Annotated in this window: 105 protein-coding genes and 3 pseudogenes (2 of these 108 running past the window's edge); 52 read left to right on the plus strand and 56 right to left on the minus strand. The window is 38.4% G+C overall.

The genetic code is table 11. The features are described from left to right. A protein-coding gene (gene coq7 / locus ASF86_RS07740) for a 2-polyprenyl-3-methyl-6-methoxy-1,4-benzoquinone monooxygenase (protein WP_004643288.1) crosses the window boundary here: on the plus strand, positions 1 to 588 show its 3' portion. 48 nt of this gene lie to the left of the window's left edge; 588 of the gene's 636 nt are visible here — the last part of the coding sequence; its start codon lies off the left edge, out of view; its stop codon occupies positions 586 to 588. A 45-nt stretch (positions 589 to 633) separates the two neighbouring features. On the opposite strand, the gene ASF86_RS07745 is transcribed toward coq7, so the two are convergent. Continuing rightward, entirely contained in the window at positions 634 to 1,182 is a 549-nt protein-coding gene (locus ASF86_RS07745) for a DUF2799 domain-containing protein (RefSeq protein WP_056480960.1), read from the minus strand. 407 nt (positions 1,183 to 1,589) lie between these two features. Between ASF86_RS07745 and ASF86_RS07750 the strand changes: the two genes are divergently transcribed. After that, the gene (locus ASF86_RS07750; protein ID WP_056480962.1) at positions 1,590 to 3,014 is read left to right on the plus strand and encodes a glutamine synthetase family protein; all 1,425 of its coding nucleotides are present in this window, start codon (positions 1,590 to 1,592) and stop codon (positions 3,012 to 3,014) included. 89 nt (positions 3,015 to 3,103) lie between these two features. On the opposite strand, the gene ASF86_RS07755 is transcribed toward ASF86_RS07750, so the two are convergent. From ASF86_RS07755 to ASF86_RS07795, 9 genes are all read right to left on the minus strand, one after another. Then, complete coding sequence (locus ASF86_RS07755; protein WP_056480964.1) at positions 3,104 to 3,820, minus strand: response regulator; 717 nt, start codon at positions 3,818 to 3,820, stop codon at positions 3,104 to 3,106. An 11-nt stretch (positions 3,821 to 3,831) separates the two neighbouring features. Continuing rightward, complete coding sequence (locus ASF86_RS07760; RefSeq protein WP_056480966.1) at positions 3,832 to 6,486, minus strand: sensor histidine kinase; 2,655 nt, start codon at positions 6,484 to 6,486, stop codon at positions 3,832 to 3,834. A gap of 38 nt (positions 6,487 to 6,524) precedes the next feature. Further along, entirely contained in the window at positions 6,525 to 7,130 is a 606-nt protein-coding gene (kdpC, locus tag ASF86_RS07765) for a potassium-transporting ATPase subunit KdpC (protein WP_056480968.1), read from the minus strand. 13 nt (positions 7,131 to 7,143) lie between these two features. After that, complete coding sequence (gene kdpB, locus ASF86_RS07770) at positions 7,144 to 9,183, minus strand: potassium-transporting ATPase subunit KdpB (RefSeq protein ID WP_081407578.1); 2,040 nt, start codon at positions 9,181 to 9,183, stop codon at positions 7,144 to 7,146. 8 nt (positions 9,184 to 9,191) lie between these two features. Then, positions 9,192 to 10,901, minus strand: a complete 1,710-nt coding sequence (gene kdpA, locus ASF86_RS07775; protein WP_056480973.1) for a potassium-transporting ATPase subunit KdpA — start codon at positions 10,899 to 10,901, stop codon at positions 9,192 to 9,194. 258 nt (positions 10,902 to 11,159) lie between these two features. Further along, the gene (locus ASF86_RS07780; protein WP_056480974.1) at positions 11,160 to 11,597 is read right to left on the minus strand and encodes a 2-amino-4-hydroxy-6-hydroxymethyldihydropteridine diphosphokinase; all 438 of its coding nucleotides are present in this window, start codon (positions 11,595 to 11,597) and stop codon (positions 11,160 to 11,162) included. Then, a complete protein-coding gene (folB, locus tag ASF86_RS07785) occupies positions 11,554 to 11,934 on the minus strand; it encodes a dihydroneopterin aldolase (RefSeq protein WP_004643300.1) in 381 nt (126 codons plus the stop codon). The genes ASF86_RS07780 and folB overlap by 44 nt, the downstream gene beginning before the upstream one ends. A 15-nt stretch (positions 11,935 to 11,949) precedes the next feature. Further along, positions 11,950 to 13,248, minus strand: a complete 1,299-nt coding sequence (locus ASF86_RS07790; RefSeq protein ID WP_056480976.1) for an ABC1 kinase family protein — start codon at positions 13,246 to 13,248, stop codon at positions 11,950 to 11,952. Positions 13,249 to 13,306: 58 nt separating this feature from the next. After that, a complete protein-coding gene (locus ASF86_RS07795) occupies positions 13,307 to 14,083 on the minus strand; it encodes a HesA/MoeB/ThiF family protein (RefSeq protein WP_056480978.1) in 777 nt (258 codons plus the stop codon). Positions 14,084 to 14,254: 171 nt separating this feature from the next. On the opposite strand from ASF86_RS07795, the gene ASF86_RS07800 reads away from it, so the two are divergent. Next, a complete protein-coding gene (locus ASF86_RS07800; RefSeq protein ID WP_056480980.1) occupies positions 14,255 to 14,833 on the plus strand; it encodes a flavin reductase family protein in 579 nt (192 codons plus the stop codon). Between the two features lie 130 nt (positions 14,834 to 14,963). Here ASF86_RS07800 and ASF86_RS07805 read toward each other — a convergent pair whose 3' ends face one another. Both ASF86_RS07805 and ASF86_RS07810 read right to left on the minus strand, forming a co-directional pair. After that, positions 14,964 to 16,100 (minus strand): acyl-CoA dehydrogenase family protein, encoded by a 1,137-nt coding sequence (locus ASF86_RS07805; protein ID WP_056480982.1) that lies wholly within the window; start codon positions 16,098 to 16,100, stop codon positions 14,964 to 14,966. Between the two features lie 19 nt (positions 16,101 to 16,119). Continuing rightward, a complete protein-coding gene (locus ASF86_RS07810; protein ID WP_056480984.1) occupies positions 16,120 to 16,890 on the minus strand; it encodes a 3-hydroxyacyl-CoA dehydrogenase in 771 nt (256 codons plus the stop codon). 169 nt (positions 16,891 to 17,059) lie between these two features. Between ASF86_RS07810 and ASF86_RS07815 the strand changes: the two genes are divergently transcribed. From ASF86_RS07815 to ASF86_RS07825, 3 genes are all read left to right on the plus strand, one after another. Next, positions 17,060 to 18,088 carry an AraC family transcriptional regulator gene (locus tag ASF86_RS07815; RefSeq protein WP_056480986.1) on the plus strand — a complete coding sequence of 343 codons (1,029 nt, stop codon included), beginning with the start codon at positions 17,060 to 17,062 and terminating at the stop codon, positions 18,086 to 18,088. Between the two features lie 238 nt (positions 18,089 to 18,326). Next, entirely contained in the window at positions 18,327 to 19,301 is a 975-nt protein-coding gene (locus ASF86_RS07820; protein ID WP_056480988.1) for an aliphatic sulfonate ABC transporter substrate-binding protein, read from the plus strand. Positions 19,302 to 19,304: 3 nt separating this feature from the next. Then, positions 19,305 to 20,144, plus strand: coding sequence for an ABC transporter permease (locus tag ASF86_RS07825; protein ID WP_056480990.1), 840 nt, complete (start codon positions 19,305 to 19,307; stop codon positions 20,142 to 20,144). A 2-nt stretch (positions 20,145 to 20,146) separates the two neighbouring features. Here ASF86_RS07825 and prmC read toward each other — a convergent pair whose 3' ends face one another. From prmC to ASF86_RS07840, 3 genes are all read right to left on the minus strand, one after another. Then, positions 20,147 to 20,962 (minus strand): peptide chain release factor N(5)-glutamine methyltransferase, encoded by an 816-nt coding sequence (gene prmC / locus ASF86_RS07830; protein WP_056480992.1) that lies wholly within the window; start codon positions 20,960 to 20,962, stop codon positions 20,147 to 20,149. Further along, positions 20,962 to 22,050, minus strand: coding sequence for a peptide chain release factor 1 (gene prfA, locus ASF86_RS07835; protein WP_003652455.1), 1,089 nt, complete (start codon positions 22,048 to 22,050; stop codon positions 20,962 to 20,964). Before prfA ends, prmC begins: the two co-directional genes overlap by 1 nt. A gap of 291 nt (positions 22,051 to 22,341) precedes the next feature. After that, positions 22,342 to 23,181, minus strand: a complete 840-nt coding sequence (locus tag ASF86_RS07840) for a type 1 glutamine amidotransferase domain-containing protein (RefSeq protein ID WP_056481804.1) — start codon at positions 23,179 to 23,181, stop codon at positions 22,342 to 22,344. Positions 23,182 to 23,300: 119 nt separating this feature from the next. Here ASF86_RS07840 and ASF86_RS07845 point away from each other — a divergent pair, with 119 nt between their 5' ends. From ASF86_RS07845 to ASF86_RS07865, 5 genes and pseudogenes are all read left to right on the plus strand, one after another. After that, on the plus strand, positions 23,301 to 24,203 hold the full coding sequence (locus ASF86_RS07845; protein ID WP_056480994.1) for a LysR family transcriptional regulator: 903 nt from the start codon (positions 23,301 to 23,303) through the stop codon (positions 24,201 to 24,203). 196 nt (positions 24,204 to 24,399) lie between these two features. Beyond that, positions 24,400 to 24,819, plus strand: coding sequence for a glycine zipper domain-containing protein (locus ASF86_RS07850; RefSeq protein ID WP_005039626.1), 420 nt, complete (start codon positions 24,400 to 24,402; stop codon positions 24,817 to 24,819). Positions 24,820 to 25,056: 237 nt separating this feature from the next. Then, positions 25,057 to 25,566 carry a hypothetical protein gene (locus ASF86_RS07855; RefSeq protein WP_005039624.1) on the plus strand — a complete coding sequence of 170 codons (510 nt, stop codon included), beginning with the start codon at positions 25,057 to 25,059 and terminating at the stop codon, positions 25,564 to 25,566. A gap of 133 nt (positions 25,567 to 25,699) precedes the next feature. Continuing rightward, complete coding sequence (locus ASF86_RS07860) at positions 25,700 to 26,704, plus strand: LLM class flavin-dependent oxidoreductase (protein ID WP_056480996.1); 1,005 nt, start codon at positions 25,700 to 25,702, stop codon at positions 26,702 to 26,704. A 148-nt stretch (positions 26,705 to 26,852) separates the two neighbouring features. Beyond that, positions 26,853 to 27,415, plus strand: a pseudogene (locus ASF86_RS07865) (flavoprotein). Positions 27,416 to 27,453: 38 nt separating this feature from the next. On the opposite strand, the gene pgaD reads toward ASF86_RS07865, so the two are convergent. The 5 genes from pgaD to ASF86_RS07890 all read right to left on the minus strand — a co-directional run bounded on the left by pgaD (position 27,454) and on the right by ASF86_RS07890 (position 34,647). Further along, on the minus strand, positions 27,454 to 27,912 hold the full coding sequence (gene pgaD, locus ASF86_RS07870) for a poly-beta-1,6-N-acetyl-D-glucosamine biosynthesis protein PgaD (RefSeq protein WP_005039615.1): 459 nt from the start codon (positions 27,910 to 27,912) through the stop codon (positions 27,454 to 27,456). After that, on the minus strand, positions 27,909 to 29,156 hold the full coding sequence (gene pgaC, locus ASF86_RS07875) for a poly-beta-1,6-N-acetyl-D-glucosamine synthase (RefSeq protein ID WP_005039612.1): 1,248 nt from the start codon (positions 29,154 to 29,156) through the stop codon (positions 27,909 to 27,911). Before pgaC ends, pgaD begins: the two co-directional genes overlap by 4 nt. After that, positions 29,156 to 30,982 (minus strand): poly-beta-1,6-N-acetyl-D-glucosamine N-deacetylase PgaB, encoded by a 1,827-nt coding sequence (pgaB, locus tag ASF86_RS07880; protein ID WP_056480998.1) that lies wholly within the window; start codon positions 30,980 to 30,982, stop codon positions 29,156 to 29,158. Before pgaB ends, pgaC begins: the two co-directional genes overlap by 1 nt. Then, positions 30,982 to 33,423 (minus strand): poly-beta-1,6 N-acetyl-D-glucosamine export porin PgaA, encoded by a 2,442-nt coding sequence (gene pgaA / locus ASF86_RS07885; protein WP_056481000.1) that lies wholly within the window; start codon positions 33,421 to 33,423, stop codon positions 30,982 to 30,984. The genes pgaB and pgaA overlap by 1 nt, the downstream gene beginning before the upstream one ends. A 387-nt stretch (positions 33,424 to 33,810) precedes the next feature. Then, the gene (locus ASF86_RS07890) at positions 33,811 to 34,647 is read right to left on the minus strand and encodes a pyruvate, water dikinase regulatory protein (RefSeq protein ID WP_003652470.1); all 837 of its coding nucleotides are present in this window, start codon (positions 34,645 to 34,647) and stop codon (positions 33,811 to 33,813) included. 147 nt (positions 34,648 to 34,794) lie between these two features. Here ASF86_RS07890 and ppsA point away from each other — a divergent pair, with 147 nt between their 5' ends. From ppsA to alr, 12 genes are all read left to right on the plus strand, one after another. Beyond that, positions 34,795 to 37,182, plus strand: a complete 2,388-nt coding sequence (ppsA, locus tag ASF86_RS07895) for a phosphoenolpyruvate synthase (protein WP_171252328.1) — start codon at positions 34,795 to 34,797, stop codon at positions 37,180 to 37,182. A 64-nt stretch (positions 37,183 to 37,246) separates the two neighbouring features. Beyond that, complete coding sequence (locus tag ASF86_RS07900) at positions 37,247 to 38,002, plus strand: RDD family protein (RefSeq protein ID WP_056481004.1); 756 nt, start codon at positions 37,247 to 37,249, stop codon at positions 38,000 to 38,002. 316 nt (positions 38,003 to 38,318) lie between these two features. Continuing rightward, entirely contained in the window at positions 38,319 to 39,353 is a 1,035-nt protein-coding gene (gene cyoA, locus ASF86_RS07905) for a ubiquinol oxidase subunit II (RefSeq protein ID WP_004643323.1), read from the plus strand. A 3-nt stretch (positions 39,354 to 39,356) separates the two neighbouring features. Beyond that, positions 39,357 to 41,348, plus strand: a complete 1,992-nt coding sequence (gene cyoB, locus ASF86_RS07910; RefSeq protein ID WP_003652474.1) for a cytochrome o ubiquinol oxidase subunit I — start codon at positions 39,357 to 39,359, stop codon at positions 41,346 to 41,348. A gap of 4 nt (positions 41,349 to 41,352) precedes the next feature. Beyond that, a complete protein-coding gene (gene cyoC, locus ASF86_RS07915; protein ID WP_004643324.1) occupies positions 41,353 to 41,973 on the plus strand; it encodes a cytochrome o ubiquinol oxidase subunit III in 621 nt (206 codons plus the stop codon). Continuing rightward, a complete protein-coding gene (locus ASF86_RS07920) occupies positions 41,973 to 42,302 on the plus strand; it encodes a cytochrome o ubiquinol oxidase subunit IV (RefSeq protein WP_005039594.1) in 330 nt (109 codons plus the stop codon). Before cyoC ends, ASF86_RS07920 begins: the two co-directional genes overlap by 1 nt. A gap of 10 nt (positions 42,303 to 42,312) precedes the next feature. Beyond that, positions 42,313 to 43,191 carry a heme o synthase gene (cyoE, locus tag ASF86_RS07925; protein WP_005039591.1) on the plus strand — a complete coding sequence of 293 codons (879 nt, stop codon included), beginning with the start codon at positions 42,313 to 42,315 and terminating at the stop codon, positions 43,189 to 43,191. Positions 43,192 to 43,375: 184 nt separating this feature from the next. Then, positions 43,376 to 43,759, plus strand: a complete 384-nt coding sequence (gene rpsF / locus ASF86_RS07930) for a 30S ribosomal protein S6 (RefSeq protein WP_003652481.1) — start codon at positions 43,376 to 43,378, stop codon at positions 43,757 to 43,759. Positions 43,760 to 43,770: 11 nt separating this feature from the next. Beyond that, positions 43,771 to 43,998 carry a 30S ribosomal protein S18 gene (gene rpsR / locus ASF86_RS07935; protein WP_004791454.1) on the plus strand — a complete coding sequence of 76 codons (228 nt, stop codon included), beginning with the start codon at positions 43,771 to 43,773 and terminating at the stop codon, positions 43,996 to 43,998. A gap of 8 nt (positions 43,999 to 44,006) precedes the next feature. Continuing rightward, the gene (rplI, locus tag ASF86_RS07940; RefSeq protein WP_004700828.1) at positions 44,007 to 44,453 is read left to right on the plus strand and encodes a 50S ribosomal protein L9; all 447 of its coding nucleotides are present in this window, start codon (positions 44,007 to 44,009) and stop codon (positions 44,451 to 44,453) included. Positions 44,454 to 44,651: 198 nt separating this feature from the next. Then, the gene (gene dnaB / locus ASF86_RS07945; protein WP_005039587.1) at positions 44,652 to 46,097 is read left to right on the plus strand and encodes a replicative DNA helicase; all 1,446 of its coding nucleotides are present in this window, start codon (positions 44,652 to 44,654) and stop codon (positions 46,095 to 46,097) included. 32 nt (positions 46,098 to 46,129) lie between these two features. Then, positions 46,130 to 47,200: an alanine racemase gene (gene alr, locus ASF86_RS07950; RefSeq protein WP_081407579.1), complete on the plus strand. Its 1,071-nt coding sequence runs from the start codon at positions 46,130 to 46,132 to the stop codon at positions 47,198 to 47,200. Between the two features lie 59 nt (positions 47,201 to 47,259). On the opposite strand, the gene ASF86_RS07955 is transcribed toward alr, so the two are convergent. Genes ASF86_RS07955 through ASF86_RS07970 form a run of 4 tightly spaced genes read right to left on the minus strand, consistent with a single transcriptional unit; the run spans position 47,260 to position 50,962 of the window. Further along, a complete protein-coding gene (locus ASF86_RS07955) occupies positions 47,260 to 47,994 on the minus strand; it encodes a proteasome-type protease (RefSeq protein WP_005039584.1) in 735 nt (244 codons plus the stop codon). A 16-nt stretch (positions 47,995 to 48,010) separates the two neighbouring features. Beyond that, on the minus strand, positions 48,011 to 48,790 hold the full coding sequence (locus ASF86_RS07960; RefSeq protein WP_017392067.1) for a transglutaminase family protein: 780 nt from the start codon (positions 48,788 to 48,790) through the stop codon (positions 48,011 to 48,013). A gap of 2 nt (positions 48,791 to 48,792) precedes the next feature. Further along, positions 48,793 to 49,389, minus strand: coding sequence for an alpha-E domain-containing protein (locus ASF86_RS07965; RefSeq protein WP_056481008.1), 597 nt, complete (start codon positions 49,387 to 49,389; stop codon positions 48,793 to 48,795). A 22-nt stretch (positions 49,390 to 49,411) separates the two neighbouring features. Then, positions 49,412 to 50,962 carry a circularly permuted type 2 ATP-grasp protein gene (locus ASF86_RS07970; protein WP_056481010.1) on the minus strand — a complete coding sequence of 517 codons (1,551 nt, stop codon included), beginning with the start codon at positions 50,960 to 50,962 and terminating at the stop codon, positions 49,412 to 49,414. Positions 50,963 to 51,189: 227 nt separating this feature from the next. Here ASF86_RS07970 and ASF86_RS19865 point away from each other — a divergent pair, with 227 nt between their 5' ends. Beyond that, positions 51,190 to 52,197, plus strand: coding sequence for a helix-turn-helix transcriptional regulator (locus ASF86_RS19865; RefSeq protein ID WP_056481013.1), 1,008 nt, complete (start codon positions 51,190 to 51,192; stop codon positions 52,195 to 52,197). Between the two features lie 375 nt (positions 52,198 to 52,572). On the opposite strand, the gene mnmG is transcribed toward ASF86_RS19865, so the two are convergent. After that, positions 52,573 to 54,453, minus strand: a complete 1,881-nt coding sequence (mnmG, locus tag ASF86_RS07980) for a tRNA uridine-5-carboxymethylaminomethyl(34) synthesis enzyme MnmG (RefSeq protein WP_056481015.1) — start codon at positions 54,451 to 54,453, stop codon at positions 52,573 to 52,575. Between the two features lie 232 nt (positions 54,454 to 54,685). On the opposite strand from mnmG, the gene ASF86_RS07985 reads away from it, so the two are divergent. The 11 genes from ASF86_RS07985 to ASF86_RS08035 all read left to right on the plus strand — a co-directional run bounded on the left by ASF86_RS07985 (position 54,686) and on the right by ASF86_RS08035 (position 65,158). Further along, positions 54,686 to 54,916, plus strand: coding sequence for a hypothetical protein (locus ASF86_RS07985; protein WP_003652499.1), 231 nt, complete (start codon positions 54,686 to 54,688; stop codon positions 54,914 to 54,916). A gap of 154 nt (positions 54,917 to 55,070) precedes the next feature. Then, positions 55,071 to 55,976 carry a 50S ribosomal protein L11 methyltransferase gene (gene prmA / locus ASF86_RS07990; RefSeq protein ID WP_005039579.1) on the plus strand — a complete coding sequence of 302 codons (906 nt, stop codon included), beginning with the start codon at positions 55,071 to 55,073 and terminating at the stop codon, positions 55,974 to 55,976. A gap of 13 nt (positions 55,977 to 55,989) precedes the next feature. After that, positions 55,990 to 56,835: a DUF3426 domain-containing protein gene (locus ASF86_RS07995; protein ID WP_056481017.1), complete on the plus strand. Its 846-nt coding sequence runs from the start codon at positions 55,990 to 55,992 to the stop codon at positions 56,833 to 56,835. A 376-nt stretch (positions 56,836 to 57,211) separates the two neighbouring features. After that, positions 57,212 to 57,481, plus strand: a complete 270-nt coding sequence (gene fis, locus ASF86_RS08000; protein ID WP_001086304.1) for a DNA-binding transcriptional regulator Fis — start codon at positions 57,212 to 57,214, stop codon at positions 57,479 to 57,481. 85 nt (positions 57,482 to 57,566) lie between these two features. Further along, complete coding sequence (gene purH, locus ASF86_RS08005) at positions 57,567 to 59,141, plus strand: bifunctional phosphoribosylaminoimidazolecarboxamide formyltransferase/IMP cyclohydrolase (protein WP_035364479.1); 1,575 nt, start codon at positions 57,567 to 57,569, stop codon at positions 59,139 to 59,141. A gap of 125 nt (positions 59,142 to 59,266) precedes the next feature. Beyond that, entirely contained in the window at positions 59,267 to 60,550 is a 1,284-nt protein-coding gene (gene purD / locus ASF86_RS08010; RefSeq protein ID WP_056481019.1) for a phosphoribosylamine--glycine ligase, read from the plus strand. 490 nt (positions 60,551 to 61,040) lie between these two features. Beyond that, entirely contained in the window at positions 61,041 to 61,913 is an 873-nt protein-coding gene (locus ASF86_RS08015; RefSeq protein WP_056481021.1) for a MetQ/NlpA family ABC transporter substrate-binding protein, read from the plus strand. Positions 61,914 to 61,988: 75 nt separating this feature from the next. Next, positions 61,989 to 63,014 (plus strand): methionine ABC transporter ATP-binding protein, encoded by a 1,026-nt coding sequence (locus tag ASF86_RS08020; protein ID WP_003652515.1) that lies wholly within the window; start codon positions 61,989 to 61,991, stop codon positions 63,012 to 63,014. Then, entirely contained in the window at positions 63,011 to 63,706 is a 696-nt protein-coding gene (locus tag ASF86_RS08025; RefSeq protein WP_017392060.1) for a methionine ABC transporter permease, read from the plus strand. The genes ASF86_RS08020 and ASF86_RS08025 overlap by 4 nt, the downstream gene beginning before the upstream one ends. Positions 63,707 to 63,866: 160 nt before the next feature. Then, positions 63,867 to 64,598 (plus strand): hydroxyacylglutathione hydrolase, encoded by a 732-nt coding sequence (gene gloB / locus ASF86_RS08030; RefSeq protein ID WP_056481023.1) that lies wholly within the window; start codon positions 63,867 to 63,869, stop codon positions 64,596 to 64,598. Between the two features lie 356 nt (positions 64,599 to 64,954). Further along, the gene (locus tag ASF86_RS08035) at positions 64,955 to 65,158 is read left to right on the plus strand and encodes a hypothetical protein (RefSeq protein ID WP_003652518.1); all 204 of its coding nucleotides are present in this window, start codon (positions 64,955 to 64,957) and stop codon (positions 65,156 to 65,158) included. 167 nt (positions 65,159 to 65,325) lie between these two features. Here the strand turns inward: ASF86_RS08035 and ASF86_RS08040 are convergent, their stop codons facing one another. Further along, positions 65,326 to 66,624: a dicarboxylate/amino acid:cation symporter gene (locus tag ASF86_RS08040; RefSeq protein ID WP_056481025.1), complete on the minus strand. Its 1,299-nt coding sequence runs from the start codon at positions 66,622 to 66,624 to the stop codon at positions 65,326 to 65,328. A gap of 446 nt (positions 66,625 to 67,070) precedes the next feature. After that, positions 67,071 to 67,643 carry a TetR/AcrR family transcriptional regulator gene (locus tag ASF86_RS08045; protein WP_056481026.1) on the minus strand — a complete coding sequence of 191 codons (573 nt, stop codon included), beginning with the start codon at positions 67,641 to 67,643 and terminating at the stop codon, positions 67,071 to 67,073. A 133-nt stretch (positions 67,644 to 67,776) separates the two neighbouring features. On the opposite strand from ASF86_RS08045, the gene ASF86_RS08050 reads away from it, so the two are divergent. Both ASF86_RS08050 and ASF86_RS08055 read left to right on the plus strand, forming a co-directional pair. After that, positions 67,777 to 68,979 carry an MFS transporter gene (locus tag ASF86_RS08050; RefSeq protein WP_056481029.1) on the plus strand — a complete coding sequence of 401 codons (1,203 nt, stop codon included), beginning with the start codon at positions 67,777 to 67,779 and terminating at the stop codon, positions 68,977 to 68,979. A 225-nt stretch (positions 68,980 to 69,204) separates the two neighbouring features. Beyond that, the gene (locus tag ASF86_RS08055) at positions 69,205 to 69,813 is read left to right on the plus strand and encodes a glutathione S-transferase family protein (RefSeq protein WP_264753228.1); all 609 of its coding nucleotides are present in this window, start codon (positions 69,205 to 69,207) and stop codon (positions 69,811 to 69,813) included. 92 nt (positions 69,814 to 69,905) lie between these two features. Here the strand turns inward: ASF86_RS08055 and ASF86_RS08060 are convergent, their stop codons facing one another. The 8 genes from ASF86_RS08060 to ASF86_RS08095 all read right to left on the minus strand — a co-directional run bounded on the left by ASF86_RS08060 (position 69,906) and on the right by ASF86_RS08095 (position 79,507). Then, positions 69,906 to 71,057: a sterol desaturase family protein gene (locus tag ASF86_RS08060; RefSeq protein WP_005039565.1), complete on the minus strand. Its 1,152-nt coding sequence runs from the start codon at positions 71,055 to 71,057 to the stop codon at positions 69,906 to 69,908. 154 nt (positions 71,058 to 71,211) lie between these two features. Next, positions 71,212 to 72,102 carry a LysR family transcriptional regulator gene (locus ASF86_RS08065; protein WP_056481031.1) on the minus strand — a complete coding sequence of 297 codons (891 nt, stop codon included), beginning with the start codon at positions 72,100 to 72,102 and terminating at the stop codon, positions 71,212 to 71,214. Between the two features lie 89 nt (positions 72,103 to 72,191). After that, positions 72,192 to 73,547, minus strand: a complete 1,356-nt coding sequence (locus tag ASF86_RS08070) for an MFS transporter (RefSeq protein ID WP_056481033.1) — start codon at positions 73,545 to 73,547, stop codon at positions 72,192 to 72,194. A gap of 42 nt (positions 73,548 to 73,589) precedes the next feature. After that, positions 73,590 to 74,867: a salicylate 1-monooxygenase gene (salA, locus tag ASF86_RS08075; RefSeq protein ID WP_056481035.1), complete on the minus strand. Its 1,278-nt coding sequence runs from the start codon at positions 74,865 to 74,867 to the stop codon at positions 73,590 to 73,592. Positions 74,868 to 75,044: 177 nt separating this feature from the next. Further along, the gene (locus tag ASF86_RS08080; RefSeq protein WP_056481037.1) at positions 75,045 to 76,418 is read right to left on the minus strand and encodes a PQQ-dependent sugar dehydrogenase; all 1,374 of its coding nucleotides are present in this window, start codon (positions 76,416 to 76,418) and stop codon (positions 75,045 to 75,047) included. Positions 76,419 to 76,488: 70 nt separating this feature from the next. Beyond that, positions 76,489 to 76,899: a PH domain-containing protein gene (locus ASF86_RS08085; protein ID WP_056481039.1), complete on the minus strand. Its 411-nt coding sequence runs from the start codon at positions 76,897 to 76,899 to the stop codon at positions 76,489 to 76,491. Between the two features lie 70 nt (positions 76,900 to 76,969). Then, positions 76,970 to 78,799: a DUF1302 domain-containing protein gene (locus ASF86_RS08090; RefSeq protein WP_081407658.1), complete on the minus strand. Its 1,830-nt coding sequence runs from the start codon at positions 78,797 to 78,799 to the stop codon at positions 76,970 to 76,972. Positions 78,800 to 78,901: 102 nt separating this feature from the next. Continuing rightward, positions 78,902 to 79,507, minus strand: a complete 606-nt coding sequence (locus ASF86_RS08095) for an RBBP9/YdeN family alpha/beta hydrolase (protein ID WP_081407581.1) — start codon at positions 79,505 to 79,507, stop codon at positions 78,902 to 78,904. Positions 79,508 to 79,798: 291 nt separating this feature from the next. Between ASF86_RS08095 and ASF86_RS08100 the strand changes: the two genes are divergently transcribed. Further along, positions 79,799 to 80,809 carry an AraC family transcriptional regulator gene (locus tag ASF86_RS08100; RefSeq protein ID WP_056481043.1) on the plus strand — a complete coding sequence of 337 codons (1,011 nt, stop codon included), beginning with the start codon at positions 79,799 to 79,801 and terminating at the stop codon, positions 80,807 to 80,809. A gap of 92 nt (positions 80,810 to 80,901) precedes the next feature. On the opposite strand, the gene ASF86_RS08105 is transcribed toward ASF86_RS08100, so the two are convergent. The 8 genes and pseudogenes from ASF86_RS08105 to ASF86_RS08140 all read right to left on the minus strand — a co-directional run bounded on the left by ASF86_RS08105 (position 80,902) and on the right by ASF86_RS08140 (position 88,186). Next, positions 80,902 to 81,912, minus strand: a complete 1,011-nt coding sequence (locus tag ASF86_RS08105; RefSeq protein WP_056481045.1) for a YeiH family protein — start codon at positions 81,910 to 81,912, stop codon at positions 80,902 to 80,904. After that, on the minus strand, positions 81,905 to 82,213 hold the full coding sequence (locus ASF86_RS08110) for a Rieske (2Fe-2S) protein (RefSeq protein ID WP_081407659.1): 309 nt from the start codon (positions 82,211 to 82,213) through the stop codon (positions 81,905 to 81,907). Before ASF86_RS08110 ends, ASF86_RS08105 begins: the two co-directional genes overlap by 8 nt. Before the next feature lie 14 nt (positions 82,214 to 82,227). Next, positions 82,228 to 82,884, minus strand: a complete 657-nt coding sequence (locus tag ASF86_RS08115; protein ID WP_056481049.1) for a DsbA family oxidoreductase — start codon at positions 82,882 to 82,884, stop codon at positions 82,228 to 82,230. After that, entirely contained in the window at positions 82,881 to 84,230 is a 1,350-nt protein-coding gene (locus ASF86_RS08120) for an MFS transporter (RefSeq protein WP_056481051.1), read from the minus strand. The genes ASF86_RS08115 and ASF86_RS08120 overlap by 4 nt, the downstream gene beginning before the upstream one ends. A gap of 117 nt (positions 84,231 to 84,347) precedes the next feature. Next, positions 84,348 to 85,400, minus strand: a complete 1,053-nt coding sequence (locus ASF86_RS08125) for a 3-keto-5-aminohexanoate cleavage protein (protein ID WP_056481052.1) — start codon at positions 85,398 to 85,400, stop codon at positions 84,348 to 84,350. 60 nt (positions 85,401 to 85,460) lie between these two features. Then, positions 85,461 to 86,309: a TauD/TfdA dioxygenase family protein gene (locus ASF86_RS08130; RefSeq protein WP_056481054.1), complete on the minus strand. Its 849-nt coding sequence runs from the start codon at positions 86,307 to 86,309 to the stop codon at positions 85,461 to 85,463. Positions 86,310 to 86,320: 11 nt separating this feature from the next. Beyond that, entirely contained in the window at positions 86,321 to 87,307 is a 987-nt protein-coding gene (locus ASF86_RS08135; protein WP_056481056.1) for a quinone oxidoreductase family protein, read from the minus strand. A 136-nt stretch (positions 87,308 to 87,443) separates the two neighbouring features. Continuing rightward, positions 87,444 to 88,186: pseudogene (locus ASF86_RS08140) on the minus strand (aspartate/glutamate racemase family protein). A 143-nt stretch (positions 88,187 to 88,329) separates the two neighbouring features. On the opposite strand from ASF86_RS08140, the gene ASF86_RS08145 reads away from it, so the two are divergent. The 3 genes from ASF86_RS08145 to ASF86_RS08155 are packed head-to-tail and all read left to right on the plus strand — an operon-like array spanning position 88,330 to position 90,081. After that, a complete protein-coding gene (locus ASF86_RS08145) occupies positions 88,330 to 88,983 on the plus strand; it encodes an NUDIX hydrolase (protein ID WP_056481060.1) in 654 nt (217 codons plus the stop codon). Between the two features lie 32 nt (positions 88,984 to 89,015). After that, positions 89,016 to 89,576 (plus strand): shikimate kinase, encoded by a 561-nt coding sequence (locus tag ASF86_RS08150; protein ID WP_056481062.1) that lies wholly within the window; start codon positions 89,016 to 89,018, stop codon positions 89,574 to 89,576. Between the two features lie 10 nt (positions 89,577 to 89,586). Then, a complete protein-coding gene (locus tag ASF86_RS08155; RefSeq protein WP_056481065.1) occupies positions 89,587 to 90,081 on the plus strand; it encodes a GNAT family N-acetyltransferase in 495 nt (164 codons plus the stop codon). Between the two features lie 96 nt (positions 90,082 to 90,177). Here the strand turns inward: ASF86_RS08155 and ASF86_RS08160 are convergent, their stop codons facing one another. From ASF86_RS08160 to ASF86_RS08180, 5 genes are all read right to left on the minus strand, one after another. Further along, positions 90,178 to 90,885, minus strand: a complete 708-nt coding sequence (locus ASF86_RS08160; RefSeq protein ID WP_056481067.1) for a membrane integrity-associated transporter subunit PqiC — start codon at positions 90,883 to 90,885, stop codon at positions 90,178 to 90,180. Further along, the gene (locus tag ASF86_RS08165) at positions 90,875 to 92,542 is read right to left on the minus strand and encodes an intermembrane transport protein PqiB (RefSeq protein ID WP_081407660.1); all 1,668 of its coding nucleotides are present in this window, start codon (positions 92,540 to 92,542) and stop codon (positions 90,875 to 90,877) included. Before ASF86_RS08165 ends, ASF86_RS08160 begins: the two co-directional genes overlap by 11 nt. 7 nt (positions 92,543 to 92,549) lie before the next feature. After that, positions 92,550 to 93,356: a paraquat-inducible protein A gene (locus ASF86_RS08170; protein ID WP_056481071.1), complete on the minus strand. Its 807-nt coding sequence runs from the start codon at positions 93,354 to 93,356 to the stop codon at positions 92,550 to 92,552. Next, positions 93,353 to 93,961: a paraquat-inducible protein A gene (locus tag ASF86_RS08175; RefSeq protein ID WP_056481073.1), complete on the minus strand. Its 609-nt coding sequence runs from the start codon at positions 93,959 to 93,961 to the stop codon at positions 93,353 to 93,355. The genes ASF86_RS08170 and ASF86_RS08175 overlap by 4 nt, the downstream gene beginning before the upstream one ends. 277 nt (positions 93,962 to 94,238) lie before the next feature. After that, positions 94,239 to 95,123 (minus strand): LysR substrate-binding domain-containing protein, encoded by an 885-nt coding sequence (locus tag ASF86_RS08180; RefSeq protein WP_056481075.1) that lies wholly within the window; start codon positions 95,121 to 95,123, stop codon positions 94,239 to 94,241. Positions 95,124 to 95,216: 93 nt separating this feature from the next. On the opposite strand from ASF86_RS08180, the gene ASF86_RS08185 reads away from it, so the two are divergent. Both ASF86_RS08185 and ASF86_RS08190 read left to right on the plus strand, forming a co-directional pair. Further along, positions 95,217 to 95,534: a carboxymuconolactone decarboxylase family protein gene (locus ASF86_RS08185; RefSeq protein ID WP_004643395.1), complete on the plus strand. Its 318-nt coding sequence runs from the start codon at positions 95,217 to 95,219 to the stop codon at positions 95,532 to 95,534. Further along, the gene (locus ASF86_RS08190) at positions 95,525 to 95,932 is read left to right on the plus strand and encodes a tautomerase family protein (protein ID WP_056481076.1); all 408 of its coding nucleotides are present in this window, start codon (positions 95,525 to 95,527) and stop codon (positions 95,930 to 95,932) included. Before ASF86_RS08185 ends, ASF86_RS08190 begins: the two co-directional genes overlap by 10 nt. 91 nt (positions 95,933 to 96,023) lie before the next feature. On the opposite strand, the gene ASF86_RS08195 is transcribed toward ASF86_RS08190, so the two are convergent. Further along, entirely contained in the window at positions 96,024 to 96,578 is a 555-nt protein-coding gene (locus ASF86_RS08195) for a TetR/AcrR family transcriptional regulator (RefSeq protein WP_056481078.1), read from the minus strand. Between the two features lie 646 nt (positions 96,579 to 97,224). On the opposite strand from ASF86_RS08195, the pseudogene ASF86_RS20195 reads away from it, so the two are divergent. From ASF86_RS20195 to ASF86_RS08210, 4 genes and pseudogenes are all read left to right on the plus strand, one after another. Next, positions 97,225 to 97,361: pseudogene (locus tag ASF86_RS20195) on the plus strand (ADP-ribose pyrophosphatase); the annotation flags it as partial. A gap of 448 nt (positions 97,362 to 97,809) precedes the next feature. After that, a complete protein-coding gene (gene proP, locus ASF86_RS08200; RefSeq protein WP_056481080.1) occupies positions 97,810 to 99,297 on the plus strand; it encodes a glycine betaine/L-proline transporter ProP in 1,488 nt (495 codons plus the stop codon). Positions 99,298 to 99,640: 343 nt separating this feature from the next. Next, positions 99,641 to 100,018 (plus strand): DoxX-like family protein, encoded by a 378-nt coding sequence (locus tag ASF86_RS08205; RefSeq protein WP_056481081.1) that lies wholly within the window; start codon positions 99,641 to 99,643, stop codon positions 100,016 to 100,018. A 50-nt stretch (positions 100,019 to 100,068) separates the two neighbouring features. Further along, the gene (locus ASF86_RS08210) at positions 100,069 to 100,902 is read left to right on the plus strand and encodes an SDR family NAD(P)-dependent oxidoreductase (RefSeq protein ID WP_056481083.1); all 834 of its coding nucleotides are present in this window, start codon (positions 100,069 to 100,071) and stop codon (positions 100,900 to 100,902) included. 125 nt (positions 100,903 to 101,027) lie between these two features. On the opposite strand, the gene ASF86_RS08215 is transcribed toward ASF86_RS08210, so the two are convergent. After that, a complete protein-coding gene (locus tag ASF86_RS08215) occupies positions 101,028 to 102,854 on the minus strand; it encodes a monovalent cation:proton antiporter-2 (CPA2) family protein (RefSeq protein WP_056481085.1) in 1,827 nt (608 codons plus the stop codon). 114 nt (positions 102,855 to 102,968) lie between these two features. Beyond that, positions 102,969 to 104,204, minus strand: a complete 1,236-nt coding sequence (gltS, locus tag ASF86_RS08220) for a sodium/glutamate symporter (RefSeq protein WP_056481087.1) — start codon at positions 104,202 to 104,204, stop codon at positions 102,969 to 102,971. 359 nt (positions 104,205 to 104,563) lie between these two features. Here gltS and ASF86_RS08225 point away from each other — a divergent pair, with 359 nt between their 5' ends. Then, positions 104,564 to 105,715 (plus strand): alpha/beta fold hydrolase, encoded by a 1,152-nt coding sequence (locus tag ASF86_RS08225; protein WP_056481090.1) that lies wholly within the window; start codon positions 104,564 to 104,566, stop codon positions 105,713 to 105,715. 114 nt (positions 105,716 to 105,829) lie between these two features. Here ASF86_RS08225 and ASF86_RS08230 read toward each other — a convergent pair whose 3' ends face one another. Next, entirely contained in the window at positions 105,830 to 108,070 is a 2,241-nt protein-coding gene (locus ASF86_RS08230; RefSeq protein WP_056481092.1) for a fatty acid desaturase, read from the minus strand. Between the two features lie 107 nt (positions 108,071 to 108,177). On the opposite strand from ASF86_RS08230, the gene ASF86_RS08235 reads away from it, so the two are divergent. Then, positions 108,178 to 109,197, plus strand: coding sequence for an AraC family transcriptional regulator (locus ASF86_RS08235; protein ID WP_056481095.1), 1,020 nt, complete (start codon positions 108,178 to 108,180; stop codon positions 109,195 to 109,197). A 16-nt stretch (positions 109,198 to 109,213) separates the two neighbouring features. Here ASF86_RS08235 and ASF86_RS08240 read toward each other — a convergent pair whose 3' ends face one another. Further along, the gene (locus tag ASF86_RS08240; RefSeq protein ID WP_005039467.1) at positions 109,214 to 109,837 is read right to left on the minus strand and encodes a TetR/AcrR family transcriptional regulator; all 624 of its coding nucleotides are present in this window, start codon (positions 109,835 to 109,837) and stop codon (positions 109,214 to 109,216) included. A 242-nt stretch (positions 109,838 to 110,079) separates the two neighbouring features. On the opposite strand from ASF86_RS08240, the gene ASF86_RS08245 reads away from it, so the two are divergent. Both ASF86_RS08245 and ASF86_RS08250 read left to right on the plus strand, forming a co-directional pair. Further along, entirely contained in the window at positions 110,080 to 111,165 is a 1,086-nt protein-coding gene (locus ASF86_RS08245) for a hypothetical protein (protein WP_056481097.1), read from the plus strand. A gap of 118 nt (positions 111,166 to 111,283) precedes the next feature. Continuing rightward, entirely contained in the window at positions 111,284 to 111,757 is a 474-nt protein-coding gene (locus ASF86_RS08250) for a hypothetical protein (RefSeq protein ID WP_004643411.1), read from the plus strand. Between the two features lie 124 nt (positions 111,758 to 111,881). Here ASF86_RS08250 and ASF86_RS08255 read toward each other — a convergent pair whose 3' ends face one another. Further along, on the minus strand, positions 111,882 to 112,631 hold the full coding sequence (locus ASF86_RS08255; RefSeq protein ID WP_056481099.1) for an NADPH-dependent F420 reductase: 750 nt from the start codon (positions 112,629 to 112,631) through the stop codon (positions 111,882 to 111,884). A gap of 109 nt (positions 112,632 to 112,740) precedes the next feature. Here ASF86_RS08255 and ASF86_RS08260 point away from each other — a divergent pair, with 109 nt between their 5' ends. Then, positions 112,741 to 113,115: a winged helix-turn-helix transcriptional regulator gene (locus ASF86_RS08260; RefSeq protein ID WP_013197269.1), complete on the plus strand. Its 375-nt coding sequence runs from the start codon at positions 112,741 to 112,743 to the stop codon at positions 113,113 to 113,115. Between the two features lie 58 nt (positions 113,116 to 113,173). Here ASF86_RS08260 and ASF86_RS08265 read toward each other — a convergent pair whose 3' ends face one another. Both ASF86_RS08265 and ASF86_RS08270 read right to left on the minus strand, forming a co-directional pair. Further along, positions 113,174 to 113,980 carry an oxidoreductase gene (locus tag ASF86_RS08265; RefSeq protein ID WP_056481101.1) on the minus strand — a complete coding sequence of 269 codons (807 nt, stop codon included), beginning with the start codon at positions 113,978 to 113,980 and terminating at the stop codon, positions 113,174 to 113,176. Between the two features lie 39 nt (positions 113,981 to 114,019). Further along, on the minus strand, positions 114,020 to 115,343 hold the final stretch of the coding sequence (locus tag ASF86_RS08270) for an efflux RND transporter permease subunit (RefSeq protein ID WP_056481103.1). The gene runs 1,742 nt beyond the window's last position; 1,324 of the gene's 3,066 nt are visible here — the last part of the coding sequence; the start codon falls outside the window, past its right edge — the gene reads right to left on this strand; the stop codon is at positions 114,020 to 114,022.

A 115,343-nucleotide genomic window follows, 5' to 3' on the forward strand; every position in this document is an offset into this window, starting at 1 on the left:
GCATTACGTAGTCTTGTTCCGGGTGCAACAGCAGCACAGCGCCAAAATCCAGCTGAAACAGTTGAAGCAAAACTAGGGGTAGAAGATGCTCGCCATGTCGCAGGTTTAATGCGTGTTAACCATAGTGGTGAAGTGTGTGCTCAAGCCCTTTATCATGGACAAGCATTAACAGCGAAATTGCCAAATGTACGCAAAGAAATGCAACAAGCAGCAATTGAAGAACAAGATCATTTAGCTTGGTGTGAAGTTCGTTTAAAAGAGCTAAATAGTCATACCAGTTTATTAAACCCAATTTGGTATGGGCTTTCGTATGGCATGGGCGCACTTGCGGGTATTGCAGGTGATAAATATAGCTTAGGTTTTGTGGCTGAAACGGAGCGTCAGGTCAGCCTTCATTTACAAGACCATTTAAAACAGCTACCAGCTCAAGATGATCGCTCTCGTAAAATTTTAGAGCAAATGAATGAAGATGAATTACATCATCGCCATACAGCGCTTGAAGCAGGTGGTGTTGAATTACCATATGCAGTAAAAATCACCATGACAGCCATTTCAAAGTTAATGACAAAAACCAGTTATTACCTTTAAAAAAACAAAGGATTGATCTAATTCGGATCAATCCTTTTTTAAATATTATTTTAATCCATGATCATATTTGAAACGTTCAATATCTCGAATTGAGTTCCAATAGTTTCGATTAATACGGTCACGATCAATTTGTAATTCTCTTAAAAGCTTACGATAACGTTCACGCTCTTCTGGCTTTAATTTTTCGTTGTACGCGTTATCAGAATATTGCTTAAACTTTTCGTCATAACGGTCATATTCATTTTTTGCATTGTAGTAATCGGAAGCTGCCTGATAATAAGGTCTTAAACGATTACGCTGCTCAACTGGGCACACATTGATATTACCACTACCTTCTAAAGCGTTATAAAAAATATTTGTTGGCTGGCAATAATACCCTAGACCTTCTTTATACCCACGTTCATATGACTTTTGATCTGGAACAATATTGGCTTTTCCACATGCTTTGTAATATTGATCTAAACTTGGCGACGAACCTTTTGAACCATCTTTCTCACCCACTAATGACCAATTTGCAGTCTTACATTCTTCTACGCTCATTGCAGCGCAACCTGAAAGGCTGATGGCTAGAATGGCTAAACCGATATTTTTCATATTAAGAGAACTCAAAAAATAAATTTAAAAAAACGCAAAAATAAAATTCCAGTAAATACCCTAAAAGGCCTTGCTCTATTCAAGACTTCAAAAAAAAAAGTGACTCACTGAATAAGCCTTTAAGTTTAAATCAGTTTGACCATCTCACCAAATTGAAAGGTCATAATTACTAATATTGTTTAATTTAAAAATAAAATTCTAAGAAATTTGCCAACTCTTAGACTGCCCTTATACGCTAATTTTACTTAAATTTTTAATTATAAAAATTAGACTCAAGCAATTGATTATTCATACAAAAAATCTAAATATTCTAAAAATCATTCTTTAATCATTTTACTCTTTTTTTATGCTATTAACCTCACAGCTTGCGGTAGGATTTTAGCTAAATAACCACCAAGGTTTTTATAATGAGTACGCATATTTATCCAAACTTAAACTTACAAGACTCTCACCTTAAGGCTTTTAAAATATCAGACGATTTTACTCCACCAACACAAGCCATTACTTTCCAACCCGATTTATTTTTGAAAGAAGTCGATGAATATTTAAACTCATATCCTCATACTCAGCATATTGATATTTGCCTACATGATTTAAACGGACATATTCGTGGCAAACGAATTGATGTAAAAAGTTTGAGAAATCTCTCCAACGGATGTTATTTTCCACTTTCTGTTTATGCAATGAGTCTTGATGGAAAAGTGATTGAAGAGACAGGCCTAGGAAAATATATTGGTGAACCAGACAGACTTTGCCTACCCATTTTAGGCAGCTTGCAGCCAAGCGCCTTATCCCCTGAATTGAATGCTCAGCTTTTCCTCACAATGCAAGAAGAAGGTGGCTCAGATTGTCGATATGAACCACGCAATATATTAAAAAAATTATTAAATCAGTTACTCGCTAACAATTATTTTCCTGTTATGGCTGCTGAACTGGAGTTTTATCTTTTCTCACCCAACCATCAAACTGAAACATGTTTGGAAAACCAATGTTTTGACATAGATGCACCAAATAACTATCAACAAGTCTTAGAAGAAGTTGAAAAAGCCGCCCTACTACAATCTATTGAAATTACCGCTATTGTTGCAGAGTCATCACCTGGACAATACGAACTAAACCTTCAACACACTCATGATATTTTAAAGCTGTGCGATCAAATTAATGCTCTAAAAAGAATTGTAAAACAAGTCGCAAGAAAGCATGACTTAACTGCCTGTTTCATGGCAAAGCCCAACTTAGCAAAGGCTGGTAGTGGCATGCATTTTCATATGAGCTTGCTCAATCAGTACCATGAAAATGTATTTAGTTCAGAAGTAGAAAAAGATGAACCTTCGCCCAAATTACTCAGCGCGATTAGTGGCCTAATTGAATTAATGCCTGCATCTATGGCTATTTTAGCGCCCAATATTAATTCTTATAGACGTTTTAAAATTGGGCACCATGTACCATTAGAAGCAAATTGGGGTACCAATAATCGTAATGTCGCAATTCGAATTCCATGCTCAGATATACAAAATCAACGCTTAGAATATCGTGTTGCAGGAGCGGACTGTAACCCCTATTTGGTTACAGCTACGATTTTAGCCGGTGTGTCTTATGGCTTATCTCATAAGTTACCGCTACCAAAACCTGCACATCTTTTAAAATTTCCTGATGAGCACATTCTATTAGCCAACAATCAGCCAGAAGCATTAAAAATATTTAAAGGGAGTCTTATTTTAAAAGGATGTTTGGGAGCTGACTTTGTAGAGCATTGGTACACAGTTAAACAGGCTGAATATCAAAATATTTATAGTCAAATGACCGAAGCAGAACAACATTGGGATATATAACTAAAAAAATACTATGACATAAAAATAAAGAAACACTGTATTTAGCGAACCCTTAGGGAGAAATTCCCTAAGGGTTTTTTTATATGTAATTAATGATTTTTCTGTTTAGATAAAAAACGCAATCCAACACCGGGTTCAGTTGCAATATAGCGTGGCTGAATTGCATTATCTCCAAGTTTACCGCGCAACTTGCCCACTAAAATACGTAAATAATGAGTATCTTCCTGATGGGTTGGCCCCCATAGTTCTTTTAACAGTTGAGGTTGTGTTAAAAGCTGTCCTTGATAGCGCATTAACAGCGTCAACAGTTGAAACTCTTTTCGAGTTAAAGTAATTGGCTGTTGCTCGATCCACACTAAACGCTGCATGACATCAACTTTAAGGTAGCCATCATCATAAACATGAGCTTCTTGTTGAATGGGTTGGTTTCTTAAAATGACTCGTATGCGCGCTAATAACTCTTGTACGCTAAAAGGCTTGGTCATGTAATCATTTGCACCAGCATCTAGTAATGCAACTTTCTCATATTCATCTGAGCGTACAGATAACACAATGACAGGAACATTCGACCAACTACGTAACTCTTGAAGCACTTCTTTACCGTCTAAATCTGGCAAACCCAAATCTAAAATAACTAAATCAGCACCTTGTGTGGCCAAAGCCTCCAGACCTTTGTAACCAGTCTCACAAAGTGTGGTTTTGTATTTTTGTGTTCTTAAAGCAATGTCTAAAAATTTACGAATTTGAGGCTCATCATCAATAATCACAATACGTGTTTCTACAGGCGATGTTTCTGAACTTATCATGACTTTACAACTTATTCTTTTACTGGATGAATGGGTAGTTTGATTTGAATTAAAGTACCTTTGTTTTGGCGACCTGAAAATGCTTCTATTGTACCCATATGAGCCCCAATAATCGCTTTCACAATTGTCAGTCCTAAACCTGTACCAAATTTTCCGCGGTCTCCACGTTCCATAGTATAAAACATATCGAAAATGCGGTTTCTTTCATCTTCAGGAATTCCCGCTCCTCTATCTTCAATTTCTATTTTCACTTCATCTTCAAATAAAAGAGAAGCCCGAATCATGACTGGTTCATCTGGAGGTGAAAAGTTTGCAGCATTTTCTAAAACATTAAAAATAGCTTGCTCTACGAGTGCTGGATGAACATATAAACTAATGGTTTGTTCAGGTAATTCGCCCAATACTTGAGTATCTGGTTTATAACGCTTCAAACGACGGGTTGCCGAACCAATTAATTCATCTACACCAATCCAGTCTCTTTTTAAAGATAAACCTTCATGACCCAAACGTGTCATATCAAGCAAATTCTGAATATAACGATCTAAGCGCTCGCCTTCTAAATGAATGGTTTCGAGTAAATCTTGCTGATCTTGCTCTGACATATCTGCTTTAAAATGGGCAAGCGTATCAGCTGCTCCAATAATAGAAGCAAGTGGTGAGCGTAAATCATGCGATACCGACGATAATAAAGCAGAACGTAATCGCTCTGTTTCACTGATTACTTTTGCTTGTTCAAGCTCATTAACCAATTGGGTTCGAAGTGCTGCCTGCGCAATATATTCAATTACGCTTTCCGTCAGCTTCTTTTGCTCAAAATTTAAAGAAATAACTTCGTCTTTAAAGTAAATTCCCACAATACCTAGGCTATTTTTTTGTTCTATAAGAGGTAAAAACCACCAGTTTGACTGACTAAGCGTATCGGTAAAACGCCCACATGGTTGTTGATGCTTCAAACACCAATCTGCTGCCACTTTTTCTTTGTCGTTTAGCTCTATGTCAGATGAAATTACTCTATCTTGAATAGAAATCCATACTTTAGTTTGAAGTTGTGTTTCTAAGGTCATACGTCCTGTTTGCATGACTTCTTCAAGGTTTACTGCACTAGAGAGCTTACGTGCCAAATCTTGCATCACCGTAGTGTAGGCATTCGCAGCTTTTAAAGACAAAACTTGCTGACGTAATTGAGAAGCCAAACGCCCAGCGATTAAAGCTGCTGCAAAAAAAGCAACAACGGTAACTACACCTTGATGCGCTGAAATCTGAAAAGTAAACCGCGGTGCAATAAAGAAAAAATTATAAGCCAAGAAACAAATAAGAGCCGCCACTACCGCAGCGAGCATTCTGGTTTTAGTGGCGACAATTAAAACGGAAATAATGAAAATGACAGAAAAGTCTTCAATCCCTAATAAAACTTCAGCAAAGTGCGCTATAAAAATACTCGCACAGGTAACGGCTAAAACAAAAATACTTTCTTTTAGTGATAAAAATGATGGCTTTTCAAGCTGAGTTGTCTTTTTGGTGCCCTGTTCAGGATGCAAAATGGTTAAAGCAATTGAGTTTTCTTGATTCAATAATTGTTGAGCTAAATTTTTCTTAAATAACTTTAACCACCACGGCGAAATACTTTTGCCAATGACCAGATTTGAAATTCCCCTATCCACAGCAGCATCCATTAAAACAGATGCAACCTGATGGCCATATATTACTTCTGTTCGACCACCGAGTTGTCGCGCCAGTTCAAATGCACGATCAATCTCAATATATTCTTTTTTATATGAATTTCCTGAACTCTGCCCAAAGTCCAAACTTTTAGCAACATTCACTACCGTCCACGTAGCCCCATAACGTTCTGCTAAACGACAACCTGCCCGTACTAAATATTCAGAAGAGCCTTGCCCATCTATCGCAATCATTAATTCGTTTTGCAACGATATAGATTTCAAACCTTTAGAGGCATAACTCTCTTTTAAATCTGAATCGACATGTTCCGCAACGCATTGCATTGCCAATTCACGCAGTGCAGTTAAGTTTGAAACGCTAAAAAAGCCCTGTAATGCCAGATTCGCTTGATCGGGTACATAGACTTTTCCTTGATGGAGTCTTTCAATGAGCTCACTGACTGGCAAATCAATTAAACGAATGTCTCGAATACGATCAAACACTCTATCTGGTACAGTTTCACTTACCCTAATGCCAGTAATCTGGTATACCACATCATTTAGGCTTTCTAAATGCTGAATATTCATGGTGGTGAATACGTCAATACCTGCATCTAGTAATTCATTGACATCTTGCCAACGGCGTTCATGACGACTATTTGGTATGTTTCGATGAGCCAACTCATCAACTAAAACGATTTCGGGATGCCTAAGTAAAATAGCATCCAAGTCCATTTCTTCTAAACTATGCCCCTGATACTGCATTTCCTTTCTAGCAATCTGAGGCAACCCTTCCAAAATTTTTAGAGTTTCTGTTCTCCCATGGGTTTCAACAATGCCAACAACAACGTCTGTACCTTGTTGAAACAACTCTTTGGCACGAGCAAGCATGGCATAGGTTTTTCCAACACCAGGCGCCGCACCGAGAAAGACCGTTAGTCGACCGGCTTGATATCTGTTGACATGATTTAATAAGGCCTCAGCCTGATTTTCGCGATTGCTTTGCACTTGATATCATCCGGTAAACTAACAACTTTATTTTTAAGTTAATGTGTAGATTGTAATTGATCTAAAGCAATATTGAGCTCTAATACATTAACACGAGCTTGTCCTAATACACCAAACTGCATCGGTTCAATATGCTTTTGCAATAGCCCTTCCACAACTTTAAGATCTAAATGGCGCGCTTGAGCCACTCGAGCCACCTGTAACTGAGCGGCTTCGGGACTAATATGCGGATCGATACCGCTGCCAGATTTAGTCACCAAATCACTTGGAATAGATGTATTGCCTGTATGATCTTGCTTTTTCACCGCGAGTATCTGAGCGTCGATTTGCTTTTGTAACTCAGGATTAGTACGAGCTAAGTTTGTACCCGCCATTGCCATTGGGTCATAGTTTGCTGCCGAAGGGCGTGGATGAAAATATTCATTCCCGACAAATGGCTGAGCCACTAAAGTTGACCCAACAACTTTGTGATCTCTTTCGACCAAACTACCATTGGCCTGATTATTGAATAAAACCTGCCCAGCGCCAGTAGCGATAGCACTGTAAACAGCACCGCACCCTACTAGAGTAAAAATTAATAATCCTAAAGATGCTCTTAAGGTCTGACCCAAATTTGCTTCTGAATTTTGTACATAAGTTTTCATTTCAAACTCCAGATTACAAACCAAATAATTGAACAATCACCACATCGATCGCTTTAATGGCAATAAATGGTAGGACCACACCACCCACACCATAAATCAACATATTTCGACGTAATAATTGAGTTGCAGTTGAAGGTTTAAATTTCACACCTCGGAGAGCAATTGGAATTAATAACGGGATAATAATCGCGTTAAAGATTAATGCCGATAAAATTGCACTGCTTGGACTCGCCAGATGCATCACATTTAAAACCTGCATTTGCGGTATCGCTGCAGCGAATAATGCAGGCAAAATTGCAAAGTATTTAGACACATCATTTGCTAAAGAAAACGTTGTTAAAGCCCCACGAGTAATCAACTGTTGTTTACCAATTTCAACCACAGCCAGCAGTTTGGTCGGGTCTGAGTCTAAGTCGACCATATTGCCGGCTTCTTTCGCAGCTTGCGTACCAGAATTCATGGCTAAGCCAATATCTGCCTGAGCTAATGCAGGTGCATCGTTGGTTCCATCACCGACCATCGCAACTAAACGACCTTGTTGTTGTTCAGTACGAATACAAGCCAATTTGTCTTCAGGTTTTGCTTCGGCAATATAGTCATCTACGCCTGCTTCAGCAGCAATCGCAGCAGCAGTTAACGGGTTATCACCCGTCACCATTACAGTTTTGATACCCATTTCTCTTAAACGAGCAAAACGTTCTTTAATACCGTGTTTAATCACATCCGAGAGTTCAATCACGCCCAATACATGATGTTGATTTGCTACAACCAAAGGCGTTGCACCTTTTTTGGCAACTTGTTCAACACGTGCTTTTAACTCTAAATCTTGAGAATAATCTTCATCGACAAATTTCAAAATGGCATCTAACGCACCTTTACGAATTTGATCACCATTGGGGAAATTCACACCAGAAATTCGCGTTGATGCACTAAAAGAGATAAATTCAACCTGCTCAGGTTCTTGCTGTTTTAGCCCTTGTTCTTTTGCTAATTTAACAATCGATTTTCCTTCTGGTGTTGGGTCTGCAAGCGAACTTACCCAAGCAGCCACTCGTAACTCAGACTCAGTTACCGAAGTTAAAGGATAAAAAGAGGTCGCTTGACGGTCACCATAAGTAATGGTTCCGGTTTTATCGAGCAGAAGCACATCAATGTCACCAGCAACTTCTACAGCTTTACCCGATTTTGCCAAGACATTGGCTTTGAGTGCACGGTTCATACCCGCAATCCCAATTGCAGGCAATAAGCCCCCAATAGTTGTTGGAATTAAGCAGACCAATAGCGCCACAAGAACCACTGGATCAAGTTCAACATGCAAATAATTGGCAATAAACGGCAAGCTAATCACAACTATTAAAAACGTGAGTGTCATCACCATTAACAAGAAGCCAAGTGCAATCTCATTCGGTGTTTTTTGACGATTTGAACCTTCAACCAAAGCAATCATACGGTCCAAGAAACTTTGGCCAGACTCAGCAGTAACCTGAACAATAATACGATCTGTAAGTACTTTGGTCCCGCCAATAACACCTGAACGGTCAGTTCCAGCTTCACGTAAAACAGGCGCAGACTCACCTGTAACAGCTGATTCATTAATAGTGGCAAAACCTTCTACAATTTCACCATCGGCTGGAACAAGCTCACCTGCATGAACTTCAATAAAATCATTTAAGTGAAGCTCAGTTGCTGCAACTTGAGTCGCTTGACGGTCGGTCAAAGAATTGAGTCTTCGAGCGGTTAAGTTTTCTCTTGCTGCACGCAATGAAGATGCCTGACCACGACCTCTAGCCTCTGCAACAGCTTCAGCATAATTAGCAAATAAAATGGTAATGAACAGGATAGCTGTAACCGCTAAACCAAATAAAAGTGTGGTGTAACCCAAAATGGTACTGATTCCAGTAACCACTGTCCCAAGCCATACAATTGCCATCACAGGGTTTTTAATTGCATGTTGTGGTAGCAATTTCACAAATGCATTTTTCCAAACTTCAAAATTTGGTACTGCCATGGTTTTTTTATGGCTATTTACATGAGTTTGTGTATTCATTTTCACTCGCCTCCTTAGCCTTTAACCAACAAAAGTTGATCGGCAATTGGCCCAAGGACAAGAACTGGCATAAATTGTAATAAGGTAAGCAACACCACAATCGTGATCAGCGTTAAGGCAAAAGTTGGAGTTTCAACTTGGAGGCTTCCTGCTGTTTCAGGTGCTTTCCTTTTTGCAGCTAATCGCGTAGCAATCATTAATGGTAAAATTAATGTCGGGAAACGTCCTAAAAGAAGAGCGATACTACAAGTGACGTTCCACCATACAGTGTTATCTCCAAGGCCTTCAAAACCTGAACCATTGTTGGCAAATGCAGAGACATATTCATAAAACACTTGGCTAATACCATGAGGTCCTGAATTGCTGATGCCTGATAGACCAGGAATGCTGAGGGTTAAGGCAGTAAAGGCAAGAATAACGAGAGGTTGAATCAAGATAATAATCGCGAGTAACTTAATTTCTGCGGCTTCAATCTTGCGCCCAAACAACTCAGGGGTACGGCCCGTCATTAAGCCTGCAATAAATACTGCGAGTAACAGATAAATCATGAACTGCTGCAGACCACAGCCTACACCGCCCCAAATGGCATTAATCAACATGTTAATGAGTTCGACCAGACCAGTAAGCGGCGCAGAAGAATCATGCATCATATTGACCGAACCATTATTTACTTGAGTTGTGACAGCTGCCCAAACCGCTGATGCTGCTGGCCCAAATCGTTGCTCTTTACCTTCCATTACGGCAAGTTGAGATGCTGTAGATGACATACTTTCAGACCAGACGGCTGCTGCACCTGAAATAATCGACATAAAAAGCATGCTACCAAACACAAAGTAAGCAAACTTTTTACGCTGAGTAAAATGCCCAACCATAAAAATTACTGTGATTGGAATGAGTAAAATCGCAATCATTTCTAATAAATTAGACAGTGGTGTTGGATTTTCTAAAGGCACAGAACTATTTGGACCGTACCATCCACCACCGTTACTACCCAATTGCTTAATAGCCACCATCGGTGCAACTGGTCCCAAAGGAATTTTTTGAGTTTCTACATTGTTGGCTTTATCAATAAGTTGTACTTCTGGCCCGCCTTGGAAAGTCGCTGGGACACCTTGGCTATTGAGCAATAATGACCAGACAAAACAGAGTGGAAGCAAAAAGCGTACTGTAGGGCGAATTACATCTGCCCAATAGTTACCAATTAAAATTTGATCTGGTTGCTCGGTAACATCAGCTGCGATATGGCTTGGACGCTGATAAAAGAACGCTCTTAAAGTCGCGACAACCAAAGCCAATCCCATCATTGGCGTGATGACTTGCAAACCTACAATACCTGTCATTTGCGACAAATAAGATAACTGAGCCTGACCAGAATAATGCTGTTGGTTCGTGTTTGTTAAAAATGAAATAACAGTGTGTAACGCTAAATCCCAACTCATATTTAGTGCATGGTTAGGATTTAATGGTAGCCATGCTTGCATCATAAAAATAGCAAGAATAGCCACTGCAAGAAAAATACAGCTAACAACAAATGCTAGAGAATATTGTTTCCAGTTCATTTGTTGTTGTGGAGATACACCTAACAAGCGATAAACAGGATTTTCAATCCAACGAAATAATCCATCACCCCACATCGGCTGATTTGCCATCACTTTGGATAGATATTTACTGAGACACCATGCTAGAAAAATAGCAATAAATAAAACAAGTATAAGTTCTAGCATGGCTATTCTCCTCTAAATCCCATGGCTTGACTTGCCAAACTGGAAATAAGGAGAAATAAAGAAATATCATTTTTTTTAAGTCCGCATAAGACAATGCCTGACTGATGCAAGATGCGCATTTGAGAATTTATAAGCATCTTTATTGTCCTGAAATAACACTAATTTAGTGAATTTCAGTATCGGTAAAATGCTCGTAAATTCTCTATTGAGGAACTCAAAGCCCGCGTAAAATTTGCGTAAAATATAGAGTAAAAGACGTTAAAGTTTAAAATTGACGACTGGAAAAAGCGTTCTATCAGTCTTCAAATTTTCACAATTCCATAATTCATATAAAGGAATTTTTACGTCTAGTGCCAAAGGTAATTTTTTAGAATTAAATTGCATATGGTCTAGATCACTTCCCCATGCAATCAAATCTACATCTAAAGAAATATGATGTGATGGACGAATACGCCCTGTGTCTGATTCAAGTTTTTTTAAGAAAGCTTCTATTTGAGAAGGATTTAAAGAACTTTTTAATAGACATGCTGAATTCCAGTAATCATCTCCAATGCCATCTCGGCATGGAATTTGATAAACCGACGAAAACTGCACTTTCCCCAATGTTGCCAATTGCGTATAAGCAAAAGTAAAGTGTTGTTCTGCGTCTAAATTACTCGCTAGAGCGAGCGCAAAAATTATTTCTGGTGCGTTCAAGACGAATTCCTACAGCATTAGCTTCTGCAATGATGGCGGGCTTACGGATGGTAATGGTAATTTTTTCAATCGTTGGGAAAGTTTCGAACAAACATTCCAAAACGAGATGTGCTGCATGTTCGATTAATTCAGGCTTGGCTTGTTGAATAGTTTGAGCCGATAACTCACAAATCTGTGCATAATTGAGTGTATCTTCAAGTTTGTCAGACTGTGCAGCTCGGCTCAAATCATTATGGATGGTTAAATCCAACATTAAAGGTTGAATGATTTGTCTTTCCCAGTTGAAACAACCAATGACTGTTTCAACCTTTAACCCTTCAATAATAATGGCATCCATAAATTTAAACTGACCTTAGTGCTTTAACAACGAAGCAGGTTCCATATTTTGAACCATTTTCAAACGCTGGTCTGCATAAATATCGGTATATGGTGCGAGTACGCGCATAAAACGATCGAAATAAAGCATTTGCTTAAATAATAAAGCAAAATCTCGAGGGAATTTAATACCGTGGCGCTCACCAACACCCACCATATCCATCATAATGTCGTTTAAATCGGCAGGATTGGTAGACAGAATTTGCTGTGGATCAGCCATTAATACGCCATTAAATAAACGCTCCAAATCTTGTGCCAATACTTCCACATCAACTTTGTTATGTGTCATGCCCATTTTCAGCATGTTTTCGGCCATCGCTTGATAATCAGTCTTTTGCAACGCATCCATAAACGCAATACATGCTGTCCAGACTTCTGGCTTTAACTGCCCCACGATACCAAAATCAATAAAACCAATTCGACCATCTTCGAGCAGCATCAGGTTTCCAGCATGTAAGTCCGCATGGAAACTCTTACATAGCATGAGACTACCAAACCATGTATTCATGGCAGTAATCAGCACTTGTGATGGATCTTTTGCGTATTGTTTCACCACACTAAAATCTGTCAAAGACACACCATATAGACGTTGCATGGTCAAAACACGGCGTGTTGAAAATTGGTGATAAACCTTAGGTGCAGTCACAGCATCGTTTTGAGAAATATTCAAATATTCAATAAAGTCATCTAGATTTTGTGCTTCTTCAATAAAATCAACTTCACGCACCATACGACTTTTGATTTCATCGACAATTTCAGAAAGTGCAGCAAATTTGATTTTAGGTACTGCACGTTCAAGCAATTTGGCAGCCCAATGCACGACACTTAAGTCAGTATATAAAATGGTTTCTACACCCGGCTTTTGTACTTTAATAACAACATCTTCGCCTGTGGTCAATTTAGCTGCATGAACCTGAGCAATTGAAGCAGAAGCTAATGGTTTTTCATCAATATAGCTAAAAATCTGACTTAAATCGCGCCCTTCAAACTCAGAGTCAAGTACACCTTGAATATAGCTAAACGGCAAAGTAGGTGTCTGGTCTAAGCAACCTTGAAATTCTTCTACATATTCACGAGGGAAAAGCGATGGAGTACTCGCAATAAACTGACCAAGTTTGATGTAAGTCGAGCCAAGAGATTCAAAGGTTTCCCGCATGAGTTTGGCATTACTTGGTTTTTCAGTTGCGTATTTAATCCCAGCTTTGGCGGCAACCACTGCTGTTTCACCAATACGGGCGACAGAACGTAGCCCATCAAACAAAATATTTTTTTTCATATTTCTTCAAAACCAAATCATTCAGGTTGAGTGTAGCAAATTTTATTTCATTTACTGATTAACTTGCCTGACAAACTGGGCAATTTACATCTTTATCAAAATTAACAATGCGTTGTGTCATGTTTAAGCCATCCCAAAGCAACAGTTTCTGTTTTAAAGGAGTTAGATTGAGTCCTAAATAGAGCAAAGTGTGATGTGCTTGTAATGACGCTATCATTACAGGAGTAGTGGCAAGCACCCCAGATTCAGCACAGCGCAGGCCTTCATTGCTATGCTGTTCTTTAGGAAATAAACATTCGTAACAAGCTGAATCACCTTCAACCATAAACATTTGTGCCTGAAAACCAATTGCTGAAGCACTAATTAATGCGACCTGATGCTTCTTACAAGCGGCATTTACCAAATAGCGCGTTGTAAAGTTATCACATCCATCCAATACCACATCTTGGTGTTCAACAAGTCTATCAATGTTATGTTCATCTAAACGTTCGTTGTAGTACTCAACGCAGATATAAGGGTTAATTTTCTGTAACCGCTTTGCAAGAACTTCAGCTTTATAACGGCCAATATCTTCATGACCAAATGCAATTTGACGTTGTAAATTACTTATCTCAATCGTATCGGCATCAATGAGTGTAATTTTCCCAACCCCTGCTCGCGCTAATAGTTCTGCACTACTACAACCTATTCCACCGGCCCCCACAATAAGTACATTGGCAAGTTTGAGTTTTTCCTGAGCTTCTATATCCCATCCATCAAGTAAAATCTGACGGCTATAGAGATGCATTTCTTCATCACTTAACTCTACAAAATCGATATCTTGAAGCTCGGTCACGCTTTAATCCTTTCACTTAGAAGCCAAATGATTTTATGACTAAGTCAGGCATTAGGAAAGGTATAAAATAAAAACAGCATTTTATTCTTTAAACTTTTATCCACCGCATTACTTCTTTCAAGCTTTCTGCAACAATAGAAATATCTATTTTCTTTATTACTTAGGCTAAATATGTCCCAATCATATATTGCACCTGTAGAGTTAGAAAAAGCTTATCGTTTGTTAAATCATGGCCCAACTGTACTTGTCTCTGCTCAGCATGGAGATGACCGAAATGTAATGGCAGCCGCTTGGGCATGTGCACTAGAACTCACACCAGCCAAAGTAACCGTTGTTCTCGACAAAAGTACCAAAACTCGTCAGCTTATCGAACAAAGTGGTTATTTCACTCTACAAGTTCCCTGCTATGCGCAGCTCGAGATGACCCATCAACTTGGTACAATTAGCAAATTAGACGATCCGCAAAAACTTGAACATTGTGGTGTCGAGCTCTTTTATCAAGAAGGTCTTACCAGCCCATTAGTATCTGGTTGCATCGCATGGCTCGTATGTAAACTTATTCCTGAACCTCACAATCAGTCAGCTCATGATTTATTTATTGGTTCTGTTGTCGGTGCTTGGGCCGATAGTCGTGTTTTCCGAGATGGGCATTGGTACTTTCAAGATGCACCAAAAGAGCTTCGAAGCTTGCACTATATTGCTGGCGGAACATTTTATTTAATTGGTGAGCAAGTTAAAGCTGATCTTTAAACATAAAAATATAGTTGTTATCTTTTCGAAATGTATTGAATCGAATTAAAACCAGAAAATTACGATTGCAAAAAACTGCATAACAATTGCGGTTTTTTGCAATGAATTTCATTATTTAAAAATCTAATGCTTAAACTTGGGTGACTTCACGAGCAATCACTAAACGTTGAATATCCGAAGCGCCCTCATAAATCTGGCTCACCCGAACATCACGATAAATTCGCTCTACCGGAAAATCACTCACATAGCCATAGCCACCATGAATCTGGATTGCATCAGAACAAACTCGCTCAGCCATGGTCGATGCAAACAGCTTTGCCATTGATGCTTCTTTTAAACAAGGTAATCCCTCATCTTTCAAAGTTGCAGCATGTAGAACTAACTGATGTGCAGCTTCAATCTGAGTTGCCATATCTGCTAAACGGAAACTTACCGCCTGATGTTGGACTAACTCTACGCCAAAGGCTTTACGCTCATTTGCGTATTGCACAGCAGCATCAAAAGCAGCTCGTGCCATACCAACCGATTGAGCAGCAATCCCAATTCGGCCGGCAGCTAAATTTGATAACGCAATTTTATAACCTTCGCCTTCTTGACCTACCAAATTCTCTAAAGGAATACAGCAATTTTCGAGGGTAATGGTTGCTGTGTCTGAAGCATGTTGGCCCATTTTGTCTTCAATACGAGTTACCAAGTAACCTTGTGTATTGGTCGGAACAAGGAAACACGAGATCCCTTTTTTGCCCGCTTGTTTATCAGTTACTGCAAACACCAAAGCCACTTGGGCATTTTTACCGCTGGTAATAAATTGCTTTACGCCATTTAAAACCCACTGGTCGCCATCGCGTTCGGCTTTACATAAAATTGCGCTCGCATCAGAACCAACATGTGGCTCAGTTAAACAAAAGCACCCTAACCATTCACCCGATGCAAATTTTGGTAAATAGGTCTGTTTTTGCTGTTCTGAACCATATGCCAGTGTAATACCGCAAACCAATGAGTTTTGAACACTTACAATTGTCGAAATGGCACCATCACCTGCTGCAATTTCCTCAATTGCGAGCACCAAAGATACATAATCCATTCCTGCACCACCCCATTCATCTGGAACGGTCATACCCATTGCCCCCAAAGCACCTAAATCTTTTAATTCCTGAGCAGGAAACTCATGGGTTTTATCCCGATGAGCAGCTGTAGGTTTTAACTGATTTTGCGCATAATCACGCATCATCTCCTGAACCATACTTTGTTCAGCACTTAAAATCATTTCAACGTCCTTATTTTTATTATTTTGCTGCCATACGGATTGCACCATCCAAACGGATGACTTCACCATTTAAATATGAATTTTCAGCAATATGCCCAACTAAACGAGCAAACTCTTCTGGCTTTCCTAAACGAGACGGATACGGCACCATTTGTCCCAAAGCATCCTGAACATTTTGTGGCATACCTTTAAGCATCGGAGTTTCCATAATTCCCGGTGCAATCGTCATAATTCGAATGCCATGTCGCGCAAGCTCACGAGCAATTGGCAATGTCATGGCAACAATAGCGCCTTTAGATGCTGAATAAGCTGCCTGACCAATTTGACCATCAAATGCTGCAACTGAGGCTGTGTTTACAATTACACCTCGGTCCTCGTCCCCTGCTTCAACTGTATTTTTACTCATCGCATCTGCCGCAAAGCGCAGCATGTTAAATGTACCTGTCACATTAATTTGCAGAGTCTTTGAAAATAACGCCAAATCATGTACACCTTCACGGCCAACCACTTTAGCCGAAGGGCCAATACCCGCACAGTTAACCAAACCATGCAAACTGCCATGTTTGACCAAAACATCCTTAAAGAACTGTTCAGCAGCAGCTTCATCGGTTACATCAAGTTTTACAAAGTCAGCTTTTGATCCTAATTGTTTTGCTTGCTGTTCACCTGCTTCTACATTCATGTCTACCAATGTGACAGAGGCACCTTGCTTTACCAAATACTCAGCTGTAGCAGCACCCAAACCAGAGCCACCACCTGTAATCACGAAATGTTTCCCTTGAATTTTCATTATGTAACGTCCTATAGAAATGTTCTTTAAACTTAGTAGTGAGAGTAAAAGTTGTTGTTTTCCGATACAATTTCAAAAAGCCTCAAAATGTTTGCAGCTTTTGATCAATCCAAATTTTAAATATGAAATATTTCACTTGAAATATATGAAGAAAATATGAGTCTTTGACATGGTTGTCCAATCTTCTTTAAGTAAAGGAACTATTTCGATTGCACTGGTACATGAAGCACTGGGTGCTGCTTATGCCAAAGGGCTAAATACTCAAATAATTCTAAATAAAGTTGGAATTCCTGCCGAATTACTGATGTCTCCCAAGGCACGTGTACCTGTTACGACATATGCGCAACTATGGATAGAACTTGCCAATGCCATGAACGATGAATTTTTTGGTATGGATAGCCACCCTATGCGTCGAGGTAGCTATAAATTACTTACTAAACTTGTCAGTACGGCGGAAACTTTAGAAAAGGCGCTTTACGATATTTTGAAGTTTTTTAACTTTATTTTGGATGATCTACAGGGTGAATTAATTCGGGACCAGCAAAAAGCCTATTTGGTCATTCGTGATCGTGAACAACCCAAACGTATGTTTACCTACGCAACCTTTTTAATGTTAGTGCATGGACTCATGTGCTGGTTAGTGGATCAAAGAATTGGCTTGAATAATATATCGCTACGCTGCCCTAAACCCCAAGATATTCAGGACTATTTCGTACGTTTTGGTGAAGATATAAAATTTAATGCCGAGATAAATCACGTTGAATTCGATGCTCACTATTTAGATATTAAAATTAAAAAAGATAAAAAAGCACTTTATGATTTCTTAGAGCAAACACCGCAAAATCTTTTAGTCCGCTTTAAAAATGAAAATGCACTGAGCCTTCTTATTCGTCGTCACTTATTGAAACTTCATCCTGCACAATGGCCCGAACTTAAAGATGTTGCACAACAACTCAATATTTCTGAAGCTACAGTTCAACGCCGACTGAAACATGAAGGCGTCAGCTACCAGCAAATTAAAAATGAAATTCGCTGTGATATTGCTGTTGAACGTTTAAGTAAAACCAACGATTCAATTCAAGATATTAGTGAAGACTTAAGCTTCCAAGATCCAAGCGCGTTTCACCGTGCCTTTAAAAAATGGACTGGCGTCAGCCCAGGCGCTTATCGAAATAATTTAACTTCACACAAGCAATAATATAAATATCACAAGCTTAAAAAAATAATGCTTAAGCTTATGATATTTATATCTTTTAAATTCAATATTTCAGATAAGCACATTACTTCAAACTAAATTATCACTATAAAAACAGTGAGTTATAATTTTATCTAAACTTTTATCTTTCAATCTGATTTATAAATCAAAATAACTATGTTTGTAAATCATCAAACCCATGGAAGGATGATCTATTATTTATTCTGGTTCTATTTTTATTATGTCTTTAAAACCAAAATTTTCTTTATCAAAGACTTTGTTGGCATCAACATTGGGGCTTGTATTTGTTTCATCTGCATTTGCAGCAGTTCCAACCACACTTAAACTTGATTATGCCTACTATGCACCAACCAGTTTAGTCGTAAAAGATCAAAAACTTCTTGAGAAAGCACTTCCAAATACTCAAATTAAATGGGTTTTTAGCCAAGGCAGTAACCGTTCGCTAGAATATCTCAACAGCAATAGCATCGATTTTGCGTCTACCGCTGGGTTAGCAGCTGTATTAAGTCGAGCGAATGGCAGCCCAATTAAAACTGTTTATGTACAAAGCCAGCCAGAGTGGACCGCTCTTGTGGTAGCAAAAGACTCACCAATCAAAAATTTAAAAGACTTAAAAGGTAAGAAAATTGCAGCAACCAAAGGTACAGATCCGTTTTTATTTACACTCCAAGCGCTAGACACTGTAGGCTTGAGTAAACGGGATGTACAGCTGGTTCATTTACAACATCCAGATGGCAAAACTGCATTAGAACGCGGTCAAGTAGATGCTTGGGCTGGACTTGATCCGTTAATGGCATCAGCTCAAATTCAATCAGGTGCCAAATTACTTTATCGTAATGTTGGATTTAACAGCTATAGCGTACTGAGTGTTAAAGAAGATTTTGCAAAGCAAAGTCCTGAAGCGGTTGAAGCAGTGATTAAAGCCTATGAACAAGCCCGGAAATGGGCAAAAGCTAATCCTGATAAAGTGGCAGCACTTTTAGCTCAAGAATCAAAACTTCCTCTACCTGTGGCTAAACTACAATTGAGCCGAACCAACTTTGATCAAAGCATTCCATCGACAACTCAAGCACAAGCACTGAAACGTTCGGGGAAAATTTTGACAGAAGAAGACTTGGTTAGAAAAGGCACCAATATCAATCAAGTGGTTGACCAATTGTTAGACCCACGTTTTGCTCAAAAAGTCGTGAAATAGTATATGAGTGATTCATTTAACAAAGCTGAGCTAAATCACTTCTTAGCTCAGCAAGCTTTAAAATCTCAGAAAAAGCATTTAAACAATAAATTTACACGTTGGTTTAAAGCACTGCTCATTCCCGTAATCTTTTTAGTGGGTTGTGAGTTTTTAGTCAGAAATGGCTACGTCGATGCTTATTTACTACCCGCGCCAAGTAGTTTGTGGCAATCTTTTTTGGATTTGGCTCACAGTGATCTTTTTGCCCACATTTATATTAGTACATGGCGTGTTTTAGTAGGTTTCATTGTAGGGAGCGGTTTAGGGTTAATTTTTGCAATTTGGGTTGGATTAAGTAAAGAAGCCGAAGCGTATTTGGAACCAACTTTTTCAGCAATTAAATCAATTCCAAGTCTTGCATGGATTCCATTGTTATTACTTTGGTTGGGAATTGATGAAGGTTCTAAAATTACGCTGATTGCAATCGGTGCTTTTTTTCCAACCTATACCAATACGGTTGCAGCGATTCATAACGTAGATAGAAAGCTTATTGAAGTTGGAAAAGTTTATCGGCTCAATGCTTTTCAACGTATTGTATCTATTATTTTGCCGGCAGCATCTCCGGGAATTTTAACCGGTTTACGTAACAGCTTAAGCTTATCGTGGATGTTTATGATTGCAGCTGAACTGATTGCAGCCACTCAAGGGATTGGCTATTTACTCAGTGATGGCCGAGAAACGTCTCGACCAGATATTGTTATCATTGCAATTATTTTATTAGCCCTATTAGGTAAAGTAACCGATACCTTAATGAAACTCTTAGAAAACTGGTTATTACGTTGGCGAGATACGCTACAAAAATAACTTTAAATCCAGCATGCCAAAGTGACTCGATCATTTTGGCCGTAATCTTGAATAGTTTTAATTTCACTAAAACCATGCTCAGCAAATATATTTCGAACAGCCTGTCCCTGATCAAAACCATGTTCAAGTGCAATCCAGCCTTGTGGTTTTAACCAGTTTTTTCCTTGGGCAATAATAATTTCAATATCAGCCAAACCTTTATGGTCTGCTACCAATGCACGGCGTGGTTCTGTTGCCAGTGCCTGCATATGTTCATCTTCAGGGTCAATGTACGGCGGATTAGAAACAATTAAATCAAATTGCTGTTTGTCTAAAGCATCAAACCAAGCACCACAAGCAAATTTCACTTGTTGTAATCCATGGGTTTGCGCATTCTCTTTTGCAACTTCTAAAGTAGGTGCATAAATATCAGTTGCCGTTACTTGCCAATCTGGGCGTTCACTCGCTAATGCAAGTGCAATCGCACCTGTGCCTGTTCCCAAATCAACAATATTCGCATTCTTTGGCAAATTTAGATTTAAAACGGTTTCAACCAAAACCTCAGTATCAGGTCGTGGCACTAAAGTATCAGATGTTACTTTTAAATCGAGCGTCCAAAATGGCTGTGAACCTGTTACATAAGCTAAAGGTTCACCATTTTGAATACGCTCAAGCCCAGCCAAGTAGTCTTGCTCTTGTTGAACTGTTAACTCTTGCTCAAGTTTAAACTTTAATTCAAGCGAATTGATTTTTAGAAAATGCTTAAGTAACCAAGCATTTTCCTGTCGTTCATAACTGTCAGGCTCACCACGAATTGCAAGCGCTTGAGCAATATTCATTAGCCGCCATTTTCCTGTGCAAGCATTGCAAGCTGATCTGCCTGATATTCACGATGTAAGCTATCAAGTAATTCAGTTAAATCACCTTCCATAATCGCGTCTAACTTATATAAAGTGAGGTTAATACGGTGGTCAGTCATACGACCTTGTGGGTAGTTATAAGTACGGATACGTTCAGAACGGTCACCAGATCCCACTAAGTCACGACGCATTTCAGAAGTTGCTGCATCCGCCGCCGCACGTTTCGCATTTTCTAAACGTGACACGAGCAATGCCATCGCTTTGGCTTTGTTTTTATGCTGTGAACGTTCTTCTTGGCACTCAACTACTGTACCTGTTGGAATGTGGGTAATACGCACTGCCGAATCAGTTTTGTTAATGTGCTGACCACCTGCGCCAGATGCACGGTAAGTATCAATACGCAAATCTGCTGGGTTAATCTCAACGTTGGTATCAACATCAATTTCAGGCAAGATTGCAACTGTACAAGCAGAAGTATGCACACGACCTTGTGACTCAGTCGCTGGAACACGTTGCACACGATGCGCACCACTTTCAAATTTTAGGCGACCGTATACTCCATCACCGTCCACACGGCAAATGACTTCTTTAAAGCCACCATGCTCACCTTCATTTTCAGAAAGTACTTCTATACGCCAATTTTGTGTCTCGGCATATTTACTGTACATGCGGAATAAGTCACCAGAGAAAATTGCAGCCTCATCGCCACCCGTTCCGGCGCGAATTTCTAAATAAGCTGCATTAGAATCATTTGGATCTTTTGGAATCATCAAAATATTGAGCTGGCTTTCTAACTCTCCAAGCAACGCTTTATTCGCTTGAATTTCTTCTTCTGCCATATCTTTAAAGTCAGGGTCAGACTTCATCAATTCAGCAGTTTCAATATCTTCTTCTGCTTGACGGTATTTGCCCCAAACTTCGGTAATTTCAGATAAATCACTATGTTCACGAGACAATTTACGGAAACGTTTGTTATCGGAGATGACTTCCACATCTGCAAGCAACGCGGTAAGTTCTTCATGTCGATCACAGAGTTGATCAAGTCGTAAACGGAGTGACGCTTTCATAAGAGGAAATATCTCAAAAGTCCAAAAAGCTTATCGAACGCTATGTAAATATAGAAGATAAGCAAAATCGTAAAAATAGCGCATAGTTTACAGATTATGCCGCTCAAATGACATATATAATCAGCCAATTCATCAACTTTCAGAGTAAGTGACAACTTATAAATATAATGATTTCAGATGAGATTTATTTACTCGCCTATAATTTAGCTTTTTTATAGAAAAGAATACGTCACCTTTTTACCCAATAAGGCAATAGAGGCTTTATTCATAAAACCTCTTTACCATGTCTATTTATTTTAATTTTTCTAATAATGTTTTACCCACCAGAACAGCCGAGGCTGGATTTTGTCCCGTAATAAGTTCACGATCCACCACGACATTTGGAGTCCAAGCATTCGTATTACTTTGATATTTACCACCAATTGACTGTAATGCCGTTTGTGGATAGAACTTCATTTCACCACCTTTTAACAAAGCCTTTGCTTGTTCTTCTTCTTGGTTACTAATCACAGTCATCCGATAGTTCTTATAAATCCACTCTCCAGTTTTTACGGTTTTGCCTTGCTCAAGTTGCTGAACGACTTCAGAAGCATTCGGTAAAGTAGACATCAATGCAATAGGGCCATGGCAAACCAGCGCTGTAGGTTTTTTAGCTTTATGAAAAGCCGTCAAAACTTTCCCAAGTTGTTTATCTTTTAACAAATCTTGCATAGGTGCATGCCCACCTGGAATATAAATGGCATCAAACTGATCTATGCCAATTTGCTCAATACGCGACAAACTCAAAACTGGAGAAGCTTGAGGCGACGTTAACTTAAAGTCATGCAATAAGCCTGCGTACTGCTTTAATGCCTTTTCGTCTTGATTAAAGTACATCGCACTATTTGATGACTCATCTAACGTCGGGGCTTTCCCTTTTGGTGTAGCGAAAGTTACTGTGTGCCCAGCATCTAAAAGCATTTTTGTAGGCTGCATCAACTCATTTAAATAAAAGCCTGTTTTAAAAATATGACCATTTTTCAGCTCTAACTGCCCTTCATCAGACAATACAACCAATACATGAGCAGCATTTGCACTTAATGCTGCTGAAGCGGTAACTACTGCAAGCATTATTTTATTTAGAGATTTCATCATTCAACCTTCATTCCAGCCTTGTGCTGGATTTATAACTAGGATGGATATATTCTATTTTTACCAGCAAGGTAGAAAAACAACCACATTTACAAATCTTTTTTGCGTTTGAGGACAAAATGTCTCGTCAATTTGACCATCTAGCCGATGTTGAAGTGTTTTTAATTGTGGCTGAAAAGCTTTCTATTAGTGCAACTGCAATTCATTTGTCTACCACACCTTCAGTCATTAGTAGAACAATTACACGGCTAGAGAAAAAGTTGGGTATCCAGTTTTTTAGAAGGACCACTCGTCATTTAAGCTTGACTGAAGCAGGTCAACTTTATTATGAGAAAATGCAGCACGCCTTTCAGCTAATCGACCATGCAGAACGTGTGGTTCAAGGTGAACAACTGCAAATTTCTGGAAAAATCAAATTAAGCGTTCCTACAACTTATGGACACTATCGTTTACCACCCTTATTAGAAAAATTTCTTTTGCAATATCCAGACATTCAAATTGAGATCAGCATCTCTAACCGAAATGTTGATTTAATTGCTGAAGGTTTTGATTTAGCTATTCGTCAAGGGCATCTCCCTAATAGCTCTCTTGTAGCCAGACCACTAGAACTTGCCCCTCTTCAACTAGTTGCTTCACCAAATTATTTAAAGCGTATGGGTATTCCTCAAAGCTTAGAAGAATTAAATCATCACCAATGTATCGCCTTTGAATTACCTAGCAGTGGTAAGGTCACTCCATGGTTCTTTAAAGATCGTGATCACCAAATTCAGTGGACACCAACAAATCGGATTTTAGTAAAAGAAGATATTTTAGGCGTAGTTTCTCTTGCTGAAAGTGGATTAGGGATATGTCAGAGTTATAGCTTTATTGTTAATGAAAAAATTCGACAAGGAAAATTACAACCTTTACTCGAGACTTATGCAGGCCACACTCGTCCCTTCTCTTTACTGTACGCACAACATAAACATATGTCTTCTGCCACAAGAGCTTTGATCAATTTTCTCTGTTCAGATCGCCAGTAATAAACTCATTAAAATTAAATGAGACTCATATTTATCTATATGAGTATTAAACATTCTATTTTAATAGAAAACATACAAACTAGACACTAAACTACAATAATGAATTGATGGTTCTCCATATTTTAAGAAACGTGTTTTGTTACATTTGCCGTAACAAAAGATATAGGGTCCTGCTGCTAAGGACACGGAGTAAAAAATGAAATTAAATGCTTGGTTATGTAGCGCTGTTTTAGCAACTTCTATGGTTACTGTAGCTCACGCTGACAACACAACACATGTAGCAGCCGCTTCTGCTTTAGGTAGTGTAGCTGGTACTGCAATTGGTAAAAGCATGGGTGGTACATCTGGCGCAACAATTGGTGCTGCTTTAGGTGGTGCTGGTGGTGCAGCAGTTGCAAGTGACCGTCGTCACCGTACAGAATCTGCAATTGGCGGTGGTTTAGGTGGTGGTGCTGGTTATACCGTTGGTAGAAGTATGGGCGGTACAAATGGTGGTTACGTTGGCGCTGCTTTAGGTGCTGCGGGTGGTTCTGCTCTAGGTAATAAGATTTCTAAAGACCGCGATGCTGACAGATCTTCTAAGCACTGGAAGAAAAAACACCGTCGTCATCACTAATCAAATTTGATGAAACGTCACTAAGCACCTTCGGGTGCTTTTTTATTAGGACCAACAAATATTCATCTTTTCTCTTTTGCTCATGATTTATCCATAGATTAATACAAACAATACAAACAGACACAAAACTATCGTATCGCCTTTGGGGTTCTCCATAATTATCACGAAATTTTTGATTACATTTATCTCAAGATAAAAATACTGTCCTTCTCAGTAAAAAGGACATGGAGCTGCAAGATGAAAATGAATATTTGGTTAGCTAGTGCATTAATTGCAACATCGTCTATGGTGACGGTTGCACATGCAGATAATGGTACACGTGTTGCTGCAACCTCTGCGTTAGGTAGTGTGGTTGGTACAGCAATTGGTAAAAGCATGGGTGGTACAACAGGCGCAACAATTGGTGCGGCTTTAGGTGGTGCTGGTGGTGCCGCCGCAGCGAGTGATCGTCGTAATCGTACAGAAGCTGCAATTGGCGGTGCTTTAGGTGGTGGTGCTGGTTATACAGTCGGTAAAAATATGGGTGGTACCAACGGTGGTTACATCGGTGCTGCGGTAGGTGCTGCGGGTGGTTCAGCGCTAGGTCGTAAAGTTTCTGAAGATCGTGACTACAATGATCGCTATGATCGTGGTAGTCGTTATGATCGAGATGATCGTAGATATGACGATGGTGACCGTCGTTACTATAAAGGTGGTCATCGCCGTCATGACAATGGTTTACATCGCGGCTGGTACAAAAACCGCTAATTCATATATGAATCAAAAGAGCACCTTCGGGTGCTTTTTTATTGAGAGATAAAACCTAATATCGAAAAAAAACGATATACATTAATCCCTATATATCGTAGTATTTCGATATACCCTTATTCGAGAATATCGCATGCGATCACTTCAAGATACCAAGTTTTCAATTTTGGAACTTGCTCCTATTCGTAATGATAAAACCATCGAATTTTCGTTACGTCACGCATTAGAATTAGCACAACATGCAGAGAAACTAGGTTATGAACGTTTCTGGCTTGCAGAACATCACAACATGGATGGAATCGCGAGCTCTGCTACGGCTGTCTTACTCGGTTTTATTGCAGCACATACACAGCATATTCGCTTAGGTTCAGGCGGAATTATGCTTCCTAACCATGCTCCTTTAGTTGTCGCAGAACAATTTGGAACACTTGCTACTTTATATCCAAATCGTATTGAACTGGGTTTAGGCCGTGCTCCTGGTACAGATCAACTCACTATGCGAGCTTTACGTCGTGGGCATCAAGAAACAGAAGATCAATTTCCAAGAGATGTTGTCGAAATTCTAAAATATTTTGACGCCCCTCAAGCAGGACAAAAAATTATTGCAACGCCAGGGCAAAATACACATGTGCCTGTTTGGTTACTTGGGTCTAGCCTTTTTAGTGCGCAATTGGCTGCAAAACTTGGTCTACCCTACTCATTTGCGTCGCATTTTGCACCACGTATGTTAGGTCAAGCCATCCAACTCTATCGTGAGAACTTTGAGCCTTCTGCTTATTTAGATAAACCTTACGTTTCTATGGGTGTACCTGTTGTTGTAGCAGAGACTGATGAAGAAGCACAGTTTTTAGCAACAAGTGCATACCAACGTATATTAGGCTTAATTCGTGGCGAAAGCTTAAAGCTGAAACCACCAGTTGAATCAATGCAGGGACTATGGAATACAGCAGAAGAGCTTTCCGTTGAAAACTTCTATGCAATGGCACAGATTGGCTCGGTTGAGACTGTTCGTACTGGTTTACAAAAACTTTTAACGACATACGGTGTTGATGAGTTTATTTTTACATGTGATATATACGACACAGCGAAGCGTCTAGACAGTTTTACGCAACTCATGAATGTAAAAACAGAACATTAAAACTAGACTTGATTTTCCCATACTTGAATTGATTTCGAGTATGGGATGACCATCTATCTGAAAAGACTTTACCCCAACTTCCTGCTTGGTTATTTATATTAAAACGATAAAAACATCATGATTGAAAAACCAAAAGGACTTTTGGAAAATGAGTATTAATATTAAAAATAACGCTTCAAAATCAGTAATTTTCAAAATACGGCTCAAGATTTTGAAGACTTTGCTGGTCAAGTTATTCCGTCAACCTCAATTAAAGAGTTTGATTTTTCACATTCATCTGTCGCGATTATTGGTACAAATCAAGATACTGTGACCCATCTTGAAAAAATCTGCCAACAAGCAAAATTTGTGACTGTATTTCAAATTACACCTCACTTTATTTTGCCCCATAGTCAAATGGGCACACATAAGTTAATTACGCATCCACTCATTATTAAAAACCGGAGATTATTTAACAATCGTGTAAAAAGTCTTTTGGCCTTACGTTTTCTTGAGACTCAAGTAAATGAAACATGGCTTAAGCGCCTTTTAACACCCAATACGGCAACGACTAAAAAAGTATTTTTTAAATCTGATAGTTATTATGCTGCACTCCAAAAATCTAACTGTAAATTACAAACTTGGCCTATTGTTAAAGTTACCAATACATCAATTCACAGCATGGATGGTATAGAACAACCCGTCGACATCATTATCAGAATAACTACATAAAAATAAAAAGCATGGCTTTAGGCCATGCTTTTTTTCATTTACTCATATTTTTGCAAATTACCATGATCATCGTAATGCAAAATAATGCGTTGTTTCTTTTGCAATTCACTCAAGATCTCGGGACTAACCGAAAATTGGGCAGCTAGCAGTTCAACAGAACTATTCGGTGCTTTAGTCCGACGGTCTTCACCACTGAACCTAATCCAGTTATAACTCGCCCACAAAATTAAAATAAGCGCGCTAATTCCAATGAGTAATGCTAAATGAAGTAAGGTCTTAACTTCTGATAAATGATCGACCCAAACATAATCATAAATTAGGTGCCCTTCAAAAACCCATAAAAACAGTGAAACCAATGGGAAAAGCAACCACATCAAACAAATCCACCCAATGGTTTGTAACGTATAGTTTGCTGTTTTATTTTTGACATATTCAGGTTGATCAATATATTCGGGGATATCTAAAGTCTCTATATCCTTGTTTTCCTCAGGTTTCATGGGTTATCTCCACGGAAGCCGCGGTCTGGGCTCACCCAACGGGCACGTTTTTTAGTATTAAATAAAGTCTTTGGTACCGCCACAACACTAGTAAATAAAGTAAGCAGCCAGAAAAATAACGGGTACCAGATTACCCAGAAATAGTTTCTAAAGAAGCGGCCACGGTCATAGCGCTGATCAATCCACAAGCTAACCAAAAACTGTATCAAACATGTACCGCCTAATATTACACCATACCACTGTGGCATAAGCGTTTTGATCTGCCATTGCAGAGGTAACTCAACAAACAATCCAACAAAAAATAATGTGAATATCATAATCATCACATAAGACCAGATAATACTGACTAGCGCCTCAATCATGACTGGCCACATACGACGTACGCGTAATTTGAACATTTGTGGAATATATTCTAAAAGAACCTCTACCCCACCTTGTGCCCAGCGAAGGCGCTGTTTCCATAGACCTTTAAATGTTTCGGGCATATAGATATAGCAAAGCGCTTGTGGAATATACTGAATATCCCAATGGTCCAGCTGTAGCTTCCATGAAATATCAATATCTTCAGTAATTTTATCATCTGACCAAAACCCGACTCGAACGAGCGCTGTTTTACGGAATGCTGCAATCACACCAGACACTGTAAAAATACGACCATATGTACGCTGCGCACGTTTAATTAAACCAATAATCGAAGAAAATTCGCCAACCTGTAATTTTCCTAAAATACTTGATCGGTTTAAAATTCGTGGATTACCCGTTACAGCACCAATTCTCGGGAAGTTAATAAATGGTTGCATTAACCAAAGTACAGCATGCGGATGTAACAATGCATCCCCATCAATACAAACAAGATATTCGTATTTACTGACCAGTACTCCCGATCTTAAAGCTACAGCCTTACCCTGATTTTCTGCTAAGTGCACCACACGAAGTCGTGAATCTTGCGCTGACAATTCATCAAGGATTTCAGCTGTTCTATCACTACTTCCATCATTGACTGCAATCACTTCAAAATTAGGATATTTAGTTTGCAGTGCATAACGAATGGTTTGTCGTACCTGAGCTTCTTCGTTAAAACACGGAATAATGATACTGCACCCTTCGCTGGTTGGTTCGGGAAGCGTTTGTTCCCGGTATTCCCTTTTAAAAAAGAACCAAAGCCCTCCTACCATCCATGTCCAAGCCATGAGTAAAGGATATAAAAAGGCAAAAGCAAATAGAATATCGAGTAATACTCTCATTACTTTTTCCCCTCTACTAATCCAGCAAAAGGCTGATACATGACAGGGCTATAATTCAAACTAAGTGGATTATATAAATACTGATGTACATCTTTTGATTTTTCAAAACTATAGCCATCAATCCCGAACTTCTGGATTCCTGTTCGCTGAATCGAAAAGAGCCCTTGCTGTACTTCTTCCCAATTGGTCTTTGAAGCATTTTCTGGCAACACTAAAGTCAGCATAATTCTTTGCTTATCTTTTTCATTAAGCGTATTTAATAGTGCTAACACCTGATTAAATTGCTTTTTCTTGCCAATCATGTCGAACTTCAAATTGACCAAATCATGTTGCGATAAAAGTGTTTTTAAAAGTGCTGGTAGATTTTCTGCATGATCTAAATCAGGAGTAAGCAATAAAATAAACTGCCCTTGGTTACTCATATTTAAATAAGGCTTTACAGCTTTTTTGGTAAGTTGGCTGAGTTGAGCAAGATGTTTTGATTGTTCAATACAACTATTCTCTTGAGCGGTTACGGCTTGCATTTCGCAATTTAAAGATGTGCCCGCATTAAGCTGAATACCACTTAAATTACTATTTAAGCGTGCAATATCTTTTGCCAAATCTACTGCTAAAAATGGCTTATCTTTTTGAGGATAAGCAGGTAACTCTAATATTACCGCTTGACCCGCACGAGTTTGAGCCTGCCATAAACTACGGTTTAAAATATCTTGTTGAACAGACATTTTATCTGTAGGGAAATAAGCAACATCATATTGCCCATCTCCATCTTTATCTTCCAAAGGTTTTAAGATTAAGGCATTATTTTTTAAGCTATACAGTTTTGATAACAACTGCCCTAATTTTTCATCTGTTTGGGTGTATTGTGGCGCTGCTAACTGCTTTAAATCCATACTCACAAAGTGACGAGGCTGTTTAAATAAATCTGACTCTTCAAAATTTAAAATATTTAACATGCCTTCAGTGAGCTGTTCAGCTGTAGGGTTATTTATAACCAAGCTTCGTTTAAAAGTTGAATCACTCACCCGATTCATACCATCACGACCCAAACTGAAAGAAAACTCAAAGCCTGCCTGCTGCGCTAGTTTTTCCAGTTGCTCATTCACGGCGCCATAAGGCCAGATAATTGCTTTAGGATTAACGCCGACTTCTTTTTTCAAAGCTGCATAGGATTTTTTCAAATCTTGCAAAATACGTTGTTGATATTCTGCATCCGTTTCATAACGTGCTTGCGATTTTAAATATGCATACGAAGTCGCAGCAGGTTGCTCATTGCCTTGAGGATTGGCCAATATGCCATGATGTAAATCGTCACTATGACTTGCAAATTCGGCTAACCCAGAGGCTTGCATTTCACGAACTTGAGCCCAGTTCACCAAGTTACCCTGACCATAGGCTTCATAACCGGCCTGAGTATTGCCATTCATCCAGCTGGTCGGAAGAGCAAAAACTGCCGGAATCTGATATTGCTTAAGTAATGGAAATACTCGGCTATAACTACTCAAAGCCCCATCATCAAAAGTAAGTAGAATAGAATTATGAGGCAATTCTTTACCTTGCTTACGAGCTTCCTCAATGTCTTTTAAACGAATCGGCTTCCAGTCAGATTGACTCAGCCAATCTAAAAACTGTGCCAGATTATTGGTCTGAATCGCATAAACATCTCGGTCACCTTCCTTTAAGACATCATCTCGCACATCATGAAAAGTTAAAGAAACCGTATGATTTTTTGGTAGTTCAGTTTCAATGCGGGCATGAGAAAATTGTACGGGTAATAATGTTGAAGCAAACACACAGCTCAACATTTTTGACATCATATTATTCATTAAAAACGCCCTTCAAATCCGAAAATACCGTAGGTATGCTGTTCATCATGACCATCGTATGGGTGATACTGCCAACCAATTCCATAATTAAGTTGCCAAGTCCGTGAGAGCTGCCATTGATGCTGATATTGCAGAGAGTATGTTGGTCTAGCCGAGTAATCTGCTTGTTTATAGAGGCCCACTCCAGCTTCAAAATGCTGCTTAAATGAACGCTCATATTCTCGCCAAGTTACCCAGTCATGACTTAAATTTAACTCAGCACTGTAGTGATTGCTTGGGCTAAAGTAGGCAGTCTGATCTTGGCTATTGCTGCCATAAAATCCACGAACGGTCCCGTAGGTAATATGGTGCGGCGCATCAAATAATCGTTCGCGCCAAAAAGTCGAAAATTCTTGTTGTTTATTACCATCACTAATATCAGTTAGGCCATAACTCGCCCCAATCTGACGTGACTCATCTTTTTGCCATGTCAAAGCAGCACGGTAAGCTTGTCCATCTTCACCAGCATCAATTGCTTGTAATGGAATATTAGCCTGACTGTCATATTGCAATTGATACTGCCAATGGTCATTTAACCATTGAGACCAATCAAGGCGAACACCTGCTTGTCCACCATCTGTACTTTGCGACAAAATTGCTGACAATGCCTTACGATTTGCTTGCCACTCAGCCCCAACACCATAACGTTGGTCATGCACATCGCCAAAACGGTATTCTCCGTAACGATCTTGATGCCAAGCGAATAAACGATAATTATCTTTGATCCATGGACTATTAAGACGAGTTTCCATTTCGCGGTCTTTTAAACCATTCTGACCACTTACAGAATCGCTACTACTATCTGCCTTACTTTGCCCCCAAGTTGTTGAGTGAGAAATTGTCGGTCTATTGCGGTCATCTAACTCTTTTCGACTTTTAATTACTCCACCATCTTCAGGGTAATATTCCAAAAGACTTTCAGTATTTTTACGCCATTCTGGAATATCTCCTAAAGCCTGAGCATTTTGCATCTGGTTAATTCGAGTATCTTTGGCAACCGGAGTTAAACCATTTAAACGAGAAATAGTTTGCTTGGACTGTAGAGGTTTATCTCTCCAACGCTCAACACGAGCCAGATTATTAATTAAACCTTCATTGGCAGGTGCAAGATCTACTTGTTTTTGAAAATGCTTTTCTGCTTGATCAAGATGATTTGCATAAGCTAAGTGCATACCCTGTAAAGTAATATAGTCATCACGGTCGGGATGACTTGTTTTGTCTACCCCTTTTGCCTGACTATATTTATACATCGGAACAAGTCGATCAACCTCACTCAAAAATTGTTCAGCTTGTTTATATTTTTCTTGTTCAATATATGAATAGTACAGTCCAGTATATACCGTCATATCTGGATAGTTTTTTTCAGTAAGCAAGGTTTTAAAAGCAAGTTCAGCTTGCTGTGGCTGTCTTTCAGCTAAATAACTATCAGCTATTGCATGACGAATATAGGCAGGTAGTTTTTCTAAAGGTACATTTAATTTAGTAAATTGATCCAGGACCGTACGAGCACTTCCACGGAAATCTAACGCATATATATAGTCATAATGGAATCTTAAATAATTAGGGTCTGACGGTTGAATCAAAGGCTGCATTTGCTCGCCTTGCTTCAACACAGCATCAAGTTCAGCAAAGCCTTCACTATCGGACATGCCTTCTCGATTTAAATATTTATACCGAGCTATTGCGTTATTTACACGTTGAGAAAACTCACTGACTTGTAGCCAGTGTTGCAACGATTCTATTTCTGCATTTTTATCGCTGCCAAGCAATAACTGCTGAGCCTTGTTATAAGCTCCTACAGCCGCTAGGTCGTAACTGTATTCTTGTAAAACTGCAAAAGACTTGGGCTGCTGCTTATATGCTTGCTCAATTGTAGATAAAGCATCTACAGGTAAATTGATAAGACGATAAGCATAAGCTATTTGCACAAGTTGATCAGTTTTCAAATTTTTACTATTAATTTTTGCTAACTGTGCTTTGGCTTTTACAACATCCTGAGCTTCAGCATATAAAACTGCTAACAAAATCTGCCCATCAAGTGTTTTTTGAATATTAAATTTATTCGACCAATCAATCGCATTTTTAAAGTGTTTAAAATCACGAAAATTACGTATTAAAGGTAACTGTCCATATTGTGGAAAATTAACCGGATTAATATTTGCTAAATGCTGAGAAAAAGTTACTAGATCATTTTTTTCATTTGACATTACAACTAAATAATCAGCTAGCAATTTTTGGTCATGCGGATAAGTTTTTAGCAATTGATCCAGTTGAAATATTGCTTGGTGAGTTTGTCCAGTTTTATAAGTGTGAATAGCTTGCTCTCTCAATTCATCCACTTGAGCAGCATATAAATTGAGAGGCAAGATGTATACCAATGAAAAAACACATTTTTTTAGCATTTTGATAATCGGATAGTCCCATATCGAGGTGGGAAAGTATAATTAAAAATAAATAAATAATCACACAACAGCAAAATAGTGTGATCTAGTTAACACTTTTGAATTATGGATTTTTTTTGATTGTTTTTTTAAAATATTTAGCAAAATTAAACAATTACCATTTTTCAGCACAATAAAATACATACACTTCTTTTCAATAGTATTATTTAAATTTACAAATGAGTTGCAAAAGAAGTACAGGTTTATAACCAATAAAAAACATTTAATAATGTTTGGTTTTATATTTAAAACTTTTATTTTTATTGTATTTATATTTTAAAAAACCACTCAATTTATTTATAAATTAATATACATAAATCGAATGGTTAAAATAAGCAGTTGATTAAATTAACCAATACGACGTTTTAATCCTGTCATCTGCAAAACACGCGTTGAAATTTCTTCAATCGACATTTCAGTCACGTTTAAATATTTAATCCCTTCTGAAATATAGATTCCTTCAATTGCTCTAAGTTCCATTTGGCATTGACTAAAACTTGCATAACGACTGTTAGCTTTACGCTCACTACGAATCGCAACTAATCGCTCAGCATCAATCATTAAACCAAACAATTTATTACGATGTGGTCTTAATACTGCTGGTAAACGGTTATCATCCAAATCTTCTTCTGTTAATGGATAGTTTGCAACACGAATACCGAATTGAAGCGATAAGTAAATAGAGGTCGGCGTTTTCCCCGAACGAGAAACTCCAATTAAGATTAAATCAGCTTTATCATAATGGCGAGTACGCGCTCCATCATCATTATCAAGCGCAAAATGAACAGCATCAATACGGGCTTTATAAGACTCAGAATCAGTCACGGCATGTGTCTGTCCAACCAATGTGGTGGGTGGCGTACCTAGTTCTTGTTCTAATTTACTGATTAAACCTTCAAATACATCAAGATTAACTGCTTTAGCAGTATTAATGATTTCTCGCACATGCGGATCAACTAAAGTATCAAATACTAAAGGCAGACAACCATCTTTGGTTTGACATCGATTAATCTCGACTACAATCTCCATTGCAGCCTCTTCGGTTGCAATATACGGCATGATATGAATATCAAAATCTACATTGGGAAATTGTGCTAATAACGAATGTCCAAGAGTCTCTGCAGTTATCGCAGTTCCATCAGAAATAAAAAAAACGCTTCGCTTAAATTGTTTACTTTCTGACATTAAAATTCTCCTTAAACATTTGTCTTAGTACTATATAATCTTTATAGTAAACTGATCTTACATGACTGTCGCTTAGTATAATTCTCAACTAAGCACTTTATTTTTATAATTTCATGCCAAGATAGACATTAATACTGCAAAAGTGGAGTGAAAACTTTGGAAGCGCGCGTAATCGGTCTAGAAAAATTAGGGAAACACGATGTCGAACTCGTAGGTGGGAAAAACTCATCTTTGGGTGAAATGATCAGTCATTTAGCAAATGCTGGTGTATCGGTACCAGGCGGTTTTGCAACTACTGCTGATGCCTATCGTGAGTTCTTAGATCAAAGCGGTCTTAACGCTCGAATTCAAGCAGAACTTGCTCAACTCAATGTTGATGACGTAAATGCTCTTGCAGAAACAGGTGCTAAAATTCGTCAATGGATTGTAGAGACTCCACTCACTGCAAGCCTAGAACAAGAAATTCGCGCCGCTTTTACAACACTTTCTAACGGCAACCCAGAAATCGCGGTTGCCGTTCGTTCATCTGCAACTGCTGAAGATTTACCAGATGCTTCATTCGCAGGTCAGCAAGAAACTTTCTTGAATATTCGCGGTATTGATAACGTTCTTATTGCGATTAAAGAAGTATTTGCTTCTTTATATAATGACCGTGCAATTTCTTACCGTGTACATCAAGGTTTTGACCATGATGTCGTTGCACTTTCTGCAGGCGTTCAGCGTATGGTTCGCTCTGAAACTGGCGCTGCGGGTGTAATGTTTACACTTGATACCGAGTCTGGTTTCCGCGAAGTTGTGTTTATCACAGCATCTTATGGTTTAGGTGAAATGGTTGTACAGGGTGCAGTTAACCCAGATGAATTTTACTTATCTAAACCACTATTAAATGCAGGTAGACATTCAGTTTTACGCCGTAACCTTGGTTCAAAACACCAGAAAATGATTTATGGTGAAGAAGGTTCTACTGGTAAATCTGTTGTAGTTGTTGATGTTGAGAAACAAGAGCGCCAACAATTTGCTTTAAATGATCATGAGTTACAAGAGCTAGCTAAACAAGCGCTTATTATTGAGCAGCACTACGGTGCGCCAATGGATATCGAATGGGCGAAAGATGGCGATGATGGTCAAATTTATATTGTTCAAGCTCGTCCTGAAACGGTAAAAAGCCGTCAAAATGTAGGCACAATGGAGCGCTATCTTCTTAAACAAAGAGGTACTGTTCTTTGTGAAGGTCGTTCAATTGGTCAACGTATTGGTTCTGGTAAAGTCCGCATCATTAGCTCAATTAAAGAAATGGACAAAGTTCAAGAAGGCGACGTTCTTGTATCAGATATGACCGACCCTGATTGGGAACCGGTAATGAAACGTGCCGCGGCAATTATTACTAACCGTGGTGGTCGTACATGTCACGCGGCAATTATTGCACGTGAACTTGGTGTACCCGCTATTGTAGGCTGTGGTAACGCAACAGAAGTATTGACTGATGGTCAAGAAGTAACTGTTTCTTGTGCTGAAGGTGACACTGGCTTCATTTACGAAGGCGCTTTAGATTTCGAAGTTCAACGTAACTCAATTGAATCTATGCCTAAACTTTCGTTCAAAATTATGATGAACGTAGGTAACCCAGACCGCGCGTTTGACTTTGCTCAAATTCCAAATGAAGGTATTGGTCTTGCTCGTCTTGAGTTCATTATTAACCGTATGATCGGCGTGCATCCTAAAGCGCTACTCAACATTGATAGCCTACCTCGTGAAACTCGTGCTGCAGTTCTGACTCGTACTGCTGGTTATGCTTCACCTGTAGATTTCTATGTTGAAAAATTGGTTGAAGGTATTGCGACTCTTGCTGCTGCATTTGGTGACAAGCCAGTTATTGTTCGTATGTCTGACTTCAAATCAAATGAATATGCAAACTTGATTGGCGGTAAATTATACGAGCCTGAAGAAGAAAACCCAATGCTCGGTTTCCGTGGTGCAAGCCGTTATGTGTCTGATAACTTCCGTGACTGTTTCGAATTAGAATGCCGTGCACTTAAGAAAGCTCGTGATGAAATGGGTCTAACCAATATTCAAATCATGATTCCTTTTGTACGTACTGTATCTGAAGCAAAACGCGTTATTGAGTTACTAGCACAAAATGGTTTAAGACGCGGTGAGAACGGGTTAAAAGTAATCATGATGTGTGAATTACCAACTAATGCTCTATTAGCTGAACAATTCCTAGAGCACTTCGATGGTTTCTCTATCGGTTCGAATGATTTAACTCAGTTAACACTAGGTCTTGACCGTGACTCAGGTATTGTTTCACACCTGTTCGATGAGCGTGATGCAGCAGTTAAAGCACTTCTTTCAATGGCAATCCATGCCTGCCGTAAAGCGGGTAAATATGTAGGTATCTGTGGTCAAGGTCCTTCAGATCATCCCGATCTTGCAAAGTGGTTAATGGAACAAGGTATTGAGTCTGTTTCTCTTAACCCAGACTCAGTTTTAGATACATGGTTCTTCCTTGCTGAAGAAAAAATCAAACAAATCTAATATGTTATAAAAAAAGGCCCATCCGTGGGTCTTTTTTCATCTTTAGAACAGAGAATTTTTATTTATGCAAATTTACTTGGCACGTAATAATCAACAAGCTGGGCCTTACACCTTAGAGCAAGTAAATCAAATGTTGGCTAGCCAACAGATTTTGTTAACTGATTTAGCTTGGCATGAAGGCATGACAGAATGGAAAGCTTTAGGAGAATTAACCCAAGGTAAACTTGTATATCAACCTATCGGTTATTCTGCACCTGTCATAAACACAAACAGCTCACCTAATGAAACGATTCGTCAAATTCGTGTAGAGCCTAAAATTCACGAACTTGCCTCTATTCCATCTCGAGCTTTGGCAAAAATTATTGATTTATTGCTTTGGTTACCAATAGCTGCGATTCCTTCTTTTTTCTTTAATGAATCCCAGTATAAGCAATTATTTGAGTTGCAAAAACAAATGCAATCAACTGAAGTTGCTTCAACTAAAGCAGCAGAGCTACAACATCAACTTTTTACTTTAATTCCTATTGAAGCTTGGCATTCTATGCTTGTTTACGTCGTAATCATGCTTGCAATTCAAGCCTTTCTTTTAACAAAATATGGGCAAAGTATAGGTAAGAAAATTGTTGGAATTAAAATCGTAGATGCTGAGAGCAATGGTAAAGTTAATTTAACTCGCATCTTCTTATTAAGAAGCATTGTTTTCATCATACTCAACTTGCTGTTTATGCCTATTAGTACAATTATTGACTATGCTTTTGCATTAGGGCAAAAGCGACAAGCGCTACATGACAAAATTGCAAGAACAAAAGTGATCAAATGATAGCGAATGACTCATTCATTTAAGGTCTAAAAAAAAAGGAGGCACCCCGCCTCCTTTTTTCTATAGAGAGTTGATATTTAAATAAAAGCTCTATAGAGATTAGATACCCTACAAAAAAAATCGGGTTTTAAAACAATTATTTCAGGCTACTTTATGTATAGCTTAGTTTGTCGATATGAGGCATAATGCCCTACAACGTAGCGGTGTCATATAATTGAGAAGTCTAAATTTAAGGATTAGCGTTCTCAATCATGCGACACTTTAATCGCTATCCCATATTTAATTAGGGAATGGGACTCTTCACCGAGGTTGTAAAATGAGACAAACGATTTTAGCTGTATTGTCTTTATCAACGCTTGCCGCACTTTTGACTGGGTGTGGTGGTGATATGGTACTTCTAAACTCTAAAGGTCCAGTTGGTCAAGGTCAAAGTGACCTTATGATGACTGCGATCTATTTAATGTTACTTGTGGTGATTCCTTCAATCATCATGGCATTATGGTTTGGTTGGAAATATCGCGCGTCAAATAAAGATGCAGACTATAAACCTACATGGGCACACTCAACTACAATTGAAGTTGTAGTATGGGGTATCCCTGTCATTATTATTGGTATTTTAGCTTGGTTAACTTGGTGGGGTTCCCACAAGTATGACCCATACCGTCCTTTAGAATCAGATAAAGCTCCTTTAACTATTCAAGTTGTTGCTGAACAGTTTAAGTGGATCTTCATTTATCCTGAACAAAACATTGCAACAGTTAACGAAGTACGTTTCCCTGAAAAAACTCCGTTAAGCTTTAAGATCACCTCTAACTTTACAATGAACTCATTCTTCATTCCACAGTTAGGCGGCCAGATTTATGCAATGGCAGGTATGCAAACTCACCTTCATTTGTTAGCAAATGAAACTGGCGTATATCGTGGTTTCTCTTCTAACTACTCAGGTTATGGTTTCTCTCAAATGCGTTTCAAGGCGCATAGTGTTACAGAGCAACAATTCAACGAATGGGTAGCAGCTGTAAAAGCTGGTAATGGTTCTACTATTAATCCAGAAGCAGTTCAAAAAACTACGCTTGACCAAGCTGAATTAGCAACCTTACGTGATGGCGATCGTTCTAAGCACCAAATCGAGCATTTAGTCAATCGTGCTAAAGCTGCTGGTGACGAAGAAGCGCTTGCTAAAGCTGAAGCTATGAAACCGTTCCCGACTAAGCCACACCCTGTGACTTATTACTCTTCAGTTGAACCAAAATTGTTTGAAACAATTATCAACCATTATATGAGTAACTATCATGGTGTTGACCACTCTGCTGCGCATGCAACAGCTGAACACGCTGCTCAAGGGGAATAAGACATGGATATGATTTTTGGTAAACTGGGTTGGGACTCTATCCCGACAGAGCCAATTGTGCTTGTCACCATGGTCCTTATGGCACTTGGTGCAATTGTTGTGCTTGGCGGTATCACCTATTTCAAAAAATGGGGATATTTGTGGAATGAGTGGTTTATTACGGTAGACCATAAAAAAATTGGTATCATGTACATTCTTGTATCTGTGGTCATGCTTTTGCGTGGTTTCGCCGATGCAATTATGATGCGTCTACAACTTTTCCTCGCTAAAGGCGGCGGCGAAGGTTATCTACATCCAGACCATTACGACCAGATCTTCACCGCACACGGTGTAATCATGATCTTCTTCGTAGCAATGGGTCTCGTTGTTGGTATGATGAACATCTCGGTACCTTTACAGATTGGTGCTCGTGACGTTGCATTCCCATTATTAAACTCTTTAAGCTTCTGGTTATTCGCTGGTGCTGCTGGTTTGATGATGCTTTCACTTGTATTAGGTGAGTTTGCTGCGACTGGTTGGATGGCTTACCCTCCTCTGTCTGGCATTCAATATTCTCCTGGTGTAGGTGTTGACTACTATATCTGGGCACTTCAGGTTTCTGGTCTAGGTACGCTTTTATCTGGTGTTAACTTCTTCGTTACCATCATCAAAATGCGTGCACCTGGCATGAAATTGATGGATATGCCTATTTTTACGTGGACTTCACTTTGTACGGCTGTATTAATTATTGCATCGTTCCCTGTATTAACAGGTACACTTGCAATGTTAACTCTAGACCGTTACTTCGGCTTCCATTTCTTCACAAATGAGCTTGGCGGTAGCCCAATGCTTTATGTGAACTTGATCTGGACATGGGGTCACCCTGAAGTATATATCTTAGTATTACCAGCATTTGGTCTATACTCAGAAATCGTTGCAACCTTCTCTCGTAAAGCGTTGTTCGGTTACAAGTCTATGGTGTATGCAACTATCGCGATTACTGTTCTTGCGTTCGTTGTATGGCTTCACCACTTCTTTACCATGGGTGCTGGTGCGAACGTTAACGCGTTCTTCGGTATCATGACCATGGTTATTGCGATTCCTACTGGTGTGAAAATCTTCTCTTGGTTATTCACCATGTATAAAGGTCGCATCACCTTTACTACTCCAATGTTGTGGACGCTTGGCTTCCTTATAACATTTGGTATCGGTGGTTTAACTGGTGTACTTATGGCTGTTCCACCTGCGGACTTCCTTGTACACAACTCATTATTCTTGATCGCTCACTTCCATAACGTAATTATCGGTGGTGTGGTGTTTGGTATGTTTGCCGGCATCATTTACTACTGGCCAAAAATGTTTGGTTGGAAGCTCAATGAAGCATGGGGTAAAGCTGCGTTCTGGTTCTGGTTCTTCGGTTTCTATTTTGCATTCATGCCACTTTATATCCTTGGTTTCATGGGTATGACTCGTCGTTTGAATACATATGACAACCCTGAATGGGATCCTTACCTTGCAATTGCATTATTTGGTGCTGTTCTCGTTGCGATTGGTATTGCATGTTTCTTAATGCAAATCATTGTTGGTTTCTTACAACGCAAAGACAACATGGACCTTACAGGCGATCCATGGGATGCACGTACGCTTGAATGGGCGACTTCTTCCCCTGCTCCGTTCTATAACTTTGCGCATGAACCAGATGCAAGCGGTATTGACCGTTTCTGGACTGACAAAGAAAATGGTGTAGCATACGCACGTAACACTAAATATGAAGACATCCACATGCCGACTGATCGTGCTGCTGGTTTTGTCATTGCAATGTTCATTACGATCCTTGGCTTTGCACTCATTTGGCATATTTGGTGGCTTGTTGTTGTTTCATTCGTTTCAGCTGTTGTTAGCTTGATCGTAAGCTCATTCACTAAGAATGTTGATTACTATGTTCCGGCTGCTGAAGTTGAGCGTATTGAAAACGAACGCTATGCTTTACTTGAAAAACACTTGAAGAAGGACTAAGGAAATGGCTGAAGTACTTCATCACGACAACCACGGCCACGATGGTCATCATGAACATGATGATACCGACTTAACGGTCTTTGGTTTCTGGACATACTTGATGAGTGACTTGATTCTTTTCGGATCACTCTTCATTGCGTTCGCTGTATTAAGCAGTCATATTCCACCAGGAACTCCAAGTGCATATGACCTGTTCCATGACTCATTAGGCTACGTGTTAACTGAAACATTTGCCTTATTGATTTCATCGGTAACTTTCGGTTTTGCTGTACTTGCATCTTATAAAAAGAATGTAAATCAAGTCATCACTTGGTTATTTATTACATTCCTTTTTGGTGCAACGTTCATTGGAATGGAACTTTATGAGTTCCATCACCTTGTACATGAAGGTCATGGTCCAACTCACAGTGCATTCTTATCATCGTTCTTTACTTTGGTTGGTACACACGGTATCCACGTAACTTCTGGTTTAGTGTGGATGTTGGTCTTGATGTATCAAATCAAAACTAAAGGTTTGACATTACCGAATACACGTCGTCTAGCTTGCTTAAGCTTGTTCTGGCACTTCCTTGACATCGTTTGGATCTGTGTATTCAGCGTCGTTTACTTACTGGGAGTTCTCTAATGAGTAGTCATGACCATAATGCTGCAGGTGCGTCACACGGTAACTTTAAGCAATACACTGTTGGATTTATCCTTTCTGTTATCCTCACCATCATCCCGTTCGGGATGGTGATGGCTGGTGGTTTCAGTCGTGGCATCTTAGTTACAGTAATTGCAATCACTGCTGTTGCTCAGGTTCTTGTACAGCTTGTGTACTTCCTACACATGAATACATCATCTGAACAACGCTGGAATATGATTGCATTCATCTACACAATCTTATGTATCGCTGTACTTTTAATCGGTTCTGTGTGGATTATGAATTACCTTCACTACAATATGATGATCTAAACTGATTGTCATGTTGAAAAAATATCTATTCCTGACTAAACCAGGAATTCTCTTCGGTAATTTCATTACCACCTTGGGCGGCTTTTTCTTAGCCGCCCAAGGCTCTATAGACATCTTATTATTACTACTCACCTTACTTGGAACAACTTTAGTTGTTGCTTCTGGTTGTGTTGTAAATAATGTTATAGACCAAGATATCGATATCAAAATGCAGCGCACGCAAAACCGTGCATTGGTCAAAAAAACCATCTCTCCTACTGTTGCACTTATATATGCATTTGTTCTGGGATTTATCGGTTTTAGTATTTTGTGGTTCGGTGTAAATGCTTACGCTTTCTTGTTTGCAATAATTGGTTTTATTGTCTATGTCGGTTTTTATAGTTTGTGGACAAAACGTACCTCAATCCATCAAACCGTAATTGGTAGTATTTCCGGAGCGAGTCCTCCTGTTATTGGTTATACAGCAGTAACTCATCATTTTGATGTAGCCGCCTTACTTTTGTTTTTGGCTTATGCGCTATGGCAAATGCCACATTCATGGGCAATTGCTATTTATCGTTTTGACGATTACAAAAATGCGGGAATCCCCATTCTGCCAGTTGCACGTTCTATTTATCGCACGAAAGTAGAGTGTGTCATTTATATTCTGTTGTTTGCAGCCGTATTGAATGGTTTATATTGTTTTGGCTATACCAATATATTTTTCCTAGTAACCTTTAATGCATTAACAGCATATTGGTTATATTTATCAATTATTGGATTTAAAGCTGAAAATGACCAACTTTGGGCTAAACGTTTTTTCCTTTACTCGGTCATATTAATTACCTTGTTAAGTTTGAGCTTTAGCTTTACCTATCAATCCCCTGCTCCAAATCTTCCTCTCTTTTAAATAAGGGAGGATTTCCTCCTTATAGTAAAGAAATTTTACTTTTCTCATCAAAAAATTTGTTTTTAGTCGAATTTTTACCTATAATTCAGCCTTCGCAAATTTTGCGACATAACTTATTAAGTTATGACTCCTTGCTTCTAATTTTTTATTTATTAGGGGCTGTTTAAACCGTAAGGAGCTGACAATGCGTCATTACGAAATCGTACTTTTAGTACACCCAGATCAAAGCGATCAAGTTGTAGGTATGGTTGAACGCTATATCTCTCAGATCAAAGAAGCTGAAGGTCAAATTCACCGTTTAGAAGATTGGGGCCGTCGTCAATTGGCTTACCCAATTAACAAAATTCACAAAGCACACTACATTCTTATGAATGTTGAATGTGGTCAAACTACGCTTGATGAGCTAGAAGAATTATTCCGTTATAACGACGCGATCATTCGTAACCTTATCATCCGTCGTGAACACGCAATCACTGAAGAGTCATTGCTTGCTAAAAGTGCTGAAGAAAAGCGTGCGCGTAAAGCTCAACGCGAAGAAGCACAGCAAGTTACTCACGAAGCTGAATAAGGAGAACATCAATGGCACGTTTTTACCGTCGTCGCAAGTTCTGCCGCTTTACAGCTGAGAATGTTGTGTACATCGACTACAAAGATATCGACACTTTAAAACAGTACATCACTGAAAACGGCAAGATTGTTCCTAGCCGTATCACTGGTACTAAAGCTCGTTATCAACGTCAATTAGCACTTGCTATCAAACAAGCTCGCTATTTGTCTTTGATTCCGTACACTGACAACCATAAGTGAGGTGATCTGTGGACGTTATCTTATTACAACGCATTAAAAACCTTGGTAAATTAGGCGATAAAGTATCAGTTAAAGCTGGTTACGGTCGTAACTTCCTTATCCCTCAAGGTAAAGCAGTTGCAGCTACTGAAGCTAACACTGCTGCTTTCGAAGCTCGTCGCGCTGAACTTGAGAAGCAAGAAGCTGAAATTTTAGCTGCTGCTCAAGCACGTGCTGAACAATTGAATGAAGTTAACATCGTTATCACTGCTAAAGCTGGTGACGAAGGTAAACTCTTCGGTTCTATCGGTACTCGTGACATCGCTGACGCTTTAACGAATGCTGGTCTTACAGTTGACCGTGCAGAAGTTCGTTTACCGAATGGCGCGCTTCGTCACACTGGTGAATTCAACATCGCAATCCAATTGCATCATGATGTTGTTGCAGAAGTTCTCGTTACTATCGTATCTGAGTAATTTCTCATCAAAAAAAGAGCATGCTTTTGCATGCTCTTTTTTTATGTGCTCTATTTTTAAAATAAGATATATTAATTCCTGATCAGTTCTTTAGTTTAATTGGTTTTTTAATTAGGTAGTTTATTTAATTTTGTTTTAAGATAGTTCTCGGCCTCACAGGCTATTTGCGTACACCTTTCTTTATCATCAGGTCTAATTATGTCTCAGGCGAATGCCAGTTCTTTAACCCGTTCATCTCCAACAGAAAATAAGACGAGTGAATCAGGTCAACTTAAAGAGTTTCGCACTCCCCCACACAATTTAGCCATTGAGCAAGCTGTACTTGCTGCACTAATGACAGTTGCCGAATCTTTCGAGCAAGTTAGTGATATGTTAAAAGAAAATGATTTCTATGCGACTCGCCATAAATATATTTACCGTGCAATCGAAAAACTCGCACAAGAAAATTCACCTTATGATGCGGTCTTAGTTAGCGATTGGCTTTTAAAACAAAATTTACTTGATGCCATTGGCGGCGAAGAATATTTAATGCAGCTTATGGCTGATTCACCATCAAGTTTCTACAACTTGGAAACTTATGCCACCAAAATTAAAGAGTTCTCTACGCTTCGTAGTATGATTAAAGTCAGTACTGAAATTTTACAAAATGCTTATGACACAAAAGGTCGAGGTGTTAGTGAGATTCTAGATCTAGCAGAAACCAGTATTTTCTCTCTAGCAGAACAACACAATAACAATAAAAAAGATGCAGGCCCTAAATCTATTAGCTCTGTCACCGCCGATGTCATTAGTAAACTTGATGAACTCTCAAAACTAGATGGCAATATTACAGGTTTAACCACAGGTTTCTTAGAACTGGATAATAAAACATCTGGTATGCAAGCTGGTGACTTAATTATTGTTGCTGCACGTCCATCTATGGGTAAAACCACTTTCGCCATGAATTTGGTTGAAAGTGTTCTACAATATAACAAGCTACCCGCTCTGGTATTCTCAATGGAGATGCCAGCAGACTCAATTGCGATGCGTCTTATTTCTGCAATGGGTAAAGTTCACCAAGGGCATTTACGTTCGGGGAACTTAGATGCTGATGAATGGACCAAAGTTACTGGTACAATTTTGCAGCTTCAACAAATGCATTTGTATATTGATGACTCATCTGCCCTACCTCCAACGGAACTTCGTGCCCGTGCTCGACGCATTGCCAAAATGCATGATGGTAAAATCGGCTGTATCATGGTCGATTATTTACAGCTCATGAAAGTTCCTGGCATGGGTGATAACCGTGTGGGTGAGATTTCAGAAATTTCACGTAGCTTGAAAGCCTTAGCAAAAGAAATGCACTGCCCTGTTATCGCACTTTCCCAGCTTAACCGAAGTCTGGAAAACCGACCAAATAAACGCCCAGTAATGTCAGACTTACGTGAATCTGGTGCGATTGAGCAGGATGCCGACTTGATTATGTTTATTTACCGTGATGAGGTTTATAACAAAGAGTCGAAAGAAGCTGGTACCGCAGAGATTATTATTGGTAAACAGCGTAACGGCCCAATTGGTTCAGTTCGTCTTGCCTTTGAAGGTCAATATACTCGATTTAGTAATCTCTCTCCTGAGTATTACAGCCAATATGATGATGAAGAATAAACTCTATCTCTAGCCCAAAGGAGTAAATGAGGGTGCGCCAAGCAACAGTTTATATTGATCGCCATGCGCTTCAATATAATTTAAACCGTGTCAAACAACTCGCAGCAAATTCAAAAATTGTAAGTATGGTGAAAGCTAATGCTTACGGACATGGAATCAAAGACTGTTTAGCAGCCTTAAATGCCTCAGATGCCTTTGGTGTCGCCTACCTACAAGAAGGTTTAGAAATTCGCGAACTTGGATTTCAACAACCTGTTACTTTAATTGAAGGGGCATTTTCTGAAGATGAAATGCCTATTGCAATTAAGCAAAAATTTGAATGTGTGATTCACCATCAACAGCAGTTTGAATGGTTAATTAAACATAAGCAAGAATACATCGCTCAAGGCTTAAAAGTCTGGGTTAAGCTTAATAGCGGCATGAACCGTTTAGGATTTAAAGTTCCTGAAATTATTGAAGTCATTAAAACTTTAAAATCTGAAGGCTTTACCTGTGTACTAGCGACGCATTTCGCAAATGCAGATGTGGACCATCCACTCAATGAGCAACAAAAACAACAATTTTTACAGGTTAAGCAAGCTTGTGATCCTGTTTTAGCATCTTGCTGTAATTCTGCTGCTATTTATAAATGGCCAGAATTACATTTTGACTATGTTCGCCCGGGCATTATGCTTTACGGCGCTTCGCCTTTTGCAGATAAAACAGTACATGATCTTGACCTAAAACCAGTCATGTCCTTTATAGCAGAAGTGATTGCATTGAATCATATTCAAGCTGGAGAACATGTAGGTTATGGTTCAACCTTCTGTGCGCAACAAAAAATGGATATTGCAATAGTTTCTATTGGCTATGGTGACGGATACCCGAGAGCTTATATTAAACAAAATTATGTAGCGATTAATGGGCAATTATGTCCTGTAGTCGGCAGAGTCAGCATGGATATGCTTGCAATTGACGTTACAGCTATTCAAGTTAAATTAGGTTCTCAAGTCGAACTTTGGGGAGCACACCGTCTGGTTGATGATGTCGCCGATGCAAACGGAACAATAGGATATGAATTACTCTGTCGCTTAAGTAATCGCCCTATTCGTAAAAGCAGTTAAATAATAAAATATAAAAAAATCCAAGCATGCTTGGATTTTTTTATCAGCTTTTAAAAATTTTATCGCCAGTAATCATCAGTCGGTTTTGGCAATTCTTGCAAACCACGGCGTAAAGTATCGGACCATTGTTTACTAATTTGTGAAAAATACGGATCATCTTCGGTAATTCGCTTACCCACCGGAATAATGAAACTATCTTTATTGTAAACCAATGCATCAAGCGGCAAGCCAACAGAAACATTTGAGCGCAAAGTTGAATCAAAAGAAATCAGGCTACAACGTAATGCATCATCTAGTGGCATCGCATAATATAGGGCACGATCCAAAATAGGTTTTCCGTATTTGCTTTCTCCTATTTGAAAATAGGGTGTATCCGTAGTTGCACAAATAAAATTACCTTGCGGATAGACATTATAAAGCTGCATTTCACCGCCTTTAATTTGCCCACCTATTAAAATACTACACGCATAATTCATTTGTTCTTGAGTGTCTGAACTAATATCCTCTAAAACACTTTTTAAGGTTTTACCAATCAGTTCAGCCGCCTCAAACATCGTATTGACACTATATAAGTTAGGTTCTTGCTGCAAAGTGAGAGCATTTTGCAAATGACCTATAACAGCTTGTGTCGTCGCTAAATTACCTGCTGTTTGTAAAGCCATGAAACGCTCTCCAGTAACGCCGAAAGTATGCAATTTTCGGAACACAGAAATATGATCAACTCCTGCATTAGTTCTCGTGTCACTAATAAACACTAAACCTTGTTCCAATCTAAGCGCACAACAATAGGTCATTTCATTCTCTTTACATTCAACATGCCAACACTTGAACCACAGACATCATGTTTTCCACTCCACCTTGCTCTCTTACACCACGAATAGGTGCAACATCGAGATAATCACGACCAACTGCAAGATAGATATGATGTTTAGGCGTAAACAACTGATTGCTTACATCAAAACAATACCACTGATTTTCTAAAAATACTTCCGCCCAAGCGTGACTGGCAAGGTGGGGATAATTTTGATTAAATAGATAACCAGAGACATAACGTGCTGGTAATTGTAGCGCACGACACATCGCAATTAAAACATGTGCATGATCCTGACATACACCTTGTCCAGCATGAAATGCTTCTGTCGCAGTCGTCTGAACCGATGTACTATCAGGTTGGTAGAGTATTTGTTGTAAAATGTGTTCACTTAATAATGCAATATGCTGTCGGTCTTTAACAGTTACAATTTTTTTGGCAAAGTCCAACATTTCTGGATCACATCGTGTAGCTCCTGTAATTTGCAAAAATAAATTTATCGGTGTAGATAAATCTACGCAACCCAGCTCCCTATTTTGAAGTTCAATGATACCTTGTGCCATAAATGTAAGATGCTGATATTCATAACGCTGACTGGCCGTCATCCATACATTATTAAATATATCCCTTTTTATCGTTTTTTCACCCGGTACACTAATCGCCCAATTCATAACATGTTGATGGGGTGATGTTTGAGGCATCATTTTAATATACTGAACGCTATTTCGAGCAGTTTCAGTATAGCTATAATGCGTTTGATGATTAACCATCAATTTCATAATCAGACCTCAAACATATATTCCAACTGCTGCGTAAAAGTATAATAAGCATCCCAAGTGGGTTGTTGCCTGAGAACTTGCCAATGCTGATCTACTTTTTTCCAATCTAAATTGCCAAGTCTTCGTACTAAAACATCAAGTTCAGAAATAAGAGACGTTAACTCCTGACCAAAACGCAGTTCTATATCAAATTGTTCTACTTTTTGACCAAGATGAAAAAACAAACAAACATCGTCATGCTCTGCCTCAATTATCTGAGTACATTGTCCAACAACCTTTCTTACAGCGTCAGGTTGAGCTTGAATCATCTTGAGAGCATTGTTTAATTCTGCATAAGCATTTGATGACAATACGCCTCTTAACTCCTGAATATTATCTTTAGCAACAACGAACTGGTTCAGTAATGAAAATGTTTGCTTCTTGTCTAACATATAGTGATTTAGTAATTCAGCATTTTCTATATCCAGACCAAATGCTGCTGCAAATTGTGTAGCTTTCTCATCTTCTGTAAAAGGTAAATGATAGACCGCAAATTTAACTCGCATTAAATAACGGCCTAACCAATATATTTGATGCGCACTCGAATTGAGTAAAACCATAAAGTTCCTCTTTAACCCACAATTAGGAATGTAATGTTTCAACCACCCATGTATCTTTTATGCCACCGCCTTGTGAAGAATTTACGACTAAGGATCCGGCCTGCATAGCTACACGTGTTAAGCCCCCTGGCACTATCTCTGTCCGATAAGGTGAACTTAATACAAATGGACGTAAATCGATATGTCGTTCAGCCACCCCGCCAGTTGTTAGCGTAGGAGCAACGGATAAAGCCAATGTAGGCTGCGCAATATACATGTGGGGTGTAGCAATCAATTTTTTTCTAAAGTCATCAATCTCACACGAGCTTGCCTTAGGGCCAATTAACATGCCATAGCCCCCTGAACCCTGTGCTTCTTTAACCACCAATTGCTCAAGATTAGAAAGAACATAATCTAAATGTTCTTCTTTACGGCATTGGTAAGTAGGTACATTTTTTAGAATTGGCGTTTCACCCAAATAATATTGAATCATTTGATCAACATAAGGATAAATAGATTTATCATCAGCCACCCCTGTCCCAGGTGCATTCGCAATTACAACATTTTTTTGCAAATAGGCAGACATCAGACCTGCTACTCCAAGAGCACTATCTGGTCGAAATGCCAAAGGATCTAGAAAATCATCATCTAGACGGCGATAAATTACATCTACTTTTTGACGTCCACGAATGGTTTTAACAAAAACTTGGTCACTTTCTACAAATAAATCCCGATTTGTAACCAATGGCACATCCATTTCTCGGGCTAAAAAAGCATGCTCATAATAAGCACTGTTAAAGCGACCAGGTGTTAACACCACAATAAAAGGCCTGTCCGCAGGTGAATTTTCCTGCAATATTTCTTTTAAAAGTTTTGGATAATGCTCAATTCCCTGTAAATTATTGGTTGCACATAGCTCCGGCATCAATTGCTGACTAATATTTCTGCTTTCGATCATATAAGAGACACCAGAAGGTGTTCTTAAATTATCCTCAAGTACAAAAAATTCTCCCTCGCCATCACGGATAATATCAATTCCGCTAATTTGTGAATAAATTTTACCTTTCAGAGAATGTTTAAGCATATGTGGCTGAAAAGCATCATTCCCCATAATTTGTTCTTCGGGAATGAGCTGTTCTTTTAAAATATGTTGTCCGTGATAAATATCATCTAAAAAGTAATTTAATGCTTTAACACGCTGCGCACAGCCCGAAGCTATTTTCTCCCATTGTTTTTTTTCAATCACCCTTGGAATTAAATCAAAAGGAATTGTTCGCTCTGCACCTTCTTTATCACCATATACGTTAAAAGTAATGCCGTGATAAAGAAAATGTTGCTTCGCTTGAGCATTCAATTCTTTTAATTCATCTAGAGTACGAATACTCAACCATTGCTCAATTTTTTTAGAAGCCGCACCATTTGATGTTACATCATCAAGCATCTCATTAAAAAACTGTGATTTTAGCTGCTCAAATAGGTTGGTTTGTACGGAAATATGTTCTAAAAAAGAGGTTGGGTTAATGAGTGCCGTAGTTGTCTGCTCTTGTATAAAAAAATCATTATCTATATGTAATTCATGCTCTTGTTCTGACATAACCACCTCGTCTTATCATTTATCTATATTTCATTTTTAAATAAGCAATTTCAGTGCCATTTATATATCTTTAATATTTTTACGGTGCTTTGTTATAACTTTCTTCTTCTAAATCTTAACATTGATTGTAAAAGGACCTATAAACCGAATCTGACAAACTTGCTAAATGTGTAAAGATTTTTTATTGTGTTGACACCAAAGCAGTTGGATATAGATGTATTACGCTTATGTCTGTAATAGAAAAAGAAACTTCAAATAGTTTATATCGCCAATGGCAGATTTTATCTCGCCTCCCTACCGGTAAGTGGATCGGGACGCGGGAGTTACAAGAAATGCTTGAACGTGAAGGTATTGATATCAGTTTAAGGACAATTCAGCGTGATTTAAATCAAATTGCTCAGCGCTTTCCAATTGAAAGCAATAAAGCCGTACCTCAGGGCTGGCGATGGCAATCCGATGCGCCTATTCAGAGCTTACCGCACATGACTAGCTCTCAGGCAGTAACATTTATGATGGTTGAGGAACATCTCAAACACTTACTTCCACCAAGTCTGCTTGATGAGATGGGGCCTTGGTTTGATTTGGCCAAACGCAGTCTCTCTACACAAAATAATGTTAGGCAATGGATTAACCGAGTACGCATCGTACCAGCAAGCCAACCCCTTATTCCTCCTGTAGTGGACCGAAATGCCCAACAAGCAATTTATGAAGGTCTACTCCAAGACAAGCAAATAGAATGTATTTATCGGGCACGAGTTAATCAGGGCGAGGACAAAACCTATATTTTAAATCCTTTGGCTTTGGTACAAAAAGGTGCGGTAATTTATTTAATTTGCACACGACATGACAAAACTGAAGTTCAAACATTTGCCTTGCACCGTTTTAAATCAGCAAAAGTCTTAGATAGTCGAGCACTGCATCCTGTCAATTTTGATATTGATCATTATATCGATTCAGGTGCCTTAGGTTTTAGAGTGGACTACAAACAGCCAACTGAATCAATTCAACTTACATTAACCATGACAGAGCAAACTGCTAGAACTTTCTATGAAAGTCAGTTAAGCAAGGACCAAACCATAATCCCACTTGAAGAAAATATCGTAGAAGTTACAGCAACCGTACCTTTTACATCTCAACTGGTGTGGTGGTTACGTAGTTTTGGTAAGAAATTACTGCATATCGAACCAGTGCAGGTACACAACGCTGTGCGGGAAATTGAATCTGAGAGCAAATAGACATAAAAAAGAGAACCATAAGGTTCTCTTTAGATTTTGAATTATAATTTTCTTAATTTTATATTGGCTCTTATATTTATACTTGTTTTCAGATCAATGTGTTCTCCCCCTACAAAACTGATCTGCTCTTTCTTTTGCGCTATTTTGAACATGAGCATTGGCATGCCATTTCATCTCTATTGTAGCGTATTGATTTCATTGTCATGGTTAAAGCCCTCTTGTTTGAACGTGAATTTAATATAACTGGCTGCTCAAAATATGTGAAATAAGAAAAAAAGGAAGCGAAATCTATTTTCTTCCTTAGGAAGTTTTCATATATTTTTGAACAGAAAATAAAAAAGCCCAGTCTTAACTGGGCTTTTTGCATTTAAAAGATTAAGCTGTTTTCTTAATCATATTATTTTTACGAATTGTGATCATTACAAGCTGAACAGCTGCCGGTGTAACACCAGGAATACGGCTCGCTTGAGCTAATGTTTCTGGAAGAACCGTTTTTAATTTCTGGGTAATTTCACGTGATAAACCAGACACTACATCATAATTAAAATCGGTAGGAATTTTAGTTTCTTCAAGACGCTTTAACTGTGCCACATCTTCATGCTGACGGTTAATATAACCTTCGTATTTCACAGCAATCTCGATTTGCTCACCAACTTGCTCAGAAACTTCAGAACCCGTAAGCTCGGCAATTTGACCAAAGTTAATATTAGGGCGTTTAAGCAAATCAATCGCACTACATTCTTTACTTAAGTCAGCACCCGTCATCTCAACGAATTTTTTGCCCATAGGGTTATTTGGTGCCGCCCACAAATGTTGTAAACGAGAAGTTTCACGCTCAACCGCTTCCATTTTTTCACAATAAGCAGCCCAACGAACATCATCAACCAAACCAAGTTCACGACCAACTGTCGTTAAACGTTGATCCGCATTGTCTTCACGCAACATCAAACGATATTCGGCACGTGAGGTAAACATACGGTATGGTTCTTTAGTACCTAAAGTAATGAGGTCATCAACCAACACGCCCATGTAAGCTTGGTCACGCTTAGGTGTCCACTCTTCTTGTTCCCAAGCACGGCGCGCAGCGTTTAAGCCAGCAAGTAAACCTTGGGCACCTGCTTCTTCGTAACCTGTTGTACCGTTAATTTGGCCAGCAAAATACAACCCGTTAATAGCTTTAGTTTCGAGAGTGAATTTCAAAGCTTGCGGATTGAAATAATCGTATTCAATCGCATAGCCTGGACGCAAAATATGGGCATTTTCCATACCACGAATAGAACGAACCAGCTCGAACTGAACATCAAATGGAAGCGAAGTCGAAATACCATTTGGATAAAGCTCGTGTGTATCTAAACCCTCTGGTTCCAAGAATACCTGATGAGAATCTTTATCTGCGAAACGGTGAATTTTATCTTCGATTGATGGGCAGTAACGTGGCCCTACACCTTCAATAACACCGGTATACATTGGTGAACGATCTAAACCACCACGAATAATGTCATGGGTTTTTTCATTAGTATGCGTGATATAACAATTTACTTGTTCAGGGTGCATAGAAGCATCACCCATGAACGACATAACCGGAGATGGGAAGTCACCTGGCTGTGGAATCATGACTGAAAAATCAACCGAACGTGCATCAATACGTGGTGGTGTACCCGTTTTTAAACGACCCACAGGTAATTTTAATTCACGTAGACGCTGAGCAAGTGCAATTGAAGGAGGATCACCTGCACGACCACCGCTTGATTTTTCTAAACCAACGTGGATTATCCCACCCAAGAATGTACCCGTAGTCAACACAACAGTTTTAGCGTCAAAGCGAATACCCATTTGGGTAACAACACCTTTAACCGTATCACCTTCAACAATCAGGTCATCAGCCGCTTGCTGAAAAATATCAAGATTTGCTTGATTTTCCAAAGTATCGCGGATGGCAGCTTTATAGCGAACGCGGTCAGCTTGAGCACGTGTTGCACGTACTGCCGCACCTTTACGTGAATTTAAAATACGGAACTGGATACCACCTTTATCGGCAGCTAAAGCCATTGCTCCGCCAAGCGCATCAATTTCACGTACTAAATGTGACTTACCAATACCACCGATTGCTGGGTTACAACTCATTTGACCCAAAGTCTCAATGTTATGGGTCAAAAGCAAAGTCTGTCGTCCCATACGCGCAGCAGCAAGGGCTGCTTCCGTACCTGCGTGACCGCCACCGATAACGATAACATCATAAACTTTAGGGTAGTGCATGAGTACAAAACACCAGAAAAAAAAAGACGGAACATTATAGCAAAATTATCTGCTTATTGATGTACATAATTACAAAATCATCTTCACATAATTTACGGTACGCCACATGATTTGACATTTTGTTTCATGAACTCAATACAAAGTGAATGTTATTAAAACAAATTCATCTTAGAATAAAAAATGTACAGTACTTCTATGACTTTAAAATTAACGCGACAAGAAGGAATACAAAATGAAAACGACTATGTTAAAAATCTTAACTGCATCTCTAATTTGTTTTTCAGGCGTAACTTTTACACATGCTGCTGATATGAGCAAAGCCGAAATGCAAAAACAAATTCGAGTCTGTGTAAAAAAACAGCAAGGTGAATGGGTAGCTTACAACCATAACGGCGTAATCTTTAATGGTACTTGCCAACCAAATGAAAATGGTAAGTTACAATTTAAGGCCCCTGCTCCTTAATCTGTTTCGACATGAGGTATAGAAGAAGCAATTTATTTGCCGCTAGCCTTCTCAGTATTTTTAAAGTCGGCCCATTAAAGATGGGCCGCTTTCTTTTTTAAAACTGTCTAGTCAGCTACAATAGGCCTTTAAATAAAATTTTTAGGTCCTTTTCGTGAAGTGGTTACAAATACACATTACCGTTGATCAAGCACAAGTTGAGTTCACAGAAACACTTTTAATGTCTCTAGGTGCGGTAAGCGTAACTCTGGATGATGCTGAAGATCAGGCTTTACTTGAACCATTACCAGGTGAAACACCTTTATGGAATAAAGTGATTGTGACAGGCATTTATCAACAAGACGAACAAGACCCTATTGATGTCGACACTTTAGAAGCTTTCTTAAAAGCTCAACTTCCAGACGCTCCTATCCGTCATGAAGAACTTGAAGATCAAGTGTGGGAACGCGCTTGGATGGACTATTACGAGCCAATTCAAATTGGGGAAAAGTTCTGGATCGTACCTGAATGGCTAGAGCCACCAGAAGCTGATGCAACGAATATTAAGCTAGACCCAGGTCTTGCGTTTGGTACAGGTAACCACGCAAGTACTTTCTTATGCTTACAATGGTTAGGTAAAACTGACGTTAAAGATAAGATTGTCATTGATTATGGTTGTGGTTCAGGCATTTTAGGTGTAGCTGCTTTATTATTAGGCGCTAAAAAAGTATATGCTACTGATATTGACCCTCAGGCTGTTTTAGCAACAAAACAAAATGCTGAACTTAATGGCGTATTAGATCGACTATATGTAGGCCTTCCTGAAGAATTCGATCAAGAGTTTAAACCTCAACAGGCAGATGTTTTAGTTGCAAATATTTTAGCGGGTCCATTAATGGCACTTGCGCCTGAGTTTGCAAATTTACTTAAATCTGATGGTGAATTCGCACTTGCAGGTGTAATTGAAGAGCAAGTTGCTGATGTTTCACGTGTTTATTCTGAATTTTTTGATATATTAGATGTCGAAAAACGCGAAGAAAATTGGTGTCGCATTTCAGGAAAACGTAAAACAATAAATTGAGATTTTTTAACTCATGAATGAAAAACAAACCCGCTGCCCTAAGTGCTTAACCGTCTATAAAGTGTCTCTTACTCAATTGACTGTTGCTCAGGGTATGGTTTGTTGCCCTAAATGTGATTCGAGCTTTAATGCACTCACCCATCTAATTAATATTGAACAGCCTGTTACGATTAACTCATCTACATTAGTCAACGGCTCAATGCAAAATAGATATATGACACATTCTCACGTGTTAGATATCTTTGATCAAAAAGTTGAGAATTCGAATATTGATCTTTTAACCTATCTCAACAACTTAAATTATTTTCACAACGAACCTATTAACGCTCTACCAAATCTTAATTTAGCTGAACAAGCATCTTCACAAGAACAAGACAATAATAAAAAGCATAGTTGGCTGTACTACACGCTCTGGAGTTCTGCCAACCTTATTTTAATTTTAGTCTTCACTTTTCAAATTCTCTGGTTTAACCCTAAGCTCATGCATGCAAGCCCAACCGTCAGCCATGCATTTAATTATGTATGTGAAATACTGCACTGCAATAAGTCAGCTGAACAATATCAACTTATTTATATAGAAAAGTTAAAACTCCGCAAATTTGACACAAGTCATACGCAATTTTCAGGCATATTGCTTAATCAGAATGATAAAAGTATTGAACTTCCTAACTTAAAGTTGAGTTTCGCAACAGAGTCAAACAAAACAGAAGAAATTATATTAACTCCTCAACAGTATCTTGTTGAAAACTTACGAGGTATTCAGCGCATTCCCTCGAATACCCCTTTCCGATTCCAATTTGAGCTAAACAGAAGCAAAAAAAGCCTACTAAATTATCGATTAGAAATTGTCCACCCCTAAAATGTAAAAAAAGTGAAAAAAAAATAAAAAAAAATGCAGTTAATTTGCTCACTTTTTCCTAGACAATGGTATGATACGCGCCACGAAAGCTTTGACTCATATACTCCTCGCTCTCAATCCAAAAAAAATACTGTTAAGCATGTGTGCTTTTCTACATTAAGCACATAGCCTAACTTTTTTTGTTTTTGAGGGAGCTGTAACAAATATTTAACTATTGTTACGCTTATTTTTTATTCAATACGAAGAAATATGGCAAGCTAATTGTTCTTATGTTTTAGAGTCACTGTTTTAGGATCTAAAACAGGACTCCGTATTTTTAGACCACATTTATATACTACTTTATCCAAGCTAGTATTTGATTTTCGGATTAACTCGCATGAATAGCAAATCTCCTATTTTTACTGCACAATCTGATGTTGCTCTTCGCATCCACGTGGATCGCGCAGTTCGTCATTATTTTGCACAATTGCAAGGTGAGCAGCCATCTCAGGTATATGACATGGTGCTAGCAGAAATGGAGAAACCTCTTTTATCTGTAGTTCTTGAATATACACGTGGTAATCAGACCCGTGCTGCAGAGATTCTTGGACTCAACCGTGGCACTTTACGCAAAAAGTTAAAAGCTCACGGTTTGATGAGTGAATAAATGATAAAATGCTCACGACGTCGTGGGCATTTTTTTATGCTTATTGGTTTTAATCCGTAGACTTGAAATTGTTGAATTAAACATCATGACTATTAAACGTGCTTTGATTTCTGTATCTGATAAGACAGGAATTGTCGAATTTGCTCAAAACCTTGCAGCTTTAGGGGTAGAACTATTATCTACAGGCGGCACATACAAGTTGCTTAAAGATAATAATATCGCTGTGGTTGAAGTATCTGAACATACTGGCTTCCCTGAAATGATGGATGGTCGTGTTAAGACATTACATCCAAAAATTCATGGCGGTATTCTCGCTCGTCGCGGTTTAGATGAAGCAGTAATGGAAGAACACAACATTGATCCGATTGATCTTGTTGTCGTGAACCTTTATCCATTCGCTGCAACAGTTGCAAAACCTAACTGTTCACTTGCTGATGCTATCGAAAATATCGACATCGGCGGTCCAACAATGGTTCGTGCTGCTGCTAAAAACCACGCTTCTGTCGGTATTGTTGTAAATGCTTCAGATTACGATACAGTTATTACTGAATTAAAAGCTACTGGTTCACTTTCTTATGAAACACGCTTCGATTTAGCTGTTAAAGCATTTGAACATACAGCTCAATATGACGGTATGATCGCTTCTTACCTAGGCGCTCGCGTTGGTAAGACTGAAGGCGAAGCTGATTTATTCCCTCGTACGTTCAATACTCAATTGAACAAAGCACAAGATTTACGTTACGGTGAAAACCCACATCAATCTGCTGCATTTTACGTTGAAGCAAATGCAAAAGAAGCGTCAGTTTCTACAGCAAAACAGTTACAAGGCAAAGAATTGTCTTATAACAACATTGCAGATACAGATGCTGCACTTGAATGTGTGAAATCATTTGCAAAACCTGCTTGTGTAATTGTAAAACACGCTAATCCTTGTGGTGTTGCTGTTTCTTTAGACGGCATTAAAGCTGCTTACGATTTAGCTTATGCGACTGACCCAGAATCTGCTTTCGGCGGTATTATTGCATTTAACCGTGAGTTAGATGTTGCAACTGCTCAAGCAATTGTAGAGCGTCAATTCGTTGAAGTAATCATTGCTCCAAGTATTGCTGATGGCGTGCTTGAAGTTACTGGCGCGAAGAAAAACGTACGTGTTTTAGTTTGTGGCGAATTACCTGCGATTGACGCACGTGCACCACAACTTGACTACAAACGCGTTAATGGCGGTTTATTAGTTCAAGATCAAGACTTAGGTATGATTACTAAAGATGATCTTAAAGTAGTAACCAAATGCGCACCAACTGAACAAGAAATTGATGACCTCATCTTTGCTTGGAAAGTTGCGAAATATGTAAAATCAAATGCAATTGTTTATGCGAAAAACCGCCAAACTATTGGTGTAGGTGCAGGTCAAATGAGCCGTGTTAACTCAGCTCGTATTGCTGCCATTAAAGCTGAACATGCTGGTTTGGTTGTTGAAGGCGCTGTAATGGCATCTGATGCATTCTTCCCGTTCCGTGACGGTATTGATAATGCGGCTAAAGCTGGCATTAAATGCATTATTCAACCAGGTGGCTCTATGCGTGATGAGGAAGTTATTGCAGCAGCTGATGAAGCTGGTATTGCAATGGTCTTCACTGGTATGCGCCACTTCCGCCACTAATTTAAATTTAGTCCTCCCTAACCCTCCTTTCATTCAGGAGGGTTTTCCACAATAATGGAGCTAACTCTCCACCTTGAGGGATAGAGGGGGATGAAAAAGGATTAAAGTTAAGGAACAAATTAAAAATGAATATTTTAGTTTTAGGTAGTGGTGGTCGTGAACATGCTTTAGCATGGAAAATTGCGCAAGATACCAATGTTACTCAAGTTTTTGTTGCACCAGGTAATGCTGGAACTGCAACAGAAGACAAATGTCTTAATGTTCAACTTGATATTTTAGACAACTCAGCAATCATTGCTTTTGCTAAAGAAAATAATGTTGATCTTATTATTGTTGGCCCAGAAGCACCATTAGTTAATGGCGTGGTAGATGCTGCACGTGAAGCAGGTTTAAAAATTTGGGGACCTACTCAATATGCAGCGCAGCTTGAAGGTTCAAAAGCATTTGCTAAGCACTTTTTAAAGCGTCACAACATTCCAACTGCTTTCTACGACGTTTTCACTGAAGTAGATGCAGCTAAAGCGTATGTTGAAAAAAATGGTGCGCCAATTGTAATTAAAGCTGATGGTCTTGCTGCCGGTAAAGGCGTAATCGTTGCAATGACCAACGAAGAAGCTTTTGCAGCAATTGATGACATGCTTGCTGGCAACAAATTTGGTGATGCTGGTTCACGCGTTGTGATTGAACAGTTCCTTGCGGGAGAAGAAGCTTCTTTCATTTGTATGATTGATGGTAAAAATATTTTACCAATGGCAACTTCACAAGATCACAAGCGTATTTTTGAAGGCGATCAAGGTCCTAACACTGGCGGTATGGGTGCATACTCTCCTGCTCCAGTTGTAACTTCTGATATTTTTGAACGCGTTATGTCTGAAATCATGCATCCAACCGTAGAAGGTATGGCTGCTGACGGACATGTTTACACTGGTTTCTTATATGCTGGCCTAATGATTGATGAGCAAGGTCAACCACGTGTGATCGAGTTTAACTGTCGTTTTGGTGACCCTGAAACCCAACCGATCATGATGCGTTTAAAGTCATCACTTGTTGAATTGGTAGAAGCCGGTATTGCTGGTAACTTACCAAAAGAAGCTGAATGGGATGAACGCAAGTCAATCGGTATTGTACTGGCAGCAGAAGGCTATCCTGATAGTGTACGCAATGGCGATGTAATTTCAGGTATCGGACAATCACCTGAAGATACTAAAATTTTCCATGCAGGCACTGCAACTCGTGAAGATGGTCACATCGTGACTTCTGGTGGTCGAGTTCTTTGTGTAACAGCATTAGGCGACAGCGTTTTGGAAGCACAAATTAACGCGCTAGAAGTTTGCGGACAAGTTAACTTTACGGGTATGCAATATCGTAGCGACATTGGCTACCGCGCAATTGCACGTGAAAAAGCTTAAAAATTCCACAAGTTTAAAACTCTAATGAAAAGCCTCTATATATAGAGGCTTTTCTATTATGTGCCACAATATAAGCAAATCGTATAAATCTTTATTATATTTCTAAAGATATCAACAAATAGAAAAGGGGCCCTCTATATCAAGCACACTTTTATTGATATGATTAGCATAACGTTGGAACTGTCAATAAACACTGCTGTTTTAATAATTTTCATAGCGACTTGCTCTACAGATTATAGCTGTAGAGAGTTTTTAATGTTCAAAATTTATGGACACTCGTTTGGTTACTGTTTGGGGATTAACTGTTTGGGGAAACAGTTTTTGTTTATAAAACAATTACCCTCTCTTACCGCCAAAATATGCAAGCAAATTATGAAACCCCACCAAAAGATACCAGAGTTTAAACCAGTTGTAATTCCAACTCCTCCCATTTCATATAGATATAGATCATACTTATTTTTCTATATCTCCTCAATCAGGACTTTTTTAAATGAAAAAGCTGATCAGTCTTTTTTTAAGTATGTCAGTAGTACTATTGGCAGCATGTGGTAAACAAGAAAGTGCTCCACAAACAAACCAAAACAATGATAGCTCCCAATTACAAACGGTAGTAATTGCCTCTACAGGTTCAGATGCTGATATTTGGCGTTATATCGCAACTTTGCCTGAAACCCAAGCTGCTGGCTTAAAGTTAGAAGTGAAAAACTTCACAGACTATGTTTCTATGAATGCAGCCATTGCAAACAAAGAAGTAGATCTGAATGCTTTCCAATCTTATTCTTATCTTGTTGCATTTAATAAATCAAACCAAGATAAAATTGCACCGGTTTCTACCACATATCTTGAGCCAATGGGTATCTATTCAAGTAAACACAAAAAAATTGATGAGTTCGCAGAGGGCGCAATTATTGCAATCCCAAATGATGCTGCCAACGAAGCTCGTGCTTTACTTTTATTACAAACAGCTGGCTTAATCAAACTTAAAGCTGATTTTAACCCGGCTCAAGGCAGTCCAAACGATATCATCGAAAATAGTAAAAGGATCGATATCAAACCAATCCAAATGGCAACTGCATTACGTATTAAAGACGAAGTTGATGCCGTTGTATTAGGTAACACCTTAGCAATGGAAGGTGGTTTGAACGTACTCAAAGATTCTATTTTCTATGAGCCTGTTGATCAAAGCACACGACTTAATGTCAACGTTCTTGCAACTGCTGATTCACGTAAAAATGATGCTGTTTTGCAAAAAGTTGGACAGCTATATCACAGTGCAGCAGCTAAAAAGTATGTAACAGAGCGTTTTGGTGGAACAAAAGTTGACGTAGATCAACCAATCAGCTATCTCTCAGAAGCTAAATAGTAATATAATAGCGGAAACGTGAAACAGGCAAATTCTCTTTGCCTGTTTTTTCTTTCCAGCATAGCTTCTGACGATATGATTCAATTTAAAAACATTTCAAAGCACTATCAGCTCAAAAGTCAAACCATACGCGCACTCGACCAAATCAATTTAGAGATTCCTGAGGGCAGTATTTTTGGCATCATTGGCTATAGTGGTGCAGGTAAAAGTACCTTAATCCGCCTGATCAACCTACTTGAGCGACCAACAGAAGGTCAAATCATTATTAATCAGAAAGATTTCACCGCTTTGGATGCACGCTCATTACGTCAGGAACGTGCAAGTATTGGCATGATTTTTCAGCACTTCAATCTGCTACAAACCAAGACGGTTGCTGAAAATATTGAAATGCCAATGCGACTACTGAATTACAATAAAGTAGAACGTGAAAAGCGCTTGAATGAGTTGTTGGAGTTCATTGATCTTAAGCATAAAAAAGATGCTTATCCAGATGAACTTTCTGGCGGACAAAAGCAACGTGTCGGTATTGCCCGTGCTTTGGCAAATCATCCAAAGATTCTTTTATGTGATGAAGCAACCTCTGCCCTAGACCCGCAAACAACCAAGTCAGTTTTAGAACTACTCAAGAAAATTAATCAAGAGCAAAAAATCACGATTGTTATGGTGACCCATGAAATGGATGTCATTGAAACTATTTGTGATCATGTGGCTGTGATGGAAGCAGGTAAAGTCATTGAACAAGGTTCAACGATTGATATCTTTAGTAAACCTCAACATCCAACCACTAAAAACTTCATTCAAACTGTTTTACATCAACAGTTGCCTGTGAATATTTTAAATCAGCTCGAAAACCAACATCATCACAGTATTTACTGTTTACAGTTTTTAGGGCGTTCTGCTCAAGAACCTGTAATTCAGTCACTGATTAAAAAATTCGATATTAGCTTAAATATTTTATTTGCCAACATGACTGAAATTAATGGCACAGTCATTGGTCAAATGTTTGTGCAGCTTTTAGGTGATCCTCAGCTAATTAAACAAGCTATTGAGTTTTTGGAACAAAATGAAGTAGGTGTAGTTCAATCAGGAGATCAAGTATGAGAGATTTAATCGTACAGTGGTTAACTGAACTCACTCAACCTTTCTGGCACAGTTCCCTTTCTATTGATCAGTTCGTTACAGCTTTGCAAGAAACTTTTCATATGGTTTTCTTCGCACTTTTGTTTGGCGGCATTTGGGGATTTATTCAGGGAATTATTTTATTAGTTACCCGTCCAGAAGGCATTTTACCCAATAAAGTGATTTATCATTTACTTAATCCAATTGTAAATGCTTTACGCTCTCTTCCTTTTATTATTTTACTCATTGCAGTGATTCCTCTTACTAAGCTATTAGTAGGTACTTCAATTGGTACGTGGGCAGCTATTGTTCCATTGACTATTTATGTTGGCCCTTATATGGGACGTCTGATTGAAACTTCATTGCTTGAAGTAAATGAAGGAATTATTGAATCTGCTCAAGCAATGGGTGCTACACCTTGGCAAATTATCTACCGCTTTATTTTACCTGAAGCACGCAGTTCACTCATTCTAAACCTTACCACAGCGACAATCAGTCTTATTGGTGCAACCGCCATGGCTGGCGCAGTTGGCGCAGGTGGTATTGGTGATTTAGCGATTTCTTATGGTTATCAACGTTTTGATACTAGCGTTGTGATTTTAACAGTTATTATCCTATTGCTATTAGTACAGATTGTACAGACGCTAGGGAACTGGCTCGCCAAGCTCCGTTAAGTCATCCATACAAAAAAAAGCTCTCTTCTAGAGGGCTTTTTTTGTTTTATATCACCCTGTTCTTAAAGACAGTTGAGTGCATGGCTCAATACCATTTTCTGGTATGATCAGAATTAGTCATTATTCATTTACTCTTTGGATTTAGTTTCAGGATAAAACAATGCGTTATAGAATTCATTTTATTGATGTGCAGAATACCCTCCAAAACTATATCTGGATTTTAGAAGATACTGAAACCCAAGAAGCTGTTGCAGTCGACCCAACAGAAGCGGAACTGGTAACTCAATTTTGTCAGAATCATCAGTTAAATTTAAAACAAATCTGGCTTACTCATTGGCACAAAGACCATATAGGTGGTGTTGCGGATTTAACTGCTGCCCAAAAAATTACTGTGTATGGCCCACGTGATGAGCTCACAAAAATTCCGGGAATTACCCACCCCTTACAACATGACGATCATCTAAAATTTAATGATTTAAAAGTAGAGATTATTGCAACCCCAGGCCATACCTTAGGGCATATTGTCTATTTTATCGAAGAATTAGAAGCTGTATTTTGCGGCGATACTTTATTTGCGATGGGATGTGGTCGATTATTTGAAGGCACAGCTGAACAAATGTATCACTCACTGAGCCGTTTAGCAGCACTACCAACCAGCACAAAAGTTTATTGCACACATGAATACACGCTTTCAAATGCCGAATTTGCCTTAACGGTAGAACCGCATAACCATGCCTTATCAGAACGAGCTGAAGAAGTCCGTGAGCTACGTAAACAGAGATTAATCACCCTACCAAGCACGATTGAACTTGAATTAGCAACCAACCCCTTTCTTCGCGCAGAAAGTGTTGAAGACTTCGCCCACCTGCGTGCTCTTAAAGATAATTTCTAAAATTAAGCTTTCAAAGAAGATACAGTTTCATTTTTAAGAACTGTATCTTCTTGCTTATTACCTGTTGTCTGTAATTATTTTTTACATTTACTCTATTTTTATTTGTTCATTATTTTAAAAATATCATTGAATTTATAATTTTTAAAAACCATCACACAAACAGCTCTTTGGATAAAAAGTTATTATTTTTTAGTTACATAACAGACTCATAATTTCATAAAAATGAAATCTTTTATTTCTTTATCTTACTTTTTTTACAAGTTGCAAAATAAAAAAAAGTTTTTCCCCTTTAAAAAATCTAATTAAAACCCTATTAATAAATAAGATGTAATGCCACGGATAGAAGGAGTTCTCACGTGAAAAAGGTTGTTAAAGCTAAAAATTTGATTGCGTTTCGTATTTGGTTAGAAAAGTTAGGGTATTCAGTTAAAAATCTCGCTGACGGGAAAGGTTTTACTTTTAGTTTTAAAAAAGAATATGGTTTGGTGACCTGTGAGTTAGCAGGTAATTCATTAGCAATGCAATTAGGTGAAGAGTTTGAGGATCACTTAAAAGCATAATTTTTCACGACTTGATTTAAATTACTGTCTGGTCTTTATTGAAAGATAAGTAATGTTGCAGAACTTTAGAATGGCTTAATTAAAAATATATTTTTAGATATTAAACAAAAAATCTGTAGCTGGGCTATTCTCCCAAATTGCCCTTAGCTACAGATTTTTTTGTAAGGTTAATCTTGTTTAGGGTTCTTTAATGCTTTATCAAGAAGATCTTTATCTAAAGCCTTATCCCAACGTGCCACAACAATTGTTGCACATGCATTACCCACTAGATTTGTTAAAGCACGGCACTCAGACATAAAGCGGTCAATACCAAGAATTAAAGCCATACCTGCGACAGGAACAGCTGGTACAACCGATAAAGTTGCAGCTAGAGTAATAAAGCCTGCACCAGTCACCCCTGCTGCCCCTTTAGAACTGACCATTGCCACTAAAAGCAATGCAATTTGCTCACTAATTGATAAATCTACATTACAAGCTTGTGCAATAAACAGAGCCGCCATAGTCATATAGATATTTGTACCATCAAGGTTAAATGAATAACCTGTTGGAATGACTAAACCTACAACTGATTTTTCACAACCTGCTTTTTGCATTTTGTCCATTAAAGATGGCAAAGCTGCTTCAGAAGAACTTGTTCCCAAAACCAACCAAAGTTCATCTTTGATATAACGAATTAAATGAATAATTGAAAAACCGTTATAACGAGCTACTGCACCTAAAATTACTAGAATAAATAATACAGCAGTAATGTAGAACGTCATGATTAACAGTAATAAATTACCAATTGATTCGATTCCATACGCACCGATCGTAAAAGCCATTGCACCAAAAGCACCGATTGGGGCAAGCTTCATTAACATACCAACCAAGTAGAAAACTGGAGCTGTTAAGTTATTTAAAAAATCGGTAATTGGACGTGCTCGGTCACCCAAAGCAGCCAAAGAAATACCAAATAGCACCGCTACAAATAACACCTGTAAAATCTCGCCACCAGCCAGAGGACTGACCAATGTTTGCGGGATAATATTCATGAAGAAGTCGGTAATATTTGTTGCATGCGCCTTTTCAACATAAGTATTTACTTTGTCGTTGACTAAGGTAGCTGGATCAATGTTAAGGCCTTTACCCGGTTGGATAATATTTGCCACAATCATACCAACCACAAGCGCCAAGCTTGAGAAGGTTAAAAAGTAGAGCATAGCTTTACCAGTTACACGGCCGACTCGGCTCATGTTTGTCATACTGGCAATGCCTGTAACAACAGTTAAAAAGATGACGGGAGCGATAATCATTTTAACGATCTTGATGAATGCATCACCAAGTGGTTTTAAACTTTCGCCAAGTTCTGGGTAAAAATGACCAATTAAAATGCCCAAAATAATTGCAAAAATGACCTGTACATACAAAATTTGGTGAAATTTCTGTTTTTTCTGTACTGCTTCTTGGTCAAGGGTATTGAAATCCATTATCTAAATACCTTTTCGATGGGGATAAAAAAATAAAATATAAAGCAAGCACCACAAGCTGCTTTAACAAGGAAAAGCCATTGTAAAGAATAAAAAACACCCTGTGTCATAAATTTAAAAAATGTTAAATTCAAAAATCATGCGTTAAATTGTATAGAATACTTTTTATTTTTAAGTTTTAAATATCGCAAAAATAGTTAATTTTTTAAATAAGCTATTATTTATATTAAAATTTTACACCATAAATAGTGATAAAACCCGCCATGCACACTCCTTTATCCACCTCAATCCAACCATTTATTAAATAAATGATTTTATATAAAACATATAAATTATAAATTATGAAAATTTATTTTAAAAATAATAAGAAAAACTGATATATAATTTCTTAATGAGAAACCGCGTCTATTTCTTGTTAAATATTTAGACTAATAGGCCGCTATAAATTAATTAAAATTGGAATGAGTCTTAAATAACCGCTCTAATAAAATATGGACATAGTCTAAGCATAAGGTGCGGTCAGTGAATAAGATTCTAAACAACATTGGAGCAATGACTGCTTCGATAATTTCTTGATTCGATATGGTTGGTTCATGACGTAGTCTTGCTCGAGCTTGAATAATATCGAGTTGCTGAATAATTAAGGTTTCGCATTGTCGAGCATTTGAAGATTCAGCTGCATATAACACATCACGTAGTAAGATCTGTCCCACTTCAGAAGAATACTCTTCAAAATACTGTTCGACCCATGCGGTAACATCAAGTTGAAATGAACCTAAATCTTTTGGCTCCATATCCGGTTTGAGTTCATTTAGAGCCACGTCTGAAAATAACTGATTAATGTCTCCCCAACGGCGATAAATTGTTGAAGGTGTTACTCCTGCCTCATGAGCGATCATGGGTATGGTGATTTGACTTTGCTCCAATGTTTTTTGAAGCTCTTTGACAGCTTGATGTACCGCAGTTTGAATTCTTTCACTACGGCCGCCCGGTCGTAACCCAGTAACAACTTTTGCCATTAATCAGCTCTACTTCAATAAAAATAATTAAAATATTATTTGCATATACAAAATACACTAAAGCTAAGGATTTGCTTTAGTGTAAAAATAATGTATAAAAGCTAAATATTCGCTTTTATGTTATTCATCTTATATGAACAATTCAAGTTCGAAACGGTCTAGATCTGTTTTTCAGTTAGATTCAAGAGTTGCGTTGACCTTAAACACGATCACACTCATGACATTTATGGCCGCGTCCAGCTCACCGACTCCTCTATATCGCTTGTATCAGCAAGCATGGCAATTTTCGCCTGTTACATTAACCTTAATTTTTGCGACCTACGCGTTTACCTTACTTGCCTCTTTACTCATTATTGGTTCCTTATCTGATTATATTGGACGTCGACCTGTCATTCTTTCGGCGATTTTTCTGCAAATTGTTTCAATGAACTTTTTCCTTTTTGCCTCAGATGTTTCTATGCTATTTATTGCTCGTGGTCTGCAAGGCATCGCGACCGGACTTGCTGTTTCTGCCATAGGAGCCGCAATTTTAGATTTCAGCAAACATCAGGGCTCCTTGATTAATAGTATTGCTCCAATGGTCGGCATGGCAGCTGGCATCTTTATTACATGTACTATTTTGCAATTCTCAGCTCAACCTTTGCAGCTCGTTTTTGAGCTTTTATGTGTTCTCTTTGTATTTCAACTCATTTTAAGTTTTTTTAATCCTGAAACTGCACAAAAAAGATCGGGTGCACTTGCTTCTTTAAAACCCAACATGGCTATTCCTCATCAAGCAAGAAGTGCTTTATTAAGCATTAGTCCTATTAATATTGCACTTTGGATGGTCAGTGGTTTTTTCTTATCACTTATGCCCTCTTTACTCGCAAAGATTTTTCAAACCTCTTCTGCATGGTTAAACGGGATTATGTTTATGGCGCTTGCACTTTCAGGTGCAGCAGGTATTTTAACGCTAAGAAAATCTACAAATTTTCGTATTTTGCTCACGGGTACCTTATCCATCATTATTGGGGCAACCGTTTTATTTTTAGCGATTAATTTTACAAGTGCAGTGGTTTTATTTTTAGGCTCTATTATTACTGGAGTAGGTTTTGGTACCGCTTTTATGGGAGCAATTCGCACAGTCATGCCGCTTGCGTTACCAGAAGAACGCGCAGGTCTTATGGCTGCATTTTTTGTTGAAAGCTATTTGGCTTTTAGTATTCCGGCAATTCTTGCAGGCTATTTTGTGGGTAAAATTGGACTTATGAACAGTGCTAATATTTATATGAGTTTAATTATTGGCCTTGCTCTGATTGCCCTTGTAATGATTTTTAAAAATATTAAAAGCAAATAATGATTTGTTAAAAAGTCAGCCTCAAATGAAGCTGACTTAAACAATTAAAAACAAATAATACTTAAATAAATAATTTAGCTTCTGATTGCTACATTCATATCTATTCAAATTCGTTAGACTATTTTTAATATAAAGATTCACTCGCAAGATGAATTTAGATGAACAATAAGTAAAAGGCTTAAAAGTACGTTTGAGTTATCATTATAAAATATAAGGAAATTTATTATGAATAATTTCATTTTGACAACTTTTGATTGGGTTCCAGAATTACCACGAGGTTTTGTAAGAGATATAAGGATAAGATGGGCATTAGAAGAGGCAAAAATGCCCTATAAAATAAATAGCGTATCTTTTTATGAGAGAGGAGCTGATCATTTTGCTCACCAACCTTTTGGGCAAGTTCCTTGGTTAACAGACGGTGATATTTCAATTTTTGAAAGTGGCGCTATCTTATTTTATTTGGGTGAGCGTAGTCGTGTACTTTTACCTACAGATCCGAAACAGCGTAATGAAGTTATAGAATGGTTATTTGCAGCACTTAATTCAGTAGAAATGGCGAGTCTTCCTTGGGCTTTATTAAGATTTTCTAATGCTCAGAGAGATACTCCCGCATACAAACAATTTGATGCTTTTCTTCAGTCTCGCCTTCAACATATGGAGTCATTTCTTGCAGAGCGCGAATGGCTGGCTCAGTCATTTTCTATAGCCGATATTGTTATGGCTGACGTATTACGTTTGGTGAATAAATTTGATGGGTTGACAGAATTTCCCCATTGTCTTGCATATGTTCAGAGAGCCGACTATACGTCCTTCTTTTCAAAAAGCATATGCTGACCAAATGGCTCATTTTGCAGCGGCAGATGCCAAGAAGAATGCTTAAACATGTCATTTAAGCATTCTACATTTATTAAGCTAAAACTTAAGATTTACTGATCACGCCAAGGTTTTAAAAACCGCTTTACATACTTTTTAAAGGGCCATGTAAACTGTTTTACAAAACTATTTGGGATTTTATAGCCAACCGTTCCATATACACTTGCTAAGTGGCTTGGCATATAGACCGTTTTGAAAATAACATCATAGAGTGGGATAAAAGCAGCATAATTTTTATCAATAGCTGGTTTTTCTGAAGAATGATGCCAATGGTGGAATTCTGGTGTTGCAATAATCCAGCGTAAATATGGAAAGCGAAAACGTACATTGGAATGAATAAAAATAGCGTGAAACGAAATAAAAACTAAATAAGCAAAAACAGCTGAAGTATGAAAACCTAATAGGAAAATCGGTAAAGTCGCAATAAAGCGAGTCATTAATACTTCAATTACATGTAAACGAGAAGATGCTAACCAATCCATATATTCTGTCGAATGATGAATCGCATGAAAGCGCCATAAGAAATTAACTTCATGCATAGCGCGGTGCAACCAATACACCGTAAAATCCACCACAATCAGTAACTCAATAAATTGAAGCCAAATTGGTTGAGCTTGTACATAAGGTACAATCGGGTTATCAGGCAGGTGCGTAATCCAATATTGAATTGGCATAACCGTTAAAAAGCTGAATAGTTGAATCCCAACATGGCTGACCATGAAATATTTCATATCGGTCACCCAACCGACTCTTAATATTTTTTGTTCAGGATTTTTAGCAAAAAAGCCTTCAAGCGGAATAAAGACAAACGCTAAAATGAACAAGGTCAGTACAAAATAATCGATACCTGCATAAAACGGTACACTTGGTAAAACGGGTGCTTCAATTACGCCGCAACCCAAAACTGCTGCCACAAGTGAGAAACATAGCCCGTAGAACCCATATCGATTTTGACGAACAATCGCGCTAAATGCACCAAAGCCAGCACTAATCACAATGCCAGTGATCAGGCCATAATAGAAAAGATTATAGTGCTTTGCGTAAAGAGGACGAAGTTCTGGGGTCGTTAATACACTGGGAAATAAAAAACATAAAGCACCAAATAAGCAAAGCAAGCTGAGTGACATTGAAATAAAGGCGCTGATTTTCCCTAAACCTGCGTTAAGTTCTAAATTTTCAAATTTTGCTCTTAATTGATCGGTCATAATTTGTATCAACAGTTCTTATTGTGTATGCCGCGAATGCTATCAAAATTTAATAATAAATTGGAAAGAACTTTAACTTCTCAGATCAGATCCATTAACCTGAAAATTGAATTTTAAATATAACTTTCAACACAGATATTAGATATTAATAGCTTTATAAAACTTCAAATATTTGACCGACAGATTGAATCAGCCATTTTCTGGCAATAATATCATCACTACGATTAAACCAGTTCAAGCTCACTTTAAAAGAATCCATAGCGAAAGGTAATTCAAACATTTGGACATTACCATGAGCGAGATAATGTCGAGCTGCTCGTGATGGTAATGTCACCAACATATCTGAACTCTGTAAAACGCCTTGCAAAACACTAAAATGTGGAACTTCTAAACGAATACGTCGCTTCAAATCCATTGTTTTTAAATATTGCTCGACTTGGATATGCCCTGTCGATGATTTAATGGCAACATGATCTTCTTGCAAATATTGCTCTAAAGTCAGCTTAGTCTTTAGCCTCGGATGGTCAGCTCTAGCAATACATACATATCTTTCTTCAAATAGAGTACGGGTTTCTATTTTCGGCATTATTGTCTGCGTACTATTAAAGACAGCCAGATCTAAAAAACCATCAATGAGCCACTGCTCAACCTTATCTGATCGAATCTCTTCAATTTCAATTTGAATATGTGGGGCTGCTTTTTGTAAAAAAGCCATAAGACTAGGCAATAGACAAATTTCCCCTGCATCAGACAGTCCAATTCGGAAAGTTTTATTTGAGTTTTCAGGATGAAATTCCTGTGCTTGAGCAATAGCCGATTCAATATTAAAAATCGCTTGATGGAAAATTGGATAGAGTTCATGAGCGACTTTTGTTGGCTCCACTCCTCCTCGACTTCGAGTAAATAATTCATCATTTAACTGACGGCGTAATCGGTTCAAATTATAAGTGACCGAAGGCTGGCTTAAATTTAATTTATCGGCAGCTTTACTAATATGACGAGACTCATAAATACAGACAAAAACTTTAATCAAACCTAAATCCATGGTTCTGATCCTTTAAATACTCTAAACAAAGACTTTAGCTTCTTTGTTTAGAGTTTAGTTTATTTTATCGGGATAAAAATGCTTACTTCTTATGGAGATATGCTTGAATTTAGCATTACACGCTTGGTTCGATTACAAATACTTATGACAATAACACTTAAGGTTGCCAGCACACAAGGAATGGCTAGAGCAATAAAATTATATTCAATTGGTAAATGCAGACTTAAAAGCCAACCACACAAAATCGGTCCCAGAATAGCGCCAATACGCCCCACACCTAAAGCCATACCAATGCCGGTACTTCGAATTGGGGAAGGATAAAACTGCGCCATATAAGCCAGTAATAAAATTTGCCCTCCAATAGAAGCTGCACCTGCAACAGCAATGCAGAGATATAAAATCACCATAGGTAACGCGTAGCTTAATAAGTAAAGTGAAATTCCACCCGCTAAGAATAGTGAACAAATGACCTTGCCGAGATGAAAACGATCAGCAAAGAAACCGCCACCGATTGCGCCCAGCATTCCACCTAAATTTAATGCCAGTAAAAATACCAAACTGGTTGATAGATCGTAGCCTGCTTCTACCATTAACTTTGGTATCCAATTACCTAGGGCATACACCATAAGTAAAGCCATAAAGACACTGAGCCAAAAAAAGATGGTGACTAGGGCACGATTTTCAGTAAACAAGGCAACCAAAGGACGAGCAGCAACTTGTTGGTTTTCCTGATGTAAAACGATGTTAGTCTGGACACTTATATTTTGTTCTGGGGCCAATTGTTGAAGTAAATGTCTTACTTCATCCCACTTCTTCTGGCGAATTAGATAATCAATCGATTCGGGTAAATATTTCCAAATAATCGGTAATAGAACCAACGGAATGCCTGCCAAAATAAACATGATTTGCCAACCAAAATTAGGGACCAACCACATGCCTAAAAGTGCCGACCCCATGCCACCAATGGCGTAACCACTAAACATCAATGAAACTAATGTAGATCTTAACTTTTTGGGGGCATATTCTGTCATTAGGGCAATAACGTTGGGCATTACACCGCCTAAACCTAAACCCGCAATGAAACGGTAAATTGCAAACGCTTTTGGACTATCGGCAAGACCGCATAACACAGTAAAACTGCTGAAAATCATGATGCATAACATAATAAGGCGTTTACGGCTAAAGCCACAAGATTCTAATTTGTCCGCTAAACTTCCAAACAGCATTGCACCAAACATCATGCCAAATAGTGCAACACTACCTAAAAGCCCAGCAGTCATACTATCTAACTGCCAGTGCTGCATGAGCTTAGGCAATGCAACACCGTAAATGACCAGATCATATCCATCAAAAATAATAATGAGTGCACTCAGCAAAATCACTCGCCAATGCAATGGCGTTAACTTTGCCTCATCAATGAGTTGATTTGCATTTAGTTTTTCCATAATTGCTTTCCTTAGCAAATTGTTTATAAAGCATCACATGATTTAAATAGTCGCCATTCCTAGCTGTTTTAATTGTTGCTGCGCATCCATAACATCTTGTTCTAAATCATGTTGCCATAACCAGTCAAAACGATGTTCAAGGTGCTCACCAATTTCTGCAAACGTTGAGTACTGAGTTGAATAGCACTCGTAAATTTCACCAGACTCACGAGAAGTTTGTTGAACACGACAAGCGCGTTTTAAGCGGAGCTTTTCATAAATTGAAGACACATCGGTTAGCTGGTCTACTTGTAAGTTTTTTGTCGCCAGTAAGGCAGCAAGAACCAAAGCATCTTCGAGACCTTGCCCTGCTCCAGCCCCTTGGTGAGGTAACATGGCATGTGCGGCATCACCCATAAGAATCACGTGACCCGAGGCACTTTGATAAGTCGATAGTTCTTCAATTTCATGTAAAGCCCAAATGGTGGGTTGCTCAATTAAACCCAGTAACTTTTGACAGCTCTCACTCCAATCAGAAAAGTCTGCAAGCATTTGAGCTTTATCGACAGGACGTGTCCATGGTGTATTGGCTGGTAGTACCGTATCTTCACGATTTGAGCAAAAGGCAACAATATTAATTTGTTCACCCTTACGAATTGGAAACGTCAAAATATGTTTATCTTTACCCAATAACATTTGTGGGATATCAGCTAAGTCTGTATCACCTTGCATTTGCTGCAAAGCTTCTTTAAATGAGGCGTATGAAATGATGCCACGATATGCCCAAGTTCCTGAAAAGCGTGGATGAACAGGTGGCAAAGCATGTGTAGCTAAAACATATTGGCGAGCAACAGAGCGAATACCATCAGCCCCAATCAAATAATCACATTCGTGCCGACTGCCATCATTGAAATGTAAAATAACTTGATCTTCTTGTTCTTCAATAGACTCAAGTCGTTTAGAAAAGTGGACATTTTGCGTAGGCATATGCGGAATAATGGCATCTAGAAAGTCTGCACGATGAACAGAAGACTGCCCTACACCTGTCGCTACCGATGCAGATAAATATTCATCGTTATAACCATTGCGCCATTGAAACCAAACATCTTGAAATGGTGCAGATATCTTATCTGCAATCGCATGATATTCTTTTGCTAAGCCTAATAATTCAATCGCTTTGACTGCATTTGCTCCAAAAGAAATTCCTGCCCCAATTTCAGAAAACTGAGGTGCAGATTCAAACATTTGGACATCTAAATGAGCGTGTTTACTTAAATTACTTGCCAATGCCAGACCAGCAATACCGCCACCAACCACGGCAATTCGAATATGTGTATTCATGTGTTTTATCCTTAAACATCATTGTTGTTTTCACATATTCATTCTTGAGAAGTTGGCTTATAAAGTCCAATTAGTATTTTTTTCATTCAATTATTTAAAAATTAAATAATAGCCAGTTGGACGAGCCTCTATAAAGCTTAAAGACTGCCCATACTAATAAATGATCGTTAATATACTTTATGGTGTGCCTGGCGGGGTTCCAATAGCATATTTCATTGGAGCATCATAAGTCGTCTCAGCAACTGGTGAAACGCGCCAAATCGTATTGCCCACATCATCTGCAACTAACACGGCACCTGAAAAATCAACTGCTACACCTACAGGGCGCCCATAAGCTTTGCCTTTATCACTGAGGAATCCAGTCAAAATATCTTGAGGCGGCCCCGATGGTTGACCACTTCTAAATGGTACATAAACTACTTTATAACCACTGTGCGGTTTACGGTTCCATGAACCATGTTGACCGATCAATGCCCCTCCTCTAAATTGCGGCATGAGTTCAGCTGCATAGAATGCAAGACCTAAAGAGGCTGTGTGATTACCTAGTGCATAGTCAGGTTTAATTGCACGTGCGACCAGTTCAGGATTTTGTGGTTTTACTCGTACATCTACATGTTGACCATAGTAGCTATAAGGCCAGCCATAAAAAGCACCGTCTTGAACTGACGTCATATAGTCAGGTACTAAATCACTGCCAATTTCATCGCGCTCATTAACAACCGTCCAAAGTTTGCCGCTTTGAGGTTGCCAAGCCATACCATTCGGATTACGTAGTCCCGTTGCAAATGGACGTGACTGACCACTTGCAATATCAAACTCCATAATTTGTGCGCGACCTTTTTCTTTATCCATACCATTTTCAGCAACATTACTGTTAGAACCAACAGTAATGTACAGCTTACTCCCTGCTGGGTTAGCGATCACATTTTTGGTCCAGTGGTGATTTAAAGGACCGCCCGGTAAGTCCAATACTTTGGTTCCACTTGCTGTAATTTGAGTTTCGCCCTCTTGATAAGGAAAACGCACAAGTGCATCCGTATTGGCGATATATAAATTATTACCTACTAATGCCATACCAAACGGTGAGTTCAAATCTTTGAGAAATACCGTTTTTTGATCAGCAATTCCGTCTCCATTAGTGTCTCGAAGCAAACTAATACGGTTGGCACTCGGATGAGATGATCCTGCACGTCTCATCACGAAAGTCATAATTTTACCCTTAATCCCTTTGCCGTCTTCTGGTTTAGGCGGGGCATCTGTTTCAGCAACCAATACATCACCATTTGGTAATACATAAAGCCAGCGTGGGTGTTCAAGTCCTTTGGCAAATGCTTTGACCTTTAAACCTTCTGCCGGTGTTGGCATAACACCACTCGGCCAGCCTTCTGCTGGTGCTATATTTACGGTTGGAAATAAACTTGATTTAGGCTCAGGCAATTTTGGTTCAGGCCCATAGCTCTCGGTAATAGGAGATTGAGAGGATGAAGCACATCCAGCTAATGTAATTAAAACCGTAGTGCCGAAAATTGGCAGTAAAAAACGTGTAAGCATGGTTTATCTCCATTTATTTTTTGTCGTCATGGAAATAGCGTAATTTATGTTTGCAATTAAACAAGCAACTTTAATGGAGTCTTTTGTTTATGGCTTGAAAAAAACGTTCTTTATCTTTTGGTGAAATCATCACTGAAGTAATTTCTCCATTTTTCATATAATAAATTTTGAGTCGATCTAATGAGAGCGCTGGAGATGAAAGTGGATTATGAGTAGGTTCTATTTGAGTAATATCATTAATATTAATTTTCCATCGGAATACCAAGCTCTTAATAATTAATGTGTCGTTTTCTACTACGTAATAAGTGTTAAAAATTGGAAGCCAAATGACAAAAATAATTAAACTATAAATAATGAGATGCGGAAAATTTGAAGCTAAAGAATAATTATGATTTGCTTCATAAATTTTCATAACAATGATGACAGTAGTAACAATAAATATTAATAAAATCCACCAATCAATTTTTGATCTAAATTTCAAAAGTTATCCTCCATTCTAAAATTTCATTTATAACGGGTCTTTCTATAATTTTTTTAAGAAAATAATTGAACTAAAAATTAGCTTTAAATGTTAAAGATATAAAATCTCGATCATCTATAGTACTAAACTCATTAGAACCAAAAAAGTTATTATAGGCAATCTCTGTTGTATATTTTTGCTGATAAGTCATAGATAACGCCGTACTTACACTCATTTGCCCTTCTTGAAAGTTTTGGCTATATCCATAAACATCATGTCTAAAACTAAGACTTGGCGTAATCACTGTAGAGGGTAAAATATCTTGATAATTTAATGCGCCACGTAATCGGTAGCCAAATGACCATTCATTAAAAAATCCCTTTTTATTACAAAAACGTTCATTTAAGTTGTCAATTTCTGCATTTGTAAGATGAGCTGTACCATACGGCGTACATTTAAAGTCACCTGTTTCAGGATTATAAGCACCTGTTGAAAGCTCACTACGGCCAAATGCTCCTGTCCGACCAATCCGATGATTACCAATATCTGCAATATGATTTAAGGCAAACTCTGTAGACCATGTCATCGAGTTTGCGCCCAAAATATTAAATATGCTGTCAGTTGCTCCGACCGAAAATTGTGTTACAGGTAAGCGTACATAACCTTGAATATATTGACCTAATTGAACAATTTCCCCAGGCGGTGCAAATGGTGTACCTTCCGATAACACTTGAGCATAGACAATGTCGGTACCATTTAGTTGCAAAGGTTGATTAGGTTTGTGGGTTAATTCACTAAAAACTGTTGTTGTGCCAACTTTACCAGTCAGACTTAATCCAAACATTTTGATATTTTCAGGATAAATAGAAAAATAACTTGCGGTATTAAAGTGCTCTGGCCCCCGCGCTGTTACTGCCGTTCCATCAAAGTTTGCATTACGGTTATGATAATTCGCATAGTAAATACCTAACTCAGCATTATTTAAACTTGGTAATGTCTGTTTTAAAGCAATACCATATTGACCGCTGTCTTTTGCTTTTCTGCTTTCTGCACGTGGAATATAACTACCTAAACGCACTGCCGTATCAGATAACTTATCACCCCCTCCAGCAATCAGAACTGGTCCCGCGTTTTCGGGAACAAAGTCTGAAATCTCAAAGAAAGTCCCGCTGCCATCAACAACTGAAGGCCTAAATTTAAATTGATAGAAACCTTCTATTTTCAGATTTTTATTAATGCTTGTATCGAATGAAAACATTTCGGTTGGAATGATTCTTTCTTTTCCATCACCAGCCGGTCGGTTAATTGCAGCAAAATCAAATGCACTCACCGAATTTAAACCGTTTTGGAAAAACTGAGATTTCCCCCAATTTAAAGTCTGTTTGCCTAATTTTAAATTTATGGTTCGTCCATCGTTAAGTTCAAAATCTTTCCATATATAGGCATTCCATAAATCGATACCTTTGAACTTTGCGAGCCTTGGCCACGCTGAATCATTAAAGGGTTTAAAGTCTCCTTCCCCTGTCTCATAGGCATGGTCGTACCAGTATTTAGTACTGATGACCACACCCTGCTGTTTTCCATTTAGCTTAACTTCTGTTATGCCTCTAATGATCTGTGAAATGGCATCATATTTACTAAAATTCATGCGCCCATCGTCACCATTCACATCAATGCTAGAACCTTGCTTACCAATTTTGTTTGCATCAGGCCGATAAAGTAATGAAACGGATGGATCTTGTGTACTCCAACTGGCACCTAAGCTTAATGTCGTTTTTGTATCGAACTTCCAGTCTTTATCAATATCAAAACTAGCTGCATTCGCTTTAGACATAAATAAAATCAGACTTAATGAAACACCTATTTTTTGAATATATAAAATATGTTGGTTTGTTTGATTTAAATATACGTAATGACTCATCATATTATCTCCCTATAAATATGATTTTTCTTATTTATTGCTTATTACTCAAAGCCATCCATTGGCTTTTAAATGGTTTATATAAGCAGATGTTTTTTCGTACTAGGCGGGTTGTTCCACCTGATCTAACTGTTGAATAAATTGCTCAGCTAAAGGCCAATAACCAAAGCCTGATGCAGGGTTTAAATGTCCCACCGCACCTAAATTTACGAGTTGGCTACCCCATTTTTCAGCCATTTCACTTACAGCTTCATAGCGAGCTAAATGGTCATTGGTGCTGGCAACCAAAATGCTGGGGAAAGGTAACTTTTGCTGAGGTAAAGGGCTCCATGCTTCTTGATGAAGTACAGTGGGGCTCGGATAATTTTCAGGCCAACTTTCGTTTAAGTCAGGTGGAGCAACAAGTAGAGCACCTTGAATTGGTCGTTGATGTTTGGCAGCCCAGTGTATAGTCATCAACACACCCGCGCTGTGCGCAACCAAAATGACAGGCCCGTTTATTTTTTCGAGTTGTGCTTGTATGGCAGCAACTCTATTTTCACAATTGAGTTTATTGGTTTGTACAGGTGGTACAGAGCGAACCTTCGCTAGTCTTGTTTCTAAAATCGTTTGCCAATGCTCGGGAACGTGGTCGCGTAACCCCGGAATAATTAAAATTGTTGCTCTGGTTTGTATTTTTTCCATTTTGACGCCTGTGAACTTTGCCATCTAGGATGCATAAAAATTTTTATAAAACTCCATTCACAATAAAGGCTCATTTCATTCGATGGTGTACATAAGGCGTCACGGACTTTTCATTTGACGACACATCTTTTTAAAATTTAGTAAATTCATTAAAATATTTTTTGTAATTACAAGTGAATTAAAAGAACAGGTTTAAAATTGACTCGACATCACGATGAGGCTCTTAAATAAAAGCTTTTGTAATGTGAATATTTTAGTTATAACTAGATATAGGCTGTAAGGAATATGGCTGATTAAGAACAAGGAGATAATAAAATGGTACCTCTTGCGCATACGGCCTCTTTAAAAAATTATTTGGCAGTTGCTCAACAATTAGATCTAAACCCCTACCATTTATTATCACGTGTTGGGCTTAGTCAAACTCAATTAAATGATCTTAAACAACGCATTCCTGTAGATAAAGCCATTACCTTGCTTGAAGACTCAGCCCAAATGAGTAGTTGCGATGTTTTCGGTTTACATATGGCAGAGCAACGCGAAATTGCAGATTTTGGTGAAATTAGCCTTTTGTTAAATTATCAGCACACTTTACGAGATGCCTTACAAACGATTGTTCGTTATAGGAATTTACTCAATAACTCACTTGAGATTTATATTGAGGAAGTTGATGATACGGTGGTTATTCGAGAAGAAGTTGTGACCACAACTTGCGGATATAGTCGCCAAGCCACTGAACTTGCTTTAGGAATTACCCATCGTTTTTGTGCAGCGTTACTGATGCAAAAATGGCGACCATTAAGTGTTCACTTCACCCATAATCCACCAAGCGATTTAACCCTGCATCGGCGGATTTTTGGCTGTGCCTTAGAATTTGGCAGTGACTTTAATGGCATTGTTTGTACGGCAGCCGAACTTGATACAACTAATCCTCAAGCAAATCTGGCTATGGCCAACCATGCACAGCGTTATTTAGATATTTTACAGAATAGTAATGAATCGACCATGATTTTTGATATTCGTAAAAGTATTTATCTTCTTTTACCAATGGGCCGCGCTACGATTGATCAAGTCGCTCAAACACATGGTATTCATGTCCGGACCTTACAGCGTCGCTTAGAAGAAGCACAGACGAGTTTTAGTGATTTAATCAATGAAGTACGTAAAGACCTCGTATTTCGCTATTTAAAAAATCTAAATTATTCACTCGCTCAAGTGTCTGATATTTTAGGTTACTCAATGCCGAGTTCTTTTACTCGTTGGTTCATTAGTCAATTTGGGATGTCACCGAATATGTGGCGTAGTCACAATAAAGCTCTGCTCAATTAATTTCTCTTTATTTGAAGCTAATTGAACTCATTTAAAATGTAAGGAAGCTGGAGAACTACTCCATAACTTCCTTAAAAATCTAATTTTTAAAATTAAAACCACAAGCGCATAAGGCCAAGAACCAATACCACTAAAAATATGCTTTCACCGACCATGAGAAGAATTGGTTTAATCCCGACAGATGCCAATTCTTTTAACTGAGTTTTCATACCCAAAGCACTAATTGCGATGACTAAAAACCAGCGTGATAAATCATTTACTCCATTTTGAACCATCACTGGCACCCATCCTGTACTGTTAATACAAGCGAGTATTAAAAAGCCAACTGCAAACCAAGGTAGTAATGGTGGACGCTCCCCCATTGTATCTGCACCTTGCATGCGGGTAATCATTGCCGCACAAACAATCACTGGAAGCAGCATTGCTACACGCATAAGCTTAACTACAGTCGCAGTATCACCTGTTTCGGTAGACATGCTATAACCTGCTCCCACCACTTGCGCTACATCATGAATGGTAGCTCCGAGAAAGACACCAGCAGCTTGTGGCGATAACTCTAACCACTTCGCAATCATTGGATAGACAATCATTGCTAATGTTGAAAGTGCAGAGACCCCAATGACTGTAAACAAGGTCGCTTTTTCTTTTTGGGGATGATTCGGAAAGGCAGCTGACAATGCTAGCGCAGCTGAAGCACCACAAATTGCGGTTGATCCACCGGTCAACATACCAAATAGTCTTTGGAAACCTAAAATTTTAGCTGCAATGACAGAGACAGCGATTGTTACAATAACCAAAGTAACGACTAAGGCTACAGGCTGCCACCCTAGTGCAGTGATTTGTCCTAAAGTAATACGCATGCCTAGTAAGGCAATACCCACTCGAAGCACAGTACGTGCGGTGAATTCAATACCTGCCTTACATTTACTTTCGGCTGCTAAAAAATTCAGGCTCATACCTAGCAGTAAGGCAAATAACATGACTGGGGCACCATAGTGCTCAGATAAAAAACAGGCAGCCGCAGCAACGACCGAACTGACCACAAAACCCGGTGCTAATTCTCGTGTGCGCTGGGTAAAATTTTTCAAAACTAAACTAGCCATGATTTTCCCCAGAACCCATCACAATAAATACTTTTTCCTTAACAATTTCTATGGGATAGGTTGCAACTTTGAGCTGAGAAGAATTAACTAAACAGCCATTTGTTAAATCAAAGCGTAGACCATGGGCACAGCACTGAATTACTCGTCCTTCTAAACGTCCACTAAATAGTGATGCTCCCTGATGAGGACAGCTGTCATCGATTGCATAAAATTGAGCCGCAACGTTAAATAGTGCGAGAGTTTTATCTCCAATTTTTAAAAAAGCCCGCTCACCTGAATTCGGTATTTTCTCAAAAGGCACTTCAAATCGAGTAGTCACATTAATTCTCCCTGAACAACAAGTGCCTCATGCATCACTTGATAAAGTGCATCTGCTGATTGCGCTCCCACTAAGGCAGCAGCCCGATCAAAAATAAAGTAAGGCACACCATTACCTCCTGTACTTGCAGAGATAAAATCTTGATGATCTTGAATAAGTAAATTTTTGATTAGCTCAGGTGAGAAGCCACAACGTTTCGCGATTTTGTATAAAGTGGTGGTATTTCCGATGTCTATGCCATCATAAAAATATGCAGCAAAGAGCTGTTCTAACAGCATATTGCACTGCTCAGGAGTACCGATTTTTAAAGCTTTATCAAATAAACGATGAGCTTTAGCCGTGTTTGGCATGCGCTTAATTTGTTCAAAATCGATTTTGAGGCCAACCTTATTTGCGGCTTTATTGACTTGTTCCTGTCTCATGCGAACTGCTGTCAAGCTACCTAATCTTTTCAAATAAAACGTTTGAAAAGGTACGCCTTCAGCTGCCAAGTCCGGTATGAGCTGAACACCTTGCCAATGCACAACAACTTTGACGCTAGGGTGAAGCTGATAAAATCTATTTATAGCGATCAGTAACTGACGTTTTCCGATCAAACACCAAGGACAAATAAAGTCAAAAAATACATCAATGTGTAATTGCCGAATCATCATTTGTTATTCATCCCGCATTTTTGTATTTGGTTATCTGAATGGGTTTTCAGTTCAGTTATTCCTTGCTGCTCAAAGCGTGCAATATCTTTGTGATAATGACGTTTGGCATAAAAAAATACGGCAGCGGCTGCAATACTGACCAATGGCATCAGTTGAAATGCACTGTGTAAACCAATTACATCAGATACTTTGCCGACCACCAAAGGACCAAGTGCTAAGCCAAGAAAATTATTAGCCAAGGTGAGCGTTGCAAATGCAGTGCCATGTACTGAGTTATGAGTGAGATTGGCCACCATGGCACTTGATGGACCATTAGTTCCGAAGGCAATGAACATTCCGAGGCAAATTAAAAGTAATTGACTGCGTCCCGCAGGCACAGCAAATGCAATTGATAAAAGCACACAACCGACCAAGCAATATGTAATGGCTAAACTGACCTTCCGATCAGGACAATTACGGCCCAAGTAATCACATAACATACCGCATAAAATTGTACCTACCGCACTACACAGTACGATAACTGCTGCCATCACGCCTGCTGTGTCAGTACTCATTCCGTAATAGCGATTGAGATAACTCGGCAACCAGACAATCACTGTGCCACCAACAAACAATTGCAATCCACTACCAATGTAAGTGGCAATAACTGAATGACTTGAATATAACGTTTTTAAAGGACTTTCAATGTGCTGTGTTTTACTACCACTCTTATTTTGAGGTGATGCGTTTATTCTTTTTTCTTTGACTAAAACTGGATATAGAAAAGCCAAAATGAGGCCAAATAAAGCAATGCCTCCAAAAGCCCAACGCCAGCCAAAGTGCTGAGCGAGAACACCACCTAAGGCCATACCCAAAAATGAACCGAATACAGCGCCAGCCATAAAAGCACTGGCTAGTGTTGCACGCATTTCTCTTGGGAAAACAGCAACAACCACAGCAATACCAACACTGCCATAAGCTGCCTCTCCCACACCCACCATAAAACGAGCAATAAACATTTGCTCATAGTTTTCAGCCAGTGCACATCCTAAAGTCGCCAAACTCCATAACACCGCCATACTGGCCAAGCTTTTAACTCGTCCAAAACGATCTGCCAGTAAAGATAATGGCAGAGTTAATAAACCCACCATTAACGCAACAATGCCACTGAGCAAACCAAGCTGACTGTCACTGAGTAACCATTCCGTTTTAAGCAATGGAAAGACAGCGTTTAATACCTGCCGTGACATGTAATCGGAAATGAGCAAGCCAAAAGTCAAAGCAAAAACAAGCCATGCATAACGACGAGGTATACTGACTGACGTATCAACATCGCTCATCTGATCTGAATACTGATGTGCATTCATACGACCTCCTTGTATTTTTTATAATTTCTATTTAGCTAGTGCAGCATTGTTTCTTTAAAATCAAAGCAAATAAGCTGCACTACAATTGAGGTCTAAATTCCATTAGACCTTGTTACATTAGTTACGGTGAGGAACGCCTTTTTGCCCAGCTTGACGATTGGGTGCCATACCATTTGCGATTAGGGTTTCTTCAATACTGTTGTATTGCACCCCAATACGATAAATTTCACGAGCTTCTTTTCCTGATGCAATTTCACGACCTAATTCATGGGCAATCCGAACGGTTTGCTTAATTTGCTCTACAGAGGAAAAACGGCGTCCGTGATGATCAATAATCGTATCTTCGTTACCCACACGAGCATGTAACCCCATTGCCATCGACATGGTGTTAAAAGGCAATACATTTTTAAGCAGAGATTCGGATGTCAAAGTACATCCATCAGGTACGCGATGAATAAAATTAAAGAAATTAAATGGGTTTGGACCATCAAAACCACCACCAATTCCAATCCAAGTTAAGTTTAACGGCCCCATATACAACCCTTTACGCACCATACGTTCTAGAGTTTCAAGTCCGTGCATTCCTGTTAATTGAAAGTGCGGTTGAATATTATTTTTACATAAGCGTTTAATATGTTCGGCCACCCATGCCGGACCAGCTGGCACGGTCATCTCCGCATATGCTGCCTGAGTCGCCGGATGTGCCAATGATGTCCCTTCCAAATATTCAGGATAGAGCAATTCCATAATATTCATTTGTGTGGTGTTAATTGCCACCGTGACCTGATCGGGCTTTGGGGTGAGTTCAGCCAACATATGTCGGGTGTCATCACTTAGCCATAATGCCGCCTCACCTTCACTCTCTGGTGCAAATGAAATCGAACCACCCACCTGAATAATCATGTCAGGTACAGCTTCACGTACACCTGCGATGAGTTCATTAAACTTTGACAGGCGTTTAGAACCTTTACCATCAAGCTCACGGACATGTAAATGCAACACCGTAGCACCCGCTTCATAGCATTCGACCGCTTTTTGTATTTGCTCATCCATGGTCACAGGAATATCTTCTGGAAAGTCTTCAGGCATCCACTCTGGACCATACGGCGCAACGGTAATGACTACTTTTTCCATATTTTCTGGGTGCAAAGAATCGTCAAAGAATTGCATATGCATCTCCTTATATATTTTTAGAATTTTCAAATAGATAAAATGATTTAGCCTATAGCCTTAATAGGTTGCGTCACCAATAATGCCTGCCCGTTCCATTTTTCGATGACACGGCGGATAGTCCATCACGGCATAGTGTTGTGTACTGCGGTTATCCCAAATTGCAATACTGTTAGGCTTCCAACGCCAGCGCACTTGAAACTCTGGAATATAGGCTTGAGAAATTAAGTAACGTAAAAGTTCGGCTGAGCCAGGATTGGCATCTTGTCCGAATCTGACCCGCTCTTTGGTGTGATAATTGCTGAAATGGGTGGTAAATGCGTTGACGTATAAAATTTTCTCGCCCGTTTCAGGATGAGTACGCACCACTGGGTGCTCGGCATCGGGAAACTTTGCTTTTAAGTCCAAGCGTTTTTCGAGTGGCATCGCAGCACCAAAACTGGCCTCAATACTATGATAAGCGCGTAAGTCTGCAATCTTATTCTTGATATCATCAGGTAAAGACTCATAGGCCATGACCATATTGGTCCACATCGTATCGCCACCTACAGGCGGACATTCAACACAATGCAGCACACATCCCATAGGTGGGGCCTTGCGCCAGCTTGCATCGCTATGCCAAGCATTTTCATAACGATTGACTGGGCTTTCCGGATGTTTGTAAATCTGCACTAAACCCGGATGATCAGGATCACTCCCAACCGCTGGATGATCTTCTAACTGCCCAAATCTTTCTGCAAATGCGACATGATCCTGACGTGTTAAATGTTGATCTCTTAAAAACAAAACTCGATGGTTAAGCAGTTGAGTGCGAATTTCAGCAAATAAACCATCGTCATAAATTGCATCAGCGAGTTTTACCCCACTAAGCTCCGCGCCAATATTGCAAGTTAGTTGTTCAATTTGCATAAGGAATCCTTTCAAATTACAAAAATTGATGAACCTATTGTTTTTCGAGCTTCTAAATCACGATGAGCTTGCACGGCATCCTTTAGCTCATAGCGCTGATTAATTTCAATTTTGATTCGTCCATGTCGAACATGATCAAATAATTCATTTGCCAGTTCTTTTTTCTCGGCAGGATCTGCAATGTAATCGGCTAAAGCCGGACGTGTCACAAATAGCGAACCTTTCACGGCAAGTAATACCGGATCAAAAGCAGGGATTGGACCCGAAGCCGTACCTACGCAGACCAGCAAACCACGGCGTTTTAGGGAGTCTAATGAGCTCATGAAAGTAGCTTGACCGACACTATCGAAAACGACATTTACACCAACGCCACCTGTTAACTCGCGTACACGCTCAGCAACATTTTCATGACTGTAGTTAATGACATGATCACAACCATGAGCTCTTGCTACAGCAGCTTTTTCTTCTGAAGACGTTGTACCGATAACAGTCAAGCCAAGTAATTTAGCCCACTGAGAAACAATCAACCCAACTCCACCTGCAGCTGCATGTAATAAAATCGAGTCGCCAGCTTTAAAGTCATAAATACGGCGCATTAAATAAGCAGCGGTCAACCCTCTCATGGTCATGGCTGCCGCAGTTTCACAAGAAATTTCTTCAGGTAATTTAATTAAAGCATCTGCTGGAATTAGACGGTGGGTGCTATATGCACCTAACGTATTTAAAAAACCTGTATAAGTAACTCGATCACCTACTTTGAGCTGAGTTACTCCTTCACCTAATGCTTCGATAACACCAGATGCTTCGACGCCCATGCCATTAGGCATTGGAATTTTATACGTCCCATTACGGAAATATGTATCGGCATAATTTAAACCGACTGCCACATGACGTAGGCGTACTTCTCCAGCTTTTGGGTTTCCTACTTCTACATCTTCATAGCGCATTACTTCAGGTGTTCCTGTTCCATAGAAACGTATAGCTTTCGTCAACGTCATGTCCTATCCCATATTTTGGTTTTTTATTAAGTGCCTATAACAGCAATAACTAAAACTACAATAAGTAGGATATGTGCCACTTTACATTTGACGACACAGGCTTAACGATTAATGACAAAGGATATTTGAAATATTGCTAAAGAATATTCCCAGCAGTCATGCGTAGATTGGCGCTTTTAGAATTTTATTTTCGTTTAAGCTAAAACTCACCGCCTCTTTTGCATGAATGGCAGTCGTATCAAATAAAGGCACCGAGAATTTAAGCTCACCAATCAACATACAAATTTCGGTACAACCCAAGATAATTCCTTCTGCACCTTCAGCTATGAGCGCCTCTACAATAGCAATATACTTTTGCTGTGAATCTGGGTTGATCACACCTAAACAAAGTTCTTCATAAATGATGCTATGAACTGTCTTTCTGTCGGCTTCATTTGGAATAACTACATCAATTCCATAATCCTGCAATCGAGCTTTATAAAAATCTTGCTCCATTGTAAAAGCTGTCCCCAACAGCGCAACTTTACCAATGTTTTGACTCACAATTTCTTTTGCTGTCGCATCGGCAATGTGTATAAAAGGGACCGTAATAGCATCTTCAATCTGCGGTGCAATTTTATGCATGGTGTTCGTACACACCAAAATACAATCTGCCCCTGCTTTTTCTAAATTTAGTGCTTGCTCGGCTAAATATGCACCAGCTTCTTGCCACAAACCTTTCGCTTGCAAGGCTGCGATTTCTTCAAAATCTACACTATTAATAATTACTTTAGCAGAATGCAATTTTCCTAATTTACCGTGAACCATTTTATTAATTTGTTGATAATAAAGCGCTGTGGATTCCCAACTCATGCCGCCTAATAAGCCGATTGTTTTCATTATTTAATCCTTCTATTTATTCAAAACTTATCTATATCTCTTATGAGTAAAGCGCAGCTAGAATAAAATTGCTTTCTTTTAATTTCTATCTTATAAACCACATAAAATATGTTCTTAAACTTTATAGTCGATTAAGAAATAACATGGATATTGATATATTTAATGATAATTACGAATACATGGGTGTTGTTAATAAAAAATTAGCGCATCAATTGGGACTATGGCATAGGGTTTTTACTTGCCTTGTATACAACCCATCAACTCACTCTGTTTATTTTCAGCTAAAAAACTCTAATAACTATACCTTTGATAGAAAAAGTGTTCTTGATATCTCTGTAGGCGGCCACTATGAGGCAGGTGAAACCATTGAAGATGGCATAAGAGAATGCCAAGAAGAATTAGGAATTGATGTGAGATTTAATCAATTAATTTCTATTGGAATTCGACAAACGGCTTGCCATATAGCAGAAAATTACATTGCAAATGAATTTCAACATATCTTTTTATTGCCTTTAAATATTGATTTATCCGAGCTCAAGCCGAAAGATAATGAGATAGTAGGATTTGTAGAAGCTCCAATAAATGATTGTATTGATTTACTTCAACAAAAAATAAATTCTATTCAAATAAAAAAAAGTATGAGAGTTAAAGAAAACTTATGGGAAATAAGTACCGATGTTATTACGTTAGAGAGTTTTCCTCCAAATTATCTAGCTCTTGATAAGATAATTGAAAGATTGCTCATCGCGGCTATGAGACAGATTTCTGGTGAAAACATAAACTATATTTATTGGTGAAATAAGGCTGAATTAATAAAGGAAGTTGCCTCTTGCTTATACATTTCATAGGTCCGGGTGGAGCTGGAAAAACAAGTCTTGCTAAACAATTTGCTATAGATTTCGGTGCTATTTATTATGATTTAGATGAGCACTTTATGCTTAAAATAGGAGATATTTCTCAATTTATAACCAAATATAGTTATAAAGAATATGCTATTAAAAACATTGAGTTATATAGAAGTCTAATAACAACTATAAACCCTGATCTTATAAACATAATTGTATGTTCATCAGGATTTATGACTTACCCTAATGAACTTATGGATAGTTATGAGGAGATAAAGACTCAGATTGAAGAAAGTTCTTTGACCTTTTTACTTTTACCTTCTTTCGAGCTTGAAATTTGCGTGAAGGAAATTGTAAGAAGACAACTACAAAGAGAATATTTAAATTGCTCTTCATGGAGTGAAGAAAAGAAAATTAGAAACAGATTTCCTTTATATATAAACTTAAAATGCCAAAGGTTTTTAACAAATGAAGAACCTTCAAAGATAGCATTTGAGCTATACAAAAAAATCTTTATAGATAAAAATACTTTTCAAACCATTTAATAAGAACACTATGTTAGAGACAGATCGCTTAATTTTAAAACCATTCCTTGATAAAGACTTACCTATCATGATCGAGATGTTTCAAAACAAAGATTTTATGGCCTTTTCGCCTTACGGTGCCTTGTCTACTGAAGCTGCAACTCGTCGATTTTTAGAAATTTTAGAACATTATAAAAAGTACAATTTTGGCAAAATGGCTATCATCTCAAAACAAACTCATAAAATTATTGGTTATTGTGGTTTTGAAACATGTGACCTTAATGGTCAAACGGAAGCTGAACTAGGTTTTAGACTTATTAAAAGTGAACGAAATAAAGGCTATATTGTTGAAGCTTCACTTAAGCTACTAGAAGACATGAAAAATCGAAACTTTAAGCACGTTATTGCTTTCTCAGAAGAAAACAATCTGCCTGCCCACAACCTATTAAATAAATTAGGTTTTATAAAAATGAATTCGTCTAACTACTTAAATATGGATGTTATCTTTTTTAAAAAAGAACTTTAAACTTTTTAGATAAAAATAGGAATACAAAAAAGCTCCTTAACCATAAGGAGCTTTAAATTAAACATAGAACAAAAAATAATAAAGATAAGTCGTTAACTACGAACAAACCCCATTGCTAAGCACCGATTTTTTGTTTGAATCTAGCGCCACAATTGAAGAAGAAACCGTATTAATAATTTGGGTCATCGCCTCACTTGACGCACTTACAATGGCTTCCATTTTTTTAGCTTTTTGATCAATCGGCTGTTTAAAAGCAATTCTACAGTTGAGCTGAGCTCCTCTATTAGTGATTACTTTTGCATTAGCTGACTCTAATTGAGTAGGCGGTATTTGACGCTTCACCACCCAAGACACAGCAATATTAATATTGCTGTGATCTACAATATCAAAATGAGAAAAGTCTGTAGAAACTCGATATAACGGTTGATTGTTTCCAGCAAGCCCACTGCTATAACTGTCAATTGCCCCTAGCTTTTGTTGTAAACCCGCAGACAAGGTATCGCGTAATTGCGTACCCATGGTCGATGTCCACCGCTCATTGTTTAGCACCGTAGACTTACCACTACTGTCTTGGAGCACTAAAGGCGCACGGTCTAATCGGTCTGGAATCCCGACTGGCAACACTTCAATCACCTGCACAGTTGAGCTGGTGACCGGAGTGACTTTAGGTGTAAGCGTATAGTAGTTTGGCGTTGGCGAACTCGAACATGCTGTCATAGCAACTGCCGTTAAAAACAAGCCACTCCCAAGCAGCCATTTGGCTGCTTTAGAATGTTGAAAAGATCGATTGTTTTTATTTTTCATCATCGGCCTCTGGTGTCTTACCACGAATAATTGATTCAGGGTGTTGTTCAATATAGTCTGACATTAACTGTAAAGAGGCAGCAGCTCGTGTCATTTGCTGTAATGCTTTACGTACGTCTTGTTGCAACGGCGCATCGCTCGACAAAATAGACTCAGATGACCTTACAGTTTTACGAACATCGTCTAAAGTTGCTTGTAAACCAGGTGCAACTTTGCCATCTAACTGCTTAACCAGCTTGTCGGTAGACTCAATCGCTGTGTCCATATTGTTAAGCGTTTTACGCACATCTTGGCCAATTTCAACTAACGGGAATTTCGTTAATTTGTCTGCAATCTGAGAAACTTGTGCTTGTAAGCCACTCAGTTCTGTTGGTGTAGTTGGAATCACCACACGGTTATCGCCTAGAATCTGTAATGTGGCTGGTTTCGCTTTAGGGAACTTGTCTAGAGCAATATAGTTTTGTCCAGTAAGAAGGTTGCCTGTTCGCATTTGAGCACGCCATCCATGTTCAATAAAATCTTTAAAAATTTCACTGTTCGGGTTAAGTGCCTGACCATTTTCAACTCGTGAAGGATAGATGACTGCCTCAACACGCATACGAATCTGTTTATAGTGGTCATAAAACTCGGCATTTATTGATTTAACATTACCAATTTCAATACCCATGAAATCAATTGGTGCACCGACCGTAAGCCCACGTAATGAATGATCAAAGTACATAATCACACCGCGTGGTTGACCATCAGGTTCTTTTAATGCTTCACCTTTTGAATCCCAAAGATTAAAACGACTCTGATTCGCTGCCATCGTGGCATGTGAACTTTCAGGGTAACCAAAAGCAATCCCCCCTGCGACAATACTTGCCAGCGATTGAGTATCTAAATTAAAGCCTGAAGCATTTAAGGTCACATCAATCCCACTCGCCTGCCAAAAACGTGCATCGGTGGTTACAAACTTGTCATACGGCGCGCGGATAAACGTTTGTAGTTCAACATTTTTACCGTCATCAGACAATTTATAGGCTGTAATTTGCCCTACATTAATTCGACGATAATAAATTGGAGAACCTATATCTAACGAACCAAGATCATCTGCATTTAAGAAAAATACTTTTCCAGGAACATCTGAAGATATGACCGGTGGTACTTCTAAACCAGTAAATTCAAACTTATCCTCTTCTGATTTTCCACCATCCACTTCAATATATGAACCTGACAATAAGGTATCTATTCCAGAAACTCCACCCGTCCCAATACGTGGTCGCACGACCCAAAATCGTGAATCTTTTGCTGCAAAGTTACTCGCACCTTTTCGCAAATCAATTCTGGCAATAATGTGTGAACGGTCATCTGAAAGATCAATCTGCCGTACTACACCAATATCCACCTGCTTATAACGGACTGTTGTTTTACCAGCGACTAACCCTTCAGCCGTTCTAAAAGACACATCAATTGTAGGGCCATGAGACAGTAGCGCTTTTACAGCTAACGAAAGCGCGATTAAAAGCGCGATCAATGGAATAAGCCAAATTAATAAAGGCTTCCACCGACTTTTCTTTTCTTGGGGCTCTGGTAAATCATTCATGCTATCCAGTTCAACATCTGTATCACGACGATCTGAGTTACCAGTGGTTATTTCATTTTCAGACATACTCATTGTTCTTTTATTGACTGGGATTAATAGAATCATTATTCAACGGCGGATGTTCTGCCTGAATAATCGTTGTTTTTTCAGAAGCAACAGAAGACGGTTTGTTTGTATTTTGAGATGCATAAAAATTATCCCAAATAATACGTGGGTCAAAACTAAGTGATGCGAACATGGTTAACACTACAACAGCACCAAAAGCAATCGAACCTGGCCCAGCTAAAATCGTAGCAAGCGATTGAATCTGAATGAGGGCTGTTAAAAGTGCCACCACAAAAACATCAATCATTGACCAGCGCCCAATAAACTCGACAATTCGATATAACTTAACGCATTGCTCGGGTAAAAATTTCCAACCTGCCGATTTCTGTAGATATACAGCAAATAATAAAAAATACAAAATCAGCAGCTTCAACATGGGAATAAAAATACTGGCCATGAAAATAACGACTGAAACCAGATAGTCTCCACTTTGCCAGAAGTAAATTACCCCACTCATGATCGTATCTTGCTGACTGCCCAAAAGTGAGTCAGTCACCGTCATTGGAAGTACATTGGCTGGAATATAGAGAATTGTTGCAGCCACTACCAAAGCAAAGGTTCGATTTAAACTCGCTGGTTTACGTGAATGCAGTACGCTATTACACCGAATACAACGTAAAACTTGGCTTTTATCTCGTCGTCTTTTTTCATTTTGAGCAGAATTTACGACACCACAGCAATGACAAACAATTAATGAGAGATCTTTAGCCCGTGGATATTGCTTAAGTACCGATCCGTATTGCGAGCTTTTTGCTTGGGTCACATTTTTTATTGTTTTCATGGCAGTGACCTATCAATTTCGTTCCATATATCACTTACCTTTATGGAAGTAATATAGACCAACAATACACTTAAGATCGCAAATGCCCATAAAGCAATTTCTGGAATCACCAAAACCATTCCAACTAACTTTACAAGCGTGACCAAAATTCCGATTAAGAACACCTCAACCATTCCCCACACTCTCATAAAGAAAAGTGTGCGTAAGGCCATCACCAAAAACGTTGGCCTCTTTTTCAATATACTCACTGTACCGAGCACATAGCTAAGTAATAAAAGATAGGAAAGCGGCACAATAAAAGTGGTAATTAAGATAAGTACACCAACGAATGCCCGATCAAAGTGAAACATCACCCATACAGCACCGAGTAAAGTAGTCTCGGAAGTATTTCCTTGTAATTCAATTTTTACGATGGGAAAGCTATTGGCAATAATAAATACAATTAAGGCAGTTAAAATCAAAGCTAACAATGTTGAAAAAGTTTTGGTGTGCCGATAGAGTTCTGCACCACAGCAAACACAATAAGCCCTTTTTCCATAAGCAAGCGGAGCTCTACGATAGACTGTATCGCACTCCTCACAACCTGCTAATTCTTTAAGCTTCATAGTGATACTCTGAAATTTATAGTTTGATTACATTCTTCAACGAGCTTGTTTTACCTAAAACAATGACTCCTAACACGCAAATATTATTCCAAAAATTTAACTTATATCATTGGTATATCAACATTCAAGTTAAGAAAGATAGAAGAAAAATGAAAATTTTGATTATTTTACTGCTACCCAAAATAATTTATAGGGACCCTTTTTGCTACTAAGTTAAATGAAAATATAAATTAAACCAAAGACTATCTAATTAAATTCAACTTTTTAGACAGAAAAATTATTGAAGATGCTGTTCAATATATGTTTGAAATTGCTGAACAATATAACCCGATTCTAATTTTGAACTGGAATAAAGCCCAAACGATAAAGATCTAAGTTGAGGTAATTCAGCACTTTTTAAAATCTTGATATCTGAAGGTATCTGAAATAATGACCTTAAACTGATTCCAATGCCTGCACGTACCGCAGGCCACAAAGCTTGAACAGAATTGCACTCATAGGCGATGTGCCACTCCAAGCCCTTCTCTTCAAGCGCCTGAATTGCGATTTGTCTTAGAATACAAGGCTGCTGTAATACAACCAATGGAATCGAAGATCCAGTTTCAATAATCTGCTGGATGTGTGGATGAGAACAAAATAACCACTCTGTTTCTACATTCTGCAATTCATAAAAATTTTCACGGGCTTCATCTTGTTGCCAGATGAGTGCCAAATCCAGCTCTTGTTTTTGTACTTTTTCTAATAAATTAAGATTTCGATCGACCTGAATTTGAAACTGCACTTTAGGATATTGCAACATGAACTGAGCAATTAATTGTTGGAGCGTACCTTCAGCAAAATCTTCTTGTAACCCAAAGCGAATAACCCCTGTCGCTTGAGTCTGATGAAGTTGTAAAAGTACCCTATCATTCATTGCCAACACATTTTTTGCATGACTAAATAATAATTCACCGCTCGGCGTCAACTCTAACAATCTTCCGTTTTTTCTTAATAATTGGCACCCAGTCTGCTGCTCTAATTTTTTTAATTGGGCACTAATCGCAGCCGGAGACCGACATAAGTTTTGAGCAGCCAAATAAAAACTGCCTAGCTCTATACCTTTTACAAATGCCCGTAAGGCATCTAAATCAAGGTTAGTGGATACTTTCGCATAATCATTCATAAAAACTGAACTATAGATTCAAAAAGTTTTGATTTTTTAAAATATAACAAACTGCCATAGTCACTACAACATCCCCCAACGCAGAGTTTTAAGATGTTTAGAAAAATTGATATCAACAATTTAGAAACTGTCGCTCCCAAACTTTATGAGCTCGGCAAGGATTATTTGTTTGCAGATATCTGGCAAAGACCAATCCTTGATACGCAAACACGCTGTTTCATTACAATCTCGGCGCTCATTTTGCAGGGTCGCTATTCACAGCTTGAATGGCATATCAAAAATGCCCTAAGCCAAGGAATCTCTAAGGAACAAATTATTGAGGTTACTACCCATCTGGCTTTCTATGCAGGACTGCCCACCGCTATTTCAGCACTTGAACATATGCCAGAGGAGATATGGTCATGCCCATGATTCGTTTTACAACCAGCTATCCATATACCGATTTAGAAAAAGCGCAAATATCTAAAGTTGTGCAATCTTGTATGGAAAACTATTTCGATACGCCTAAAAATGATTGTTTTCATATTTTTGAACAAATACCGCAAGGACAGGTTTTTGTTGACCCTGATTATTGGGTTAAAACTGCACGTACTGAAAAGTTCATCTTGCTTTATATCACCTCAGGCAAGCCCCGAACGGCGCAACAAAAATCAGATTTAATGCTGCATGTTACAACCCAGCTTAAACAGAATTTTGATGTCCCAGAACAAGATGTCATGTTTGTGATTGTGCAAAATAGCGCAGAAGATTGGTGCTTTGGTCATGCACAGCGCGCTGATCTTTATTTGAAAAGCTTGAATTCACCATAAATAAATACAAGCCGAATGCATATTTTAATAAAATATATAAATTCAGATCTAAAAAAGCTCCTTAAACAAGGAGCTTTTCATTCGCCGATTCTTAATTAACCATAGTTAAAAAATAATTTAATAATCTATCTCGGTCATCTACCTGATTTTCCCCTAAAAGCTGAACCATAGCGCCATCAATCACAAATAAAAACAGGTGCGCATCTTCAATTGAAGCCGTAACTTTTAACGTTAAAAGTAGTTTATAAATTTCTTGAATTAGCCAATTTCGATAGTCAATTACGACCTTATAGGCGGTTGGATAAAGCTTTTCAATTTCAAAAATGGCTTTAAATGGCAAATGGTAAAAGCCCTCTAAATCTGCATGTAAATAGAAAATTTTCTTGAGCTTATCGAACAACATGAGTTCACGATATGAATGGATAATTGAAAATACCTCGTCTTTTAATGCATCTTTTTGAAAAGTTAGGCTCATCTCGATGAGCTTTTCTTTAGAGTGAAAATCATTATAAAAAGTGGATTTTGAAATTCTGGCTTCAGCAATAATTCGGTCGACACCTACATTATGAAAACCATGTTGATTAAATAGATCTCTTGCCGCGTGGAGCACTCTTAATGCTCTAAATGATTTTTCTAAATTTGGCATAAATATTCTGCTCAAAGATAATTTTTTGTTGTATATAAAAGAGATAGAAAGGCCTTCACTCTTAAAATGAGTGCTAAAAACAGGCATACGAAAGCTGCACAAAAAGGATGCGCTAACCTATCTCAAGCTTTATTGTTGATATGATTTTTTAATCGTAACGATCTAAAAGCTAAACCTATAAATGTTTAAACCGTTTTAAAGACCAGTTGAGCGGTATGGATAGAGAGAGCTTGGCAAAGGCCAAAGAATAAGAAAAATTAGTATGCATAGAGGACTCCTCATGTCTAAAGAAGTTCTACCTGATTACTGTCAAATAATTATGGTGGCAGAACGAGAGAAGGTTGACAGACTGGTTAGACGCCAGCACACCCGAGGGTGTCCCTCTCCCGTCCTACCGCAACGGGAGGAGACGAGGAGCTTACACACAAAACTATTCCTCAGAAGGAATAATTCTGATGCAGTCTAAATCAGCCTGTCAAAGCCGGCTGACAATGTAGGTCAGCAGGCAAAGGATAGTGCTCTACCCTATTACAGTCAAGCATGCAAAATGACATTTGTTTTAAAATAGATCATTAAAAAGTAAGGATAAATAATGAATCACTTATTGTTAAATTAGGTTTATAAAATACTTATCAATCGTTACATAAGTATTGAAACGCCCTAGGTCAGTTACCTTGGTAAAGATGAATTATTCCTATTTCTACAGCGCGGAAAACTAAAGAACAGATACAACAATTTTTTGATTATTTAGAGTTAATCCCAGAAGCAAAGAAGTTCGATTAATCAAAACCTAATATAAACCCACTTCATTATGTTTGGAGTGTTGCTCCAACATTGAAATTATGGTGCAAATTAAAGGCAAGTTGAGATTTTGTATATGAAAAGTAAAAAATTTACTCTCTTAAATTCAAAAAAATAGCGCTTAACTTTTACGCTAATATCATGTCTTTTATCAATTTTTCTATAAAAATTTTACCCTATAATTCAGTTTTACCACTAAGTGAAGTTATGTAACTTTATCCATACAATTTCTTCACAATTTAAAACCTTAACATAAACAAACAATTAAAAATATTTTGCTATCTTATTGATCATTAAGAGGACACCTCTTAATTTCCTTTTCTTGAATAACTCATCGTTATTCTGCCTCTTTATTCTGCAATTTTTTAATTCAGTATTTAAAACCGTATATGTTCACTTTAAATACTGAGATTCAATTCTTAGGCTAAATATGCGCACATCTGAAAAACAAGTAAAACCTATTGAGATTGATGATATCAATATCATCGAGAACGAAAAAACCAAAAAAGCGATTACTGCGGCTGCATTAGGTAATGCAATTGAGTGGTTTGATTTCGGTGTTTATGGTTATGTGGCATACGTTCTCGGTAAAGTATTTTTCCCAAATGCTTCACCAAGCGTGCAAATGATTGCCGCACTTGCTACATTTTCAGTTCCTTTTATTTTTCGCCCATTAGGTGGTGTTTACTTTGGACATTTAGGTGATAAATACGGGCGTCAAAAAGTTCTTGCCATTACTATCATTATTATGTCCATCAGTACCTTTGGTATTGGCCTTATTCCATCTTATGAAACAATCGGTTTATGGGCACCTATTCTTTTACTCATTGTAAAAATTGTACAAGGCTTCTCCATTGGTGGTGAATACTCAGGTGCTGCGATTTTTGTCGCTGAATATTCTCCAGACCGAAAACGTGGTTTTATGGGAAGCTGGCTTGATTTTGGATCGATAGCGGGCTTTGTACTTGGTGCTGCAACCGTCGCTTTGATCACACACGCCGTGGGTGAAGCAAGCTTTGCCGAGTGGGGTTGGCGTATTCCCTTCTTTCTTGCTCTACCACTGGGCATAATCGGTTTATATTTACGAAACCGCCTTGAAGAAACCCCTGTGTATCAACAGCATGCAGAGCAACAAGCACTAAAAAGCAAACCTCAAAAATTTAGTTTCAAAGAAATTTTTGTTAAACATAAGCGTAGTTTATTGGTGTGCATTGGTCTAGTAATCAGCACTAACGTCACTTACTACATGTTGCTAACTTATTTACCAAGCTATTTTTCGCATAACTTAGGCTATTCAGAAGCACATGGTGCACTTATTATCATTGCCGTTATGGTTGGGATGTTATTTGTACAACCCGTGATTGGTTATTTGAGTGATAAGTTTGGACGCCGCCCATTTATTTTTATTGGAAGCTTTTCCCTTGTTTTCTTGGCATATCCTGCTTTTGTATTACTTAACTCTGGGGTAAGTTATCAAATTTTTATAGGCTTACTTATTCTTGCTTTATCCCTCAATATGTCTATCGGAGTGATGGCATCAACTTTACCCGCCCTATTTCCAACTGAAATCCGTTATAGCGCTTTAGGTATTGCCTTTAATTTCTCAGTCGTTATTGCTGGTTTAACCCCAACTATTACCGCAACTCTAGTTGAAACTACCCATAATCTGATGGTTCCGGCCTATTACTTGATGATTTGTGGTGTGGTGGGTATTGCTACTGCAATATATTTGAAGGAAACAGCCAATAAGCCTTTAATTGGTGGCGTGCCTATTGCCAATAACATAGAGGAAGCGCAGGAGTTACTTGAAGAATTTCATGAAACTATTGAGCAAAAAATTGAAAATATTGATCAGAGAATTGAAGAGCTTCAGCAAAAACGTCAAAAGCTTGCAGATAAACACCCTGATATAGCCTGATTGAAGCAAAGTTCTTTCATAAAAGTAGCGACTTTAGTGTCGCTATTTTTTTAATTTGTTTTTCATTTAATTAGATACTTTAACTAATCATTAATTAAGCTGAATGATAGTTTTGCTAAACATTTAGAAAAATTTTGTTTTAAAGGATATATTTAGCTATATTTTTTATTCATTATAGGCAAACACATTACAAATCTATAATGTAATTATTATAGATGGTGGCAAAACGAAAGAGGGTTGACAGACCAATCATCTAGCAGCTGGCACGCATAAAGCGTCCCCCTTTCGCCCTACCAGAATGAATATGAAATTATATACATTTTAAACTCTTAAAGTAATTTCAATGAAAAATATTAATATCTTCAAATTTATAAACCTTGTGCTAGTCTTTTTATGGTTTTATCAAGGTCTCGTTCCAAAATTTCTATTTCTTAATTCTGATGAAATTTTTGTATGGCAATGGCTAGGGCTATCACTTGAACATGCAAAACTTGCAGGCCATGCAAGTGGAATAGCTGAAATGATTTTTGGTTTATGTTTTCTATTTACTGCACATAAATATATTCATTATTTAAGCATTTTGGGTTTGCTTGGACTGCTTCTTTTAATTGGTTTTTTAATACCCTCTACCCTGATCTTGCCCTACAACCCTATCGTAATGAATCTTTCGATGATAAGTTTATCTATTGTCTATCTCATCTTATTAAGTGAGCAAAATTAACTTACAGCCATTCATTTAACTATTTTTAAAGATTTTATATAGAGAGTGCAATGAGTTTACCCAAAACCGAAGTTTGCAGTGTGGTCATTACAGGCAGTACAAAAGGTATTGGTTTAGCCCTTGCCCATGCTTTTTTAGATCTTGGATGTTCTGTTGTCATTGCTGGACGTAACCCTGAGCATCTTAAGCAGGCTCTTTCTCATTTAGAAACTCATTTCAATAAAGAAAAATTCATTGGTCTGTGTTGCGATGTAACTCAAGTGTCTGATGTGCAAACCCTATGGGATGGTGCAATTGAGCGCTTTGGGCAAGTCGATGTGTGGATTAATAATGCAGGAAGCTGCCACCCAACGAAAGACTTTATCAACCTTCAGCCAGAAGAGTTAAACGCGGCTGTTTCAACTAATATTTTAGGCACGATGTTGGGTTCGCAAGTCGCTTTAAAAGGCATGCTTAACCAAGGTTATGGTCAAATCTTTAATATGGAAGGATGGGGAAGCAACGGCGAATGGAGTGCAGGCATGACGCCTTATGCAACCACAAAACGAGCCGTAAGTTATTTCAGTAAAGCACTTTATAAAGAAACAAAATCGACTCCAATTTTAACTGGCACACTCAGCCCGGGCATGGTCGCAACAGACCTGTTAGTTTCTTCTTGGACCAATGGCAACATCCAAAACTGGAAAAAGATGAAACGGTTATTTTTCTTTGTGATTGACCCGCCAGAAGTTGTTTGTGCGTATTTAGCAAAACAAATTATTCAAAACAAAAAAGCCAACCGACGCATCGCTTGGATCACGCCGTGGAAGCTTTTTCTTAGATTTTTGCAACCTTATTACTGGCGTAGAAACCCCGTTAAAGGCACAGCCTTAGAGCATTTGTAGTCGGGCTTATAATGTGACTAAAAATCTAATCTCACTCAGTTAAGATGGTTTGATTGATAGGCACATCGGATTTATTGTTCAGTAAAAGTTCTTCTAAAGAGAGCTTTTACTGTACTTTATACTCATCAAGAATCGTTATCTGAGCTATCTTCTTTATTTAAAATCCGCCCTTCCCGTTTTGGTCGAATCAATGGTGCTGTTGGTCGTGGATGCGTATGTGTATATTGCATACCGACTCCCGCATTTACGTCATCTGCTGCGATTTCAGTTTCAAAGCGCTCATTATCAAGATCTCGAATTTCCTCAGTAATTCTTTCTACTTCGTCTTCATCCACACCAAGTTCTTGTAAAATTACTCCCCCAAACTTAATCGCAGATTCAAACGTTTCACGGATCATAAAGTCTACTTTTTGTTTGACTAAATGCAGTGAGTGCTCACGGTCATATGAACGGACTAATAATTTCGCTAAAGGAAATTCATGTGTGACGAGTTCTACAATTCTATTGGTCGTTTCCTTACTGTCTACACACACCACGATCGCTTGTGCTGTTGCAGCACCAGAAGTATGTAGAATATCTAAGCGACAGCCATCGCCATAATAAATTTTAAAACCAAATTTTTCAGCGTTTCGAATCATGTCCGTATTATTATCAATAATGGTGACATCTACGCCTCTTGCCAATAATAATTGACTGGTGACCTGTCCAAAACGCCCAAATCCAATCATTAAAACGCTACCGCTTAAACCCTCGGCAATATTGACGTTTTCTAACGAAACATTCGCTTTAAATTGAGTAAACCGTTTAAAAATAATACCGACAATTGGAGTCAACACCATTGAAAGCACAACAATAGCGGTAAGATTAGATTTAATTGTACCGTCAATGACTTGGGCACTTAATGCAGCAGAGAAAAGTACAAAGGCAAACTCTCCGCCCTGAGCCATGAGTAAGGCACGGTCCAACGCTTCAGTATGAGGGCTTTTAGTTATTCGGGCGACAATATAAATCATGAGAGCCTTGGCAAGCATGAGGGCAATTACGCCACTGACAATGAGCTGCCAGTTTTTAGCAACCACTGATAAATCCAATGACATGCCAACCCCAAGGAAAAACAGGCCCAACAAGATTCCTCGGAATGGTTCAATATCAGCTTCAATTTGATGTCTAAACGTTGATTCAGATAAAAGCACACCCGCTAAGAAAGCTCCCATCGCCATGGACAAACCGCTGACTTGCATGAGCAACGCTGCACCCAACACAACCAATAAGGCAGCGGCAGTCATGACTTCTCGGGCTTTAGCCGCAGCCAAGAGTCTAAATAATGGGTTAAGTAACCAATAACCTGCCGCAATGAGACCTGCAATTGCGATTAAACCAATGCCTATATTTTCTAAACGTACAGATGTGCTTTCGACCACATGATTAGGTGCCATAAAAGCAACAATAGCGAGCAATGGTACAATCAGTAAATCTTCAAATAATAAGATGGCTACAATTTTTTGCCCACGAGGTTGGGTCAAGTCACCGCGATCGCCCAATAACTGCATCACAATAGCAGTCGACGTTAATACAAACCCTGCTGCACCAATAAAAGCAACTTGCCATGTAAAACCAAATAACAGCCCGACGCCAGTCAAAGCCAGTGCGCAAATGATGATCTGTAGTGTGCCAAGGCCAAAAATCTCGCGTCTAAGGCTCCATAAATGTGACGGCTGCATTTCCAAACCAATCAGAAATAGGTACATCACAATTCCCAACTCGGCAATATGTAAAATTGCGGTGGAATCTTGAAAAAAGGCAAAACCGAATGGGCCAATAATCAGACCCGCAATTAAATAACCTAATACTGAACCTAAGCCAATACGTTTAAAAATAGGGACTGCAATGACAGCCGCTGCCAATAAAACTACGGGGGCAACCAAGCTAATTGAATGTGCTTCTTCGCTCATACATTTCTCATTTTATTTATCTGCAATTTATTCTATGTGAAACTATGTTTAAGGGCGATTATTAGTTTTGAGAAAAAGAATCCATAAAAAAAGCCCTGACGGGCTTTTTTTTAATTAAACAACAAATTTCAACATGAGCTGAATAACCGTTGCATTAATTAAATCGACAAAGAATGCACCACAAAGCGGAACAATTAAAAATGCCTTATGCGATGGTCCATACATGTTCGTAATCGCCTGCATATTTGCAACTGCTGTTGGTGTTGCGCCCATACCAAAACCACAGTGCCCTGCTGACAACACTGCTGCATCATAGTTTTTACCCATCACACGGAAGGTCACAAAGGCAGCATATAACGCCATCGTAATGGTTTGAGCACCCAAAATCACCACAAGTGGCCCAGCCAAATCTGCAAGTTGCCAAAGCTTTAATGAAAGCAATGCCATTGCTAAATAAAGTGATAATGAGGCATTACCAAAAACATCAATCGCACGGTCAAAAATATCAATTTTTAAGACGCTTTCTAAGATGTTTCTTAAAATTACACCGCCACCCAATGCCCAAACGAAGGTTGGTAACTCAAACCAAGTACCTTTACTAAAGCCTGTCATAAATTCAGCAAATGCCAAACACGCTGCGAACATACCCAATGTAGTAATTGCATTGTCGGCTGTAATTAAACGAACTTGATGAGGATTTTCAAACGGTGCAAGGTCATCCGAATTTTGTTCAACATGACCATCACGCTGTTGGATTTCAGCATTAGTTTTTGGTTGAGCAAGGCTATAACGATTGATAAGCAATTTGGCTAACGGGCCACCAATCACACCACCAATAATTAAACCAAAAGTCGCACTCGCCATTCCTAAAGCTAAAGCACCCTGAATACCATGCTGAGTTTCTAAAATTTCACCCCAAGCTCCGGCTGTACCGTGACCACCTGTTAAGGTAATAGAACCGGCAATTAAGCCAATGAGTGGGTCAAGACCAAGCAACGTTGCAAGACTCATGCCTACCGCATTTTGCACCACAATGAAAGACGCTACACAGACTAAGAAGATAACCAAAGCCATACCGCCTTCTTTAAGCTTCATAAAATTGGCACTTAAACCAATAGAAGCAAAGAATACGAGCATAAAGCTGGTTTGCAATTCGCTACTAAAAACAATGCTATATCCCCATATGGTATGGACAAGTAGCGAGACGACCGCAGCAACTAAACCGCCTGCTACAGGTTCGGGAATATTGTAGCGTTTTAAAAAATCAATTCGATTAACAAAAAAGCGGCCCAATAATAGAACGATGACCGCCGAAATTAGTGTATAAAAACCATTAAAAACAAATTCCATATATACTACTTTCTAATTACATTCCTAACGGATTGTAAAATAATTATATTTTATTTTTTAATATGTAAAAAAAACACAAATAAACTTTACAAAATTACCCTAGCAATCAATTTTCACGATTCTTAAGAAAAACTTAAATTTTTAAATATTTTATACAAAATTACCCCTACAATTAATTTAATTATTTAATTTCAAATATTTAACATAAAATATTATTAATTAGAAATAATTACCCCTTGATACCTTAAGCAAAAAATCCTGTCTTTTAAGTCACTGAACTTCGCTCTCATTCCCTTTAATATCCTTAAAAGACCAGCTCGTTATTGTTCTGGGCAACATCTTTATAGGTTTTATGTTCAATGAGTTTATTGCTTAAAGTTCGACAGAACGTTCCACAGCTACAGTCCATTAAAAAATCTCTTCAGACACGTGCTGGTCAAAAAATACCTCACATGCTGATCAATGCATCGGATCTATTTTTTAGAGGTCCTCAAATTGCCTTATCAGGAAAAACGCCATTTGACGTGATTTATAAGCATGAAATTATTAGCTTACGGCATTATAGAAATGAGACGAATACCTCTACACCTAAACACCGCGTACCGTTAGTTATCGTTCCGCCATTGGCAGTGAACATGCTCATTTATGATTTGTTTCCTACACGCAGCTTTGTCCGCTTCTTTTTAGCACAAGGTTTTGATGTCTATTTAATTGACTGGGGCGTACCCACCCGACACCAAGCAAAATACAATTTCGGCACCTACATTAAAGTCTTTATGCCTGAAATGTTAAAACAGGTCCGCTTGCACAGTGGTCAACAACAGCTTTCTTTACATGGCTGGAGTTTAGGCGGTGCACTATCACTCTGCTATACCGCATTATTTAAAGACAAAGATATTAAAAACTTAATTATTTTAGCTTCCCCTATCGATACGCATAAAGCCGGATATATGGGCAAACTCTATGGCAGCTTAACCAAACCTGCCCAATGGGTTCGCAAACATACGCCGTTTCGTATTCGCCACCATGTGCCAAGTAAGGCATTTCATATTCATGGATGGCAAAACACACTGGGCTTTAAATTAACTGACCCGATTGGAAATCTAAAAACGTATTGGGAACTTTTTAAAAATCTCGATAACCGAGAATTTATTATTGACCACGCAACTTCTAGTTCATTTATCGACAACATGCTGGCGTATCCGGGTGGAGTCATGCGTGACATCATCCTTCGTTTCTGGATTGATAATGAATTATCCAACGGTGTAGTGAAATTCGGTGAACTTACAGCCTATTTAAAAGATATTGAATGTTCGGTGTTAGCACTGGGTGGTAGTACGGACATTATTGTGACCACTGATGCTGTTAAGCCACTCATGGATTTAATTAGCAGCCAAGATAAAACGTTTAAGGTCGTACCGGGTGGACACATGGGTGTTGTTTCCGGAAGCCAAGCACCTACGGCGGTTTGGCCTGAAATAAGTACTTGGTTAGTTGAGCGTTCAGGTTAGTTCGTTTAAACAATATCGGGAACCAGCGTAGCAAGCCATACGCTGGTTTGTATTATTGCGGTGATTAACTCTTAAGCTTTAAAGTAAAAATTAATAATTCCATACTCAAAGATGTTAAATATCCAGTACCAACTTATCCGAACGAGGCAAACTGTTACAGGTGGTAATTCGTAAATCTGGTTGTGCCTTGTATTGATCTAAAGTAGTAACACCTTGTAGCTTATTACAGACACAAGCACGGCATAACCCTCTTTCACATCCCGATGGAATATTAACGCCAGCCAAACGTGCAGCTTCTAATAGCGTTGTCCCGCCATCAACCACAATCTCAATACCACTCCGTGCAAACTGGATAACATGATCTTTACCATCAGTTGGGTGCTCTACTACCGGAGGGGTAAAACTCTCTGTATGAAATTGTATTTCAGGTAATCCTAAATCCAGTAACATAGATTTTGAGGCAGTAATAAATCCTGGTGGAGCACAAACATACACTTCATGTGCTGTTATATCGGGAACAACTTTAGCTAGTAATTCAGCACTTAGTTTCGCCTGATACATTTGCCCTGAAATTGGATAATTAGGGTCTATCTCATTACATATAAAATGCACATCAAAACCAGATAAGTTGGCAACTTCACGTAATTCATGTTCAAAAATAATAGATCTCTCATTACGGTTAAAATAAAGTAACTTAACTTGGCTATGTGGAGCTTCACGTCGTGCCTTACGTAACATACTCAAAATTGGTGTAATCCCAACACCACCCGCAAGGAAAACGATCTGTTTAGGTACTTCTTTCAGAACAAAATCGGGAGAGGCCTGCGGTACTCCTACCAAAATCATATGTGAATTTTTCTTAATATGATCATTGATATAATTCGAAACACGTCCGCCCTCTACACGTTTGACGGCAATTTCCAAACAATTATCAGCCTCGTGACTGTCTCTTAACAAACTATATTGTCGAACCAGACTTTCATCTTCGACTTCCACCCGTACGGAAATAAATGCACCAGCTTCCCAAATTACGCTCTCCCATCCTTGAGGTTTTTCAAAACGTATCATTAATGCCTGATTTCCTGCTTGCGGAAAAACAGCAAGGACCTTAACAGGTACATTATAAAAACGAGGCTTATTTAAATACGTCATGTTATCTGGCAGTTTATATTGGGCTCCATATACGACTCGACGTAATAACTCCTTAGGACTTTTTAGTATTTTAAAAAAATTTCCTCTTTCTTGCTCGCCTACAGGACTCGCCAATTTGAGTACATTGACCATCATATCTGGCACAACATCTTCAAGAGACATAACATTGTAAGGTAAGCCATGCTGCAAACAGATTTCTTTAACAAAGGGCTGGATTTCTCTTTGACGATTACATGGTAGGTCTGGAAATAAATGATGCTCTAAGTGGGTGTCCAATCCACCATAAAACACATCAAATTTAGGTGGATTATCGAATTTAACTTCCTCTTCCAACAATGTTTTAAAATAATTATCAAGTTGGGCATAAGGCGTAAAATTACTCGTTGCTAAAATTTGACGGCGAAAATACTCTTCTTCTGTTTCACTCAATCCTGGGTCACTAAATAACTCAACATTCGGTGAATGGTGTTCTAGAAATAAGACTGCAACCGTCAAATCATAGCCCAAAACTGTACTCAGATAATTTCCAAAAAATGTCGGCAATATCCGATGAGGAGAAACCGAAAGAGGATCTTTCCAAAAATGCTGAGCAATATATTTTTTTGTCAGTTTTAAGGTTTGTTCAATGGTGGTTCGACTAAGTACTTTACGCCCTTCTGTTTTAGCGGCTGATGCTCCAGTAAATAAAGAAAATACAAGATTAGGTGTTGTTAATAATAAAACCCATAACAGTGGAAGTTGCAAAGTATGGTGACCATACCATGGCTGGCCTGGCTTAATACGTAAAAAGGAATATCCCAAATCATGGTCTACGCCAACGATATTAGTAAAAGGATGGTGATTTTGATGATGCATCACACGCCATTCATAAGGATCCACCATAAAATTCCAAACCCAACGTTCAGAATGGAAAGAACCTGCATTTGGCAAATGATCATAACTACCATGCATGATGTTATGACCAAGTTCAGAAAACTCAAGTAATGTATGCAATGCACCTAATATCGCGCCACGCATTATGGCATTAGGTTTTCCACCTTGTTGAATCAACTCATTACTACGCGCTTTAATAGCTTGAGAGTAAGCGGCAACATTTCTGATATGTTCTAGGTCTGCATCACCAACTTTTGCTTTAGTTTGATCATATAAAGCTTTTAAAGCTGCTGTTAAACTTTCGTGCTTGCCGTCTTTATTATTTAGCATTTTATATATCCCTATCGGATTTGATCCTATCCGAAAAGATATAAAGTTTTGAACATTAGCAGAATGACTTTATACTACCAAACTTGACATTTCATGACACATAAAGCATGTCTATACAATTATATTGGGATTTTCCTCGCAGTATCAGTGCTATTCGCATATTGCTTATGATAGGTCAGCAATATGGTTTAACACCTGAAAGTTGTATTGAAAACACGCATATTTCTTTGGATGATTTGTCGCAACCTAACTTTGAGGTAAAAGCAGAACAAGAATTTTTAGTTATTCGAAATTTACTTAAACTACTAGATCCTACACTTCCCTTGAGTATAGAAGCAGGTCTAAGGCACCATACAACCACATTTGGTGCATGGGGTTTTGCCATTCTTAGTAGTCAGACAATGAAAGAAGCTTTACATTTTGCTATGCGATACTTTCAACTTAGTTCTATTTTTTGCAATTTAGAAGTTATTCAGGAAGATATATATACATTACTGATTTTTGATCATAGTCAATTACCTGATGATTTAGCGTGTTTTCTGGTTGAAAGAGATCTTATAACTGTTATATCAATTCAACGAGATGTCTTGCCTATACAGTTTCCTGTAATGAGCATTAATATTGCTTTACCTGCACCTGTGTATGCCGATAAATTTCCCGAATTAACGGGATATCCAATTCAATTTAATCAACCACGTAGCTGTATTATCTTTGAAAGCAGTTTGCTTGATTTACCATTACCTCAAGCAGACCCATTTATTCGTGCACGATATGAAGAAGAATGCCAACAACTTTGGACGCGAAGAAGTTCTCTAGGCAGCTATAGCCAAAAGGTCAGAAATATTTTACTCCAACAACCCTCACAAATGCCCAGAATTGATGAAATGGCAGCCCATCTTCAGGTCAACCTCAGAACATTACAACGTCATCTCGCAATTGAAGGAGTTACATATGAACAGCTTATAGATGACATTCGTAAAGACTTAGCCGAAGACTTACTCAAAACCACCAATTTAACAGTTGAAGAAGTTGCCATTCAATTGGGTTATTCCGAAGTTTCAGCATTTTCCAGAGCCTTTAAACGTTGGAAAGGCATTTCTCCCCGAAATTTTAGGTGGCAAAAATAAATTTATATTTAATATTTTAATGCTTATCCACGCCAGCTCCAGTAAGCAAACTCGTAGCATAATTCATAATTAATAAGACTAAATTATTCGCTTTTTCTTCTGATTCAGCTAAACGCCCTTCTAATAAAAGATGAGATAGGCCATGTACAAGGCTACAACTCAACATTGCTAATACTTCAACTTGAGCGTCATTTTCATCCGCACCTAATATTGAAGCAGTTAGTTGATGTAACTGAGTATATGTATTACCCACTGCCTCTTTTAACTCAAGTGCTTCATTCTTTTGTAAGTCAGGATTAAACATCAAGGCAAAGAGATTTCGATTATTTTTTGCAAAGTTAATATAAGCTAAACCAAATAATTTTAACGCCTCTGGATGAGAATTAGCATCTTGCAACGTTTGGCTTTGCTCCTCTTGCAAGAGCTGAAATCCTTTTGCTGCCAATGCTGCTAAAAAGCTCTCTTTATTTTCGAAATGCCGATATACCGCATTTCCGCTTACCCCAATTTGTCTCGCCATTTCTCGAAAACTAAGGCTCTCGGCATCACTATTTTTTAGGTGAGCTAATCCTGCATCTAATAATTCTTCACGCACATTTCCATGATGATAATTTGATTTTTGAGATTGTATAGAAGACATGTTGACACCGCGCACATATTATAAGCATAATGTGTGCACTGAACACATTATGCTTTATTGTTGTTTAATTCACACAAAAGAGCAAATCATAATTCCCGTTCAATAGAGCTGCTTATAAATATCCATATTGCCTAGGAAAGGACATTAATAATACTAGGCCTATGAAAACAAAAGAGTATTGAGCTTATAAAGAAATGCAAACTTTCCTTTGAGCTAAATCATCTTTAAGCAAAGGAACTGATATGAACAATTTTAGAAGTATAAAACAGGCTTTGTTATTTACAATACCATTGATGTTGGTCAGTTCACTTGTGAAAGCAGAACTCAACCTCTTAGATGATAAGAGTTTAGCTAGTGTAACTGGTCAAGCATTATTTAATCTAACCAATATTGCAGCTAATCAAAATGGTAATCCAAATACAGATGTAGGGTTTTATCGTCTCGAAATGGAAGCACAAGTAGAGTTAAATGCAAATATTAAAAGTTTACAGTTAGGTTGCGGTGGGACTAAAGGAGTGGGTTGTGACATTGATATTGAAAATATTAGTTTAGCAGGTGTCCTCCCCGTAAATGGTAGCTATGCAGGATCAGATGCCGTTATTACTAATCCTTTTATCGAGTTTGCTATCAAATCGCCGGACAGTGCTTCTACTCGAGAAATTGTTGGTTTTCGCCTTGGGGCATTAGGCATATTAGGCAAACTTGGATTAGGATCAAATACAGATTTAACAACATTAGATGATGACATAGCAGGAATTAACTCTTTATCTGGTGATTTGAATTTAACACTTACGAATACTGTTCTGAAGAATGTAGTGATTGAAAATGGATTGATCTCTACAGAAGCACATATTAATGATTATAACAAACCGCTTATTCTTAACCGCTCTACATCAGCAACGCTGGATAATGTAGTCGCTAAAACTGGTCCACTAAGAGTATTAGGTCTCTTAGATCTACCTTTAGGTTTAACTCTCAGTAATGCCACATTAAAAGATTATCCTCTGTCTGGTTTCCATGAAATTTTACTAGCTCAGGATGCAGCAGGAACAATTCCTACTAGTGACACATCACTATCCTTACAAAAACAAGCTATCCAGTGGCAAAAAATAAGTTCTGGTAGCTTCGAAAATACTGTAGCTGCTCAACCTGGATGGTGGCTTTCCTTACCGAAAGTTATACTTACTGATATCGAAACACAACAGCGGATTGATGTAGGACTTGGCGAGGCATTAGGAGGATTAGTTGGTAGAGAGTTAATTATTAATCCTATTGACTCTGGACAGATAGGCATCAAAAACTGCTACGGGAACTTAAAGTTTTGCTAAGTAAAAACTTTATACAAGCTTTTATATGACGCTTAAATTAAAACAACTCATGGTTTTCATACCACTATTAGCAGGGCTGAATACATCCCAAGCTACCACAGTCTATAGGTCAATAAATATGTGCTCAGCTTCCGTCAAACATATACCTGATAATATCCAGAGTTCTATTTCTAAACTTAAAGTGGGCTCAATAGACTCAAATACTTCAAATATTTCTTTTATTCTTGCTTCAGCAGTTGCTGCAAAACACAATAAACCAATAGATATAGAACGTATTGCTGTTTATTTGCAAGCTCAACGAAATCAGCAAAATTTCTATTATTCATTACTTGATATCAAGAAAACTTTTGAAAATTTCAATATATCTGTTGAGGCCAAGAAAAATGCCTCACCTTTTGATATGTTAAAATTAACCAATGAAATTCTTATTGGTATTGATCAGCAAGATCAACTTTTTGCATTAGTTGGTTCATCGCAAGAGTATGTATATTTAATTTATGGAATCATGAATCGAAAAGCATTAATCTGCCCTCTTAAAAAATCTTTATTTATTCAAAACTTTACTACCAATAAATTTTTAATTCTTAGATAGTTACCACCAGACTCGATTAAATAGAGAATTTTTATTAATTCAAACAATTAGGCTTATTTAATCATTATAAAAAATAAGCCCTTTATATTTATAAAATTAAGTTTTAGAAAATAATCTTTAAAAGTTAATCGAGTATTGGATTTAAATCTCGATTCATTTGAACAATATCCTGATGCGTTGGATTAGCCCCTAAGCTTGAGAAGAGTTCAGGTAAACGATCACGCTTTTTTTGAGCCTCTCCTTTTTGAGCAATAGCGAGTCCTTTCCTCATCATTTGCTGATCATAATCACAGCAATATGCTGGCGTACATGGTTGTTGTCTCCAAGAATCTTCCAAACTTCCTGCATCTACAGGGTCAAAACCTATGTCATTAACAAGGCTCATAACAACATCTTTTGAAGGTACACTATCTCCAGCAACAGCTATCGCTAATCTATTTTTACTTCCTTCAACTTGGCCTAATTCTGCAAGTGAATAAGCTAAAATATTATTAAAAGCTTTAATAACAGGACGATTAATCTGCTTGGATACCCAAACACTTTCTGTTATTCCATCATCAATTTCTTTAATATGCGGATCACGGAAATCAGGATAATAATTACTGGTATCTATAATTACTTTGTCTGTAGCTGCTGAGTAAAATAAATCTGTTGGTAATTCTTTTATAGCTGGGAAAGGAATTGATAAAATAATAACATCTGAAGAATTAACAGCTCCATATATATCGACTGCTTCTACGTTTATTTCATCCGCAATTTTTCTTACCCCGTCCACACCTCTAGAATTCGCAACATATATAGTATGACCTGCTTCCTTTAAAAGACGTGCAAGGGTCTTTCCAATATTACCAACTCCAACAATACCTATTTTCATATATCAGCCTTTTGAGAAATTTAATACAGTTAACACTTTTAAGTTTAAAGACAAGCTGAGATAATAGGAAGTACACACAAAAAAGTAAGTATATTCCTAAAAGGTAAGTATGAAAGCAGCACGTGACTGGAATTGTGAAGATCCTCAACAGCGGATAGTATGGGCAAAAATCACCTCTGAAGCCCTTAAAGCTATTGAAGGAAAATGGAAAATAATTATCCTTTGTCAACTTTTTGCAGCTAAACAACCCCTACGTTTCTCTGCATTAGAAAAACTTATCGAAGGTGTTAATCAGAAAATGTTGATTCAGCAGCTTAAACAATTAGAACAAGATGGGATTATTAAACGTACTGTTTATCCACAAGTTCCCCCTAAAGTTGAATATGAGCTTAGTGAAATAGGATTAGCACTTGGTCCTTCAATGGAAGCACTTATTGAATGGGCAGAATTTAAAAATCAAAAATTAAATAGCGACTCAAAGTAATAAAATCTAAGCATAAAATTTATGCTTAGATTTTATAATATTAAAAATAATAAATAAGTTATTTCAAACCAAAAGTCTTTCTAATGCTCTTATCAACAGGGCCACTTGGCATGAAGCGACGTAACTTACTTAACAAAGACGCTTGTCCAGATGGTGTACGACGCATTTGCCAATCATTCAATGCCGCTGTAACGATCGTATCTGCAACATTATCCGGTTGGGATCCATGATTAATCTGATTCGATATAGCCTGTGTAGCTAAATTACGTTCATTGTCATATTCAGGAATTTTAGAACTTACTACAGGTGCGTTTTTATCTAGATTGGTTTTGGTGAAAGAAGGTTGCACCAATGTCACGCGAATCCCAAATTGACGAAGCTCGTGATCTAAAGATTCGGATAATCCTTCAACCGCATGTTTAGTTGCAGAATATACCCCCATATAAGGTGAAGGGAGAAAACCCAATACCGAACTAATATTTATGATTCTTCCATAATGTTGTATTCGCATATATGGCAATACCGCTTGTATCGTACGGAGAATACTAAATACATTCGTATTAAATAAAAATTCTGCTTCTTTTATAGAGGTCTCTTCTATTGCCCCAGTCAGGCTTGCTCCAGCATTATTAATTAAGATATCAATACGCCCAGCCTTATCAATAATAGAATGAATCCCAAGTTGGACAGAGTCCTCATCAGACACATCCATTTCAATGAGCTCAACCCCTTCTATAGGTTGGGCTTTGACTTTATTTCTGACTGTTCCAAATACTTTATGGCCTTTTTTAGCAAATTTTTCTGCTGTGACTTGACCAATTCCTGATGAAACACCGGTAATTACCACTACTTGTGAGTTTGACATATGAACTCCGAATAATTTTTAAACTTAAGAATCTGATGATTAAGCTGTTGGTTTGACTCTGATTTTGAACCAGATTGAGTACATAGCCGGCAAGAAAACCAAAGTTAAAATGGTTCCAGCCAGTGTTCCACCAATCAATGTATAAGCTAGCGTTCCCCAAAACACCGAATGAGTCAGAGGAATAAAAGCCAAAATAGCAGCCAAAGCTGTTAATATGACGGGTCTGGCACGTTGTACTGTTGCTTCCACAACCGCATCCAAAGGATCGAGTCCAGCTAGCTTGTTTTGCTGAATTTGACCAATCAAGATGAGTGTGTTTCGCATTAAAATTCCAGACAATGCAATCAACCCAACTAAGGCATTGATACCAAAAGGCTGCTGGAATAATAGAAGCGTCGGTACCACACCGATTAATCCCAATGGACTGGTGAGAAACACCATAATCATTGCAGCTATAGATCTCACCTGAAGAATGATAATGAGCAAAGTCATTGCCAACATGATCGGGAAAATAGGAAGCATGGCTTTAGTGGCTTTACCCGACTCTTCAATAGAACCCGCTTCAACGATGCGATAGCCCTTTGGTAGATTTTTTATAACTGACTGAAGCTGTTTGGTAATTGCTGTAGATACATCTGGTGGCTGCAATCCTTCAGCAATATCTCCACGAACGGTTATTGTTGGTACGCGATCTCGACGGCGTATGACAGGCTCTTCCATCCGCACTTCAATCTTGCCAATTTGTGACAGAGGAATACGTTGTCCATTTGCCCCAGTGAGTGTGAAATCACCAATTTTTGCAGGATCCAGTCTTATATCACCCGCAGAACGAGCAACAACTTGTACTGTACGAATATCTTCGCGCACAGATGTTATCGGAATACCTGTTAAGAAAAATTGTAGTTGCTGTGCCACTGAAGCTGAGGTGAGACCAACTGCTTGTAGGCGATCTTGCTGTAATGTGAAATGGAGGGCTGGTGTACGAGTTCCCCAATCGGTATTTACAGTTCTCATCATTGGGCTAGCATTCATAACATGCTGAACCTGAGCTGCAATTACACGCAATTTTTCTGGGTCTGGCCCTGTCACACGGTAAGCCACTGGATAGGGTGAATATGGTCCAAAGACCAGTTGTGTAACACGTACCTGCGCCTCAGAAGCAAGCCCATTCGAAACAACTTGTCTTAAGCGATGTTTTAAGGCTTCCCGTTCTTCTTGATTGTCAGTTCGTATCACAATTTTGGCAAAGGATGGGTCTGGTAACTCAGGTCCCATCGATAAATAAAACCGAGGAGCGCCTTGACCAATATACGATGTCACAATTTTTGCTTCATTTTGCTTAGATAACCAAGCTTCAACTTTG

This window comes from Acinetobacter sp. Leaf130, from assembly GCF_001423205.1.
Classification (GTDB): Bacteria; Pseudomonadota; Gammaproteobacteria; order Pseudomonadales; family Moraxellaceae; genus Acinetobacter; species Acinetobacter calcoaceticus.

Coding starts and splice junctions, on each gene's coding strand:
- ASF86_RS07745 (WP_056480960.1), bottom strand. CDS start 1,182: ATGAAAAATATCGGTTTAGCCATTCTAGCCATCAGCCTTTCAGGTTGC.
- ASF86_RS07750 (WP_056480962.1), top strand. CDS start 1,590: ATGAGTACGCATATTTATCCAAACTTAAACTTACAAGACTCTCACCTT.
- ASF86_RS07755 (WP_056480964.1), bottom strand. CDS start 3,820: ATGATAAGTTCAGAAACATCGCCTGTAGAAACACGTATTGTGATTATT.
- kdpC (WP_056480968.1), bottom strand. CDS start 7,130: ATGAAAACTTATGTACAAAATTCAGAAGCAAATTTGGGTCAGACCTTA.
- kdpA (WP_056480973.1), bottom strand. CDS start 10,901: ATGCTAGAACTTATACTTGTTTTATTTATTGCTATTTTTCTAGCATGG.
- folB (WP_004643300.1), bottom strand. CDS start 11,934: ATGGATGCCATTATTATTGAAGGGTTAAAGGTTGAAACAGTCATTGGT.
- ASF86_RS07790 (WP_056480976.1), bottom strand. CDS start 13,248: ATGAAAAAAAATATTTTGTTTGATGGGCTACGTTCTGTCGCCCGTATT.
- ASF86_RS07800 (WP_056480980.1), top strand. CDS start 14,255: ATGTCCCAATCATATATTGCACCTGTAGAGTTAGAAAAAGCTTATCGT.
- ASF86_RS07805 (WP_056480982.1), bottom strand. CDS start 16,100: ATGATTTTAAGTGCTGAACAAAGTATGGTTCAGGAGATGATGCGTGAT.
- ASF86_RS07810 (WP_056480984.1), bottom strand. CDS start 16,890: ATGAAAATTCAAGGGAAACATTTCGTGATTACAGGTGGTGGCTCTGGT.
- ASF86_RS07815 (WP_056480986.1), top strand. CDS start 17,060: ATGGTTGTCCAATCTTCTTTAAGTAAAGGAACTATTTCGATTGCACTG.
- ASF86_RS07820 (WP_056480988.1), top strand. CDS start 18,327: ATGTCTTTAAAACCAAAATTTTCTTTATCAAAGACTTTGTTGGCATCA.
- ASF86_RS07825 (WP_056480990.1), top strand. CDS start 19,305: ATGAGTGATTCATTTAACAAAGCTGAGCTAAATCACTTCTTAGCTCAG.
- prmC (WP_056480992.1), bottom strand. CDS start 20,962: ATGAATATTGCTCAAGCGCTTGCAATTCGTGGTGAGCCTGACAGTTAT.
- prfA (WP_003652455.1), bottom strand. CDS start 22,050: ATGAAAGCGTCACTCCGTTTACGACTTGATCAACTCTGTGATCGACAT.
- ASF86_RS07840 (WP_056481804.1), bottom strand. CDS start 23,181: ATGAAATCTCTAAATAAAATAATGCTTGCAGTAGTTACCGCTTCAGCA.
- ASF86_RS07845 (WP_056480994.1), top strand. CDS start 23,301: ATGTCTCGTCAATTTGACCATCTAGCCGATGTTGAAGTGTTTTTAATT.
- ASF86_RS07850 (WP_005039626.1), top strand. CDS start 24,400: ATGAAATTAAATGCTTGGTTATGTAGCGCTGTTTTAGCAACTTCTATG.
- ASF86_RS07855 (WP_005039624.1), top strand. CDS start 25,057: ATGAAAATGAATATTTGGTTAGCTAGTGCATTAATTGCAACATCGTCT.
- ASF86_RS07860 (WP_056480996.1), top strand. CDS start 25,700: ATGCGATCACTTCAAGATACCAAGTTTTCAATTTTGGAACTTGCTCCT.
- pgaD (WP_005039615.1), bottom strand. CDS start 27,912: ATGAAACCTGAGGAAAACAAGGATATAGAGACTTTAGATATCCCCGAA.
- pgaC (WP_005039612.1), bottom strand. CDS start 29,156: ATGAGAGTATTACTCGATATTCTATTTGCTTTTGCCTTTTTATATCCT.
- pgaB (WP_056480998.1), bottom strand. CDS start 30,982: ATGAATAATATGATGTCAAAAATGTTGAGCTGTGTGTTTGCTTCAACA.
- pgaA (WP_056481000.1), bottom strand. CDS start 33,423: ATGCTAAAAAAATGTGTTTTTTCATTGGTATACATCTTGCCTCTCAAT.
- ASF86_RS07890 (WP_003652470.1), bottom strand. CDS start 34,647: ATGTCAGAAAGTAAACAATTTAAGCGAAGCGTTTTTTTTATTTCTGAT.
- ASF86_RS07900 (WP_056481004.1), top strand. CDS start 37,247: ATGCAAATTTACTTGGCACGTAATAATCAACAAGCTGGGCCTTACACC.
- cyoA (WP_004643323.1), top strand. CDS start 38,319: ATGAGACAAACGATTTTAGCTGTATTGTCTTTATCAACGCTTGCCGCA.
- cyoB (WP_003652474.1), top strand. CDS start 39,357: ATGGATATGATTTTTGGTAAACTGGGTTGGGACTCTATCCCGACAGAG.
- cyoC (WP_004643324.1), top strand. CDS start 41,353: ATGGCTGAAGTACTTCATCACGACAACCACGGCCACGATGGTCATCAT.
- ASF86_RS07920 (WP_005039594.1), top strand. CDS start 41,973: ATGAGTAGTCATGACCATAATGCTGCAGGTGCGTCACACGGTAACTTT.
- cyoE (WP_005039591.1), top strand. CDS start 42,313: ATGTTGAAAAAATATCTATTCCTGACTAAACCAGGAATTCTCTTCGGT.
- rpsF (WP_003652481.1), top strand. CDS start 43,376: ATGCGTCATTACGAAATCGTACTTTTAGTACACCCAGATCAAAGCGAT.
- rpsR (WP_004791454.1), top strand. CDS start 43,771: ATGGCACGTTTTTACCGTCGTCGCAAGTTCTGCCGCTTTACAGCTGAG.
- dnaB (WP_005039587.1), top strand. CDS start 44,652: ATGTCTCAGGCGAATGCCAGTTCTTTAACCCGTTCATCTCCAACAGAA.
- ASF86_RS07955 (WP_005039584.1), bottom strand. CDS start 47,994: ATGACCTATTGTTGTGCGCTTAGATTGGAACAAGGTTTAGTGTTTATT.
- ASF86_RS07960 (WP_017392067.1), bottom strand. CDS start 48,790: ATGAAATTGATGGTTAATCATCAAACGCATTATAGCTATACTGAAACT.
- ASF86_RS07965 (WP_056481008.1), bottom strand. CDS start 49,389: ATGGTTTTACTCAATTCGAGTGCGCATCAAATATATTGGTTAGGCCGT.
- ASF86_RS07970 (WP_056481010.1), bottom strand. CDS start 50,962: ATGTCAGAACAAGAGCATGAATTACATATAGATAATGATTTTTTTATA.
- ASF86_RS19865 (WP_056481013.1), top strand. CDS start 51,190: ATGTCTGTAATAGAAAAAGAAACTTCAAATAGTTTATATCGCCAATGG.
- mnmG (WP_056481015.1), bottom strand. CDS start 54,453: ATGCACTACCCTAAAGTTTATGATGTTATCGTTATCGGTGGCGGTCAC.
- ASF86_RS07985 (WP_003652499.1), top strand. CDS start 54,686: ATGAAAACGACTATGTTAAAAATCTTAACTGCATCTCTAATTTGTTTT.
- ASF86_RS07995 (WP_056481017.1), top strand. CDS start 55,990: ATGAATGAAAAACAAACCCGCTGCCCTAAGTGCTTAACCGTCTATAAA.
- fis (WP_001086304.1), top strand. CDS start 57,212: ATGAATAGCAAATCTCCTATTTTTACTGCACAATCTGATGTTGCTCTT.
- purH (WP_035364479.1), top strand. CDS start 57,567: ATGACTATTAAACGTGCTTTGATTTCTGTATCTGATAAGACAGGAATT.
- purD (WP_056481019.1), top strand. CDS start 59,267: ATGAATATTTTAGTTTTAGGTAGTGGTGGTCGTGAACATGCTTTAGCA.
- ASF86_RS08015 (WP_056481021.1), top strand. CDS start 61,041: ATGAAAAAGCTGATCAGTCTTTTTTTAAGTATGTCAGTAGTACTATTG.
- ASF86_RS08020 (WP_003652515.1), top strand. CDS start 61,989: ATGATTCAATTTAAAAACATTTCAAAGCACTATCAGCTCAAAAGTCAA.
- ASF86_RS08025 (WP_017392060.1), top strand. CDS start 63,011: ATGAGAGATTTAATCGTACAGTGGTTAACTGAACTCACTCAACCTTTC.
- gloB (WP_056481023.1), top strand. CDS start 63,867: ATGCGTTATAGAATTCATTTTATTGATGTGCAGAATACCCTCCAAAAC.
- ASF86_RS08040 (WP_056481025.1), bottom strand. CDS start 66,624: ATGGATTTCAATACCCTTGACCAAGAAGCAGTACAGAAAAAACAGAAA.
- ASF86_RS08045 (WP_056481026.1), bottom strand. CDS start 67,643: ATGGCAAAAGTTGTTACTGGGTTACGACCGGGCGGCCGTAGTGAAAGA.
- ASF86_RS08050 (WP_056481029.1), top strand. CDS start 67,777: ATGAACAATTCAAGTTCGAAACGGTCTAGATCTGTTTTTCAGTTAGAT.
- ASF86_RS08055 (WP_264753228.1), top strand. CDS start 69,205: ATGAATAATTTCATTTTGACAACTTTTGATTGGGTTCCAGAATTACCA.
- ASF86_RS08060 (WP_005039565.1), bottom strand. CDS start 71,057: ATGACCGATCAATTAAGAGCAAAATTTGAAAATTTAGAACTTAACGCA.
- ASF86_RS08065 (WP_056481031.1), bottom strand. CDS start 72,102: ATGGATTTAGGTTTGATTAAAGTTTTTGTCTGTATTTATGAGTCTCGT.
- ASF86_RS08070 (WP_056481033.1), bottom strand. CDS start 73,547: ATGGAAAAACTAAATGCAAATCAACTCATTGATGAGGCAAAGTTAACG.
- salA (WP_056481035.1), bottom strand. CDS start 74,867: ATGAATACACATATTCGAATTGCCGTGGTTGGTGGCGGTATTGCTGGT.
- ASF86_RS08080 (WP_056481037.1), bottom strand. CDS start 76,418: ATGCTTACACGTTTTTTACTGCCAATTTTCGGCACTACGGTTTTAATT.
- ASF86_RS08090 (WP_081407658.1), bottom strand. CDS start 78,799: ATGAGTCATTACGTATATTTAAATCAAACAAACCAACATATTTTATAT.
- ASF86_RS08095 (WP_081407581.1), bottom strand. CDS start 79,507: ATGGCAAAGTTCACAGGCGTCAAAATGGAAAAAATACAAACCAGAGCA.
- ASF86_RS08100 (WP_056481043.1), top strand. CDS start 79,799: ATGGTACCTCTTGCGCATACGGCCTCTTTAAAAAATTATTTGGCAGTT.
- ASF86_RS08105 (WP_056481045.1), bottom strand. CDS start 81,912: ATGGCTAGTTTAGTTTTGAAAAATTTTACCCAGCGCACACGAGAATTA.
- ASF86_RS08115 (WP_056481049.1), bottom strand. CDS start 82,884: ATGATGATTCGGCAATTACACATTGATGTATTTTTTGACTTTATTTGT.
- ASF86_RS08120 (WP_056481051.1), bottom strand. CDS start 84,230: ATGAATGCACATCAGTATTCAGATCAGATGAGCGATGTTGATACGTCA.
- ASF86_RS08125 (WP_056481052.1), bottom strand. CDS start 85,400: ATGCAATTCTTTGACGATTCTTTGCACCCAGAAAATATGGAAAAAGTA.
- ASF86_RS08130 (WP_056481054.1), bottom strand. CDS start 86,309: ATGCAAATTGAACAACTAACTTGCAATATTGGCGCGGAGCTTAGTGGG.
- ASF86_RS08135 (WP_056481056.1), bottom strand. CDS start 87,307: ATGACGTTGACGAAAGCTATACGTTTCTATGGAACAGGAACACCTGAA.
- ASF86_RS08145 (WP_056481060.1), top strand. CDS start 88,330: ATGGATATTGATATATTTAATGATAATTACGAATACATGGGTGTTGTT.
- ASF86_RS08155 (WP_056481065.1), top strand. CDS start 89,587: ATGTTAGAGACAGATCGCTTAATTTTAAAACCATTCCTTGATAAAGAC.
- ASF86_RS08160 (WP_056481067.1), bottom strand. CDS start 90,885: ATGAAAAATAAAAACAATCGATCTTTTCAACATTCTAAAGCAGCCAAA.
- ASF86_RS08165 (WP_081407660.1), bottom strand. CDS start 92,542: ATGAGTATGTCTGAAAATGAAATAACCACTGGTAACTCAGATCGTCGT.
- ASF86_RS08170 (WP_056481071.1), bottom strand. CDS start 93,356: ATGAAAACAATAAAAAATGTGACCCAAGCAAAAAGCTCGCAATACGGA.
- ASF86_RS08175 (WP_056481073.1), bottom strand. CDS start 93,961: ATGAAGCTTAAAGAATTAGCAGGTTGTGAGGAGTGCGATACAGTCTAT.
- ASF86_RS08180 (WP_056481075.1), bottom strand. CDS start 95,123: ATGAATGATTATGCGAAAGTATCCACTAACCTTGATTTAGATGCCTTA.
- ASF86_RS08185 (WP_004643395.1), top strand. CDS start 95,217: ATGTTTAGAAAAATTGATATCAACAATTTAGAAACTGTCGCTCCCAAA.
- ASF86_RS08190 (WP_056481076.1), top strand. CDS start 95,525: ATGCCCATGATTCGTTTTACAACCAGCTATCCATATACCGATTTAGAA.
- ASF86_RS08195 (WP_056481078.1), bottom strand. CDS start 96,578: ATGCCAAATTTAGAAAAATCATTTAGAGCATTAAGAGTGCTCCACGCG.
- proP (WP_056481080.1), top strand. CDS start 97,810: ATGCGCACATCTGAAAAACAAGTAAAACCTATTGAGATTGATGATATC.
- ASF86_RS08205 (WP_056481081.1), top strand. CDS start 99,641: ATGAAAAATATTAATATCTTCAAATTTATAAACCTTGTGCTAGTCTTT.
- ASF86_RS08210 (WP_056481083.1), top strand. CDS start 100,069: ATGAGTTTACCCAAAACCGAAGTTTGCAGTGTGGTCATTACAGGCAGT.
- ASF86_RS08215 (WP_056481085.1), bottom strand. CDS start 102,854: ATGAGCGAAGAAGCACATTCAATTAGCTTGGTTGCCCCCGTAGTTTTA.
- gltS (WP_056481087.1), bottom strand. CDS start 104,204: ATGGAATTTGTTTTTAATGGTTTTTATACACTAATTTCGGCGGTCATC.
- ASF86_RS08225 (WP_056481090.1), top strand. CDS start 104,564: ATGAGTTTATTGCTTAAAGTTCGACAGAACGTTCCACAGCTACAGTCC.
- ASF86_RS08230 (WP_056481092.1), bottom strand. CDS start 108,070: ATGCTAAATAATAAAGACGGCAAGCACGAAAGTTTAACAGCAGCTTTA.
- ASF86_RS08235 (WP_056481095.1), top strand. CDS start 108,178: ATGTCTATACAATTATATTGGGATTTTCCTCGCAGTATCAGTGCTATT.
- ASF86_RS08240 (WP_005039467.1), bottom strand. CDS start 109,837: ATGTCTTCTATACAATCTCAAAAATCAAATTATCATCATGGAAATGTG.
- ASF86_RS08245 (WP_056481097.1), top strand. CDS start 110,080: ATGAACAATTTTAGAAGTATAAAACAGGCTTTGTTATTTACAATACCA.
- ASF86_RS08250 (WP_004643411.1), top strand. CDS start 111,284: ATGTGCTCAGCTTCCGTCAAACATATACCTGATAATATCCAGAGTTCT.
- ASF86_RS08255 (WP_056481099.1), bottom strand. CDS start 112,631: ATGAAAATAGGTATTGTTGGAGTTGGTAATATTGGAAAGACCCTTGCA.
- ASF86_RS08260 (WP_013197269.1), top strand. CDS start 112,741: ATGAAAGCAGCACGTGACTGGAATTGTGAAGATCCTCAACAGCGGATA.
- ASF86_RS08265 (WP_056481101.1), bottom strand. CDS start 113,980: ATGTCAAACTCACAAGTAGTGGTAATTACCGGTGTTTCATCAGGAATT.